Genomic DNA, 115,103 nt, shown 5'->3' on the forward strand with positions numbered 1-115,103 from the left:
TCCGTGGCCAATGCAAGCGAGCCAGCGTCATCCAAAACCACTGCCCCGGACGCGCACGACCTCGCGTACAGCCTGGGCGCCAGCCTCGGTGAGCGGCTGCGCCAGGAAGTCCCCGACCTGCAGATCCAGGCGTTGATCGAGGGCCTCAAGCAAGCCTATCAAGGTAAACCGCTGGCACTGGATAACGCGCGCATCGAACAACTCCTGGCGCAGCATGAAGCGCAGGACGAAGCCGATGCTCAGGTACCGCAAAGTGAAAAAGCACTGACGGCCGAACAGCAGTTTTTGACCCAGGAAAAAGCCGCGAGCGGCGTGCGCGAATTGGCCGATGGCGTTCTGCTCACGGAACTCACGCCCGGCAGCGGCAACAAGCCGTTGGCCAGTGATGAGGTTCAGGTGAAATACGTGGGGCGATTGCCCGATGGGACGGTGTTCGATCAAAGCACCCAGGCGCAATGGTTTCGTCTGGACAGTGTGATCAGCGGCTGGAGCAGTGCGCTGCAACAGATGCCGGTGGGCGCGAAGTGGCGCCTGGTGATTCCATCGGCACAGGCCTATGGCGCCGACGGTGCTGGCACGTTGATCCCGCCTTACACGCCTCTGGTATTCGAGATCGAATTGCTCGGCACCCGACATTGATCCAATAAAAAACGGCGCGTCATACGCACCGTTTTTTTATCTCATCAGCAACGGTCAGGCCGGGGCGACAGCCACATCCCGGTGAGCATTGTGCAGCACTTCGATCAGGCAATCCTCCAACTCGAAACGCTCATGGAGCAGGCCGCCCAGCTCTTTGAATTTCTCGGCAACACACTTGCCGGCATCACACAGGTCATTGAACGCCAGCAGCTTCTCGGTGATCACATCGATGCGTGGGTAGAGGGTCTCGGCCAATTCAAGACCACGCTGATCGTCGAAGGCTTCCGCCTCCTTGGTCAACTGTTCGTAGACGCCGAAATGACCGGCAGACACGTAGTCCACCAAGACACCGCAAAACGCCTGCAGCGGCTTGCGATTCATCGCTAATGCTTCGGGCTTCTCGCCGAGAGCATCAAACGCCCGAACCAGTTCGTGGCGTGCCTTCAACCAGCTGTCGATCAGCTTGTGCACCCCACCCCAGCGTTCCTGAGCATTCTGACAACTTTCCAGCATGATGATCTCTCTTCCCTATAGGGGGCGCTGCCGCTGTGTGCCCGCGCAATACTTCAAAGATAAAGCGGCAGCCGGACAAAGCCGCATCTGACAACGGTTTCAATAACGCATGCGGGCCAGATTATGCCCGCATGACTATGGCTTCAAGGTACGCAGGAGAGAAAGTTCATACAAGTGTTTAATCCCGTCCTACAACTTGCGACCACTTTTCAGCGTGTCGACAGGCGCAAGCGTTGGCTGAATATCAGCCGTGAAAACTGCATGAAACCCAGGATCAACATCGCCACGAAAAACAACAGACTCCACTCCGGGAGGCTCAAATCGAACAGGGTCCAGGTGATTTCCACGCAGTCGACGGTACCGTTGAAGATCGAGCGCAGCGCCTGCGAGAACGACAGGTTTTCGAGCATGTACTGCAAACTGGGCCAACAATCGCCAGCCTGATCAGACGCAGTGTTCTGCAGCAACACCTGGCGCACTGCGGTAATTGCGCCTAGCGCGGCACAGCCCATGCTCACCAACCCGTACCCATAGATGCCGTAGCGCTTGGGGTTATGAACAGCCGCGACCAGGTTGATCAACGTAAAGGTGGCGAGGAATAACCGCTGAACCTGGCACAGAAAGCAGGGCCGCAGCAGCGCGCCATATTCCAGGTAGAAAGACGCACCCAACGTCAGCGCACCGGCCATGAACGCCAGGAAAAACAAGGAGCGTGAGGGGGCCAAAGACATTGTTTATCCGTACCGCGAGAGATAGGCCGTTACGGTAGAGGAAAGGCCTGACCCCTTTCAATACGCGTTAGAGCAGACGATTCCGTTAAAACGTAGGGACATCCCGCCAGAGCTTGGAGGACATAACCTGACGCAACGTAGGAATGTATTACGAACCCAGTTAAATCGAGTCTTTACACAGAACCCAAGGGTTGGCTGTCGGATGCATCCGAGCCAACCCTCGTACCTGTTCCTGCTTCAACCCCGCACCGGCGCGGGCAACGGTGAGGCGAGCAGACGGTTGTCCAGCAGGCCCAGGCCTTCCTGGAACAGCTGGTTGCTGCGCTCGGTGTCACCCAACTGGGCCAGCAGGCGTGCCAGTTCGGCACACGCCTCGGGGTTACGCTGCACCTGCAGGCTGCTTTCCAGATAGTCCCGCGCCTTGCCCCACAGACTGTTTTGCAGGCACAGGCGCCCGAGGGTCAACAGCAAGCTGGCATCACCGGGATGATCCTTGAGCCAGCCTTCGGCAAACTTCAACTGACGGGCCGGGTCACTGCCGCGCAACAGGCCATACAGGCGGATCAGGTGGCTGTCATACGCACGCTTGAGCGCGCCGCGCAGCACCTCTTCGGCCTTGGCATCGGCGCCCAGCTGGCGCAGTTGCTCGGCGTAGGCCAGCACCAACGGCGGCTCCTGGCGCTGGGCGGACGTCAGTTGCTGCCAGGCGCGCTCAAGCGCCTGCAACCCCGCTTCGCCCTGCTCTTCACGCTGGGCGGCCAGGCTCAGGTTTTCACCCCAGGCGCGGCGCTCCAGCTCGGCCAATTCGCCGGCCGGCAATACTTTGTCCTTGCGCAGCTCAGGCAACAGACGAATCACCGACGACCAATCGCCCCGCTGCTGATGCAAGCGTTGCAACTGGCGCAGCACCTGGGCGTTATGCGGATGACGCTCGTGCATGGCCTGCAAGGTGGTCAGCGCGCCGTCGGTGTCGCCACGGTCCGTCTGCAATTGCGCATGGCTCAAGGCAATCGCCAGTTCGGCCTGGGGCTGTCGCTCGAGGGCGCGCTCCAGCAGGCCGTCGCACTCTTCATATCGCCCTTGCTCGTTTGCCGCCCGGGCCGCGCCAAGGTAATACAGCAGCGGCTGGCGTTCGGCTTCGGCGGCACGATGCAGGTGGCGTTCGGCACTGGCCCAGCGGCCTTCGGCGAGGTCCATCTGGCCGTGCTCGATCGCGATCTGCACGCGACGGCTGCGGTTACGCCGCGACCATGGGTTGACCACGCCGCCCGAGGTGCTCAACAGGCTCAACAGCACACGAATCAGGTAGATCGCCAGGCCGATGACAAATACCGCCACCAGGGTAGCCCACAGGCTCGACTCGTAATGCAGCAGATGGGGATAGGTAATCAACACGTAGCCGGTGTGTTTCGAAATGCCCACGGCCAGCGCCAGGGCGACCGCGATCGCCAGCACCAGGATCACATAGAAACGCTTCATCGGCTCTACTCCTGGCTCGCCGGCGTGCCGGCCGAAGCTTTGGCTTCTTCGGCAGGCAAGTGACGACGTTCAAGGTATGCCTGCACGGCGGCCAGGCTGGCGGCCAGGTCCGGAGTCACGACCGAGACGGCCTTGGGCTCAAGCTCGGCGATACGCGCGAGCATCGCTTTGCTCTGCGGGTTGTCCTGGTTGAAGTTGTCCTGCAACACGCTGCGCGCTTCACCCAGCGAACGGCTGTACACCGCCGCCTCGCCATTGAGCGCAGCCCATTGCGCCTGCTCGAGGGCCAGGCTCAGAGCCAGGCGCACCTGGTTCAGGCCTTGGCCGGCGAGCAGTGGGCGAATGTTGTCATCGGGGTTGAAGTCGATGCGGAAGTAACGCGAGAGCTGCTCCCACCATTGGCTCAAGCGGTTTTCCGTATCGGTGGTCGGACGCCCATGGGATGTCGGCTCCTGAAGCTGGTACTCCGGCGCAATCGCCGCCAGTTGCACGACTTGATCGCGCAAGGCCGCCAATTGCAGGTAGAGCCCGGTACGGTCCGGTTGTTCGGTACTGCGCAACGCGGCAAGGCTCTTGGCCAATTGCTCGCGCGCGGCGTAGGAACCCGGATCGCTCTGCTCGCGAAGAATCTCGTCGGCGCCCTGGACCAGCGACTGCGCACTGTTGATGTCCTGCAGGGCAGACAAGCGCAGGCTCGCCAGACGAATCAAGTGTTCGGCTTCCGCCAGGCGCCAGTCCTTGCGGCTGGCCCCGAGCACGGTTTCCAGGCGCTGGCCCAAACGCTGCTGGTCGCCCTGCAACTGGGCCAGCAAGCGGCGGCGCTCCTCCAGTTCGTCCGCGCCCGGCAATTGCGCCAGGCGTGCAGCCAACTGTTGCTGGCTTTGCTTGAGGGTCTGGGACTGGTCGTCGAGGCTCTTTACCTGGCTCAGCTGTTGCTGGTTGCTGGCTTGCAGGGTGCGGACCTGCCAGATCCCCCACCCGCCGGCGGCAACGCCCGCAGCACCCAGCAGCAAGGCGACGATTGCCAGGCCATTGCCACGGCGCGGCGCGGTGACCGGTGTCTGGCCCGGCGCATCGAGCGCGGGCTGAGCTTCATCTTTAGGCAAGGCTGTTTCGCTCACGTATCCATCCTTTGCGTATCAGAGAGTGGGAACGGAATGGCTCCGTAACGCCACTAACAAAGCCGCGGCACTCGCGCCGCGACAATCCACAACTTTTTCTGCGCCAGCCGCCCGCGCCATCTCATAGACTCGCGGGCTGGGCACGAACAACGGCAGCCGGGCCACCTGTGGCCAATCCGAACCGGCCAGGGCCTGCAGGTGCAAAAAACCCTGCCCACTGCTGACCACCAGGCCGTTCAAGCGTTCCAACTGGATGCGCTGCATCAGTACACCCGGGTCGTAGGCCGGAAGGAAACGGCGATACAACTCCAGATAGTCGACACTAGCACCTTGCTCGCGCAAACGCTCCGCCAGCAGCTCTCGCCCGCCCTCGCCGCGCAGGATCAGCACCCGCGCATCGGTGCGCGCAATGGCCTCGCGCAAGGCGGGCAAGGCCAGCAAGGCCTCGCTGTCGTCGCCGCTGGGCGGATAATGAACGTCCAGGCCCTGATCGGCCAGTACCTGGGCGGTGGCGGCACCCACGCTGAACCACGGCAACCGCGGCCAGTGTCGCTCCAGGCGTTGCACGCCAAGGCGCGCCGCCGGTTTGCTGACCACAATTACCGCGCAATAGCGGCCCAGGTCAGCCCAGACCGCCTGCTGCTCAGGCGTGACCGGCAAGGCTTCGATCTCCAGCAACGGCAGGCTGCTGCTGAAAATCCCGACATCCGACAACGACGCCGCCAACAGCGCAGACTCCTCGGCAGGCCGCGTCAGCAGCACACGCCAATCGGTCACTGCGGGCCGGCCTCGCCGTAGACTTTTTGCAGGATGGCACCGGCGCCCTGGTCCAGCAGCTCTTCGGCGACCTGGATCCCCAGCGCCGTCGCATCACGCTGCGGCCCGCGCACTTGCGCGGTGATCAAGTTGCCGCCTTCCGGGTCGCCCACCAGGCCACGCAGCCACAGGTTTTCGCCTTCGAGCACCGCATAGCAGGCGATTGGCACCTGGCAGCCACCATTGAGGTGTTTGTTCAGGGCGCGTTCGGCGGTGACACGGACGTCGGTGTCGTGGTGGTCGAGCGGTTTGAGCAAGGCGTGGATTTCACTGTCGGCGGTGCGACATTCGATGCCCACTGCGCCCTGCCCGCCGGCAGGCAAGCTGTCTTCGACGCTGATGACCGAGGTGATGCGGTCTTCGAAGCCGAGCCGGATCAAACCGGCCGCCGCGAGGATGATCGCGTCATATTCACCGGCATCGAGCTTGGCCAGACGCGTGTTGACGTTGCCGCGCAGGAAGCGGATCTGCAAATCCGGGCGACGCGTCAGCAACTGGGCCTGACGACGCAGGCTGGAAGTGCCGACGATGCTGCCCAACGGCAGCTCATCCAGGGACGCGTAGGTATTGGACACAAAGGCATCGCGCGGGTCTTCGCGCTCGCAGATGCAAAACAGGCCCAGGCCTTCGGGGAAGTCCATGGGCACGTCTTTCATCGAATGCACGGCGATGTCGGCTTCGTTTTCCAGCAGCGCGGTTTCCAGTTCCTTGACGAACAGACCCTTGCCGCCGATCTTCGACAGCGGCGAGTCGAGCAGTTTGTCGCCGCGACTGACCATGGGCACCAAGGATACCTGGAGCCCAGGGTGGGCCTGCTCGAGACGTGCTTTGACGTATTCGGCCTGCCACAAGGCCAGGGCGCTTTTACGGGTGGCGATGCGGATTTCGCGAGAGGACATGGATCAATCCGTACTGAATAGATACGGCAGATAATAACAGCTCAGGCAAATTCGCTTTGATTTGAATCAGCAAGTGCGGGGCCTCCCTGGCCACAGCGCACCGGGATCACGACGATAGAGCGCGCTGCAGCCCTTGGACTAAAGCTGCTGCATCATCTTGCGCACGCCGGCGACATGGCGGCGGCTGACGATCAAAGCATCGCCGTTAAGCCCTTTCAGGAACAACTGAAAGTGCCCCAGGGGCGTGCGTTGCAGGCGCTCGATGCGCTCGCGGGCCACCAGCGCGTTGCGGTGGATACGCACGAAACGGTCGCCGAATTCATCCTCAAGGGCCTTGAGCGGCTCATCGAGCAGCACTTCGCCAGACTCGTGACGCAGGGTCACGTACTTGTGATCGGCGATGAAGTAGATCACCTGGCTCAGCGGGATCAGTTCGATACCCTTACGGGTGCGCGCGCTGATATGGCTGCGCGGCCCGTTACCGCTCTGGGCGGCGGGCTGGGTCAGGGCGGCGAGCTGGACGCGATTGGGGCGCTCGGCTTTTTTCAACGCCTTGAGCAACACCTCGGCAGTCACCGGCTTGGCCAGGAAGCTGACACCGCTGGCTTCCAGGGTTTCGGCAGGGAATTCTTCCTCGGCGGCACACAACACCACGGCCGGCGGCGATTCGCGCTCGCTCAGGCGGGCGGCGACTTGCAGGCCATCCAGGCCCGGCATGCGGATGTCGAGCAGCACCACATCCGGCTTGAGGCTGTCGATCAACGTCAACGCCTCCTCACCCGTGCTGGCGCTCGGTTCAAGGACTGTATAACCCTCGAGTTCGCTGAGCAGACGGCTCAGTCGCTCGCGGGCTTGGGGTTCGTCATCAACGATCAGGACATTCATATTGCGCTGGATTCCTGCGTGAGTCTCGCACAAGGATAGCGTAGACAGGTGCGGTGACTTGCGTCACAGCGATCCACGCTAAGACTAGCGCGAGCGGCAAAAAGTGCCCTGAGAGTGGCACTCATATTTATCCGGACCTGTTCAATAGCGCCCAAAACCTGCCGCCCTTGGGCATCGTCGTAGGGTTTGCTGATACACAATCCGAATACCCCCCTTGTTTAATGGTAGTCAGGGTTATGACCGCATCACCTGACTTTGGTGCATTCACACACTATTAGTCCAACTGTAGACGCTCGCCGAGACGACATTGCTCATTCGTCAAATATCGTTTCAATAAGCACCTCTGCCCAGTCTCTTCCCGGACGCGGTCGGCGGCAAGGCACTTAGCCATGCTTGGCACAAATAAAATGCCGACCACCCGCAGCACCGCCTCCACGGGCAACCCTGTTATTATCGTCGGCACACCTCCACGCCTCTTTTAAGCAGATCACGAGCGAATCCATGAGCACCGACAAGACCAACCAGTCCTGGGGCGGCCGCTTCAGTGAACCCGTCGACGCCTTCGTCGCCCGCTTCACCGCCTCCGTCACCTTCGACCAGCGCCTGTACCGCCACGACATCATGGGCTCGATCGCCCACGCCACGATGCTGGCCAAGGTCGGCGTGCTGACCGACGCCGAGCGCGACAGCATCATCGACGGCCTGACCACCATCCGCGGTGAGATCGAAGCCGGCACGTTCGACTGGCGCGTCGACCTGGAAGACGTGCACATGAACATCGAAGCCCGCCTCACCGATCGCATCGGCGTGACCGGCAAGAAACTGCACACCGGGCGCAGCCGTAACGACCAGGTGGCCACCGATATCCGCCTGTGGCTGCGTGACGAAATCGACCTGATCCTGGCCGAAATCACCCGCCTGCAAAAAGGTTTGCTGGAACAGGCCGAGCGTGAATCGGACACCATCATGCCCGGCTTCACCCACCTGCAGACCGCACAGCCGGTAACCTTCGGCCACCACCTGCTGGCCTGGTTCGAAATGCTCAGCCGCGACTACGAGCGCCTGGTGGACTGCCGCAAGCGCGCCAACCGCATGCCGTTGGGCAGCGCCGCGCTGGCGGGCACCACCTACCCGATCGACCGCGAGTACACCGCACAACTGCTGGGTTTTGACGCCGTGGGCGGCAACTCCCTGGACGGCGTGTCGGACCGCGACTTCGCCATCGAATTCTGCGCCGCCGCCAGTATCGCGATGATGCACCTGTCGCGCTTCTCCGAAGAACTGGTGCTATGGACCAGCGCGCAATTCCAGTTCATCGACCTGCCCGACCGCTTCTGCACCGGCAGCTCGATCATGCCGCAAAAGAAAAACCCCGACGTGCCGGAGCTGGTACGTGGCAAGAGCGGCCGCGTATTCGGCGCGCTGATGGGCCTGCTGACCCTGATGAAAGGCCAACCCCTGGCCTACAACAAGGACAACCAGGAAGACAAGGAACCGCTGTTCGACGCCGCCGACACCCTGCGCGATTCGCTGCGTGCATTTGCCGACATGATCCCGGCGATCAAGCCCAAGCACGCGATCATGCGTGAAGCGGCGCTACGTGGGTTCTCCACCGCGACCGACCTGGCGGACTACCTTGTGCGCCGTGGCCTGCCGTTCCGCGACTGCCACGAAATCGTCGGCCATGCCGTGAAGTACGGCGTGGAAAGCGGCAAGGACCTGGCGGAAATGAGCCTGGAAGAACTGCGCCAGTTCAGCGACCAGATCGAGCAGGACGTGTTTGCCGTGCTGACCCTGGAAGGTTCGGTGAATGCGCGCAACCACGTGGGCGGTACCGCACCGGCCCAGGTCAAGGCCGCCGTCGTGCGCGGTCAGGTCCTGCTCGCCAGCCGCTAGGTCGAAAATGTGGGAGGGGGCTTGCTCCCTCCCACATTGATCACTTCTTCGCCGCCACCATCGCCATGAACGCCGGCATCGCCGCTTCCCTGTCCGCCGCCACCTTCAGGGCGTTAGGCATGGCGTGCAAACGCTCCAGCAATGCCTTGGCCGTCGGCAATTCAGCCAACAGGTCCAGGCCGAACAGCTTCTCGGCCACGCCGCAGGCGAGGTTCAGGCTGTACATGAAATACAGATCGGCAATCGTAAAGCTCTCCCCCGCTACGTAAGGCGCGAACTTGCCGTGCCGACCTAACGTCCCCACCCCCAGCAGCAACTCGGCCCGGGCTTTGTCCTTGATCGCCTCCGGCACCGGCATGCCGAAATACGCTTCGGCGAAACACGCGCGGGCGGGCAGCTCGATGTACAGCTCGATTTCCCTGCACAATGTCAGCACCTGAGCGCGCTGAAACGGTTCGGCCGGCAGCAGCGAGGGGCCTTCCTGGGTTTGCTCGATGTATTCGAGGATCACGCTGGTTTCGTTGATAAAGCCCTGTTTGACACCCAGCACCGGCACCTTGCCCCGCGGGCTGATCGCCAGGGCGGCGGGTGTTTGCCCGGCAAAAAAAGGCACCTCTTCGAATGCCAGGCCTTTCTCCAAGAGCGCCAGCTTGACCATGTTGTAGTAATTGCTGACCGAAAATCCGTAGAGCTTCAGCATCGCAAAGCCTCCAGGCCATGTGCGGGGTTGGCTGCATGAGTTATAGATCCGCCCGACCAACCTGGCTAGCAGCATCACCTGCCTGAATGGGGGTAGACTGGCGCCCTTTTCTTGAGGAGCCTGCCATGAGCGAGCCGACCGATATCGACAACGACGAAGAAGCGTTCACCGAAAGCACGCTGACCCAGGCCATCGAAAACCAGATCGAAAGCGACAATCCGCCCGCCGCCAAGGCCACGTTCAACAAGCTGACGCTGGTGGGTTACGAGCGCGAAGTGATTTTGAACATGATGGCCCATGTGCTGGCGGTGGAAATCGACAAGATGCTCGACGAAGACCGCGCCTTCGATACCCAATGGTATGAATCAGCCTTGCGCGCACTGCCCGAGTTGCCGCCTGAAAACGCCTGAAGCGAGCGCCCGTGTGGCCGGGAAGCCTGCTTCCTCGCCACAACACTGCGCCATATCAACAGCCGCGAGTTTCCCACTGGACAGCCCGCCAAAGTACGTTCACCTTAGGGCCTGCTAGCCTCTAACAAATTCTTAGAAAGTCTGGAGTCCCTATGTCGTATACCCCTGAGTTGGTTGCCGAACTGGAAATCCTTGCACTCTTCAACCTGGACAGCTCCCAGGAAGGTCTGAAAGTCCATCAGACTGCCGCACCGACTGCTATCGCCGCCGCCAAACGCTTGTTCGAGAAAAAACTGATCGACCAACCGGACGGCGGTTACCTGACCAGCCTTGGCCGGGACGCTGCAGAACAAGCCCAAACCCTGCTGACCATCCTGACCACCGCCGCAACCAAAGAAGCTGCCTGATTCCGGATACTGCCCATGGAGTCCGCCGCGGCGGATTCCGAGGGCATTGCCGCGAACCGGATAAAATTCTGACGCCAAAAACCGTTTCCCCTCTAAACCTCCTACGCTTCTGAATGTAAACTCCTACACGGCCGCCCATGTCGGGCCTTGCACGCCGCCGAGTTCGACATGACCCGCACCCATGAGATCCGCCCCGACCTGGACGAAGGCATCGACCGCAAGGTGCTGGCCCAACTGCGCGCGCGGTTCATGGCGCTTAACGCAGGGCGCATGGCCCGGGCCCTCGAAGGGCTGACGCCACGCCAGCAAAGCGTATTGACCCTGCTGCCGCTGTTTTTCCACGTCAATCACCCGCTGTTGCCCGGTTACGTGTCGGGCAGCACCCCGGCCGGGCTGTCGAATTTCGAACCCGACGCGCAGGCCCTGAGCGAAGCCCAGCGCCTGACCCGTTCGTTCTCCTACAAACCGCGCCACGGCAACCCGCCGCAGCCGATCCATGGCCTGTTCCTGATGGGCAGCCTCGGCACACTGGCCCAAGCCGACCAGAGCGACATGGACGTGTGGGTATGCCACGCCCCCGACCTGAGCGACAACGAACTGGTCGAGCTGCGCAAGAAATGCCAGTTACTGGAAGCCTGGGCCCAGAGCATGGGCGCCGAGGCGCACTTCTTCCTGATCGAGCCGAGCCGGTTTGTCTTGGGCGAACGCGACACGCAACTGAGCTCCGACGACTGCGGCACCACCCAGCATTATCTGTTGCTGGATGAGTTCTATCGCACCGCCATCTGGCTCGCCGGCCGCACACCGATCTGGTGGCTGGTGCCGGTGTATGAAGAAGTGCGCTACGCCGAGTTCACCCACACGCTGATTTCCAAACGCTTTATCCGCGCCGATGAAACCCTCGACCTCGGCCACCTGGCGCGCATCCCGCCCGGCGAATTCATTGGCGCCGGGCTGTGGCAATTGTTCAAGGGCATCGAATCGCCCTACAAGTCGCTGCTCAAGCTGCTGCTGACCGAGGTCTACGCCAGCGAGCACCCGAACGTGCAGTGCCTGAGCCTGCGCTTCAAACGGGCGGTGTTCGCCAACCGGATGGACCTGGACGAGCTGGACCCTTACGTCGTGGTCTACCGGCGCATCGAGGAATACCTCAACACGCGCAACGAGCCGGAACGCCTGGAACTGGTACGGCGCGCGCTGTACTTGAAGGTCAACCGCAAGCTCAGCGCCGGCCAGCGCACTGTCGGCTGGCAGCGCCTGTTGCTGGAACGCCTGGCCCATGAATGGGGTTGGGACCAGCGTCAACTGGCGCTGCTCGACAGCCGCAGCCAATGGAAAGTACGCCAGGTCGCCTCCGAGCGCCGCGCCCTGGTCAATGAGCTGAACTACAGCTATCGCTTCCTGACCCAGTTCGCCCGCACCGAACAGACCGTCAGCCTGATCAACAAGCGTGACCTCAATGTGCTTGGCCGTCGCTTGTACGCGGCGTTTGAACGCAAGGCCGGCAAGGTCGAATTCATCAACCCCGGCATCGCCCCGGACCTGGCCGAAGACACCCTGACCCTGGTGCAATCGGCCAACCGCAAGGAACCGGGCCAGCATCATTGGGGCCTGTACAACGGCAACCTCACCGCCCTGGAATCGGAGCACTTCGCGCCGATCAAGCGCAGCCGCGACCTGCTGGAAATGCTCACCTGGTGCCACCGCAACGGCGTGATCGACAGCAGCACGCGCCTGGCGCTGCACCCAGGCGTCAGCGACATGACCGAATTCGAACTGTTCAACCTGCTGGGCAGCCTGCAACAGACCATCGCCCTGCCCCTGGCCAGCGTCGATGAAGAGCGCCTGCTGCGCTCGGCGGTGCCGGAAGAAGTGCTGTTGCTGATCAACGTCGGCGTCGACCCGCTCAAGCACCATCGCGACCTGAACATCCTGATGACCACCGAGCGCACCGACTCCCTGAGTTACGCCGGCGTGCGCGAAAACCTGGTGCTGACCCTCGACCAGGTCACGCTCAACAGCTGGAACGAGGTGATGGTCAGCCGCTACGACGGTCCCCATGCCCTGCTCGACTGCCTGCGCGACTACCTCAACCAGTTGCCGTCGGACCACCTGCCACGCCTGCGGGTGCGCTGCTTCTGCCACAACCGAGCACAGTTCATTGCCCAGCGCGTGGAAGAAATCTTCGACACCGCGCAGAACCTGCTGCTGGGCCAGGGCAACCATCGCTACTTGCTGCAGGTGCAGCAGCACTATCACGTGATGGAGCTGATGCCCGGCCAGGCCACCCACGTCTCACTGGCGACCCAGGACGCGCTGATCGCCTACCTCAGCGAAGAACTGGCCAGCTACAGCCCGTTGCACTTGGACGCCATGGCCCTGGAAGACCACGACCTGGCGCTGCTGCTGCCGATGGGCATGGCCGAATGCGTGCAGGTGTTTTACCGGGTCAACGAAGGCTTCGCCGAGCTGTATGTGCTGGATGAGTTCAACGCGCTCTGGCAGCAACGCTTGCCGTTCCATGATGAACAGAGCCTGCTGGCGCCGTTGCAGCGTTTTCTGCAGTCGATCATCTATCGCCGGGACGCGCTGTCGCCCCTGGACCCGCAAGAACCGCTGGGCGCGGTGCAAACCTTGTATTACCAACTGTTGCCGTCGGGCAGCAATCGCGCACGCGGTATCGAGCCTCGGCCGGCCCCGCAAAACCCGGCCAACAAGCCGTTTTATGACGTGCAGGCGATTATCGGCAAGGCGGCGCCGGGCCAGGTGGGGATCACCCTGTACTGCAATCAGCGGGAGTTTTCCGAACTGGAGTTTGGCGACCAGCTGTTTGCAGTGGTCGCCCGGGAGATCGTCGGGCAGCGCCGCGAAACCGAGCGCTACCGCTGCTATATCACTGATCTGGATCTCTCGGGCCTGCTCGGCGACGTACAAAGCCCGAGCAATCTGTACCTGCGTTACAAGGCCGAGCTGGAACAGGCGCTCAATGACGCGCTGAAGCAGATTTAAAGCGAAAAGGCGCCGCCGTCTTTGGGCTGGCCTTCAACACTGAGCAGTTCGAGCTTGAGGGTCTTGCCGCCGGGTGCTGGCCAGTCGATGTGCTGGCCCACTTTCAGGCCGAGCAACGCGCTGCCCACCGGCGCCAGGATCGAAATCTTGCCCGCGTCGGCATTCGCATCCTTGGGGTAAACCAGGGTCAGGTGATAGTCCTTGCCGCTGCCTTGCTCGCGGCAATGCACGCTGGAGTTCATGGTCACGACGCTTGCAGGCACTTCATCGTGGCCAACCACTTCTTCGGCGCGGTCGAGTTCGTGCTGCAGGGCTTCTACACCTGGCGAATTCTCGCCGACACGGTCGATCAGTTGCTCAAGACGCTGCACGTCGAGACGGGTAAGAATGATGGAAGGTGCGGTCATGATTCAGGCAGACTCCTTTTTTCTGCACAAAAAAGCAAAACCCCGCCAGGAAAAGGCGGGGTTCTCACGGACCTCGATGAGTTGAGGTGTACCCGGACACTACCACAGCACCGCAAATAAACAAGACGGGCTCAAGGCCCGACTTTGCGCCGCTCGGCCTGGGCCACGATCACGCGTCGCCGCTGATCATCGGCGGAGCGCCATTCACGGATGTCTTCCACATGGCGAAAGCAGCCAAGGCAGACTTTTGCCTCGTCCAGCCGACACAAACTGATACAAGGTGATGGCACCGCCGGGCTGACATTACTGAACAACGGCTTGGGCGGACGCACGATTGCAGGCTGGCTCACCATCAATTCTCGTCGGGGTTCAGCTCATCGAAGCCGAGCTCGACACCGGCTTGTTCCTGAACCAGCCGCGCGAGCATTTCGCTGAGCAGCTCATCGCTGGTATCGCACTGCCAATTGCGGTCTTCTTCGTTGTAATCGAAGTGAAAACCACCGGAACGTGCCGCCAGCCACAGTTGGCGCAGCGGTTCCTGGCGACTGAAGATCAGTTGAGTGCCGTTCTCGAACTTGACGGTCAGCACCCCGGCCGAGCTTTCCAGGTCCACATCCAGGCCGCTGTCGTCGAAAATATCTTCCAGCGCGTTCTGGGTCGAATCCACCAGGTCGTGAAAACGGGCTTCGGTCAAACTCATTGCGGCAACCTCAAAAGTGTCTGGTTTTGCTCAAGCGCCGCACGATACGGACGCGCTCCGCCGATTGCAAAGGATACCGAGTTCATTACCGATGGCGGTAAGAAATATCCCTGACTAGCGTAGCCAGCTTCGCAGTTATGTCGGCAAACCCCCGCCGGACGGGTATTCCGGCGCATAGGCAAGCTGGCGGGTGGTCGGTATACTCGGGCGCAATTAATGCATATTCAAGGATTTCGCCATGAAGCGCCTGATCTCTTCCCTTGCTGCGCTCGTCGCGGTCGCTTGCCTCGTTAGTGCCTGTGGTCAAAAAGGCCCGCTGTATCTGCCCGATGACAGCAAAGACCCGAATGAACAGGCGCAATCGTCGCAAAAGCCTGCCAAAGCGCATAAGCACGACACTTACTAAGGGAACCCCATGGACGCTTTTAACTACCGGAACGGCGAGCTGTTCGCGGAAGGCGTGGCGCTGTCCGCAATTGCCGAGCGCTTTGGCACCCCGACCTATGTGTACTCGCGCGCGCATATCGAAGCCCAATATCGCTCTTTCACCGACCCGTTGAACGGCGTGCCGCACCTGGTGTGCTACGCGGTCAAGGCCAACTCCAACCTGGGCGTGCTCAATGTCCTGGCGCGTCTGGGCGCCGGTTTCGACATCGTCTCCCGCGGCGAGCTGGAACGTGTCCTGGCGGCTGGCGGCCAGGCTGACAAGATCGTCTTCTCCGGCGTCGGCAAGAGCCGCGAAGACATGCGCCGTGCCCTGGAAGTCGGCGTGCATTGCTTCAACGTCGAATCCACCGACGAGCTGGAGCGCCTGCAAGTGGTCGCCGCCGAGATGGGCGTTCGCGCGCCGATTTCCCTGCGCGTCAACCCGGACGTCGACGCTGGCACCCACCCGTACATTTCCACCGGTCTGAAAGAGAACAAGTTCGGCATCGCCATCGCCGACGCCGAGGACGTGTACATCCGCGCCGCCCAATTGCCGAACCTGGAAGTGCTGGGTGTCGACTGCCATATCGGCTCGCAACTGACCACCCTGCCGCCGTTCCTGGATGCCCTCGACCGTCTGCTGGCGCTGACCGACCGCCTCGGCGAGTGCGGCATCTACCTGCAGCACATCGACCTCGGTGGCGGCGTGGGCGTGCAGTACCGCGATGAAGAGCCACCGCTGATCGGCGACTACATCAAGGCCGTGCGCGAACGCCTGGAAGGCCGCGACCTGACGCTGATGTTCGAGCCGGGCCGCTACATCGTCGCCAATGCCGGCGTGCTGCTGACCCAGGTCGAGTACCTCAAGCACACCGAATACAAGGATTTCGCCATCGTCGATGCGGCGATGAACGACCTGATCCGCCCGGCGCTGTACCAGGCCTGGATGAATGTCACCGCCGTAACGCCTCGCGACAGCGCAGCGCGCGCCTATGACGTCGTCGGCCCGATCTGCGAAACCGGCGACTTCCTGGCCAAGGATCGTCAGTTGGCCCTGGAAGAAGGCGACCTGCTGGCCATTCATTCGGCCGGTGCCTACGGGTTTGTCATGAGTTCCAACTACAACACCCGCGGGCGTGCCGCCGAGGTGCTGGTGGACGGTGATCAAGCGTTTGAAGTGCGTCGCCGCGAGACGGTAGCCGAGTTGTATGCTGGCGAAAGCCTGCTGCCGGAGTAAGCCATGCTGCTGCGTTTTACCAAGATGCACGGGCTGGGCAATGACTTCATGGTCCTTGACCTGGTCAGCCAGCACGCGCACATCCTGCCCAAGCACGCCAAACAGTGGGGCGACCGTCATACCGGCATCGGCTTCGACCAGTTGCTGATCGTTGAGGCGCCGAGCAACCCGGAGGTGGATTTCCGTTACCGGATCTTCAACTCCGACGGTTCCGAAGTGGAACAGTGCGGCAACGGTGCGCGCTGCTTCGCCCGCTTTGTGCTGGACAAGCGCCTGACCGCCAAGCGGCAGATTCGTGTCGAGACCAAGAGCGGCGTGATCGAGCTGGATGTCCGCAGCGACGGCCAGATCAGCGTCAACATGGGCGCGCCACGTCTGGTGCCGACGGATATTCCGTTCCAGGCCACCGAGCAGGCCACCCACTACACCGTCGATGTCGACGGCCAGGCTGTCGAACTGGCGGCGGTGTCCATGGGCAACCCCCATGCGGTGCTGCGGGTCGACGACATCAATAATGCGCCGGTGCATGAGCTGGGGCCGAAGATCGAACATCACCCGCGCTTTCCGGCACGGGTCAATGTGGGCTTCCTGCAGGTGATCGACCGCTCCCGCGCGCAATTGCGCGTATGGGAACGCGGCGCCGGCGAAACCCAGGCCTGCGGCACCGGTGCTTGCGCCGCTGCCGTGGCCGCGATCAGCCAGGGGTGGATGGATTCGCCGCTGCTGATCGACCTGCCCGGCGGACGTTTGTCCATCGAATGGGCAGGCCCCGGCCACCCGGTGATGATGACCGGGCCGGCCACGCGCGTATACGAAGGACAGGTCCGTCTATGAGTGAGCCAAGCAAATGACCGATAAGCCTCAAGTACCCGCACAAGCATCCCCGAGCGAAAGTCTGGAGGCCGCTGCCGTCGCGGCGTACCTTGAGGCTAACCCGGACTTCTTCGTCGAACACGAAGAACTGCTGCCGGCCCTGCGCATCCCCCACCAGCGTGGCGACACCGTGTCGCTGGTGGAGCGGCAGATGAAGATCCTGCGCGAGCGCAACATCGAAATGCGCCATCGGCTCTCGCACTTGATGGACGTCGCCCGCGATAACGACCGCCTGTTCGACAAGACCCGTCGCCTGATTCTGACGCTGATGGACGCCACCAGCCTGGAAGAAACGGTGATCGCCGTGGAAGACAGCCTGCGCCAGGACTTCCAGGTGCCCTTCGTCAGCCTGATCCTGTTCAGCGACAACCCGATGCCGGTCGGGCGCTGGGTCAGCGGCGGCGAAGCGCAAACGGCGATCGGCGGCCTGCTTTCCGAAGGCAAGACCATCAGCGGCACCTTGCGCGAGCATGAACTGGACTTTTTGTTTGGCGCCGAGCAGCGCAAGCAGATCGGTTCGACCGCCGTGGTCGCCCTCAGCCATCAAGGCCTGCATGGGGTACTGGCCATCGCCAGCCGTGATCCTGCGCACTACAAAAGTTCGGTGGGCACGTTGTTCCTGACCTACATCGCCGAAGTGCTGGGCCGCGTATTACCGCGCTTCACCACCGCCCTGCGCGCGGTGCGCTGACCATGGAACGGCAACTGGACGCTTACTGCGCACACCTGCGCAGCGAGCGCCAGGTGTCGCCCCACACCCTGGAAGCCTACCGGCGGGACTTGAACAAGGTCCTGGCCTACTGCGAAAAGCAGCAGATCCCCAGCTGGAAGGCCTTGGACATCCAGGGCCTGCGCAGCCTGATCGCGCGCCTGCACCAGCAGGGCCAATCTTCGCGCAGCCTGGCGCGCCTGCTGTCGGCGGTGCGCGGCCTGTATCACTACCTCAACCGCGAAGGCCTGTGCGACCACGACCCGGCCAATGGGCTGGCCCCGCCCAAGGGCGAGCGGCGGCTGCCCAAGACCCTCGACACCGACCGCGCCCTGCAATTGCTCGATGGCGCCGTCGAGGACGACTTCCTGGCCCATCGCGACCAGGCGATCCTGGAGCTGTTCTATTCTTCGGGCCTGCGCCTGTCGGAACTGACCGGGCTGAACCTCGATCAGCTCGACCTCGCCGACGGCCTGGTGCAAGTGCTCGGCAAAGGCAGCAAGACCCGCGTGCTGCCGGTGGGCAGGAAGGCCCGGGAAGCGCTGCAACTGTGGCTGCCCCTGCGCGCACTGACCAACCCGGCGGACGACGCCGTATTCGTCAGCCAGCAGGGCCGGCGCCTGGGGCCGCGGGCGATTCAACTGCGGGTCAAGGCGGCCGGCGAGCGCGAGCTGGGGCAGAACCTGCATCCGCACATGCTGCGGCACTCGTTTGCCAGCCATTTGCTGGAGTCGTCCCAAGACCTGCGCGCGGTGCAGGAACTGCTCGGCCACTCTGATATCAAGACGACACAGATCTACACCCACCTGGACTTCCAACACCTGGCAACGGTGTACGACAGCGCCCATCCACGGGCCAAACGCATCAAGGGCGGCGACTCATGAGTATCAAGCTGATCACCTTCGACCTCGACGACACCCTCTGGGACAACGTCCCCGTCATCATCAGCGCCGAAGCGTCGATGCGCGAATGGCTGGCCACCCATGCCGCCAAGGTCGGCGAACTGCCCCTGGAGCATTTCGCCAACCTTCGCCAGCAGGTGCTGGAACGCCATCCCGAACTCAAGCACCGCATCAGCATGCTGCGCCACCGCGTACTGATGCACGCGTTTGAAGAGGCCGGTTATCCACAACCTGAAGCGACGGAAATGGCCGATGTGTGCTTTGAAGCGTTCATTCATGCGCGCCACCAGCTCACCGTATTCCCCGAAGCCGAGCCGATGCTGCAAGCGCTGCGCAAACACTTCCTGCTGGGCGTGATCACCAACGGTAACGCTGACGTACAGCGCGTCGGGTTGGCGGACTACTTCCACTTCGCGTTGCGCGCCGAAGACATCGGCATCGCCAAGCCGGATGCGCGGTTGTTTCAGGAAGCGCTGCAACGGGGCGGGGTGGATGCCAGCGCGGCGGTGCATATCGGCGATCATCCCGGTGACGACATCGCCGGAGCGCAACAGGCGGGGCTGCGTGCCGTGTGGTTCAACCCGACAGGCAAGGTCTGGGAAGGGGATAAACTCCCGGATGCGCAGATTCGCAGCCTGACGGAACTGCCTCCGCTGCTCAAAAGCTGGCAGTAAGTGGGAGGGGGCTTGCTTCCCCTATATTGGCAGGCGGTGAGCCGTAGGAATTTGTTTCAGGCATGAAAAAGCCCGCAGCGACGGCGGGCTTTTCCAGCAAGCCAGAAGCAGACCTCAGATAGGTCGGCTGCCGTACTTGTTATCCGGCTTCTTGGGTGGATCTGCCACCACGTTGGCCTCGACTTCCTGCACTTTGCCGCCTTTAGCGAGGAATTCCTCCATCGCACGGGCCAGCGCGTCGCGCTCTTTGTTCTTGGCTTCAACACTTGGCAGCTCATCGACCGAAACAGCGGCCTTGGCTTTGCCTTTGGCAGCCGGAACAGGAACGTCATCGCCACCGTCGTCGTCAGCAACGTCTTCCGCTGCCGCCTCAAGACCTTCTTCGGTGTCGTCTTCGTCGCCTACTTCCAGTTCGTCGTTTTCCAGATCATCGTCGCTCATGTTCTACCTCATGACTTGCGAAAAGCAGATTAGTTATAGCCCAGCTTCACCATCTGTCGAAGGTCGCCGGAAAAAAATCAACATCCACCGGATAACCAGTGGCTTATGCCCCATCACCGTGCAAAGTGGCGAGGACTTTACGAGCACCGCCATGATCACGGTGCTCGCCCAGATAAACACCTTGCCAGGTCCCCATCGCCAAGCGGCCGGCCTTGACCGGCAAACTCAGCTGGCAACCCAGGAGACTGGCCTTGAAGTGCGCCGGCAGATCGTCCGGGCCTTCGTCGTTGTGTTCGAACCCGGCTCGGCCTTGCGGCACCAGCGAGTTGAAAAAACGCTCGAAGTCACGACGAACCGCCGGATCGGCATTCTCGTTGATGGTCAACGAGGCCGAGGTATGCTGCAACCACAGATGCAACAGGCCCACGCGACACGCCTTCAATTCAGGCAAGCCGGCAAGCAACTCGTCGGTTACCAGGTGAAAGCCCCGGGGCTTGGCCCGCAGGGTAATCAGGGTCTGTTGCCACATACAGTTCTCCGCCCATCGGCGCGCATTCTAGCGCGCTCAGGGAAAAAACAAAGTGCCGAATACGCCTACATGCCTGTAAGACATTCGCACCCGGAAAAGCGCCGTGCGCGCGCCATCACACACGCGACGCAAAAAACCGGCCCCCCGTGTCATGACGGGCAAACACCAGACAAAAAAATGCCCGGCAAGCCGGGCATGTTTTTTTCGCCTACTTACAAGTTGTAGCCGCGTTCGTTGTGTTGTGCCAGGTCGAGGCCGACAGCCTCTTCTTCGTCGGTAACCCGCAGGCCCATGACCATATCCAGCACCTTGAGGATGATGAAGGTCACGATGGCGGTGTAGATCACAGTGAAGCCGACGCCTTTGCACTGAATCCAGACTTGGGCCGCCACGTCAGTCACGGTGCCGAAGCCACCCAGGGCCGGTGCTGCAAACACACCGGTCAGGATTGCGCCGAGGATACCGCCGATACCGTGGACACCGAAGGCGTCCAGGGAGTCGTCATAGCCCAGTTTGCGTTTCAGGGTCGTGGCGCAGAAGAAGCACACCACACCCGCCGCCAGGCCGATGATCAGCGCGCCCATCGGGCCCACGGTACCGGCAGCCGGCGTAATGGCCACAAGGCCCGCTACCACACCCGAGGCGATGCCCAGGGCACTTGGCTTGCCGTGGGTGAGCCACTCGGCGAACATCCAGCCCAGGGCGGCAGCGGCGGTAGCGACCTGGGTCACCAGCATCGCCATACCGGCAGTGCCGTTGGCCGCGGCAGCGGAACCGGCGTTGAAGCCGAACCAGCCGACCCACAGCATGGCTGCACCCACCAGGGTGTAACCCAGGTTGTGAGGCGCCATTGGCGTGGTCGGGAAGCCTTTACGCTTGCCGAGGACCAGGCACGCTACCAGGCCAGCCACACCGGCGTTGATATGCACCACGGTACCGCCGGCGAAGTCCAGCACGCCCCAGTCACCCAGCAACGAACCCGGACCGCCCCACACCATGTGGGCAATCGGCGCGTAGACCAGGGTGAACCAGACGCCCATGAAGATCAGCATCGCGGAGAATTTCATACGCTCGGCGAAAGCACCGACAATCAGCGCCGGGGTGATGATGGCGAAGGTCATCTGGTAGGTGACGAACACCGCCTCAGGGAACAGCGCCGCAGGGCCGGTAATGCTGGCCGGGGTCACACCCGACAGGAACAGCTTGGACAAGCCGCCCACGAAGGAGTTGAAGTTGACCACACCCGCTTCCATGCCGGTGGTATCGAACGCCATGCTGTAGCCGTAGACGAACCACAGGATGGTGATCAAGCCGGTGATGGCGAAGCACTGCATCATCACCGACAGAATGTTTTTGGAGCGAACCATACCGCCGTAGAACAGCGCCAGGCCGGGAATGGTCATAAACAGCACCAGCGCGGTGGATGTAAGCATCCACGCGGTGTCGCCGGAATTGAGGACTGGAGCAGCCACTTCGTCTGCCGCCATGGCCAGGCTTGGCATTACGATGGACAACAGGGCTCCGAGCCCTGCGAATTTACGCAGAGTCATATTGTTTTCTCCTGGGGCGTTGGGTTTGGCGGCTTAGATTGCGTCGGTATCGGTTTCGCCGGTACGGATGCGAATAGCCTGTTCCAGATTGACCACAAAGATCTTGCCGTCACCGATCTTGCCGGTGTTGGCGGCCTTGGTTATCGCCTCGATAACCCGATCAAGATCCTTGTCGTCAATGGCGACATCAATCTTCACCTTCGGCAGGAAATCAACCACGTATTCCGCGCCGCGATACAGCTCGGTGTGACCCTTCTGCCGCCCGAAGCCTTTGACCTCAGTAACGGTAATGCCCTGCACGCCGATTTCGGACAACGACTCGCGTACATCGTCCAACTTGAACGGCTTGATGATGGCAGTGACTAGCTTCATGAAAACTCTCTCCCGAATTGGTGGACTTGCCCCAGGAAAACAAACCCGTCTCAAGTCTAAGCGCAGCGCCTGGCTTTGTAACGCGTCGTCGCAAGAGCAGTTGCCATTGCGACGCCAGCGAACCACTGGTGACGAAACCTGTACCCCTGATCCGTCGGCGCACTGCATTCGTCACAGCGACTGCATCAGTGCATGGGTCATGTTCGTCTAAGCAGAAACCTTGCCAGCTCCGTAAAAACCACTGAAATCAGTCCCTTGCCCACTTATGCCCACCTGCGGGGCTTTTTGGCGGGGTGATTGCGCACGAAAACGGTGCGCTACCGCCCGACACCCTGCGCGAAAAGCGTGCGCCCGAGGTCGTGGAAATGACTATAGACGCTGCGTGATACACTGCCGGCCAACAGTTTTCCGGAATATTTCCCATGCTCGCGCCCAAAGACCTCCTCGACGCCCTGAGCGGCCATGCCTCCCGCCTGTTCAGCGGCGAGACCCCGCTGCCCCGCAATGAAATCGAAAGCCAGTTCAAGGCCTTGCTGCAAAGCGGCTTCAGCAAGCTCGACCTGGTCAGCCGGGAAGAATTCGACAGCCAAATGGTGGTGCTGGCCCGCACCCGAGCACGCCTGGAAAGCCTGGAGGCGAAAGTGGCGGAGCTGGAAGCGCGGTTGACCCCGGCAGCCTCTGAATAACCCCCGACCAATGTAGGAGCTGGCTTGCCTGCGATGGAATCACCTCGGTCCCTCTGATACGCCTGACCGCCCCTATCGCACGCAAACCAGCGCCCCCACTTGTTCTGCGTCACTCTGCGGATACGTTCTGTAAAACCTCCCGCGTCCCGCTCCACCCCACCTCGTCTACCCTTGAAAAACCGCAGGAAGCGGCCCGCCCTTTCAAGGAATGAGCATGTCCCTCGCCATCGTCCACAGTCGCGCCCAGATCGGCGTCGAAGCCCCTGCCGTCAGCGTCGAAGTACACATGGCCAATGGTCTGCCATCGCTCACCCTGGTGGGCTTGCCGGAAACCGCCGTCAAGGAAAGCAAGGACCGCGTGCGCAGTGCCATCCTCAACTCCGCGCTGCAATACCCGTCCCGCCGCATCACCCTCAACCTCGCGCCCGCCGACCTGCCCAAGGACGGCGGGCGTTTTGACCTGGCGATAGCCCTCGGGATTCTCGCGGCGAGCGTGCAGGTGCCGACGCAGATGCTCGACGACGTGGAATGCCTGGGGGAATTGGCGCTATCGGGCGAGGTACGCGCAGTGAAAGGTGTGTTGCCGGCAGCGCTCGCGGCGCGCAAGGCCGGGCGCAGCGTGATCGTGCCCCGGGCGAATGCCGAAGAGGCCTGCCTGGCATCGGGGTTGAAGGTGATTGCGGTGGACCACCTGCTACAGGTGGTGGCGCACCTGAATGGGCATGTGCCGATCGAGCCCTTCAAGTCCGACGGTCTGCTGTACTTGAACAAACCTTACCCGGACCTCAGCGAAGTCCAGGGCCAACTCGCCGCCAAACGCGCACTGCTGATCGCTGCGGCAGGCGCGCATAACCTGTTGTTCAGCGGCCCGCCCGGCACCGGCAAGACCTTGCTCGCCAGCCGCCTGCCGGGTTTGCTGCCGCCGCTGAGTGAGCACGAAGCGCTGGAAGTGGCAGCGATTCAATCAGTGGTCAGCCTGGCGCCCCTGAGTCATTGGCCCCATCGGCCGTTTCGCCAGCCGCACCATTCGGCCTCCGGCCCGGCGCTGGTGGGTGGAGGGTCAAAGCCGCAACCGGGGGAAATCACCTTGGCCCACCATGGGGTGCTGTTCCTGGATGAGCTGCCGGAGTTTGATCGCAAGGTGCTCGAGGTTTTGCGCGAGCCACTGGAGTCGGGGCATATCGTGATCTCCCGCGCCCGCGACCGCGTGAGTTTCCCGGCGCGCTTTCAACTGGTCGCCGCAATGAACCCCTGCCCTTGCGGTTACATGGGCGACCCCAGCGCGCGCTGTCGCTGTACGCCGGAGCAGGTCCAGCGCTATCGCAACAAACTCTCCGGGCCGTTGCTGGACCGGATCGACCTGCACCTGACCGTCGCTCGCGAAATCACCGCGCTGAACCCGGCCCCGCAGCCCGGCGACAACACGTCCACCGCCTCGGCACTGGTAGCCCAGGCCCGGGACCGCCAGCAACAGCGCCAGGGCTGCGCCAATGCGTTCCTCGACCTACCGGGGTTACGCGAGCATTGCGCGCTGTCGAGGCCGGATGAAGCCTGGCTGGAAAGCGCCTGCGAGCGCCTGACCCTGTCCCTTCGCGCGGCCCACCGCCTGCTCAAGGTCGCCCGCACGCTGGCGGATCTGGAGCAAGGACAAAGAATTGCTCGTCATCATCTGGCGGAGGCATTGCAGTACCGACCAGCGCCCTCCACCTGAGCGCCTATACATAACTTAATCCGCTATCTGTCAGATATGATTCAACTCACATGAGCTGCTACAATCAAGGTAAAAATATTTCTCAAGTAAGGACACAACGCAATACAGACAGCAAACACATAACAAATTAGCAGCCGACCCCATAAAAATTTTCAATCAAATAATCCACCAAAACTTTCAACCTTTGCGAACCATGCTTATTAGGCTTATATAACAGCCACGCCATACCTTGAGAACTTCCAACATACTTCCAGCTTGGCAAAACAGTAATCAGCCGTCCCGCACTCAAATCTGACTCTGTAGCGGCACTCGGTAGACACGCTATTCCCAAATTATTTAGCGTCGCCTTGAGGACAGCTTCAATATCATTCGAGCAATAGCGCCCACTGACTATCACTTCAGCTGTTTCATCCTCATTAGCGAACTCCCACCGTTTGCCTCCTGACTTATCAGCAATTGCGATACAGCTATGTTCCGCCAACTCAGAAGGATGGGCTGGGACTCCGTAAAAATTGATATACTCCGGCGTTGCGCACATTGTAAAAGCCACATCGAAAAGCTTTCTAGCGACCAATCCCAGAGGTGGCGAATCAGTTATCTTTATACTTAGATCAACTCCATCGGAAATCAAATTGCCTTGACCGCCATCAAAAATAAACTGAACGTTTATCTTTGGGAACCTCCGCAAAAACTCTGGCATAAGCTGATTTAGGGTGTTGTTCATCATTTTAGGGGCCGATATTTTTATCAGGCCTTGCGGCTGCCCAAGCTCATCTTTAAGATCAAAAACCCTCGATGAAAAACGAAGCAACTCCTTACAATGATAATAAACTTTCACACCATCGGCATTTACTTTCAGATGTCGCGTACTACGTTCAATCAAACGCAGAGACAAAATCCGCTCCAGCTTTGAAATTTGCCGACTGACAGCAGAAGCAGACACCCCCAACTTTTCCGACGCGTCAATAAAACTGCCTGTTTCCACTACAACTGCGAATGCAGCCATATAGGGAAGCATATCTACATGATCCTTATGCATATAGTTTCTCGCTTCGTTATGAAGACGTCATATTATTTTAAATCACCAACCTTGGCGTTAGTGACTACTTTTATCCACAACCATACTCTTCGCTAAAACCAGTTGTGCGCGTCGCACACTCAAAACAAGCCATAAAATAAAGCCTCTCGGAGAAATAGGACTCCGAAGGATCAGCCTCTTTATAAAAGACCGTCATTACTACAGCAAGAGATTCAACATACAACAACATTAACCGTTTAATCAATTAAACATATGCAAAATTACGGCGCCCATCAATACAAGTAAAACACCGCCGACCTGCCACCCTCCCAGTCGCTCCTTGAAGACCAAACAACCTAATACCGCCGCTATCCCGCCCGAAAGCGTGCTAATTACGGTAACAACAGAAACCGAACCATTAATAGCCCCCCAAGAAAAAGCGGAAAACCCGCCTAAATTAAGTAAACTGGCCATAGTTAAAAAACCTATATTTCTTGGGGCCGGCAATTTAAGACCAGCGTCCAATTTAATCACTATAAAAAATAACACGAATAGCCCTACAGCGTAACCCAGCCATAGCATGGTAATTGGACCTAATATTGGAAGCGTATATTTCCCTTGTATCCAAAAGCTCGTGCCGTACAGAATCGCCGCCACAAGACCAAAAAAAACCGACACTCTATTTTGGCGATTTATATTCACGTCAGCACCCGTATGGATGCTCGTAATTAAGACTCCAATGACGCAGATTAGAATACCAGCGAACTGGCTAAAAATAATAACGTCTCCACTAGCCCAGGCTAGCGCGGTGGTAAATACACCATAAGAGGTTATCAACGGTGCAATAACCGCGGTCTTCCCCAGAGCAAACGCTTTGGAGAGGGCCAGAGCGCCTGCAACAGTGCATAACGCAGCGGCTAGCCCCAGCCCCCAAATTACCGAAGACGCTGACAGCGATTTAATAAAATAGAATGGGTAGAGCAATAACAGAACGCTCATCAACGCAAAACCTAATGTCTGGCCAAAAAAAACAGCCCTTTTTACGCCAACAGCACGAGCATTCAACCCTACAAGAAAATCAGTGCCACCCCATAACAATGCGGCAACAAATCCCATAATCACATCCATTACTGTAGTCCTCTTCCTACTTCGTTAAATTACCTTTATGCAATTAGCTGAAAATAGTCGAGACCCGATAAAAAAGTCAACTTCTCACTTTGCGACTTTTATTTGTACATCAGCGTTCCTCCTGCATAACTTAGCAAACAATGTTAGCAGCGGCGGAGTCATCACAATCGATAAAAGTGCGATAATTAGGAAAATACCGTAGGCCTTTTCCGATAAAGCCCCAAGCTGCAATCCAATACTCAATATTACAAGTTCGACGAGTCCTTTAGTATTCATCAGTAATCCGACCTCCATAGCTATGGTAGGGCTCAGCCCGCAGATTCGGCCGCCTAAATATGTCCCAACAACTTTTCCGAGAAAACCACCGACTGAAAAAACACCTAGCCATAACCAAGTATCAAATTGTGAAAAATAGCCAACACTGACCTGAAGTCCAGAATAGGCAAAAAATATAGGAATGAAAAATATATGCGCAAAACTTCCGATAGTTCGTCTCCAAATATGTTGAAGCCCAGGGACCTTGCAAAATACATATGCCGCGATTACCACACCTATGGCTTGATGGAACCCTAATTGTGAGGTTATCTCAGCACTCGCCAAACAATAACAGACCACAACAATTAGCTGGATGCCATTATTTCTCTTAGCCTGCCGTTCACGGTACAGAAGGGAAATTAGAGGACGAATCAAGTAAAAAGAAATCCCGCAAAACCCAATCAAAGCCAATGTACTTATTAGCGCCCCAAGAATACTTGTTTTTCCAGCGGCATAAGAAGCTACTAAGAAGGCGACCCCGATCCAAGCAAATACGTCCGTGTAAACTGCACTAGATAAAGCAATAGAAGCGGTTGAGGCAGATATATTTTTTAAGCGAGCAATTATTCTAATCAATACTGGCAAAGCTGTAGCCGATAATGCAAGACCGCAGAAAAATACGTATGGCCAAAAAGCTATGTCAGGCGCGATATTTTCCTTAGATACGGCTGCTATTAGACAGCCAATCAGAAATGTTAATGAGACTCCAAATAGGGTGATGACCAAGGGCGTTAATATCGCATTCCGTACTTTTTCAGCATGCAGAGACGACGTGTGCCATGCCACCTCGAACATTAAAAGCACCAGTCCCAAGTCCGCAAATACCTTTAAATCCTCCAAGGAGTCGGTGAAAAACAATGCGGCGTGTCCTTCGGGCCAAAGTACACCCAGCACTGAAGCCCCCAATAACAAACCAGTACCAACTTCCCCTACCATCCGACTTTGTCCTACCCTCTCAGCTAATCGCCCTAAAACAACAGAACAAATAAGGATTAGAGAGACTTGCACCATCCAAGTAGCCATTCTATTCCCCTAAATAAAGTCGCAGCCATAGAACATGTGCACTACTATTTCGAGCGAATTGCTCCTGCCTGAGAACTAACGGCAATGCAGCCGCATCACTTCATGCACTACTTTTGAGTGTTCTTCGAGAACATCTCGATTTTCATGCACTAAATATACGAAACCCCAAGTTGACAAAAAATCTTGTGTATCCTGAACAATATCTCCAGTCTTCACCAACACATCGATATTGACCAACGAGGAAAGGCCCTTGACTTTCTCAACACCTGAAACCGAAACAACCTCTCCCACACTTATATTAATAAGGCAGCAGATACAAAAATGTTTTTTATAATTAACACCTTTAAATCCATCTATAGGGTTACCTAGAAAAATATCAAGATTAAGGCTATACCAATTCAAACCAGTGCATTTCTCCGCGATAGCGGGTACATTAGCGCCAGGAAGCCGTCCGTTTTGCTCAATAATCAACCATCCGTTCACGGAGCTTTTGAACTCGACATCATTAACTCCATAATCCGCATCTAAGGCCTCATTAATTTTCTTTATATATTTGAATGCATTCTTTGCCTGTAAACTCAAGGTTGGTAGGGATCGAATATTTTTGTACACGCTGGGGTTATTACCAACTCGAATTTTTTCATACTCCGCAAAACACAATATACTTTTCTTTTTATCTTTCCCAAAATTCGCAGTAGCCATGAAATATTCTGGCCCTTCAATGAATGCTTCAATTAGAGCACCTCGTTCTTCTTGTATATAACCCTCACTTGCCGATTCGATCGCCGCAACTGCTTTATAAACATCAGCTAGACTATGACAAATTTTAACATTTTTGCTCCCCGTCCCTTGGCACGGTTTCACCACGGCAGGATACTTAAATTCAACTGGATCACCTTTGAGTAATTGGTCCAACGATATCCCTGTAGAAATAGTTGCTGGAACGCCATTGGCATACAGTCGATGTTTCATCACGAGCTTGTTGGTCCTCGCTTGCCGCGTTGCGAGCGGATTACCAATCAAACCAAAATGTTGAGCCAGTTCATCACTTAACTTAAGAGCCGAGTCCGACCCCGGTAAAATTGCTTTGACGTTAAGGTCAAAAAGCCTTTCTACTGCTTCAGAAAAATCGTAGGCCTTAACAGTCACCTCAAACCCATCGCAACTGTGCAATCTGTCGAGCATTCCAGGGAATCTGTCTCTCGTCACTAGTGCCACCGAGCGAAAACCTTTTTTTGTTATCTCAGTTCCGTACCGCCTAGCGGAACTGACAGGATCAATGACTACTATAGATTGGGGTATCTTCATGCTCAGATACCTCGCATAGCTTCGTACATATACTTATAATATCTAACCGCGATGTTGTAGCGAACCATCACCCCAATTGCCAATTCCTGGATTACCTCCGTACCAGTTTGCGAATAGTGCTGCAATACCGTTTCAAACCAGGCTTCGCTATGATGGGTATCGATACCGATATGAGCCTTGTGATAAGCGATAACCTCGAGAGGTAACTTCAAGCGTTCGAGCGCATATGTTGTAGCCCCAAATCGAGCTGGAGCTGACCCCTCGACCAATCCCATAGCGCCTATCAACCGAACGTTAAATTCTCGACGGACCGCCCACATTAGGAGGATATTCCCATTCATCAAACACTCTCTAGAAGGCCTCCCTAAACTAACATCTGTCAGGGCTAAAACCTGACGCATATAGGCAGAAGAAGTTTTGAACATAGACGTGTGGACAAATTCAAAGCTCCCGTTACCCATCTCATCCCAATAATTCTCACCCGCTACCATTTTACAATGAACTGGCATCCCTAGCTGCACAACGGCCATAAGATCATCAAAGGAGCCGTCCACCATTTCTTCCATACAAATGTAAAAAGCAACCTGCTCCAATGTCGCGCTATATTTCATATAGTCCACAAAAAAGGCAATATCTTCATTAATATCTTTTTCTCGACTCAAGTACCATGTTAAAAAATCCTCTCTTGTCTTGGGAAGAGTTTGAATATCTAACTTATTTTCTTCTGCCACAGTCCATTCATCTTCAATGCGCTCTATAGTTTTCCGTAAAGCACGCAAGCGTGGTCCTTGGCCTACCAAATCCGCTGGATCACTCAAGAATGCTCTATAATAGTCAGCTAAATATTGCTGGCCTTCTCGATTTTCACAGTTCATTTATAGGCTCCTAATAAATTGGGGCAAGGAATGCGCTTGACTTAAGATCAAATGCTTGTAGGGAAGGACCGATTTCGTAAAGTAGCGTCATTTTTTCATGTGCCTCCTCCAATGTTGGCAAATGATTATTCTCAACCCACCACATCACCATACGAGGCCGGCTTAAAGGCAAGAACCACTCTGCCCCCCGTCTACGAAACTCATCATGGGGTGTTTTATATAAAAAATCTTTTAACGCATCGGGACTTTCCCACAATGAAAGTGTATAAAGATAGCCTTCACCCCATAGCTCATCCAATTGTTTTTGATCTTCGTTGCTCTCTCGCCATATAAAACCTGGATGACTCTCAGCTAACCCATTTACATACTGGGTCGAGGAGTAAAAGCCCTCCATACGTGGATCATCCTTTGAGAATCTGGGTTTAACTAAATCGAACTGTGCAAGAATGGTCATTAACTTTCACTCCCACGCCTGTATTTCGATGATATTTCTGTCTGGATCTCTCACATATACAAATGTACAAACTCCCACGCCTTCCACAATCTGACTTACCAATTTCCCGAGCATCCATCCGCCCCCACGGATGACTTTCGAGCAAACTTCATTCAAGTCCGACACCTCGAAAGCAATATGTGTTAATCCCTTAGAATTCGCATATGAAACTTCACGATCTTTAATCTCAACATACTGAAATATTTCCAGCGTTGGACCATCGGAACCATACCCTGGAAGCCTCAAATGCACGCCCTCGATTTGTGCATTCTCAACGTTTGTTCCTCCTGAAAGACTTTTACCTGACAGAAAGCGTTTCGGTCCGACCTCTTTACAACCAAATACCTGCTTATAAAATTCCGCAAGTTTTCTCCAGTTTGGCGTAATCAAATTGGTGTGATTGTATTTTATATTCATTTTCCCATCCCAATATTAAGATCAATCCCGAAAAACAAAAGTCTCATGCTCCACATGGCGATCTTTATCACGAGCACGCTCCCATGTAGTATTTAAAATTATACGCATTACATCCTGAGTTAATGGCTTTACACGATGTAGCGTCGTATCTGCCTTTAAAAGATATACGTCTCCCGTCACATGAAAGTATGAGTCGATGGTGTTTTCTACCAAAAGGTTTTCTATTCTAGAGTTTTTCTTATCCCAATTTGTGTGCGGCACACATTCTAACAATCCACCAGACTCTATACTCGGGGCTTCCACGATCCAAATAATTGTGTACGGATAGTCTCCCCAGTGCCAGCCGTGCGTATCCCCCGCTTTATGCTGACTATTTATAATGTAGTTATCCCATTTCCACGGCGTAGGAATGACATCCTCCTTCACAATGCTTCGAATTAAACTCAGAAGATACTTTGACTCATAGGCTATCGGAATATATTTCCCATACCTTTCAATATCATCACGAGTTACGTTACTTAGATACCGGGGCGTGTTGCCAGTTGACTCAATGAGAATATCTCTTCGCTTTGAATGATTAGACAACAAATATTTTGCGTCAGCTATGATTTCATTTCGCACCATCGGATCAATCAAATGATTGATCTTCAAATATCCATCTCGCGCAAATCTATGTTGCTCCCAAAACATGTCACGCCCGTTATATGGCTCACTATTGAGAACATCCATCTGCGCTTGGGTGATATCGAACTTTTTATTTTCAGTCATCAGCTTTACATCTCCGAACAAGACATCATTACAAACGTACTAAGTCCGAACAGATCCTATCTAGCTTTGACTATTAGATAAACGTCAGCCAAGTATTTCAGTCATTCCCGAATCGAAGGAATTAGAAGATTCTCTAGGAAATCACACCCGCACAATCATTGCGAGTGGCTGAATTTCACAGTACAAACGGCATGGTTGCATGCTACTTCAGAGCTCGGCGGTGCACGCGGCTACTTTGTTTTCCGACTAGTTTTAGAGATAGTTTGCCCACCAACCTGTGAGGCCATCGCCTCACAAGCTCGCTGTATCTCTTGTTCAAAATATCTTCTCCCTTTGGATGCCAGACATAGCGCGTCGGCTGTACATTTCGCAGTACCAGGAACGTGATAATCGAGCTTTCCAGTTCGCGAACCGAACTGAAACAGCCGTTAAGCAAATACACCGTGATATCGCGAAAAAATGCTCCAACTTATTCATCCCCGAGCTGGGGGGCGAGGTGAGATGCATGTGGAAGCATTTCTTCACTTTCGGGTATTTGTACGTCGCGTAACTGATCCACGATCAGATCGTGGCTGAGGATATTCGGGCATTTCGCGATTGATATTTTTGAGTAGTTCCAACCACTTCTGATGCCGGTGTTGGCGCTCGATGTAACTGGCCAAGCGTCCTTGAAGATAATCCAATGCCATGAACAATGGTGACCGCGCCATTGCAGATATAGTCATATAAGTGCATACGGATATGCCCGATCCCCAGAGTCGAACCAGGCTGCGTACGCTCCAAGGCTTGAACCTGGCTTTTCTCATCGCAGCAGAATACTAACGCCTTGTCTGGCAGGTCGAGATACAGGCCCAAAACCTCTCTTTGAAATCAGGATCTTTGGACAGTTTGAGCGTGCGAGCCTGGTCCGCTTTCAGGTCATTCGCACATCAGAGTCTGTGCATGCTGGTGGCTGAAATCCTGGCGACTCGGGCCATACTTCGACAGTTCCACCGAGTCTCGCCGAATCACGGCTGAGTGACCGATTCGAGCACACGACACACGTGTCACCTGGCAAAGACTTTTTGCGTCCATGACCCAGCTTGTCGAGCAAACCGTCCAATCGCAGATGACACGGAGTGCCTGGGGGAATGGGCGCTATTGGATGAGGTGCGCGCAGTGAAAGGTGCATTGCCAGCCGCGCTGGCGGATCTGGAACACACAGACAGCATCCGCCGCAGCCACATCGCCGAAGCCCTGCAATACCGCCCCTCAGCCTCCAGTCAGGTCGACAGCGCCAACGTTTAGAAGGGAAAAGTCAGCGATAAACCGGGTGTCGGCGGCACAGCGCAATCACCTGTTCACGCACCTGCAGCGCAACGCTATCGCTTTCCCCACGTTGCAGGGCGTCCAGGACATCGCACAGCCAAGCGGCCAGTTGCTCGCACTCGAACACGCCGAAACCGCGGGTGGTGACGGCCGGCGTGCCGATGCGCAGCCCCGAGGTGACAAAGGGGGAGCGCGGATCGTTGGGCACCGAATTCTTGTTGGCGGTGATGCCGGCGTTGCTCAAGGCCGCATCGGCGTCTTTGCCGGTGTAAGGCCGGTCGGACAGGTCGATCAACATCATGTGGTTATCGGTGCCACCCGAGACAATCCTGTAACCGCGCCGCTGCAACACGGCCGCCATGGCCCGGGCATTGACCACGACCTGGGCCTGGTAGGTTTTGAACTCGGGCCTCAAGGCTTCCTTGAAGGCCACCGCCTTGGCGGCAATCTGATGCATCAACGGCCCACCCTGAACACCCGGGAACACCGCCGAATCGAGTTTTTTGTAAAACGCTGCGTCCTGGCCCTTGGACAAAATCAACCCGCCTCGCGGGCCACGCAAGGTCTTGTGCGTGGTGCTGGTGACCACGTGAGCGTGCGGCAACGGGTCCGGGTACTCGCCAGCGGCGACCAAGCCGGCGACGTGAGCCATGTCGACCCAGAAAATCGCACCGACCTTGTCGGCAATCGCCCGCATGCGCGCCCAGTCTTTGTACCGCGAGTAGGCCGAAAACCCGCCGATCAGCATCTTCGGCCGCGTTTCCACAGCGATGCGCTCCATCTCGTCGTAGTCGAGCAAGCCCGTCTGCGGGTCGAGCCCGTAAGGCACGATGTGGTAATGCCGGCCCGAGAAGTTGGAGGGATTGCCGTGGGTCAGGTGCCCACCCTGGGCCAGGTTCATGCCCATCACCGTATCGCCGGGGTTGATCAAGGCCAGGAACACCGCGGCGTTTGCCTGGGCGCCCGCATGGGGCTGCACGTTGGCGTAATCGCAGTCGAACAGGGCCTTGACCCGTTCGATGGCCAGGCGCTCGGCCACATCGACGTATTCGCAGCCGCTGTAGTAGCGCTTGCCGGGGTAGCCCTCGGCGTATTTGTTGGTCAGTACCGTGCTCTGGAGGCTCATGACCAGCGGGCTGGCGTAGTTTTCGGAAGCGATCAGCTCGACATGGTCTTCCTGACGGCGCTCCTCGTTATGAATCGCCTCACACAGCTGCGGGTCGAAGCTTTCAAGTGTCAATGTTGAGTCGTACATGATGAACAGGTCCTTGCTGAAAAAGTCAGGTCGTTGACGGTTGATCGGCGCTCGGCCAGTAGTAGTCATCCGGCATGGCGCGGGCGCCGAAGATGGCCTGGCCGACGCGGACAACGGTCGCGCCTTCCTCGATGGCGATCTCGAAATCCCCGGACATGCCCATCGACAATTCCTCCAGGCTGACGCCCGCCGGGGCGTGATCGCGCAGGCGCTCGCGCAGTTCGCGCAGCCGCACAAAGCACGGGCGCACGCGGGCCACATCGGCCGAAAACAGCGCCAGCGTCATCAGCCCGCGAACGCGCAAGGCCGGGAACGCTGGCAGGGCCTGCAGAAAACCCGCGACGGCGTGCGGCTCCAGGCCGTATTTGCTGGCTTCCCCGGAGGTATTCACCTGCACGAACACATCCAGTTGGCGCCCTTCGATCTGCAGGCGACGATCCAGCGCCTCGGCCACTCGCAGGCTGTCCAGCGCCTGGAACTCACTGGCAAAGCGCGCGACCTGCTTGGCTTTGTTGGTTTGCAGGTGGCCAATCACCGACCACTGCAGATCGGCCAGATCGCTCATGGCCTGCCATTTGCGCTGGGCTTCCTGCACCTTGTTCTCACCCAGCAGCCGACAGCCCGCCGCATACGCCAGGCGCAGGTGCGCCTCGTCAAAGGTTTTGCTGACCGGCAACAAGCGCACGCTCGCCGGGTCGCGTCCGACCCGCCCACAGGCACTGGCGATACGTTGCTGTACGGCCGCCAGATTGCGCCGGAAGTCCTCCACGCTGGTGGCCTGCGGGTAACGCCCGTGACGCGCATGCAGGGTGGCGCTGGCTGGCGGTTCGGCGCGCATCATTGGGCCGCTCCCTTGGCCGCCGCCACCGCCTCGGAAGCCGGCGCACGGCGACGTGGCAAGCGGCCGTTGAGCAACGCATACGCCGCCAACCCGATCAACAACCCCCAAAACGCGCCGCCGATCCCGAGCAGGTTGATGTTGGCGGCGCACGCCAGAAAGGTGATCAGCGCGGCTTCACGCGACCTGACGTCCGCCATCGCGCTGGCCAGGCTGGCGCCGATGGTGCCCAGCAGGGCCAAGCCGGCCAGCGTGGTGATGAATGCCGGCGGGAACGCCATGAATACGGCGGCCAGCGTTACCCCGAACACCCCGACGAGGATGTAGAACACCCCAGCGGCAACCCCGGCGACCCAGCGCTTGGACGCGTCCTCCGAGGCTTCCTTGCCCGTGCAGATGGCCGCCGTGATGGCCGCGACGTTGAACGCGTGCGAGCCGAACGGCGCCATCAGCAGCGACCCCAACCCGGTCACCGTCAGGATCGGGTTGGCGCTGGTCTTGAAACCATCGTTGCGCAACACCAGCATGCCCGGCATGTACTGGCCCGTGAGGGTGATCAGAAACAGCGGCAGCGCCACACTGAGCAACGCATTGAGCGAAAACTCGGGCCGGGTGAATACCGGCGCCGCCAGTTGCAGGGACAGGCCCGACAAGTCCACCCGCCCCTGCACCAGCAGGAATCCCAAGCCCAGCAGCAGAATGCCGACGACCGCGTAGCGCGCAGTAAAGCGCTTGAGCCCGACGTAAGCGGCGATCAACACGCCGACCAGCACCGGGTCGAGGCTCATGCCACCAAACGCGCCGATGCCGAACTGCAGCAGAATCCCCGCCAGCATGGCCGCCGCGATGCCCGGCGGAATCAGCCGGATGACTTTTTCGAAACAGCCGGACAGCCCCAGCAGCACAAACGCAGCGGCTGAAACCATGTACGCACCGACCGCCTCTGCGTAAGGCGTGGCAGACAGCGCGACCACCAGAAACGCCGCAGCGGGGGTCGACCAGGCGGTGATGATCGGCTCACGGCTCACCCAACTGAGAAACAGCCCGGTCACCCCCACGCCGATCGATACCGACCAGACCCACGAAGCCGTCAGCTCGGGGCTGAGCCCGGCCACCTTGGCCGCCTGGAACACCAGAATGAATGTACCGCCATAATTGACGATGACTGAAATCAGCCCGGCCACGATGGGGTGCAACAGGTCGCGCGGGCGCAGCGGCGACGGCGATATTGACGAAGACATAGGGACTTTGCTCCTTGCCAGACGAGGGGTTGAGCCTCGCGTGATGGGTCATTGGCCGGCGTGAAGGCAGTGGCACAGGTGAAAGTCTACGGATAGACTGGCCTGCTATTACCGGCCAATTCTTCAGGACGAGGCAGACCGCATGGCGAAATCCTTCGAGCTGGAAACCCTGCAGATGCGCCTCAACGACGCGCAATTCCAGCGGTTGGGCCTGCACCAGCGCATTCAACGCGCGCTGCGCGCCTTGATCCTCGACGGCGCACTCTCGCCGGGCCTGAAGCTGCCGGCGACGCGGGTGTTGGCCACGTCGTTGGGGGTCGCGCGCGACACGGTGGAGAACGCCTACGTGCAGTTGCACCGCGATGGTTTTATCGTGCGGCGCGAGGGCTCCGGCAGTTACGTGTGCGAGGCCATCGGCACCGAATTGCGCGGTGCCTCGCGCCGCCGCATCAAGGCGCAGGCCGTCAAAACCAGCCAGGCCGCACCGGGCGCCGGCTTGAGCCTGCGCGGGCGGATGATCCTCGACAGCGGCGGCGTGAACGATCAACAGGTGATCAAGGCATTCGCCACGGGCCTGCCCGAAACCCGCTCGTTCCCGACCGATGTGTGGGAGCGCCTGCAGCGCCAGGTGATGAAGGACTATCGCAGCAGCGTGCTGTTGCACGGTGACCCGCAAGGGGCCGAGTCGTTACGCAAAGCCATCGCGACGTACTTGAACCTTGAGCGTGGGGCGAAGTGCTCGCCCGACCAGGTCCTGGTGCTGAGCAGTACGCGCCAGGCGCTGTTTCTGTGTGCGCAACTGCTGGTGGACGTCGGCAAACCGATCCTGCTGGAAAACCCGGGCTACTACGGCGCCAGGAAGGCCTTCGAAACCGCCGAGGCCAAGGTCGTGCCCATCGATGTCGATGCGGCGGGCATCCGCACCGACCTGCTGCACGCCGACCGCAGCGGCGCCCACTGCGTGTATGTCACGCCGTCTCATCAATACCCGACCGGCGCCACGCTGACCCTGGAGCGGCGTCTGGAGTTGATCAACTGGGCCGCGGAAAAAGGCAAATGGGTCATCGAAGATGACTACGACAGCGAGTTCCACTACGAAGGCAAACCCACGGCCTGCGTGCAGGGCCTGGACAAGTACCAGCGCACGCTGTACCTCGGCACCTTCAGCAAGACCCTGTTCCCCGGCCTGCGCATGGGCTACATGGTGCTGCCCCCTGAACTGGTCAAGGCCTTCACCTATGCGCGCAGCATGATGGACGGCCACACTCCGCAAATCCTGCAACTGACGCTGGCGCGCTTCATGGAGGACGGGCATTACAACGCCCATGTCCGGGCGATGCGCAAACTCTACGCCGGGCGCCAAGCCATCATGCTCGACGCCATTGGCAAGTACCTCGGCGATGTGGTCACGGCATGCCGGCCCCAGGGCGGGCTGCAAATCCCTTGCGTGCTGCATGAGGGGTGGTCGGAAGAAAAAACCATCCGCCAGGCCGCCAGCGCGGGTGTGCAACTGTCCGGCCTCAGCCGGTTGTATGCCGGTGCGGCCACGCAACAGGGATGGTTATTGGGCTACTCGTCCTTGACCGCCCATGAAATCGAAACCGCCATGCAGCGCCTGGCTAACGCGCTCAAGACGCGCTAGCCGCTCCAGGCGCGCCTTCAACGAAACCGATCGACCTCTTGGCGCAAGCCTGCCGCCAGCGTCTCCAGCTCCTTGGCGGTAATCGCCAGGTTCGACACCACTTCGCGTTGCTCGCTGTTGGCCAGCGCAATGCTCTGCAGGTTGCTGCTCAGCAACGTCGCCGTGCTGCTCTGCTCCTGGGTGGCGGTGGTGATCGCGGCGAATTGCTGCCCGGCCGAGCGGCTCTGCTCATCGATGCGTGCCAGGGCCGACGCCACGTCGGCGTTGCGTGACAGGCCTTCCTGCATCAGCGCATTGCCCTGTTCCATGGTGCTGATGGCGTTACCGGTTTCCTGCTGGATGCTTTGGATCATCCCGGAAATCTCATCGGTGGCCTGGCGGGTGCGCGAGGCCAGGTTGCGCACTTCGTCGGCGACCACCGCAAACCCACGGCCCTGCTCGCCAGCGCGGGCGGCTTCGATGGCGGCATTGAGCGCCAGCAGGTTGGTCTGTTCGGCGATCGAAGTGATCACGCCGACAATGCCGCCGATTTCCTGGGAACGCTGGCCCAAGGTGTTGATCACCGTGGCCGTGCTGTTCAGGGCGGTGGCGATGTGTTCCAGGGACGACGACGCCTCCTGCATCGAGTTGCGGCCGATGCGGGTCTGCTGGGCGTTTTCCTGGGCCAGGCGTTCGGTGTTGCCCATGTTGTCGGCGATGTTCAGCGAAGTGGCGCTGAATTCCTCCACCGCGCCGGCCATGCTGGTGATTTCGCCGGACTGCTGCTCCATGCCTTCATAGGCACCGCCGGACAAACCGGACAACGCCTGCGCCCGGCCGTTGACCTCTTCGGCGGCCCTGCGGATGTGCGACACCATGGTCGACAGCGCTTCCCCCATCTGGTTGAAGCTGCGCGCCAGTTGGCCGATCTCGTCATGGCTCGACACGTTCAGGCGCGCGCTCAAATCACCGCCGCCCAAGGCTTCGGCCTGGCGTACCAAGTCGCTCAACGGCGCCAGTTTGCTGCGCAACAACCACACCGTTGCGCCCACCGCCAGCAGCATCGCCAGCATGCTGCCGATCACCAGGCGAATGCCCACCGACCACGTGACCGCGCGGATCTCGGCTTTCGGCATGCTCGCCACCACCGACCAGGGCCCCCCGGCAAACGGCACCGAGACGCTGTAGAAATCTTCCTGCTTGTCGCTCCAGAAGCGGCCCTTGCCGGGCGCCTTGGCCAGGTCCAGCATCACCGGCACAGCCTGGTCCGGCGCCTGCACCCCGGCCGGCGGTACCAGCCAGTGTTTCTGTTCATCCAGCAGCGCCAGCGAACCGGTCTGGCCGATGCGGAAGCGCTTGAGGTTGTCGAACTGGGCATTCTGCTCATCGGTGTAGTCGAAGCCGATGAACAGCACCGCGATGACTTTGCCGCTGGCGTCGCGCACCGGGCTGTACTGGGTCATGTAGGAGCGATCGAACAGCACGGCGCGGCCGATGTACGTCTGCCCACCGACCACCCGCGAGTAGGCCGGCCCCTGGCGATCCAGCACTGTGCCGATGGCACGGCTGCCGTCCTGCTTGGTCAAGGACGTGCTGATGCGGATAAAGTCGTCGCCGCTGCGCACGAACACCGTGGCCACGCCGCCGGATATCTGCTTGAACTCGTCGACGTCACCGAAGTTGTTGTTCAGCAGCGCCTTGCCCAGGTACAGGCTCGGGGTCTGCACGCCGGCCACGGCGACCGGCTGATCCGCCTGCACGCTCAAGCCGGCGCCGAAGCGTTTTTCAAACAGCCCGCTCAAGCGCTGGGTGCTCTCGCGCAAGGTGCCGTGGAAGGTACTGAGTTGATCGGCAAGCAGCCGCGCCTCGCTGGCCAGATGTTCTTCCCGGGTATCGAGGTTGGCGGAGTCGAGGGAACGCAAGGCAAAAACCGTACTGCCGCTGATGACGACAGCCAGAATCACGGCTAACGCGAGGCCTAGCTGGGAGGCGATCCGAGCACGAGGTTGAGACATGACAGCTCCTGGCCGAGGCCTGGATCATCCTGATCTCATAGCGTTGCTCGGCAAATTATCTAGTGAGATTCGTTGGTGCACGATAGTTCCAACACCCCTACTTCGGCGGCGCCGGGCAATACTTGAGCGAAGTGCAGGGGTATCACGCAAACGATTGCTCTCTCACGCTGAAGCGATTCAATCGAGACGCTCGACGACAGGCAACACCATGGCCTGCACTTCGCCCTGCAGAAACTCCGCCAGCCGGCGCAGACGCTCGCCGCCCGGGCGGGTTTTCGGCCACACCAGGTAATAATTTTCCCCACTGGCGACGGCGGTCGGCCACGGCAGGCTCAAGCGCCCCTGGGCCACGTCTTCGGCGACCATCAGCAGATCGCCCATGGACACGCCGTAACCCCGGGCGGCGGCGATCATGCCCAGCTCCAGGGTATCGAACACCTGCCCGCCCTTGAGCGACACCTGGGCGGACAGCCCCATACGCTCCAACCAGTTACGCCAGTCGCGGCGGTCGGGGGTGGGGTGCAGCAACTCGGCGCTGGCCAGGCGATTGACGTCCCATGGGCCGTCGCTCAACAAATTGGGTGCGCCGACTGGAATCAACAGTTCCGGGAACAGGTAACTGGCTTCCCAATCCGCCGGAAAGTGCCCGTCGCTCAACAACACCGCGCAGTCAAAAGGCTCCTGGTTGAAGTCGACTTCATCCACGCTCATCCACGCGCTGGTGAGCTGCACTTCGTTGCCCGGCTGCAAATGCCGGAAACGGCTGAGCCGCGCCAACAGCCAGCGCATGGTCAGGGTCGAGGGTGCCTTCATGCGCAAGATGTCATCTTCGGCGTTCAAGGTATGACAGGCCCGTTCCAGCGCGGCAAAGCCCTCGCGCACCCCGGGCAGCAACAAGCGTGCGGCCTCGGTGAGCTGCAGGTTGCGCCCGCTGCGCAGGAACAGGCGGCAGGCGAAATGCTCTTCGAGGGTGCGGATATGCCGGCTCACCGCACTTTGGGTGATGGACAGCTCCTGCGCCGCACGGGTGAACGAGTTGTGTCGGGAAGCGGCCTCAAAAGCCCGTAGCGCATAAAGCGGAGGAAGACGACGAGACATAAGGAAAGCTCCGACAGCACGATGCTGAAACCCTACCAGAATCAATCAGGCATGAGTTTTAATCATGCGACCAATCGCTTTTATCCCTTTGTGCAATGAGCTGAGAGCGCCGAGAATCGACGTTCTCCCCCTCCTCCGAAAATTTGAGCGTGATGATCATGCAACATCCGGCACGTACCGAACTCTGGGCCATTCTGCGGCTGTCAGGGCCGTTGATTGCCTCACAGTTGGCGCACATGCTGATGGTGCTGACCGACACCCTGATGATGGCCCGCCTGAGCCCCGAGGCCCTGGCCGGCGGTGGCCTGGGCGCGGCGAGCTACTCGTTCGTGGCGATTTTCTGCATCGGCGTGATTGCTGCCGTGGGCACCCTTGTCGCCATCCGCCACGGCGCGGGCGATATCGACGGCGCCACCCGCCTGACCCAGGCCGGGCTGTGGCTCGCCTGGCTGATGGCCTTGGCGGCGGCGCTGCTGCTGTGGAACCTCAAGCCGGTGCTGCTGATGTTCGGCCAGACCGAGACCAACGTGGACGCGGCGGGGCAATTCCTTACGATCCTGCCGTTCGCCCTGCCCGGCTACCTGAGTTTCATGGCCCTGCGCGGCTTCACCAGCGCGATCGGCAAAGCCACACCGGTGATGGTGATCAGTCTCGGCGGCACAGTGGTCAACTACCTGCTCAACCACGCGCTGATCGAGGGCATGTTCGGCCTGCCGAAACTCGGCTTGATGGGCATCGGCCTGGTCACGGCCATCGTCGCCAATGGCATGGCGCTGGCACTGATGGCGTACATCCGCAGCAACCGCGCGTACTCAGCCTACCCGCTGAGCGCAGGCCTGTTGCGTCTGAACACCCACTACTTGCGCGAGCTGTGGCGGCTGGGCCTGCCGATTGGCGGCACCTACGCGGTGGAAGTCGGGTTGTTTGCCTTCGCCGCGCTGTGCATGGGCACCATGGGCAGTACGCAATTGGCGGCGCATCAGATCGCGCTGCAAATCGTCTCGGTGGCGTTCATGGTGCCGGCGGGAATGTCCTACGCGGTGACCATGCGTATCGGCCAGCACTATGGCGCCGGGCAACTGCTGCAGGCGCGCATGGCGGGGCGTGTCGGCATCGGCTTTGGCGCGGCGGTGATGTTGGGATTTGCCGCGGTGCTGTGGCTGTATTCCGATCCGCTGGTCGGGCTGTTCCTCGACCATAACGACCCAGCATTCCACGAGGTGATCGTGCTCGCCGTCAGCCTGCTGGCCGTGGCGGCCTGGTTCGAGCTGTTCGACGGCGTGCAGACCATCGCCATGGGCTGCATCCGTGGGCTCAAGGACGCCAAGACCACCTTCCTGGTGGGCCTGGGTTGCTATTGGCTAATCGGTGCGCCAGCGGCCTGGTGGATGGCCTTCACCCTGGGCTGGGGGCCGACCGGGGTGTGGTGGGGCCTGGCGCTGGGCCTGGCCTGTGCGGCGATCAGCCTGACCTGTGCGTTCGAGGCGAAGATGAAGCGCATGATTCGGCAGGAGCCAGACGCTCAACGCTCATTCCATGCCGCGCAGACCGACTAGAAGTCTTGCGCGGTTGAAATGTGGGGGCGGGTTGGCAAGAAAAGGATGAGCTAGCCCAACAAAGCCTGCTGGTCCTTGCCGAACGTCAGGTAGTCCACCAACTCCGGCAATGGCAGCGGTTTGCTGATCAGGTAACCCTGGGCCTGGTCGCAACCGAACAAACGTAACAGCGCCAGTTGTTCCGCGGTTTCCACGCCTTCGGCCACCACTTCCAGGTTGAGGTTGTGGGCCAGGTTGATCATGGCGTGGACCAGCTTGCGGTTTTCTTCACGCTCTTCCATGCCGCCGACGAAACTCTTGTCGATCTTCAACAAGGCAATCGGCAGGCTGTTGAGGTGGACGAACGATGAGAAGCCGGTGCCGAAGTCGTCGAGGGAAAAGCGCACACCGAGGCGACCGAGGGCGTCCATGGTCTGCTTGACCAGGTCACTGCGGCGCATCACGGCGGTTTCGGTCAGCTCGAATTCCAGCCATTGCGCATCCACCCCGCGCTCGACAATCAGCCGGCTGAGGGTTGAGAGCAGTTGGCTGTCCTGGAACTGGCGGAACGACAGGTTGACCGCCATATGCAGCGGCGGCAGGCCGCGTTCGCGCAGGTCCTGCATGTCGCGCAGGGCCCGGGAGATCACCCAGTAACCCAGCGGTACGATCAACCCACTCTGTTCGGCCAGCGGCACGAATTCGCTGGGCGGCAACAGGCCGCGCTCGCCATGGCGCCAGCGCACCAGGGCTTCGAGGCCGACGATATGGCCGTCGTCCAGGTCGAGGCGCGGCTGGTAGTGCAGTTCCAGTTCGTCGCGACGCAGCGCGCGGCGCAATTCGCTTTCCAGGTCGGCCAGGCTGCGGGCGTTGCGGTTGATACGTTCGTTGAAGATATGAAAGGTGCAGCCCTGGGTGCTTTTGGCTTGCTGCATGGCGATATGGGCATGCCACATCAACGGGTCGGCGCCGGCACGCGCGCGGGCATGCGCGACGCCCAGGCTGCAACCGATCAGCAGGCTCTCGCCATCCACCCAATACGGTTCGGCCATGGCTTCGGTGATGCGCTCGGCCATCCATTCGGCACGCTGGGGCGCGCGGCGGGTGTCGATCAGCAAGGCAAACTCATCGCTGCCCAGGCGCGCCAGTTGGTCGCCGGCTTCGAGCTGGCTCTTGAGCCGCGAAACCACTTGCAGGATCAGCCGGTCGCCGGCCTGGTGGCCGAGGGCATCGTTGGCGTGGCGGAAGTTGTCGAGGTCCAGGTGGCCCAGGGCCAGGCCGCGCCCTTCGTTGTCTGCCAGGCGTGCGGCCAACAGGGTCTGGAAGCCCTGGCGGTTGGCGATACCGGTCAGCGGGTCTTGTTCGGCCAGGCGCTGCAAGGTGTTTTCCAGCACGCCACGTTCGCGCACATGGCGCAGGCAGCGGCGCAGGGTGTCGGCGTCCATGGCAAGACGGATCAGCCAGTCACTGACTCCCAGGGGCGCCACCAACGGCTCCTGTTCCAGCAACAACACGCACGGCAAGCTGCAACGGCCCGGGCCGGGTTGCAGGTTGGGCGTGGTCAACAGCACGGCGCTGTGGTCGTCATCGAACAGACGACTCACCGAGTCCCAGTTGGGCGCGCTGATCAGCACAGCCCCGTCGCCCATCGGCACCAGGCACTCGCGCAACAATGCTGCCCACTCAGGCGTATCGGCCAGTAGCAGCAAACGCAAGGGTTCGACAGGCGTGGACAAGCTAGCTCCCTAGACTCTGCAAGATTTCGTTGGCGGCAAGTATTATGACGTCAGGTCGAGCATTCACAAATGATAAAAGTTATCAAATACGAGCAGTACGCACAAAAGTCGCAAATACCCCCACATCCTGCGGCAAAGTAGCAAAAGCGGCAAATTTAGATCGAGTGGTACGTCACACCGTCGATCCAAGGCAGCAGAATCTCACCAGCCTGTTAAAATGCCCGCCCTTTTGAACAACGACTCCCTGAACTCTGTATGTCCCGACTCAATCCCCGGCAGCAAGAAGCCGTGAACTACGTCGGCGGCCCTCTATTGGTGCTCGCCGGTGCTGGCTCCGGCAAGACCAGCGTGATCACCCGCAAGATCGCGCACCTGATCCAGAACTGCGGCATCCGCGCCCAGTACATCGTCGCCATGACCTTTACCAACAAGGCGGCGCGGGAAATGAAAGAGCGGGTCGGCACCCTACTCAAGGGTGGCGAAGGCCGCGGCCTCACGGTGTGTACGTTCCACAACCTGGGGCTGAACATCATCCGCAAGGAGCATGTGCGGCTGGGCTACAAGCCGGGTTTCTCGATCTTCGACGAGACCGACGTCAAAGCCCTGATGACCGACATCATGCAGAAGGAATACGCGGGCGACGACGGCGTCGACGAGATCAAGAACATGATCGGCGCCTGGAAAAACGACCTGGTCCTGCCGCCCGAAGCCCTGGAAAACGCGCGCAACCCCAAGGAACAGACCGCCGCCATCGTCTACACCCACTACCAGCGCACGCTCAAGGCGTTCAACGCGGTGGACTTCGACGACCTGATCCTGCTGCCGGTGAAGCTGTTCCAGGAACACGCCGACATCCTCGAGAAGTGGCAGAACAAGGTACGTTACCTGCTGGTGGACGAATACCAGGACACCAACGCCAGCCAATACCTGCTGGTGAAGTTGCTGATCGGCAAGCGCAACCAGTTCACCGTGGTGGGCGACGATGACCAGTCGATCTACGCCTGGCGCGGCGCCCGCCCGGAAAACCTGATGCTGCTCAAGGACGACTATCCGTCCCTGAAAGTGGTGATGCTGGAACAGAACTACCGCTCCACCAGCCGCATCCTGCGCTGCGCCAACGTGCTGATCTCGAACAACCCCCACGAGTTTGAAAAACAACTGTGGAGCGAGATGGGCCATGGCGACGAGATCCGCGTGATCCGCTGCCGCAACGAAGACGCCGAAGCCGAGCGCGTGGCCGTGGAAATCCTCAGCCTGCACTTGCGCACCGACCGGCCCTACAGCGACTTCGCGATCCTCTATCGCGGCAACTACCAGGCCAAGCTGATCGAGCTGAAACTGCAGCACCATCAGGTGCCGTATCGTCTGTCCGGCGGCAACAGCTTTTTCGGACGCCAGGAAGTCAAAGACCTGATGGCCTACTTCCGCCTGATCGTCAACCCGGACGACGACAACGCCTTCCTGCGCGTGATCAACGTACCGCGTCGGGAAATCGGTTCGACCACCCTGGAAAAACTCGGCAACTACGCCACCGAACGCAAGATCTCGATGTACGCCGCCACCGACGAAATCGGCCTGGGCGAACACCTGGACACGCGCTTCACCGATCGCCTGTCGCGCTTCAAGCGCTTCATGGACAAAGTGCGCGAGCAATGCGCCGGCGAAGACCCGATCAGCGCCCTGCGCAGCATGGTCATGGACATCGACTATGAAAACTGGCTGCGCACCAACAGCTCCAGCGACAAGGCCGCGGACTACCGCATGGGCAACGTCTGGTTCCTGATCGAAGCGTTGAAGAACACCCTGGAAAAAGACGAAGACGGCGAAATGACCGTCGAAGACGCCATCGGCAAGCTGGTGCTGCGCGACATGCTCGAGCGCCAGCAAGAAGAGGAAGACGGCGCCGAAGGTGTACAGATGATGACCTTGCATGCGTCCAAGGGCCTGGAATTTCCCTACGTGTTCATCATGGGCATGGAAGAGGAAATCCTCCCGCACCGCTCCAGCATCGAAGCCGACACCATCGAGGAAGAACGGCGCCTGGCCTACGTGGGCATTACCCGCGCGCGCCAGACATTGGCCTTCACCTTTGCCGCCAAGCGCAAGCAATACGGCGAAATCATCGATTGCGCCCCCAGCCGGTTCCTCGACGAACTGCCGCCGGACGACCTGGCCTGGGAAGGCAACGATGACACCCCGACCGAGGTCAAGGCCGTTCGCGGCAACACCGCCCTGGCGGATATTCGCGCGATGTTAAAGCGCTAGAATCGACTATTTTTTAATCTACTTTCGGCGCACCGTGCGCCATTAGAGGAAGCGTTCCGTGGAAGCACTGCACAAGAAAATTCGCGAAGAAGGCGTCGTGCTTTCCGATCAGGTACTCAAAGTCGACGCCTTTCTGAACCATCAGATCGACCCGGCACTGATGAAACTGATCGGCGACGAATTCGCCGCGCTGTTCAAGGATTCGGGGATCACCAAGATCGTCACCATCGAAGCCTCGGGGATCGCCCCGGCGATCATGACCGGCCTGAACCTCGGCGTGCCGGTGATCTTCGCCCGTAAGCAACAGTCCCTGACCCTGACCGAAAACCTGCTGTCGGCAACGGTGTATTCCTTCACCAAGAAAGTCGAAAGCACCGTAGCGATCTCGCCGCGCCACCTGACCAGCAGCGACCGCGTGCTGATCATCGATGACTTCCTGGCCAACGGGAAGGCGTCCCAGGCGCTGATCTCGATCATCAAGCAGGCCGGTGCCACCGTTGCCGGCCTGGGGATCGTGATCGAGAAGTCGTTCCAGGGCGGGCGTGCCGAGCTGGATGCGCAGGGTTATCGGGTTGAATCGCTGGCGCGCGTGAAGTCGCTGAGCGGTGGTGTCGTCACCTTCATCGAGTAATCGCTGACGGAACCCGGTTAAACATGTGGGAGGGGCGGTGCGACGATTCGACTTGCCCCCGATAGCAGTGGCTCAGCCAACACATTTGTGTGACTGATACACCGCTATCGGGGGCAAGCCCCCTCCTACATTTAGTGCGCGGTGGCCTGGAGGCCGGCGAGCAACAGCCGCTGATACACGTCCTCTTTGAGCCCTTCCGGCTGGTCCAACCCCATCCGCTTCAGATGCTCGGGAAACGCCTCCGGCTCCGGTGCATCCAGCGCCGCCTTGCCCAGGTCGAAAATCTCGCTCAGCTTGAATTTGCTCTTGAGCCAGTTCAACCCCCGCAACAGGTCCCGTTCGACATCCGTGAAGTCGGTGCCCAGCGGATACTCCGGAAACAACCGGCGATGCCGGGCCTGAAGGCTCTGGAGCCGCTGCGGAGTGTTGTCGGTAAAGCGCGGGTCCAGCTGGAAATCCCGGGGTAGCTTGCCGGCCTCTTGCGCCTGCTCGATCAAGTCGCCCTGGAACCTGGAGTCGGTGATGTTGAGCAACGCCTCAATTACCTTGGCATCGGTCTGACCGCGCAAGTCGGCAATTCCGTATTCGGTGATGACAATGTCCCGCAGGTGCCGTGGGATCGTGCAATGGCCGTACTCCCACACGATATTGGAACTGACCTCCCCCGCCGCCTCGCGCCAGCTGCGCAACATCAGGATCGCGCGCGCGCCTTCCAGCGCGTGGGCCTGGGCAACAAAATTGTACTGCCCGCCCACGCCACTGAGCACGTGGCCACCTTCCAGTTGGTCGGCAACCCCGGCGCCGAGCAAGGTCACCACGATCGCGCTGTTGATGAACCGCGCATCCAGACGCTGCAAACGCTTGAGTTCTTCCTGCCCGTACAGCTCGTTGATGTAGCTGATGCGCGTCATGTTGAACGCCTGACGCTTGGCGAGGGTCATGTCCTGCAAGCGTTGGTAAAAACTACGCGGGCCAACGAAAAAACCGCCATGGATCGAAATGCCGTCGGGCTGGGCCGCATCATCGAGCAGGCCGGCATTTGCCTGTTCCTGCGTCGCCACATCCGGGTAGACCTTGCGCCGCACAATCCCCGCATCCGCCAGCACCAGCAGGCCGTTGACGAACATTTCGCTGCAACCATAAAGGCCTTTGGCAAACGGCTCGACGCCCCCTTCACGGCTGATCAGCGCCGCCCAGCGGTACACATCGAGGTCGGTCAGCAGCAGCCGATAGGCTTCGTTATCGGCCTGGCGCGCAAGCAAGGCGGCGGTCAGCGCATCGCCCATCGAACCGATACCGATCTGCAAGGTGCCGCCATCGCGCACCAGGGTGCTGGCATGCAGGCCGATAAAATGGTCCTGGAAACCCACCGGCATATTCGGTGTGGAGAACAGCGTGCTGCTGTCCTTTTCATCGAGCAGGTAGTCGAACGCATCCATGCCCAACTCCGAATCCCCGGGCATGTAGGGCAAATCGGTGTGGACCTGGCCGACCATCAGCACGGTTTCCCCAGCGGCGCGACGCTTGGCGATCATCGGCAGCAGGTCGAGGGTGACATCGGGGTTGCAGCTCAGGCTCAGCCGGTCGGGGTGCTCGGCGCTGCTGGCCACCAACTGCGCCACCAGGTTCAGGCCGGCGGCGTAGATATCGCGCGCGGCATGGCTGTAGTTGCTGCTGACGTAGTCCTGTTGCGCGGATTGGCTATGAAGCAGGCTGCCGGGCTGCATGAAAAATTGCTGGACGTGGATATTCGCCGGCAGGCTGTCCTTGTGCAGATCGGCGAGATAATCCAGCTCGGGATAATCGCCAAACACCCGCTCGGTAAACGGTTCCAGGAAGCGCTTCTGCAAGCCATCGCCCAACGCCGGGCGACCCAGGCTCAAGGCGGTATAGATCGTCAGCGCCCGCTCCGGCAGCTTGGCGATACGTCGGTACAGCGCGTTGACGAACAGATTGGGCTTGCCCAGGCCCAGGGGCAGGCCCATGTGGATATGCGCTGGCAAGCGCGCGAGTACGTCGTCAACGGCTTGCTCGATTGAACATAACTGCACCATCCGACCCTCCTGAACATTTGATGATTAGGGGTTGGATAGAGAGTGGCCCGTCTTGGTTGCAAAGAACAGCCTCAACCCCCGATCGCAGGCACAAAAAAGCCGCTCGTAAGCGGCATTTTTGACGAAGATCGCTGGATTACAACCCGGACATCTTCTTGATCGCACCTTTCAGATCAGCATCCGTGCAATCAGCACAGGTGCCTTTTGGCGGCATGGCATTGATACCCGTGATCGCCTTGGCCAGGATGCCGTCGAGGCCGCCCTGGTGGTCGGCGCGGTCTTTCCAGGCGGCGGTGTCGCCGATTTTCGGAGCACCCAACAGGCCGGTTCCGTGGCATGCATTGCAGTGCTTGGCAATGATCTCATCCGGTGTTTTCGCACCGCCGCCGCCGCCCGCTGTTGCGGCGACTTCCATCCCCTTGCACTCCTGCCCCTGCACACACACTTGGCCAACAGGCTCCAAGCGCTTGGCAATGTCATCATTGGTCGCAGCTTGAGCGCTGACAGCCCATAGGGCCAGTACGGTTGCTGGTGCAGCCAGCATTTTCATAATTAGGTTCACGCGTTCACCCTCAATGGTGGCTATTCACGCCTGCGGCCACGGTTTCGCAGGCGGCGAAAGTATAACGGTTAGCCCGTCTGGCTGAAACAACCCTATTAAGCAAAGGGAGATTCAGTCTCACGGAATACGCTGCGGGAGTCTCTGCAATGCTGGCAGGACGCCTCTTCTGTCAAAAGTTCGCGGGCGTGGCTGCGCTGATTAGTCGCGCCGGCACATCGAACGGATTACGAAAACGATGGGGCTTGGTGCTTTCAAAGTAGTAGCTATCGCCAGCTTCGAGCACAAAAGTTTCAAGACCGACGACCAATTCCAGGCGACCTTCCACCAGAATCCCGGTTTCTTCGCCTTCGTGGGTGAGCATTTCTTCGCCAGTATCGGCGCCAGGCGGGTAAATTTCGTTGAGAAACGTGATCGCCCGGCTCGGATGTGCGCGACCCACCAGTTTCATGGTGACGGCGCCGTCGGAGATATCAATCAGCTCGTTGGCTTTATAGACTACCTGGGTCGGTATTTCCTGGAGGATTTCCTCGGAAAAGAACTCGACCATCGACATGGGAATGCCGCCCAGCACCTTGCGCAAGGAACTGATGGAAGGGCTGACACTGTTTTTTTCGATCATCGAAATGGTGCTGTTGGTGACACCCGCACGCTTGGCGAGCTCGCGCTGGGAAAGACCCTTCAGTTTACGGATGGATTGCAGTCGTTCGCCGACGTCCAATGCGGGAGCCTCCTAGGATTCAGGCTTTGTTGTAATTGAGCGTTATCATGGCGACAGCGTTCAGTATTTACAACACTTGGGCCTAAATCCTCCCCTGCACCGTTCGTAGAGGCCGATCAAGCCCCGGAATAGAGCCTTGGCACGCGGCGCAGGTTGCAGAAGATCTGGTAGGGGATGGTCTCGGCGGCGGCCGCGACGTCACTGGCGAGGATGTTCTTGCCCCACAGCTCCACGGTGGAACCGAGGCCGGCCTGGGGCACGTCGGTGAGGTCGACGCACAGCATGTCCATGGACACCCGGCCGAGCAATTGGCTGCGCTGCCCCGCCACCAGCACCGGCGTGCCGGTGGGGGCGTGACGTGGATAACCGTCGGCATAGCCCATGGCAACCACGCCGACCCGCATCGGTTTCGGCGTGATGAATTTGGCACCGTAGCCCACCGGCTCGCCGGCCGGCAGTTCGCGCACGCAGATGACTTTCGATTCCAGGGTCATTACCGGCTGCAAGCGCGCGGCGGTGGCCTGGTCTTCACCAAACGGCGTCGTGCCGTACAACATGATGCCGGGGCGTACCCAGTCGCTGGGCACCTTCGGCCAGCCCATCACCGCCGGCGAATTGCGCAGGCTGACCTCGGCCGACAGCCCCTGGCGCGCCGCTTCGAACACCGCCACTTGTTCATTGCTGCGCACGCAATCGAGCTCATCGGCGCGAGCGAAGTGGCTCATCAATACGATCTTCGCCGCCTTACCGCTGGCGAGCAGGCGCTGGTACGCCTCGTGGTAGTCCTTGGGGTGCAGGCCGACGCGGTGCATGCCCGAGTCCAGTTTGAGCCACACGGTGAGGGGCTTGCGCAAGGCCGCCTGCTCGATGGCCTCCAGTTGCCACAGCGAATGCACCACGCACCAGAAATCATGCTCGACGATCAGCGGCAGCTCGTCGGCTTCGAAAAACCCTTCCAGCAGCAATACCGGCGCGCGGATACCGGCAGCCCGCAGCTCCAGTGCTTCCTCGATACAGGCCACGGCAAAACCATCGGCCTCGGCTTCCAGCGCCTGGGCCACGCGCACCGCGCCATGGCCGTAGGCATCGGCCTTGATCACAGCGAGGGCCTTGGCCCCCGTGACTTCACGGGCCAATTGGTAATTGTGGCGCAGGGCTTGGAGGTCGATCAGGGCACGGGCAGGACGCATGGCGGCAGGCTTCTAGGCGGCAGAGTGAAAAAAAACCGGCACCGACCAACCGCATCGGTACCGGGAGAGGGATCGTTGCTTAAGGCAGGGCGGCCACGACGGACAGCTCCACCAGGATTTGCGGCTCGCACAGTTTCGCTTCAACCGTGGCGCGGGCCGGGGCGACGCCTTTGGGCAGCCATGCGTCCCACACCGCGTTCATGCCGGCGAAGTCGGCGTCGATGTCTTTGAGGTAGATCGTCACCGACAGCAGCTTGCTTTTGTCGGTGCCGGCCAAGTCCAGCAAACGCTCGATATTGGCCAGGGTTTCACGGGTCTGTTGTTCAATCCCGGCACTCAGGTCGTCGCCGACTTGCCCTGCCAGGTACACGGTGCCGCCGTGGGCAACGATCTGGCTCATGCGCTCATTGGTGAGCTGGCGCTGGATTGACATGTTTTGCAGACTCCTGGTGGTTGCCATAACGGGAAATATCGAGGCCTTCGGCACTGATCTGCGGCGTTTTCTTGGCCATCAGGTCAGCCAGCAAACGACCGGAGCCGCACGCCATGGTCCAACCGAGGGTGCCGTGGCCGGTGTTCAGGAACAGATTCTTGAACGGGGTGGCGCCGACAATCGGCGTACCGTCCGGTGTGGTCGGACGCAGGCCGGTCCAAAAGATTGCTTCGGTCAGATTGCCGCCCTGAGGATAAAGGTCGTTGACGATCATCTCCAGGGTTTCACGCCGACGAGGGTTCAGCGACAGGTCAAAACCGGCGATTTCAGCCATGCCGCCGACACGGATGCGGTTGTCGAAACGGGTGATCGCGACCTTGTAGGTCTCGTCGAGAATGGTCGACGTCGGCGCCATCGCCGGGTTGGTGATCGGCACGGTCAGCGAGTAGCCCTTGAGCGGGTACACCGGCGCCTTGATCCCCAGCGGCTTGAGCAACTGCGGCGAATAACTGCCGAGGGCCAGGACGTAGCGGTCGGCGGTTTCCAGCTTGCCGTCGATCCACACACCGTTGATGCGATCACCGGCGTGGTCGAGGCGCTGGATGTCCTGTTCGAAACGGAACTCCACGCCCAACTGCTTGCACATGTCGGCCAGGCGCGTGGTGAACATCTGGCAGTCGCCGGTCTGGTCGTTCGGCAGGCGCAGGGCACCGGCGAGGATGTCGGTGACACTGGCCAGGGCCGGTTCGACGCGGGCGATGCCGGCACGGTCAAGCAATTCGAACGGCACGCCGGACTCTTTCAACACGGCGATATCTTTGGCAGCGCCATCGAGCTGCGCCTGGGTGCGGAACAGTTGGGTCGTACCGAGGCTGCGGCCTTCGTAGGCAATGCCGGTTTCAGCGCGCAGTTCGTCGAGGCAATCGCGGCTGTACTCGGACAGGCGGACCATGCGCTCCTTGTTCACCGCATACCGGCTGGCGGTGCAGTTGCGCAGCATCTGCGCCATCCACAGGTATTGGTTGATATCGGCGGTGGCCTTGATCGCCAGCGGCGCGTGGCGTTGCAGCAGCCACTTGATGGCCTTGAGCGGCACACCCGGCGCGGCCCATGGCGAGGCGTAGCCTGGAGAGACCTGGCCGGCGTTGGCGAAACTGGTTTCCATGGCCGCGGCTGGCTGGCGGTCGACCACGACCACCTCAAAACCGGCTCGCGCCAAATAGTAGGCACTGGTCACACCAATGACGCCGCTACCCAAGACCAGAACGCGCATTTTTATATCCTCATCGCGGCTTGACCGCCGACGTGTGTTGTTCGAGCAATGATGTGAGCAGTATAAAAAGCAATCACCAGTGCATTTCACTATATAAATGCCTATATTTGGCGACAATTCTTGGCAACAACCCTTTTCACAGAGGCGTATCCCCTATGCGTACCAACACCCAGACCAAACGGGAGCTGGACAAGATCGACCGGAACATCTTGCGCATCCTACAAGCCGACGGGCGCATTTCGTTCACGGAGCTGGGGGAAAAGGTCGGACTGTCGACCACCCCCTGCACCGAGCGCGTGCGCCGCCTTGAGCGTGAAGGGATCATCATGGGCTACAACGCACGCCTCAACCCCCAGCATTTGAAGGCGAGTTTGCTGGTATTTGTCGAGATCAGCCTCGACTACAAATCCGGCGACACCTTTGAAGAATTCCGCCGCGCCGTGCTGAAATTGCCCCATGTGCTGGAGTGCCACTTGGTCTCGGGGGACTTCGACTACCTGGTGAAAGCGCGGATCTCCGAGATGGCCTCGTACCGCAAACTGCTCGGCGACATCCTGCTCAAACTGCCCCATGTGCGGGAGTCCAAGAGCTATATCGTGATGGAAGAGGTGAAAGAGAGCCTCAATCTGCCCATCCCCGACTGACTGACACAACCGGGTCAATGTGGGAGGGGGCTTGCTTACTCCCACATTTAGACCAGCACCTGCCGGGTACTCGCCATGTATTCGTGGATCTGCTTCTCCACCCGCGGGTGAATCAGCTCCACCGGCCGCCGTCCATTGGGGCACGGCAAGGTCTTTGTGGTGCCGAAAAGCCTACAGATCAGCGGGCGCTCGTCATACACCGTGCAGCCATTGGGCCCCAGGTGTACGCAGTTCAACTCGTCCATGGCGGCTTCCTGTTCGGCAGCGGTCTTACGCGGCAGGCGCGACATTTCCTCGGGGGAAGTCGTCACCGGCCCACAGCAATCGTGGCAACCGGGGACGCACTCGAACGAGGGAATCTGTCGGCGCAATGCGCTGATTTTCTGACTGTTGCAACTCATCGAAACACGTACCGAACGGCGAATAGGCGTGGATTCTGCCGCAAAACCCCGCGGTGAGACAGCTTCGTCCGACCGCTGTATCCTGCGTCAAATTTTCCAAACGGGGATGTTCCCATGACTGCCAGCGCCCGGCACACCGCTTCCTACTACGCCGCCAGCAGCCTGCCGCAACCCGACTATCCGGCGTTGGCCGGCGAAACAGTGGCCGACGTGTGCGTGATCGGCGGCGGTTTTTCCGGGCTCAACACCGCGCTGGAACTGGCCGAACGCGGGTTCAGCGTGGTGCTGCTGGAAGCGCGCAAGATCGCCTGGGGCGCCAGCGGACGCAATGGCGGCCAGTTGATCCGCGGCGTTGGCCATGGCCTGGAGCAATTCACCAACGTGATCGGCACCGACGGCGTGCGCCAGATGAAACTGATGGGCCTGGAGGCGGTAGAAATCGTGCGCGAACGCGTCGAGCGTTTCCAGATCGCCTGCGACCTGACCTGGGGCTACTGCGACCTGGCCAACAAACCCCGCGACCTGCTCGGCCTCGCCGAAGACGCCGAAGAATTGCGCAGCCTGGGCTATCGCCACGAAGTACGCCTGCTGCAAGCCAGCGAAATGGGCAGTGTGATCGGTTCCGAGCGCTACGTGGGCGGCATGATCGACATGGGCTCGGGCCATCTGCACCCGCTGAACCTGGCCCTCGGCGAGGCAGCTGCCGCCCAAAAACTCGGCGTGCAACTGTTCGAACACTCCGAAGTGACGCGCATCGACTACGGCCCCGAGGTCAACGTACACACCGCCCGCGGCAATGTGCGCGCCAAGACCCTGGTACTGGCCTGCAACGCCTATCTGAAGGGGCTCAACCCACTGCTGAGCGGCAAAGTGCTGCCGGCCGGCAGCTATATCATCGCCACCGAGCCGTTAAGCGCCGCCCAGGCGGCCCAATTGCTGCCGCAAAACATGGCGGTGTGTGATCAGCGGGTGACGGTGGACTACTTCCGACTGTCTGCCGACCGTCGTCTGCTGTTCGGCGGCGCCTGCCACTATTCCGGGCGCGACCCCAAGGACATCGGCGCCTACATGCGGCCGAAGATGGTGCAGGTGTTCCCCCAACTGGCCGACGTGAAGATCGACTATCAATGGGGCGGCATGATCGGCATCGGTGCCAACCGCTTGCCGCAGATCGGCCGATTGGCAGATCAACCCAACGTGTATTACGCCCAGGCCTACGCCGGTCATGGCCTCAACGCGACACACCTGGCGGGCAAGCTGCTGGGCGAAGCCATCAGCGGCCAGCAGCAGGGACGTTTCGATCTGTTCGCCCAGGTGCCGCACATCACCTTCCCCGGCGGCAAGCACTTGCGCTCGCCGCTGTTGGCGCTGGGGATGCTCTGGCACCGGTTGAAAGAACTGGTGTGACTCAACTGCGCCAGAACGGCTTCAAGCCTTCCTGGCGCGCCTGCTCGGCGGTCAACCCGATATCCCGCAGTTGCTCGGCAGTCAGCTCCAGCAGCACCTTGCGCGTGTGGCGACGGTGCCAGAACAGGCTCCAGCGGTTGCGGGTCGGGGCCGACATCGCCCGCGCCTGCCCCGCTTCGAGTTCCTGGCCGTGTAACGTCAGCCGCACATCGCTCATGCCGTTCATTTTGTCGTCCTCATTTGCTGGTTGCCATGAGTGACTAGAATGAGCGAGTGGACAAAACCATTACAGATTCAACCAATTTTTATTAAATCCATACAGATACTGCCCACGAGTGGCTGAATCCTGTATTTTCCCAGAATCTGTACTGGTCCCCTGGGAGTGATCACCGTGACCCTTTACGTCAACCTCGCCGAATTGTTGGGCACCCGCATCGAACAGGGCTTCTACCGCCCCGGTGACCGGCTGCCTTCCGTAAGGGCCTTGAGTGTCGAGCACGGGGTCAGTTTGAGCACCGTGCAGCAAGCGTATCGCATGCTGGAAGACAACGGTCTGGCGATGCCGAAGCCCAAGTCCGGTTACTTCGTGCCCGTCGGCCGTGAGCTGCCGGCCTTGCCCGAAGTCGGCCGCCCGGCCCAGCGCCCGGTGGAAATTTCCCAGTGGGACCAAGTGCTCGAGTTGATCCGCGCGGTACCGCGCAAAGATGTCGTACAGCTGGGCCGCGGCATGCCGGATGTGTTGTCGCCCACCCTCAAGCCGCTGCTGCGCAGCCTGGCCCGCGTCAGCCGGCGCCAGGACCTGCCGGGGCTGTATTACGACAATATCCTCGGCTGTATGGAGTTGCGCGAACAAATCGCCCGACTGTCATTGGATTCCGGCTGCCAGTTGACCGCCGAAGACATCGTGATCACCACCGGCTGCCATGAGGCGCTGTCTGCCAGCATCCGCTCCATCTGCGAGCCGGGGGATATCGTTGCGGTGGACTCGCCGAGCTTCCACGGCGCCATGCAGACCCTCAAGGGCCTGGGCATGAAAGCCCTGGAAATCCCCACGGACCCGCTCACCGGCATCAGCCTCGAAGCCCTGGAACTGGCGCTGGAACAGTGGCCGATCAAAGTCATTCAACTGACCCCAAACTGCAACAATCCTTTGGGCTACATCATGCCGGAGGCACGCAAGCGGGCGCTGTTGACCCTGGCCCAGCGCTTTGACGTGGCGATCATCGAAGACGATGTATATGGCGAACTGGCCTACAGCTACCCGCGCCCGCGCACCATCAAATCCTTCGACGAAGATGGCCGCGTGTTGCTCTGCAGCTCGTTCTCGAAAACCCTGGCGCCAGGCCTGCGGATTGGCTGGGTCGCGCCGGGCCGCTACCTGGAGCGGGTGTTGCACATGAAATACATCAGCACCGGCTCCACTGCGACCCAGCCGCAGATCGCCATCGCCGAATTTCTCAAGGGCGGCCATTTCGAACCGCATTTGCGGCGGATGCGTACTCAATACCAACGTAATCGCGACATGATGCTCGACTGGGTCAGCCGTTATTTCCCCGCCGGCACCCGCGCCAGCCGACCTCAAGGCAGCTTCATGCTGTGGATCGAGCTGCCGGAAGGTTTCGACACCCTCAAGCTCAACCGGGTGTTGGTGGAACAAGGCGTACAAATCGCCGTGGGCAGTATCTTTTCCGCGTCCGGCAAGTACAGGAATTGCCTGCGCATGAACTACGCTGCCAAACCTACGCCGCAGATTGAAGAGGCGGTGCGCAAAGTCGGCGCCGTCGCGAGCAAGATGCTGGCCGAGGCCGCCGACTGACCTTTCCGGGAAAATAGCCGTCCTATGTCGACAACCGCCCTGATCTGAAAACGGTGCCCTTGATGACTCGACGGCTTTTAGCGTTTTTCCTGTTGGGCGCCCTGGCCCTGGGCGGCTGCGCCACGGTGAATGTGCCGCGCATCCCCAGCGATGCCCTGCCGGCGACGCAGTCGTCGTTCGGCCGTTCGATCCAGGCCCAGGCCGCGCCACATCAGGGCCGCTCCGGCTTTCGCCTGCTGCCCAACAGCAGCGAGGCGTTCATGGCCCGCGCCGAACTGATCCGCAACGCCCAGACCAGCCTCGACCTGCAGTACTACATCGTCCACGACGGCATCAGCACCCGCCTGCTCGTGGATGAACTGCTCAAGGCCGCCGACCGTGGCGTGCGTGTGCGTATCCTGCTGGACGACACCACCAGCGACGGCCTCGATCAGGTCATCGCCACCCTCGCCGCCCACCCCAACATCCAGATTCGCCTGTTCAACCCGCTGCACCTGGGGCGCAGCACCGGCGTGACGCGCGCCATGGGGCGCCTGCTCAACCTGTCGCTGCAACATCGGCGCATGCACAACAAACTGTGGCTGGCGGACAACAGCGCGGCCATCGTCGGCGGGCGCAACCTGGGCGACGAGTATTTCGACGCCGAACCCAACCTGAATTTCACCGACATCGACATGCTCAGCGTGGGCCCGGTGGCCGAGCAACTCGGCCACAGTTTCGACCAGTATTGGAACAGCGCCCTGAGCAAGCCCATCAATGAATTCATCTCCAACCTGCCGTCCAAAGGCGACCTGACCAGCGCACGCCTACGCCTGGAAGAATCCCTGGCCCAGTCGCGCCAACAGAACCACGCCTTGTACAACCGCCTGCGCACCTACAAGACCGAACCGCGCCTGGACATCTGGCGGCGCGAGCTGATCTGGGCCTGGAACCAGGCGTTGTGGGACGCCCCGAGCAAGGTACTCGCCAAGAATGATCCGGACCCGCGCCTGCTGCTGACCACCCAACTGGAACCGGAACTCGAAGGCGTCAACCATGAGTTGATGATGATTTCGGCGTATTTCGTGCCGGGGCAGCCGGGCCTGGTGTACCTGACCGGTCGCGCGGACGCGGGCGTCTCGGTGAGCCTGCTGACCAACTCCCTCGAAGCCACCGACGTGCCGGCCGTACACGGCGGCTACGCGCTCTATCGCAAGGCGCTGCTGGAGCACGGCGTGAAACTCTATGAGTTGCGCCGCCAACCCGGCGCACCCCGCACAGGCAGCGGGCCCCACCTGTTTCGTCGCGGCCTGTTCCTCGGCTCGGACTCCAGCCTGCACAGCAAGGCGATGATTTTTGATCGGCAGAAATCGTTTATCGGCTCGTTCAACTTCGACCCGCGTTCGGTGCTGTGGAATACCGAAGTCGGCGTGCTGGTGGACAGCCCTGAGCTGGCCGAACACCTGCGCAATCTGGCGCTGCAAGGCATGGCGCCAGCATTGAGCTACGAGGCGAAATTACAGGATGGCCAGGTGGTGTGGACCACCGAGGATAACGGGCAACCGCACACCCTGACCCGCGAGCCGGGCAGCTGGTGGCGCCACTTCAATGCCTGGTTCGCCACCTCCGTCGGCCTGGAACGCATGCTGTAGGAGCGAGCTTGCTCGCGAAGAACGCAAGAACACCACACTTAACCAGACCGTACCCGTCATCGCTAACGCCTTCATCCCCTCGCGCCTAAGCGGGCTGCGCGGCGCCAAACGCCCCCTGGCGCAACAACAGCACCACCAACCCCAGCGCCCCGGCCGCCATCAGCCACGGCAATGCATGCCCGCTGATCCACTGGCTGCCCGCACCGGCCACCAGCGGCCCGATCAGGCAACCGATGCCCCAGAGCTGCGCCACGTGGGCATTGGCGCGCACCAGCGCATCGTCGCGGTAACGCTCGCCGATCAGGATCAACGACAAGGTGAACAAACCACCCGCACTCGCGCCGAACAGCACCCACACCGGCCAGATCAGCAGCGTGTGCATCAACAACGGGACTGCCAGGCTCGCCCCCAGCAACAGCAGCGCGCAGCTCAAGAACAGCGTGCGCCGCGGCAGGTAGTCGGCCAGTGCGCCGATGGGCAGCTGCAGCAACGCATCGCCCACCACCACCGTGCTGACCATCGCCAGGGCGATCTCGGCCGTGAAGCCTTGCTGCAGGCAATACACCGGCAGCAGCGTCAGGATCATCGCCTCGAACGCCGCGAATAACGCCACCGCCCAGGCAATCGCCGGCAGGCTCCGACAGAAGCGCCACAGCTCGGCAAACGTCACGCTGAAGGACTCGGCGGTCGGCGCCCCGGAACGCCCCAGCAACAGCAACGGCGCCAGCGTCAACAGGCCCACGCCCACCCAGAACCCATAGTCATGATCGGTGCCCAGCACGCCCAACAGCAGCGGCCCCGACAGCTGGCTTAGCGCATAGGTGCAGCCATACAGCGCCACCAGCCGGCCGCGCCATTGCTCCACCACCAACTGGTTGATCCAGCTTTCGCCAAGAATGAACACGATGGTCAGGATCACCCCGATCATCAGCCGCAGCACCAGCCACACCGGGTAGCTCGGCAGGATCGCCAACAGGCCGATGGACACCGCCCCCGCCCACAGGCACAGGCGCATCAGATGCGCAGTGCCCAGCCAGGACGCCAGCCGACTGGAAACCTTCGCCCCCAACAGCACGCCGAAGGCCGGCATCGCAGCCATCACTCCAATGGCGAAGCTGCCGTAGCCCCAGCCTTCCAGACGCAGGGACACCAGCGGCATGCTGACGCCCAACGCCAGACCAACGCTGAGCACCGAGGCCAGCACGGCGAAATAAGTCGCCCAACGCATTTCCACGCTCCTGTGGATAGTTTTTTCAGGGCTGTAAACGAACGGTAGGAGCGCGCTTGCTCGCGAAGAACGCCAACGATAACGCGTGCTGTCTGGTTGAACGCGGTGTCTTTGAGTTCTTCGCGAGCAAGCTCGCTCCTACAGGGGACCTGCGGTGTTGCTTAGAGCTTGATCCAGGTCGCCTTCAGCTCGGTGTACTTGTCGAACGCATGCAGCGACTTGTCGCGACCGTTGCCCGACTGCTTGAAGCCACCAAACGGCGCGGTCATGTCACCGCCGTCGTACTGGTTGACCCACACGCTACCGGCGCGCAGTGCCTTGGCGGTGAGGTGCGCCTTGGAGATATCCGCCGTCCACACCGCCGCGGCCAGGCCGTATTGGGTGTCGTTGGCGATGGCGACGGCTTCTTCGGCGCTGTCAAAAGTGAGCACCGAGAGGACCGGGCCGAAGATTTCTTCGCGGGCGATCTTCATCGCGTTGGTCACTCCGTCGAAAATCGTCGGCTCGACGTAAGTGCCACCGGTCTCTTCCAGCGTGCGCTTGCCGCCCGCCACCAGTTTGGCACCGTCGGCATGACCGGCTTCGATGTAGGACAGCACGGTGTTCATCTGTTGAGTGTCTACCAGCGCGCCGACGTTCGTGGCCGGGTCCAGCGGGTTGCCTGGCTTCCAGCCCTTCAGCGCGGCGATCACCAGCGGTAGGAATTTATCCTTGATGGAGCGCTCCACCAGCAGACGCGAACCGGCGGTGCAGACTTCGCCCTGGTTGAAGGCAATCGCGCCGGCGGCGGATTCGGCGGCGGCTTGCAGGTCCGGGGCATCGGCGAACACGATGTTCGGGCTCTTGCCGCCCGCTTCCAGCCATACACGTTTCATGTTCGATTCGCCGGAGCGGATCAACAGCTGTTTGGCGATTTTGGTGGAGCCAGTGAACACCAGGGTGTCGACATCCATGTGCAGCGCGAGCGCGTTACCCACGGTGTGGCCGTAGCCCGGCAGCACGTTGAACACGCCTTTTGGAATACCGGCCTCAACGGCCAGGGCCGCGATGCGGATGGCGGTCAGCGGGGATTTTTCGGACGGTTTGAGGATCACGGAGTTACCGGTCGACAGCGCCGGCCCGAGTTTCCAGCAAGCCATCATCAGCGGGAAATTCCACGGCACGATGGCGGCAACCACACCGACCGGCTCACGGGTCACCAGACCCAGCTGATCGTGAGGGGTGGAAGCGACTTCATCGTAAATCTTGTCGATGGCCTCGCCGCTCCAGCTCAGGGCATTCGCCGCGCCGGGTACGTCGATATTCAGGGCGTCGCTGATCGGCTTGCCCATGTCCAGGGTTTCCAGCAGCGCCAGCTCTTCGGCATTGGCCTTGAGCAACGCGGCGAAACGGATCATGGTGGCCTTGCGCTTGGCCGGCGCCAGGCGCGACCAGACACCGGAATTGAACGTGGCGCGGGCATTTTCCACGGCGCGCTGGGCGTCGGCGACGTCACAGCTGGCAACGCTGGTCAGCAGGCGGCCATCGACGGGGCTGATGCATTCGAACGTGTCGCCGGAAACGGCGGCGGTGTACTCGCCATTGATATAGGCGCGGCCTTCGATCTTCAGATCCTTGGCGCGTTGCTCCCAGTCGGCACGGGTCAGGGTGGTCATGCGAGTGTCCTCCTCTTATTGAATACAAGGGCCAGGCGATGTGCCCCGGCAGCCTCAAAGAATGCTTGCCCCGCCAGCCAGTTGTTCGGCTCAAGGCAACTGCCACCCTAAACCAGCGGCTGGGGATGTATCAATATATTTGACATAACGCCGGTAAACGCCCTTGCGATGTTCATTTTAATAAACATAGACTTTGGGCTCTCCAACCGCAGGCCAGACGGGACACGCACATGAGCATCCAGGACATCGTCGACTTCAGCCAAGCCAACACCGCCCCCGATCGCTACCTCCCTGCCCCGGAAAAAATCCTCAAGGGCAATCCCGAGCAAACGATCTACAACCACTACAATAGCCCGTGCGGCCAGATGAGCGCCGGCGTCTGGGAAGGCGACGTCGGGCAGTGGAAGGTCAACTACACCGAACATGAGTACTGCGAGATTGTGCAGGGGGTTTCCGTACTGCGCGATGCCGAGGGCAACGCCAAGACCTTGCGCGCCGGCGACCGCTTCGTGATCCCGGCCGGCTTCAGCGGCACCTGGGAAGTGCTCGAGCCCTGCCGCAAGATCTATGTGGTGTTCGAACAGAAGGCCTGATCAGCAAATCCTGCGCAAAAAAAAGCCCGAATCGTGAGAAACGGGCTTTTTTTCACAAGGAAGAAAATCAATTACTTGATTTTGCCTTCTTTGTAGATCACGTGCTTGCGAACGCGCGGGTCGAACATTTTCTTTTCGAGCTTGTCCGGGGTAGTACGCTTGTTCTTGTCGGTAGTGTAGAAGTGACCAGTACCGGCGCTAGAGATCATTCGAATCAATTCACGCATGATAGAGCTCCTTAGATCTTGCCAGCGGCGCGGATTTCGGCCAGCACGACAGTGATGCCACGCTTGTCGATAATGCGCATGCCTTTGGCAGATACGCGCAGACGCACAAAACGTTTCTCTTCTTCAACCCAGAAGCGGTGATGCTGCAGGTTCGGCAGGAAACGACGACGGGTTTTGTTATTTGCGTGGGAAATGTTATTCCCAGTCACCGGACCCTTACCGGTAACTTGACAGACTCTCGACATGCCTCAGCCCTCTAAAACCACATGCCCAACCCGGCATGGGTTGGCCGCTTAATCTCTCAGTCATTTGGCGCCAGGCGCCGCGTTTCTTTAGGGTCTTACCGGCTACACCTACAAGCGAAGGAACCGGGCCCCTAGAAAAGAGCGCTGCTTTATACCAGAAAGACCCAAGTGCAACAACAGCCCGTGTGTTTTTACCGGCGTAAATCTCGGCGACAGATGGCCGAACCGTTGCCAGGAGGGGCCGCTGCAATAGCCGACCGCTCGTCGCACAGAATGATTTACAACGCCCGCAAGTACCAAAAAGTACAAGGCGAAACGCGCTGAGGCGCCATCAAAACAGCATTTGAGCCAAAAGCACAGGCAAAAATGGACTAGTCATTTATCAATCAGACCACTACGGTAGGACTTTTCCAGACTGCACTCGCAGATGGGCCTTCGATCTGCACAGGAAACCGAACATGCGCCTCGCTGCCCTACCGCTTTTGCTAGCCCCTCTGTTTATCGCGTCGCAGGCCCTGGCGGCCACCAATCTGAGCGTGTGTACCGAAGCCAGCCCCGAAGGGTTCGACGTAGTGCAGTACAACTCGCTGACCACCACCAACGCCTCGGCCGACGTGCTGATGAACAGCCTGGTGAACTATGACGCAGCCAGCGGCAAGCTGGTGCCAAGCCTGGCGGACAGCTGGGAAGTGTCGCCGGACGGCCTGACCTACACCTTCCAGTTGCACCCCAACGTAAAATTCCACCGCACCGACTATTTCACCCCGAGCCGCACCCTGACCGCCGAGGATGTCCGCTTCAGCTTCGAGCGCATGCTCGATCCGGCCAACCCATGGCACAAGATCGCCCAGAGCGGCTTCCCCCATGCCCAGTCGCTGCAATTGCCCGCACTGATCAAGAAGATCGATGCCCTTGACCCGCTGACCGTGCGCTTCACCCTCGACCACCCCGACTCGACCTTCCTCGCCGCGTTGAGCATGGGTTTTGCCTCGATCTACCCGGCCGAGTACGCCGACAAGCTGCTCAAGGCCGGCACCCCGGAGAAGCTCAACAGCCAGCCCATCGGCACCGGCCCGTTCATTTTCACGCGATTCCAGAAAGACGCCGTGGTGCGCTACAAAGCCAACCCGGATTATTTCGCCGGCAAACCGGCTGTGGATAACTTGATCTTCGCCATCACCCCGGATGCGAACGTGCGCCTGCAGAAACTGCACCGCGACGAATGCCAGATCGCACTGTCGCCCAAACCCCTGGATGTGGGCGAAGCCGAGAAAGATCCCGCACTCAAAATAGAAAAAACCGCAGCATTCATGACTGCATTCGTCGCGATCAACAGCCAGCACCCACCGCTGGACAAGCCCGAAGTGCGCCAGGCGATCAACCTGGCCTTCGACAAGGACAGCTACCTCAAAGCCGTGTTCGAAGGCACCGCCGAAGCCGCCAACGGCCCCTACCCGCCCAACACCTGGAGCTATGCCAAGGAGTTGCCGGGTTATCCACAGGACATCGCCAAGGCCAAGCTGCTGCTGGAGCGCGCCGGGCTCAAGGACGGCTTCAAGACCACGATCTGGACACGCCCCACCGGCAGCCTGCTGAACCCCAACCCCAACCTCGGCGCGCAACTGCTGCAGGCGGACCTGGCCGAGGTCGGCATCCAGGCCGAGATCCGCGTGATCGAATGGGGCGAGCTGATCCGCCGCGCCAAGGCCGGCGAACACGACCTGCTGTTCATGGGCTGGGCCGGCGACAACGGCGACCCGGATAACTTCCTGACTCCGCAGTTCTCCTGCGCGGCAGTGAAATCCGGCACCAACTTCGCCCGCTATTGCGACCCGACCCTGGACAAGCTCATCAGCGCCGGCAAGACCACCAGCGAGCAAGGGGTGCGCAGCAAGCTGTATCAACAGGCCCAGGCGCAGATCCAACAGCAGGCCCTGTGGCTGCCGCTGGCGCACCCGATGGCGTTCGCCCTGATCCGCAAGAATGTCGAGGGGTACCAGGTGAGCCCGTTTGGGCGGCAGGACTTTTCGAAAGTCAGCGTCAAGCCCTGAGCTGCAAGCTGCAAGCCCCCTTGAGGCTTGCAGCTGCAACCTTGCAACTGCTGCCCCTCCTACATCCACCCGTATTCCGCCATCGACAATGGATCACCATCGCCCACGATGATGTGATCCAGCACCCGCACATCCACCACTTCCAAGGCTTTTTGCAGAATCTTGGTCAATTTCCGATCAGCCGCACTCGGTTCCACACTCCCCGAAGGATGGTTGTGGCACAGGATCAACGCCGCCGCGTTATACGCCAGGGCGCGCTTGACCACTTGCCGCGGGTAAACCACGGTGGCGTCGATGGTGCCCTGGAACAACGCCTCGAACCCCAGCACCCGATGCTTTGAATCGAGAAACAGGCAGCCGAAAATCTCGTGAGGCTCATGGCGCAACAGCGCCTTGAGGTAGTCACGCACAGCGACCGGGCTTTCCAGCACCGAGTCACTGCGCAGTTGTTCGGCCAAGTGGCGCCGGGACATTTCCAGCACCGCCTGCAGTTGGGCAAACTTCGCCGGCCCCAGCCCCAACTGCTGGCTGAACAGCACCTGGCTGGCCTCCAGCAGCGGGCGCAGGCCACCGAACTGCGCCAACAGATGCCGCGCCAGGTCCACCGCGCTCCGCCCGGCCACACCGGTGCGCAGGAAGATAGCCAACAGTTCGGCGTCGGACAGCGTTGCGGCCCCCCATTCCAAAAGCTTCTCCCGCGGCCGCTCGGCCACCGGCCAATCACGAATACTCATCCCGCCTCCCTGTGCATGTGCGCCGCTGTTGCCTGGCGGACGCTGTGTTATCGTAGGCCCTCTTTTTTGCATGCGATTTCACCTGGGGAGGGGGCATCGCAGGCGTCACTGAACTGGAAAGGCAAACCAATGCAGCGTCTGTATCGGAAACGCATCGTTCTCGGCGTCGGCGGCGGCATTGCCGCCTACAAGAGCGCAGAGCTGGTTCGCAGGCTTCTCGACCAGGGCGCCGAAGTGCGCGTGGTCATGACCCGCGGCGGCAGTGAGTTCATCACCCCGCTGACCATGCAGGCCTTGTCCGGCCACCCGGTTCACCTGGACCTGCTGGACCCGGCCGCCGAAGCCGCCATGGGCCATATCGAACTGGCCAAATGGGCCGACCTGGTGCTGATCGCCCCGGCCACCGCCGACCTGATCGCCCGCCTGGCGCAAGGCATCGCCGATGACTTGCTGACCACGCTGGTCCTGGCCACCGACGCCACTGTCGCCATCGCCCCGGCCATGAACCAGGCCATGTGGCGCGACCCGGCCACCCAAGCCAATACGCAGCTCCTGCAAAGCCGTGGCCTCAAGGTGTTCGGCCCGGCCTCCGGCAGCCAGGCCTGCGGCGACGTCGGCATGGGCCGCATGCTCGAAGCCACCGACCTGGCACTGTGCGCCGCCGAGTGCTTCCAGCACCTGGCCCTGACTGGCAAGCACGTGTTGATCACCGCCGGCCCGACCCAGGAAAACATCGACCCGGTGCGCTACATCACCAACCATAGCTCAGGAAAAATGGGCTTTGCCCTGGCTGAAGCGGCGGTCGAGGCAGGCGCGCGCGTGACCCTCATCACCGGCCCGGTGCATTTGCCGACGCCCGATCGTGTCACCCGGATCGACGTGGTCAGCGCCCGGGACATGTTGGCGGCCTGTGAGGCGGCCATTCCCTGCGACCTGTTTATCGCCTCGGCAGCGGTTGCGGATTACCGCCCGGAAGTCGTCGCCCCGCAAAAGCTCAAGAAAGACCCTACCAGCGGCGACGGCCTGCTCCTGCAAATGGTGCGTAACCCGGACATCCTGGCCACCATCGCCAGCCGCCCGGACCGTCCGTTCAGCGTCGGTTTCGCCGCCGAGACCGAGCACCTGCTGGACTACGCCGCACGTAAATTGAAAGACAAAAACCTCGACCTGATCGTTGCCAATGATGTCGCCAACCCAAGCATCGGCTTCAACAGTGAGGAAAACGCCTGCAGCGTGATCGATCGCGACCTGCACGCCACCCTTTTCGCCCAGACCAGCAAGGGCAAGATTGCCCGCCAACTGATCTCTTTTATCGCCCAACGGCTGAACCAGGTTTAATTTACATGCACGCTTTGCAAGCCAAGATCCTCGACCCCCGCATCGGCACCGACTTCCCCCTGCCGGCCTATGCCACACCGGGCTCCGCCGGCCTGGACCTGCGCGCCATGCTCAAGGAAGACACCGTCCTCGAGCCGGGCCAGACCCTGCTGATTCCGACCGGCCTGTCGATTTATGTCGGCGACCCGGGCCTGGCGGCGCTGATTCTGCCGCGCTCGGGCCTCGGCCATAAGCACGGCATCGTGCTGGGCAACCTGGTCGGCCTGATCGACTCGGACTACCAGGGCGAGCTGATGGTGTCGTGCTGGAACCGCGGCCAGACCTCCTTCAACATCGTCGTCGGCGAGCGCATCGCGCAGCTGGTGCTGGTGCCGGTGGTGCAGGCGCACTTCGAACTGGTACAGGAATTCGACGCAACCCAACGCGGCGCAGGCGGTTTTGGGCATTCCGGCAGTCACTGACCACACCAAACCGGGGCGGACGCTACCGTCCGGCCCGGTTAGATGCCACCGCATGGCCTTTCAGGATGAAGAATGCGCGGACCTGACGAGCGACATTTTCCAAGTAAAATCAATGCATTACGCAAACATAAGCGCGGAGCGGATGCTCCGATGGCCTTTTTGCACCACGAACTCTGCACCGAAAACGCCGTCATACCCTTCAGTTTAAGCCTGCCGGTCAGCCACATTAAGGCCAGCCTTGTCTCTTTCAGATGGAGTTTCCCCCCGCGATGAGTACCGCCGCCCGAGTAGCCCCGACCTTCCCCGACAGCATCTTCCGCGCCTATGACATCCGTGGCGTGGTGCCCAAGACCCTGACCGCCGAAACCGCCTACTGGATTGGCCGCGCCATCGGCGCCCAAAGCCTGGCCCAGGACGAACCGAACGTTTCGGTCGGCCGTGACGGTCGCCTGTCCGGTCCCGAGCTGGTGGAGCAATTGATCCAGGGCCTGGCCGACAGCGGTTGCCATGTCAGCGACGTCGGCCTGGTGCCGACCCCGGCGCTGTACTACGCCGCCAACGTGCTGGCCGGCAAATCCGGGGTGATGCTCACCGGCAGCCACAACCCGTCGGACTACAACGGCTTCAAGATCGTCATCGCCGGCGACACCCTGGCCAACGAACAGATCCAGGCCCTGCACACACGCCTGAAAACCAACGACCTGACCAGCGGCAAAGGCAGCATCACCAAGGTCGACATTCTTCAGCGCTACTCCGACGAAATCACCGGCGACGTCAAACTCGCGCGCCGCCTGAAAGTGGTGGTGGACTGCGGCAACGGTGCGGCCGGCGTGATCGCCCCGCAACTGCTCGAAGCCCTGAACTGCGAAGTGGTGCCGTTGTTCTGCGACGTCGACGGCAACTTCCCCAACCACCATCCAGACCCGGGCAAGCCTGAAAACCTGGTGGACCTGATCGCCAAGGTCAAGGAAACCGGGGCCGACGTCGGCCTGGCCTTTGACGGCGACGGTGACCGCGTGGGCGTGGTGACCAACACCGGCGAAAACGTGTTCGCCGACCGCCTGCTGATGCTGTTCGCCCGTGATGTGGTGGCGCGCAACCCGAATGCCGAAATCATCTTCGACGTAAAATGCACCCGTCGCCTGACGCCGCTGATCAAGGAATATGGCGGTCGCCCGCTGATGTGGAAGACCGGTCACTCGTTGATCAAAAAGAAAATGAAGGAAACCGGCGCGCTGCTGGCCGGCGAAATGAGCGGCCACGTGTTCTTCAAGGAGCGTTGGTTCGGGTTTGACGACGGCATTTACAGCGCCGCTCGTCTGCTGGAGATCCTCAGCAAGGAAAAATCCACGGCGCAGGAGCTGTTTCAGACCTTCCCGAATGATATTTCTACGCCAGAGATCAATATCCATGTGACCGAAGAGAGCAAATTCAGCATCATTGACGCATTGCACGATGCGCAATGGGGCGAAGGCGCCAACCTGACCTCCATTGATGGTGTGCGAGTCGATTACGCCAAAGGCTGGGGCCTGGTTCGCGCGTCCAACACCACACCGGTGCTGGTGCTGCGTTTCGAGGCGGATACCGAGGCTGAGTTGCAGCGCATCAAAGACGTGTTCCACGTCCAGTTGAAACGTGTTGCCCCCGATCTCCAATTACCGTTCTGATTTTTTTGCACCGGAGCCCTGAATGACCCTCGAACGCGAAGCCGCTGCCAACACCGCCAAGGTCCTGTCCGAAGCGTTGCCCTACATTCGACGCTACGTCGGCAAGACGCTGGTGATCAAATACGGCGGCAATGCCATGGAAAGCGACGAGCTGAAAACCGGCTTTGCCCGCGATATCGTGTTGATGAAAGCCGTGGGGATCAACCCGGTGGTGGTCCACGGCGGCGGCCCGCAGATCGGCGACCTGCTCAAGCGCCTGTCGATCGAAAGCCACTTCATCGATGGCATGCGAGTCACTGACGCGCAGACCATGGACGTGGTGGAGATGGTCCTCGGCGGCCAGGTGAACAAAGACATCGTCAACCTGATCAACCGCCACGGCGGCAGCGCGATTGGCCTGACCGGCAAGGACGCGGAGCTGATCCGCGCGAAAAAACTGACCGTAACCCGTCAGACGCCGGAAATGACCCAGCCGGAAATCATCGACATCGGCCAGGTGGGCGAAGTGATCGGTATCAACACCGACTTGCTGAACCTGCTGGTCAAAGGTGATTTCATCCCGGTCATTGCGCCGATCGGCGTGGGCGCCAACGGCGAGTCCTACAACATCAACGCCGACCTGGTTGCAGGCAAAGTGGCCGAAGCGCTGAAGGCTGAAAAGCTGATGCTGCTGACCAACATCGCCGGCCTGATGGACAAGCAAGGCAAGGTGCTGACCGGCCTGACCACCCAACAAGTGGACGAGCTGATCGCCGACGGCACCATCTACGGCGGCATGCTGCCGAAGATCCGTTGTGCGCTGGAAGCGGTACAGGGCGGCGTCGGCAGCTCGCTGATCCTTGATGGCCGCGTGCCGAATGCGATCCTGCTGGAAATCTTCACCGACACCGGTGTGGGTACGCTGATCAGCAACCGCAAGCGTCCTTAAACACAAAAAGCCCCACCCCCTGTAGGAGCGAGCTTGCTCGCGAAAAACGTAAAGACGCCGCGTTCATCCAGAATAAACGCGTCATCGTTGGCGTTCTTCGCGAGCAAGCTCGCTCCTACAGGGGGTGGGGCTTTTTGTTGTGCGGCGTTTACTGGACGCCGAATTGCTCGCGGTACGCCCGTACTGCCGGCAAGTGCTGCTTGAGCTGCGGATCATCTTCCAGGAACTGCAACACCTGGTTCAACGACACGATGCTCACCACCGGGATGCCGAAATCGCGCTCCACTTCCTGGATCGCCGACAACTCACCATTGCCACGCTCCTGGCGGTTCAAGGCGATCAGCACGCCTGCGGCCTTGGCACCCTCCTGGGAGGCGATGATCTGCATCACTTCACGGATGGCGGTGCCGGCGGTGATCACGTCGTCGATGATCAGCACGTTGCCGGTGAGCGGAGCGCCCACCAGGCTGCCGCCTTCGCCATGGGCCTTGGCTTCCTTGCGGTTGAAGCACCACGGCAGATCGCGCCCATGGTGTTCGGCCAACGCCACGGCCGTCGCGGCGGCCAGGGGGATGCCCTTGTAGGCCGGACCGAACAGAACGTCGAAGGAAATACCGCTTTCAACGATGGCAGCCGCGTAGAAACGCCCCAGCTGAGCCAGGGCCGAACCCGAGTTGAACAAGCCGGCATTGAAGAAATACGGGCTGGTGCGCCCGGACTTGAGGGTGAACTCACCGAAGCGCAAAACCCCGCGATCGATGGCAAAACGAATGAAATCGCGTTGATACGCCTGCATGAAAAAAGCCTCAGATACCACGGATTTAGCTAATTAGGTAGACGGCGTGTATCATACACGCACGCGATTTTTGGGGCCATTTATGCGGATCATCAGTGTGAACGTTAATGGTATTCAGGCTGCAGTCGAGCGTGGTTTGCTCAGTTGGCTGCAAGCCCAGAATGCCGACGTCATCTGCCTGCAGGACACCCGCGCCTCCGCCTTTGAACTGGACGATCCAGCCTTCCAACTGGATGGCTACTTCCTTTATGCCTGCGATGCCGAAGTGCCCACCCAAGGTGGCGTGGCTTTGTACTCGCGGTTGCAACCCAAGGCGGTCATCAGCGGCCTCGGCTTCGAGACAGCCGACCGCTACGGGCGCTACCTGCAAGCCGATTTCGACAAGGTCAGCATCGCGACCTTGCTGCTTCCTTCGGGGCAGAACGGCGATGAAGACTTGAACCAGAAGTTCAAGCTAATGGACGACTTCGCCCGTTATCTGGATAAACAGCGACGCAAACGTCGCGAGTACATTTATTGTGGCTCGCTGTACGTGGCGCAACAGAAGCTGGATATCAAGAACTGGCGCGACAGCCAGCAATCCCCGGGTTTCCTGGCGCCGGAACGGGCCTGGATGGACGAGATTGTCGGCAACATGGGCTATGTCGATGCCCTGCGCGAAGTCAGCCGCGAAGGCGACCAGTACAGCTGGTGGCCAGACAACGAACAGGCTGAGATGCTCAACCTGGGCTGGCGTTTCGACTACCAGCTGCTGACCCCGGGCCTGCGTCGCTTTGTGCGCAGCGCACGACTGCCACGCCAGCCGCGCTTCTCACAGCACGCGCCGCTGATCGTGGACTATGACTGGACACTGACCATCTGAGGTCTTTGCCCAGGCACAAAAAAAACCGACATCGCTGTCGGTTTTTTTGTGCGCGCCTGGTTACTTGATCAGCCGCCAGGTCCATGGGTAGCGGTAGGCCGTGCCGTTGTTGGCCTTGATCCCGCCAATGATCGTCAGCACCAGCGCCGCGACCACCAGGATCAACATCAACAGGAAGCCGATCACCACGAACCCCAGCACCATGCAGACCAGCCAGGCAATGGCCACGGTGATCTGGAAATTCAGGGCTTCCTTGCCCTGGTCATCGATCAGCGGGTCCATGTCCTTCTTGATCTGCCACAGGATCAGCGGCCCCAACAGGCTGCCGAAAGGGAACACCAGGCCCAGAAACGCCGCGAAGTGACACAACATCGCCCATTGGCGGACTTCCTTGGACGGTGCCGGAACCGGCAATTGACTGTCACTCATGGCGTTTCTCCTTGAAGCCGGTTCAGTCGGCCAGCGCGGCGTTCTGCAGCTCGAAAATCTCGGTCATGCCTTTCTGCGCCAGCGCCAGCATGGCATTCAGCTCAGCCGGCTGGAATGGCGCACCTTCGGCGGTGCCCTGCACTTCGATGAAACCACCGGTGCTGGTCATCACCACGTTCAGGTCGGTCTCGGCGGCCGAGTCTTCCAGGTAATCCAGGTCCAGCACTGGCTCGCCCTGGTACATGCCCACCGACACAGCGGCGATCATCTGCTTGAGCGGGTCGCCGGCTTTCAGGCCGCCACGCTTCTTGATCACTTTCAACGCGTCGACCAGCGCAACCATGGCACCGGTGATGGAGGCAGTGCGCGTGCCGCCGTCGGCCTGGATCACGTCGCAGTCGACGTACAGGGTCACGTCGCCCAGCTTGGACATGTCCAGGGCGGCACGCAGCGAACGGCCGATCAGGCGCTGGATTTCCAGGGTACGGCCGCCTTGCTTGCCACGGCTGGCTTCACGCTGGTTACGCTCGCCGGTGGCGCGCGGCAGCATGCCGTATTCGGCGGTCAACCAACCCTGGCCCTGGCCCTTGAGGAAACGCGGCACGCCGTTTTCGACGCTGACGGTGCAGATCACCTTGGTATCGCCAAACTCGACCAGTACAGATCCCTCGGCGTGTTTGGTGTAGTTGCGGGTGATGCGGATCGAGCGGAGCTGATCGGCAGCGCGACCACTTGGACGTTTCATAGGGGATACCTGTACGGAGGACGAAAAACTGCCGAGCATTATAGAGCCGCGAGCCGATTCGGGGCACGTCTAAAAAATTCGGTTACGAATCGTCGACTGGCGGTGCTTTGTCAGTGCCAGGGTTTGGGGCCAATCGCCCCACTGCGCTACACTCCTGCGCCTTCGCAGCCTGTCGGCTTCAATTTACCCATCAGCCCGCCATCGCGGGACTGCAACGCGAGGTACCTCCATGGTGCACAGCATGACCGCCTTCGCCCGCGTCGAAAAAGCCGGCGCGCAAGGCACCCTGAGCTGGGAACTGCGCTCGGTCAACAGCCGCTACCTGGAGCCGCACCTGCGCCTGCCGGAATCGTTCCGCGACCTCGAAGGCGCGGTACGTGAAGCACTGCGCCAGGGCATTTCCCGCGGCAAGCTGGAATGCACCCTGCGCTTTACCGAGGAAACCACCGGCAAACCGCTGCAGGTCGACCGCGAGCGCGCCGCGCAACTGGTCGCCGCCGCCGAAACCATCGCCGGCCTGATCAAGCAGCCGGCCGCGCTGAACCCGCTGGAAGTGCTGGCCTGGCCCGGCGTGCTGGTGGCCGACGCCAGCGACCCGCAAGCCCTCAACGCCGAAGCCCTCGCCTTGTTCACCCAGGGTTTGAAGGAACTCAAGGCCGGCCGCGAGCGCGAAGGCGCCGAGCTGGCCCGCCTGATCAGCGAGCGCCTGAGCGCGATCGAAGCCGACGTGGTCACCTTGCGCGAGCTGGTGCCGCAGATGCTCGCGACCCAGCGCCAGAAGGTCCTCGACCGCTTCGCCGACATGAAGGCCGACCTCGATCCGGTACGCCTGGAGCAGGAAATGGTCCTGTTGGCGCAGAAGAGCGACGTCGCCGAAGAGCTCGATCGCCTGAGCACCCACATCCTTGAAGTACGCCGCGTGCTCAAGTCCGGCGGCGCCGCCGGTCGGCGCCTGGATTTCCTGATGCAGGAACTCAACCGCGAAGCCAATACACTGGGCTCCAAGGCGTTCGATCCGCGCAGCACCACGGCGGCGGTCAACCTCAAAGTGTTGATCGAGCAAATGCGCGAACAAGTACAGAATATTGAGTAAGGCAACTTCCATGACCCACAGCACCGGCACCCTTTACATCATTTCCGCCCCCTCGGGCGCGGGCAAGAGCAGCCTGGTCAAGGCCCTGACCGACGCTGACGAACAGATCCGCATCTCGGTGTCCCACACCACCCGCGCCATGCGCCCGGGCGAGGTGAACGGCGTTCACTATCACTTCGTCGAGCGCACCGAGTTCGTCAAGATGATCGAGCACGGCGCCTTCCTTGAGCGCGCCGAAGTGTTCGGCAACCTCTACGGCACCTCGCAAAGCCACCTGCAACAGACCCTGGACGAAGGCCACGACCTGATCCTGGAAATCGACTGGCAGGGCGCCGAGCAAGTGCGCCAGCTGATGCCCAAGGCGCGGTCGATCTTCATCCTGCCGCCGTCCCTGGAAGCCTTGCACCAGCGCCTGACCAACCGCGGCCAGGACAGCGACGCGATCATCGAAGGCCGCATGCGTGAAGCCGTCAGCGAAATGAGCCACTACGTCGACTACGATTACCTGATCATCAATGACGATTTTGCCCACGCCCTGGACGATTTGAAGGCGATTTTCCGCGCCAATCAGCTCCAGCAAAAACGCCAACAACAGCGTTTCGGCAAGTTATTGGCCGAACTGCTCGGTTGATCAGCTCTTCCCAAAACCGCTGCGAGGGCCTTACATTGGCACTTGCAGCGGTTTTGCGAGAGCCTGGGAAAAATCAGCGCTTCCCTAAACGCTGGTGATTTTTTAAACTGTTTAGTCCGCTCGCCCAACCGGGCAGCGCGCATCTTGCATTCGCTCCGAGGAATACCATGGCCCGCGTAACCGTTGAAGACTGCCTAGAACACGTGGATAACCGCTTTGAGCTGGTCATGCTCTCTACCAAGCGTGCCCGTCAACTGGCCACTGGCGGCAAAGAGCCCCTGGTCCAGTGGGAAAACGACAAGCCTACCGTTGTCGCTCTGCGCGAAATCGCTGAAGGCCTGATGAGCTACGAGTTCATCGCCAACGCCGAGATCGTTGAAGACGAACCGCTGTTTGCAGCGTTCGAGGACGAGTCCAACGAGGCCGTCTAAGCCTATGCCTGGTCGACGTAGCACGGCGCGGTGTCAACGCACGCGGCAGGAGTCCATCCTTTGCCGAGCATAGACGCCCTCGCCGATCGCTTATCGACCTACCTCGGCCCAGACCAGGTCAACCTGGTCCGCCGAGCGTATTTCTACGCCGAACAAGCCCACGATGGCCAACGCCGCCGCAGCGGCGAGGCGTATGTCACCCATCCTCTTGCGGTGGCCAATATTCTCGCCGACATGCACATGGACCATCAGAGCCTGATGGCCGCGATGCTGCATGACGTGATCGAAGACACCGGCATCGCCAAGGAAGCGCTCAGCGCGCAATTTGGCGAAACCGTGGCCGAACTGGTCGATGGGGTCAGCAAACTGACCCAGATGAACTTCGAGACCAAGGCCGAAGCCCAGGCGGAAAACTTCCAGAAGATGGCGATGGCCATGGCCCGGGATATCCGTGTGATCCTGGTCAAGCTGGCCGACCGGCTGCACAACATGCGGACACTGGAAGTGCTGTCCGGCGAAAAACGCCGGCGCATCGCCAAGGAAACCCTGGAAATCTACGCGCCCATCGCCAACCGGCTGGGCATGCACGCCATTCGTATCGAATTCGAAGACCTCGGCTTCAAGGCCATGCACCCGATGCGTTCGGCGCGCATCTACCAGGCAGTCAAGCGCGCCCGGGGCAACCGCAAGGAAATCGTCAACAAGATCGAAGAGTCGCTGAGCCATTGCCTGGCGATCGACGAGATCGAGGGCGAGGTCAGCGGGCGGCAGAAGCACATCTACGGCATCTACAAGAAGATGCGCGGCAAGCGCCGGGCCTTCAACGAGATCATGGACGTGTATGCGTTCCGGATCATCGTCGACAAGGTCGACACCTGCTACCGCGTATTGGGCGCTGTACATAATTTGTACAAACCCCTGCCGGGCCGCTTCAAGGACTACATCGCCATTCCCAAGGCCAACGGCTATCAGTCGCTGCATACCACGCTGTTCGGTATGCATGGGGTGCCGATCGAGATCCAGATCCGCACCCGGGAAATGGAAGAGATGGCCAACAACGGCATCGCCGCCCATTGGCTGTACAAATCCAGCGGCGACGAGCAGCCCAAAGGCACCCACGCCCGCGCGCGCCAGTGGGTCAAAGGCGTGCTGGAAATGCAGCAACGTGCGGGCAACTCCCTGGAATTCATCGAGAGCGTGAAGATCGACCTGTTCCCGGACGAGGTCTACGTGTTCACGCCCAAGGGCCGGATCATGGAGCTGCCCAAAGGCTCCACGGCCGTCGACTTTGCCTACGCCGTACACACCGATGTCGGCAACAGCTGCATCGCTTGCCGCATCAACCGGCGCCTGGCCCCGCTGTCGGAACCGCTGCAAAGCGGCTCCACCGTGGAGATCGTCAGCGCACCGGGCGCCCGGCCGAACCCGGCGTGGCTCAACTTCGTGGTCACCGGCAAGGCGCGCACCCATATTCGCCACGCCCTGAAACTGCAGCGCCGCTCCGAGTCCATCAGCCTGGGCGAACGTTTGCTGAACAAGGTGCTCAACGGCTTCGACAGCGCCCTCGAGAAAATCCCCGGCGAGCGCGTGCAAGCGATGCTCAGCGAGTATCGCCAGGAAACCATCGAAGACCTGCTGGAAGACATCGGCCTGGGCAACCGCATGGCCTATGTGGTCGCCCGTCGCCTGCTCGGCGAAGGCGAGCAATTGCCAAGCCCGGAAGGTCCGCTGGCGATTCGCGGCACCGAGGGCCTGGTGCTCAGCTACGCCAAGTGCTGCACGCCGATCCCGGGCGACCCGATTGTCGGGCACCTGTCGGCGGGCAAAGGCATGGTGGTCCACCTGGACAACTGCCGCAATATCAGCGAAATCCGCCACAACCCGGAAAAATGCATCCAGCTCTCGTGGGCCAAGGATGTCACCGGCGAATTCAACGTCGAGCTGCGGGTCGAGCTGGAGCACCAGCGCGGCCTGATCGCCCTGCTGGCCAGCAGCGTCAACGCGGCCGACGGCAATATCGAGAAAATCAGCATGGACGAGCGCGATGGTCGCATCAGCGTGGTCCAACTGGTGGTCAGCGTACACGACCGCGTACACCTGGCCCGCGTGATCAAGAAACTGCGCGCCTTGACCGGTGTGATCCGCATCACCCGCATGCGTGCATAGCCCACCTCTTACAAGGAGTCATTCATGACCAAGACTGTTATCACCAGCGACAAAGCCCCAGCCGCCATCGGCACCTACTCACAGGCGATCAAGGCGGGCAACACCGTCTACATGTCCGGCCAGATCCCACTGGACCCAAAGACCATGGAACTGGTTGAAGGCTTCGAAGCACAAACCGTACAGGTCTTCGAAAACCTCAAGTCGGTCGCCGAAGCCGCTGGCGGTTCGTTCAAGGACATCGTCAAGCTGAACATCTTCCTCACCGACCTGAGCCACTTCGCCAAGGTCAACGAGATCATGGGCAAGTACTTCGAACAGCCTTACCCAGCCCGCGCCGCTATCGGCGTCGCTGCCCTGCCAAAGGGCGCACAGGTTGAGATGGACGCGATTCTGGTCATCGAGTAAAACACCCGGCGCAGCCTCCATAGGCTGCGCCGACTTCGTTTTAAAAGGATTTCATGATGCGCAAAGCGCTTGTAGCCTCTTCGTTGCTCGCCCTGTTGCTCGGCGGCTGTGCCAGCAACCCCGCCGACCTGGATGTGAGCGGCACCTGGATCAACCAGGTTGCCATCGACGCGGCAGCCAAGGGCGGCCCTTTGCGTGAAGCACTGCAGAGCTTTGGCCCGAACCTCGAGTGGGACGTCAACACCAAGGCCCTGCAGGCCCGCTACTACAACGGTTTTGAAGTAGCGGAAGGCAAGTTGCTCGGTGAGAAGCCCGGTGCCTGGAGCGTCGACTTCTACGGCAGCGCCGCCACCGATCTCAAGCGCAAAGGTCGGCAACTGCTGCAAGTGGCCAACGACAACGAGCCCGAACAGCTGTTTGCCCGCGCCAAGGAACCTGCACCGGAAGGCGCGCCATTGGGCGCCAACTTCGAGCGCGCGCTGTACGCCGCTTATATGGGCGGCGACTGGAAAATCGCCAACGGCAATGGCGAAGGCGCCACCGTGCAGTTCCAGGCCAACGGCCAAGTGGCCGGCCTGCCGGGCGCCGATCGATATTCGTTATGCCTGGCGGGTGATTGCGCCTCCATGAGCGGCGGCTACGACAGCATGTGGTTGCAACGCAACGGCGTGGGCAATGCGTGGATCTTTGCACGCAAGGGCAAGCAGCTGGAAATCTTCCAGGCGATCAATACCTCGCAGGCCGACGAAGTGCCCTCGTTTACACCGGGGCCACGCCAGTGGCTGCTTGAAAAACAATAACCGTCATCCCACAGACCTGAATGTGGGAGGGGCGCTGCGACGATTCGACTTGCTCCCGATCGCAGTGCATCAGCCACTACAACCGTGGCTGACAGAGCAAGCCCCCTCCCACCTTTTCTGACCGCGGCTCAGCCCTTCAGGATGGCCGCGTAGCCTTCGCGATAACTCGGATACGTCGGCACCCAGCCCAACGCCTTGGCCCGGGCATTGCTGCATTGCTTGCTCCCGGCGCGGCGCACACTGGCGTCATCGGACCATTGCGTCACACCCAGGTACTCACGCAACCAGGCCACCACCTCGGCCAACGGCGCCGGTGCGTCATCGACACCGATATAGATCCGATCCAGCGAACCGCCCTGCTCCACATGCCGCAACAAAAACGCCAGCAGGCCAGCCGCATCATCGACGTGGATCCGGTTGCCATATAAAGGCGGATCAATCGCCACGCGATAACCCTGGCGCACCTGCGTCAGCAGCCACTCGCGACCCGGCCCGTAAATCCCGGTCAAGCGCACGATGCTCGCCGCAATGCCGCTGTTCAGCGCGATTTGCTCGGCTTCCAGCATCACCTGCCCGGAATAGCCCTTTGCCTGGGTCTCGGACGTTTCGTCGACCCATTCGCCCTGCTGCTGCCCATACACACTGCTGCTGGACACAAACAGCAGATGCTTGGGCTCCTGGCCGTAATCCTTCAACCACTCCAACACATGCTGCAACCCTTGCACGTAAGCGGCGCGATAACCGGCTTCGTCGTGATCCGTCGCCGCCGCGCAATACACCAGGTAATCCACCCCGCCGATCGGCCAGGTGTCAGGGCAATCCTTATTGAACAGGTCACCGGCAATGCCGATCACGCCATCGGGCAGGCGCGAAATATCACGCCGCAGGCCATGAACCTCCCATTCCGAGGCGAGCAATTGGCTGGCCAGCCGACTCCCCACATCGCCACAACCGGCAATCACAACAGAAGGCGCAGACATCACAAAACTCCGTACTGAAAGGTCTAGATTAGCCGCCGCAGGAGACCAGCGGCCAGAAAAAGGACAAATAAAGTTACTGTATTACTTCTGTTAACAAGAATTACTTGCAATAATAACGACCCATTTGTCCTCGACCTCGCAGGGTCTGGAAGGACGATCACTCATTTTTTTCTCTCAGGTCCGGCCAGCATGACACGTAATACACACCCCGCTTCGCCAACCAAACTTCACAGTCCATCCCGCGCCTGGCGTGCGATTGCGGCGCTGCTGTTCAGCGTACTGCTGGCACCGACCGCCGCATTCGCTGATGCCACCGCGCCGGCGGCTCCTGCTGCCGCTGAACAAAATGCCACCGCCGCCCCTGCGGTGCCGGCCGCCACAGACCCAGCCCAGGCTGCAGCGCCGGCCACCGCCGACGAGCCCGGCGTAGTGCTGGAAGAAAACAACACCCTTGGCATGGCCCACGACCTGTCGCCATGGGGCATGTACCAAAACGCTGACGTGGTGGTAAAAGCCGTGATGATCGGCCTGGCCATCGCCTCGATCATCACCTGGACCATCTGGATCGCCAAAGGCTTCGAACTGCTGGGCGCCAAGCGCCGCCTGCGCAGCGAGATCGTCCACCTGAAAAAGGCCACCACCCTCAAGGAAGCCAGCGAAACGGCGACCAAGAAGGGCACCCTGGCCAATACGCTGGTACACGACGCGCTGGAAGAAATGCGCCTGTCGGCCAATACCCGCGAAAAAGAGGGCATCAAGGAGCGCGTGGCATTCCGTCTCGAGCGCCTGGTGGCAGCCTGCGGTCGTAACATGAGCAACGGCACCGGCGTGCTGGCGACCATCGGTTCCACCGCGCCGTTCGTCGGTCTGTTCGGCACCGTGTGGGGCATCATGAACAGCTTCATCGGCATCGCCAAAACCCAGACCACCAACCTTGCCGTCGTCGCTCCCGGCATCGCCGAAGCCTTGCTGGCAACCGCCCTGGGCCTGGTTGCCGCGATTCCCGCAGTGGTGATCTACAACGTCTTCGCCCGTTCGATTGCCGGCTACAAGGCCCAGGTATCGGACGCGTCGGCAGAAGTCCTGCTGCTGGTCAGCCGCGACCTCGATCACCTGCCTTCCGAGCGCAGCTCGCAACCGCACATGGTGAAAGTGGGGTAATCGGCCATGGGCCTGCATTTGAATCAAGGCGACGACGAACTCGTCGAGAACCACGAAATCAACGTCACGCCGTTTATCGACGTGATGCTGGTGCTGCTGATCATCTTCATGGTGGCGGCCCCCTTGGCCACCGTGGATATCAAGGTCGACCTGCCCGCCTCCAGCGCCAAACCCGCGCCGCGGCCGGAGAAACCGATTTTCCTCAGCGTCAAGGCGGACCAGCGCCTGTTCCTGGGCGAAGAAGAAGTCAAAGCCGAAACCCTGGGGCCGGCGCTCGACGCCAAGACCCAAGGCAAGAAAGACACGACGATCTTCTTCCAGGCCGACAAAGGCGTGGACTACGGCGACCTGATGAGCGTGATGGATGCCCTGCGGGCAGCCGGCTACCTCAAGGTCGGCCTGGTCGGACTTGAGACGGCAGCCAAAAAATGATCACGACGCGCCACAAACTGACGCGTTATGGCACCAGCCTCGCCGTCGTGCTGGGCGTGCATGCCATCGCGATTGCCATCGCGCTCCACTGGTCGGCGCCGCGCACGGTCCAGCTGCCACCGGCGGCCATGGTCATCGACCTGGCGCCGATGCCCGCACCGCCGCCGCCGGCACCGCCCAAGGTGGTCACGCCGCCGCAGCCGCCCGCCCCGGTGGAAGAGCTGCCGCTGCCGAAACTGGCCGAGGCGCCCAAGCCGACGATCCAGGTGCCCAAGCCGGTCAAGCCCAAGCCGAAACCCCAGCCGCCCAAGCCGGAGGAGAAAAAGCCCGAGCCGCCCAAGGAGAAACCTTCCGAGACGCCACCAAGCGACACGCCGCCGACCAATACACCGGCGGAAAAATCGGCCCAGCCCGCACCGGGCCCGTCGCCGCAACAGGTCGCCGCCAAAGCCTCCTGGGAAGGCGCCCTGCTGGCGCACTTGCAGAAGTACAAAAAGTACCCGCAAAGCGCGCAGAACAGTGGCAAGGAAGGCATGAATCGCTTGCGCTTCGTGGTCGATGCCGAAGGCAATGTGCTGTCCTACGAGTTGGTGGGCCGCTCCGGCAACGCCGACCTGGACCGCGCCACCCTGGACATGATCCGTCGCGCCCAGCCATTGCCCAAGCCACCGGCCGACATGGTGAAAAGCGGCAGCATCGAGATCGTCGCGCCGTTCGTTTACAACATCGAGAAGCGTCGCCGCTAAAGGCACGCGCAGGGCTATGTGAGAGGGGGCTTGCTCCCGATGACGGTACATCAGTCGACACGTCCTCGACTGACCCATCGCTATCGGGAGCAAGCCCCTTCCCACATCGGGTTTTATCGCTTCAGCAAAATCTCGCACATTCCCCGCTCAATCCTTATCAAAGTTCTGATAACGTGTGTCTATCGATTGCAGCCGGTATGCTTGGCTCGCAACCTCATGGACGCCCGCTATGACTCTTACAGAATTACGCTACATCGTGACCCTCGCCCAAGAACAACACTTCGGCCACGCGGCCGAGCGTTGCCACGTCAGCCAGCCGACGCTGTCGGTGGGCGTGAAAAAGCTTGAAGACGAACTCGGTGTGCTGATTTTCGAGCGCAGCAAAAGCGCCGTGCGCCTGACCCCGGTCGGTGAAGGCATCGTTGCCCAGGCCCAAAAGGTCCTGGAGCAAGCCCAAAGTATTCGCGAACTGGCCCAGGCCGGCAAAAATCAGCTGACCGCGCCGCTGAAAGTCGGCGCCATCTACACCGTCGGCCCGTACCTGTTCCCGCACCTGATTCCGCAACTGCACCGCGTCGCGCCGCAGATGCCGCTGTATATCGAAGAGAACTTCACCCACGTGCTGCGCGACAAACTGCGCAACGGCGAGTTGGACGCGATCATCATCGCCCTGCCGTTCAACGAGGCCGACGTGCTGACCCTGCCGCTCTACGACGAGCCGTTCTACGTGCTGATGCCGGCCTCGCACCCGTGGACGCAGAAAGACAGCATCGACGCCGGCCTGCTCAACGACAAGAGCCTGCTGCTGCTCGGTGAAGGCCATTGCTTCCGCGACCAGGTGCTGGAAGCCTGCCCGACCCTGACCAAGGGCCACGACGGCGCCAAACACACCACCGTGGAATCCAGCTCCCTGGAAACCATTCGCCACATGGTCGCCTCCGGCCTGGGCATTTCGATCCTGCCGCTGTCGGCGGTGGACAGCCATCACTACGCCCCGGGCGTGATCGCCGTGCGCCCGCTCACGCCGCCGGTGCCGTTCCGCACCGTGGCGATCGCCTGGCGCGCCAGCTTCCCGCGGCCCAAAGCCATTGAGATCCTGGCCGACTCGATCCGCCTGTGTTCGGTGGCCAAACCGCCTGCTGCGAGCTGAGCCACTGTATGACTGAGCTGTCGCAGGTGTCGGTGACGGCACTCAAGGGTGTCGGCGAAGCCATGGCCGAGAAGTTGGCCAAGGTCGGCCTGGAGAACCTTCAGGACGTGCTGTTCCACCTGCCTCTGCGCTATCAGGACCGCACCCGCGTGGTGCCCATCGGTCATTTGCGCCCTGGGCAGGACGCAGTGATCGAAGGCACCGTCAGCGGCGCCGACGTGGTGATGGGCAAGCGCCGCAGCCTGGTGGTGCGCCTGCAGGATGGCACCGGCGGCCTGAGCCTGCGCTTCTACCATTTCAGCAACGCGCAGAAGGAAGGCCTCAAGCGCGGCACCCGCGTGCGCTGTTACGGCGAAGCACGCCCCGGCGCCTCGGGCCTGGAGATCTACCATCCGGAATACCGCGCCATTACGGGCGACGAGCCGCCGCCGGTCGACACCACCCTGACGCCGATCTACCCGCTGACCGAAGGCCTCACCCAACAACGCCTGCGCCAACTGTGCCAGCAGACCCTGACGATGCTCGGCCCGAAAAGCCTGCCCGATTGGCTGCCCGTGGAGCTGGCCCGCGACTATCAACTGGCGCCGCTGGACGATGCGATCCGCTACCTGCATCACCCACCGGCCGACGCGGACGTGGACGAACTGGCCCTCGGTCATCACTGGGCGCAGCACCGCCTGGCCTTCGAAGAACTGCTGACCCACCAACTGTCCCAGCAACGCCTGCGCGAGAGCATGCGCTCCCTGCGCGCCCCGGCGATGCCCAAGGCCACGCGCCTGCCCGCGCAGTACTTGGCGAACCTCGGCTTTGCGCCGACCGGTGCCCAACAGCGCGTGGGCAATGAAATCGCCTACGACCTCAGCCAGCCCGAACCCATGCTGCGCCTGATCCAGGGCGACGTCGGCGCGGGCAAGACCGTGGTCGCCGCCCTCGCCGCCCTGCAGGCACTCGAAGCCGGTTACCAGGTGGCGCTGATGGCGCCCACTGAGATTCTCGCCGAGCAGCACTTCATCACCTTCAAGCGCTGGCTCGAACCGCTGGGCCTGGAAGTGGCGTGGCTGGCGGGCAAACTCAAAGGCAAAAACCGCACAACCGCGCTGGAGCAGATCGCCAGCGGCGCACCGATGGTGGTGGGCACCCATGCGCTGTTCCAGGACGAAGTGCAGTTCAAGAACCTTGCGCTGGTGATCATCGACGAACAGCATCGCTTCGGCGTGCAACAGCGCCTGGCCCTACGCCAGAAAGGCGCGGGCGGGCGCATGAGCCCGCACCAATTGATCATGACCGCCACGCCGATCCCACGCACCCTGGCCATGAGCGCCTACGCCGACCTCGACACCTCGATCCTCGACGAACTGCCGCCCGGCCGCACCCCGGTCAATACCGTGCTGGTCACCGACTCCCGGCGCGTGGAAGTCATCGAGCGCGTGCGCGGCGCCTGCGCCGAAGGCCGCCAGGCGTATTGGGTATGCACGCTGATCGAAGAGTCCGAAGAGCTGACCTGCCAGGCCGCCGAAACCACTTACGAAGACCTCACCAGCGCCTTGGGCGAACTCAAGGTCGGGCTGATCCACGGGCGCATGAAACCGGCGGAAAAAGCCGCGGTGATGGCGCAATTCAAGGCCGGCGACCTGCAACTGCTGGTGGCCACCACGGTGATCGAGGTCGGGGTGGACGTGCCCAACGCCAGCCTGATGATCATCGAAAACCCCGAGCGCCTCGGCCTGGCGCAACTGCACCAGCTACGTGGCCGCGTCGGCCGGGGCAGCGCGGCCAGCCACTGCGTGCTGCTGTATCATCCGCCGCTGTCGCAGATCGGCCGTCAACGCCTGGGCATCATGCGTGAAACCAACGACGGTTTTGTCATCGCCGAAAAAGACCTCGAACTGCGCGGCCCCGGCGAGATGCTCGGCACCCGCCAGACCGGCCTGCTGCAATTCAAGGTCGCCGACCTGATGCGCGACGCCGACCTGCTGCCGGCAGTGCGCGATGCGGCCCAGGCCCTGCTCGAGCGTTGGCCGGATCACGTCAGCCCGCTGCTGGATCGCTGGCTCAGGCATGGGCAGCAATACGGCCAAGTGTGACGCCTGTTTCACTTATCCGACCAACATTTGTATCAAGCTGGTTATACTCCAAAGACTGTACGAATTTGGATCAGGCCATGTCAGAAGTTGCCCACGCCGCCGCACCACTGACCGCCCCGCCGGTTATTCGGGCGCTGCTCGCGAAACTCTCCATCAGCTACACGGAAGTCGCCGAACATCCGGGCCTGAACCCTGCGCGAAAGATCCAGGCGGTGCTGCTGGAAGATGCGGTGGGCGCGCTCATGGTGCTGTTCCCGCAGAACCAGTTGCTCGACCTCAACCGCCTGACCGAACTCACCGGCCGCCGCCTGACATCGGTGTCGCCGGAACGTATCGAACGCATGCTGGGCAAGCATGACCTCAGCCTGCTGCCCGGCCTGCCGGCGCTGACCAGCTCACCTTGCCTGTATGAAGGCAGCCTGCTCGATGAGTCGAGCCTGCTGGTTCACTCGGGCGAAGCCGGTTTGCTGCTGGAGATCGCCAGCGCCGACTTCAAGACCATGCTGACCAAGGCCAGCGCCGCTCAATTCGGCGAGCCGCTGAGCAACATCCGGCCCAACCTCGACCGGCCCCATGATGACCGCGAGGAAATCACCCAGGCCATGCAGGCGTTCACGGCCCGGCGCATCCAGCAACGCCTGGAAGCGACCATCGAGATTCCGCCGCTGGCCGACACTGCGCAGAAAATCATCAAACTGCGCGTCGACCCCAACGCCACCATCGACGACATCACCGGCGTGGTCGAAACCGACCCGGCGCTGGCCGCCCAGGTGGTCAGCTGGGCCGCCTCGCCCTATTACGCCTCGCCGGGCAAGATCCGCTCGGTGGAAGACGCCATCGTGCGGGTGCTGGGCTTCGACCTGGTGATCAACCTGGCGCTGGGCCTGGCCCTGGGCAAAACCCTGAGCCTGCCCAAGGACCACCCGCACCAGGCCACGCCGTACTGGCACCAGTCGATCTACACCGCCGCCGTCATCGAAGGCCTGACCCGCGCCATGCCGCGCGCGCAACGCCCGGAAGCCGGCCTGACCTACCTGGCCGGTCTGCTGCACAACTTCGGATACCTGCTGCTGGCCCACGTGTTTCCGCCGCACTTCTCGCTGATCTGCCGACACCTGGAGGTCAACCCGCACCTGTGCCACAGCTATGTGGAGCAGCATTTGCTGGGTATCAGCCGCGAACAGATCGGCGCCTGGCTGATGCGCTACTGGGACATGCCGGACGAACTGTCCACCGCCCTGCGCTTCCAGCACGACCCGTCCTACGACGGCCAATACGCCGAGTACCCCAACCTGGTGTGCCTGGCCGTGCGCCTGCTGCGCAGCCGGGGCATCGGCTCCGGGCCGCACGAAACCATCCCCGACGAGCTGCTTGAGCGCCTGGGCTTGAGCCGTGACAAGGCTGAAGAAGTCGTGGCCAAGGTGCTGGATGCCGAGGTGCTGTTGCGCGAATTGGCCTCGCAGTTCAGCCAGGGCTGAATCGGTAGCTTGTTAGATCGCTATCGGGGGCAAGCCCCCTCCCACATTTTGATCTGCGAACACGGTCAAGTGTGGGAGGGGGCTTGCCCCCGATGAATCCACCTCGGTCTACTGCTTTTTCTTCGGCTTCAAATACTTGGTCAAGCCCTGGAACCAGATCACCAGCGCCGGGTTGCCCTTGATCTGGATCGACTTGTCCTGAATCCCCGTCATGAACGCCAGGTCTTTGTCACCCAACCTACGACGGCCAATACGCCGAGTACCCCAACCTGGTATGCCTGGCCGTGCGCCTGCTGCGCAGCCGGGGCATCGGCTCCGGGCCGCACGAAACCATTCCCGACGAGCTGCTTGAACGTTTGGGCTTGAGCCGTGACAAGGCTGAAGAAGTCGTGGCCAAGGTGCTGGATGCCGAGGTGCTGTTGCGCGAATTGGCCTCGCAGTTCAGCCAGGGCTGAATCGGTAGCTTGTTAGATCGCTATCGGGGGCAAGCCCCCTCCCACATTTTGATCTGCGAACACGGTCAAGTGTGGGAGGGGGCTTGCCCCCGATGAATCCACCTCGGTCTACTGCTTTTTCTTCGGCTTCAAATACTTGGTCAAGCCCTGGAACCAGATCACCAGCGCCGGGTTGCCCTTGATCTGGATCGACTTGTCCTGAATCCCCGTCATGAACGCCAGTTGCTTGTTCTTCGCCTGCATCGTGGCGAAGCCATAGGCGGCGTCTTTAAAGGCAATGGCGAAGGCCGGCGCAGGGTGGACACCCGAGCGGCTGGTGATGCGCTGGTCTTTGACGATGAAGTGACGGGCAACCTTGCCGTCGAGGGTCTGCAACTGGAACGCCAGGTCTTTGTCACCCAACTGCTGCTGGAACGCAGGGTTGGTGCGGCTGGCTTTGCCCATCATCAGGCCCAGTACCCAGAGGAGAAGACGAAATTTCATGCACACGGCCTCGGTGTAATTATTGAGTGGCCGCAGCAGTGTAACGAATTGCCGAAAGAACGCCACCGATCTCGCGCTTTAGCCGGAGATCGGTTGGCGTTTACCGCTTATAGCAACAACTTGCTTATACGTTAGGGCACGGTACCGGCGCCCAGTCGGCCAGGTTCGGATCGCGGCAAGTGCCTTCGATCTGTGCTTTACCGGCGCTGGCGACCTTCTTGCTTTCATCTTGCTTGGTCTGGGCAGTCTGGAAGGTTCTTTCGGTGGCGACCGCTTCTTTCGGCACCACAGGCAGCGGCGGACGCTTGGTCACGACTTTGCTGGTCAACTTACCTTTCTTGGCCGGTACGACCGCCGGAGTGGCATCCGCTGTCGCCACGGTGACTACGTCGTTGCGCTGCACGCCCACCTGTTGCAGGTCTTTCTCGTAAGCCTGGGTGTAGTTGTTCAGGTCTTCGCTGGCCTTGCCGTTGACCGCGACGATCAGGTCATTGGATTCCTTCAGGCCGGAGACGATTTCCGCCAGGCGCTTGCGGCCTTCGGTGTCGTTGACGGTCTTGGCCTTACGGTCGGCCACCAGCTTGGTGAATGCGCTCTGGTAGCACTGCTGGGAGGCCTTGGCGTAGGCGGTGCTGCGGTCGATGTCGGAGGCGCTTTTATTGACGTCGGCTGCGTAGGAGCCAATACGCTGGTTGTCATCGGCGATCTGCTTCTGACGCTCGGTGTAGTAACCCGCCGCGCCGCCAGCCAGGGCGCCGCCCGCGGCACCGATTGCGGCGTTACGGCCGCGCTTCTCGGAGTCGCCGGTCAAGGCGCCGAGCAATGCACCGCCGGCAGCGCCGATGGCCGCGCCGGTGACGACCGACTTGGTCATGTCCGAATCGGTCGCGCGCAGGTGCTGCACCGGCTCGTAGCAGTTCGGGTAGTACTCGACCTTGGTGCTCGACGCGACCTTGGACGTCGGCGACGTGGCACAACCAGTCAACACGGTGCTGAAACCGGCTGCGATCAGCAGCAAGTGACGCTTGGAAACCGCCTTACGGGAAAAAAGCATAGGTGTGTTCTCTTTTAAGTTTGACTTGCCCAGCACGGCCCACCGCCGCCTGAGTCCCTTCCAAGCTCGCTCTATAGCCAGCGATCAAGACCGCTGACCACTGGCTGCGAGCAATTCCTTCAAGATCGTTGCCGGGTCGGCCCGCTGTTGCTTGCGGTAGTTGCCGACATGGCGAACGAACAGTGTCGCGCGCGTCACCAGGCTTTTGCCGAGCACTGGCTTGCGATCCAACTCTTCCTTGATCCGTTGAAACTGCGCCTGGATCACCGCATCGGTGTAACGCGTGCCGGTGGCCAGGTTGTCGATATAGATCGCCACTGCGCCGTCGAGGGCGCTGCGCCCGTTGGCAATGGCTGCGGCAAACAGCTGCGCGCTGGCCTCGTCCTTGGCGTCCACGGCCTGCTGGCGGCTCTTCTGCAGATTGGTCAGGCGGATGTTGTAGTTATTGATGGTCTCGGCCACCAACGCCGCCGACTGAATCAGGTTGCCCGCCGCTTCTTCGCGTTGCTGGGCGATCAGCGAGACGTTGCGCTTGAGCTCTTCGTTGACCAGCCCCAGCTCGGCTTGCAGGCGTGGGTCGACGCTGGCGGCGATGATGCTGTCCAGGCGCTTGGTCGGGTCCTGGGCGTCATCGATGGCATCGGTCAGCGAGGCCAGGCGGCCTTCTTTCTGCCACTGCGCGAACAGCTCCTTGTAGCGCGAACGCGGTGCCGACAGCGCGCCGATCGCCACGCGAAAACCGGTTGTCTCGTTGCTTTGCTCGGTGCCGTCGGCGGCGAACAACGGGTACTCGCGGCGCATGCCGGTGAACAGCGTGCCTTCGCCCTCCAGGTAATTGCCGCCCTTGACCACAAAGCCGCCATAGGCGCCCTGGCGACGCCCGGCGTGTACCAGCTGGAAGGATTCCTGGACCATTTCCGCCGCGTTGCCGATCACATCGAACAGGCCGATCGGGTTGGGCAATTTGGTGCCGATGGGCATCAGCCGCGCGGCCTGGCCGGTGCCGCCGGCGACTTGGTTGAACACCGCCCAATCGGCCAGCGGGCCGTCGCTTTCGCTGCCTTCGATGCGCCGCGGGAACAGGCGCCCTTCCAAGTCCTGGCGGCTCACGGCCTGGGCCCCGCGTGCGGCGAACTCCCATTCCACTTCGGTGGGCAGGCGCACAAAACCCAGGCCGCCGTCGTCCGCCGAAGCGCCACGCCCGCTCACCGGCAGCAACTCGCGGTGGTATTTCATCAGCCAGGCGCTGTACACCGCCGAGAAGCGTTCGGCTTCAAAGCGCGACAGCTTGACCTTGGGCAAACGCCCGGCCATGCCGCTGGGCGCATCGCACGCGGGCGCCGGTTCGCCACTGGCCAGCGATTGCGCCTGGGACATCACCAGAGCGTATTGGCGCGCGGTCACTTCGTACTTGCCGATGAAGTAGAGCATCGGCTTGAGCGGGGTCTTGGCGTCGGTCTTCGGCATCAAGGGCGTGATGACGTTGTTCCAGTCTTTCGGCAGGTCCTTGAGGCTGAACTGGCCGTTGATGAAGTCGCGGCGATAGCCGGAAATGAACGACTGCTGATAGCCCGCTTCGCCTTCGGCAAAGGGGTAGCCGAGGCTGATCTCGCGGTCGTCCAACGTGCCTTGGGCCAGCACATAGACGTAACGGAACACCATGTTGCCTTCGCACGGCAGCGGCAGGCTGACGTCGTCCGCCAACGGCTTGGGGTTGTCGAGCTTATCGCTTGCCTCATCGGCCCACGCCAGCGAGGCCAGGCTCAGCGCCAAGGCGACGCCCAGTAACTTATACATCTCGGATTCCTTCAGAAGCCTGGATACGCGCCACGCGCCAACCGCCACACGCTGCCGCCACGGCGCTGACGCCGAGCACAGCCACCAGGGCCAGGCCGTAATGACGCGCCAGCAGGTGGCTGGCGTGTTCGCCCGGCACCTGCACGAATAATTGATTCAAGCCCGCCTCGGCCAGGCCATACAGACCCGCACTGAACACGGCGGCCAAGCCGGCGCTGTAGAGCGCCTGCAGCACCACAAACAGCAACAGCGCGGCGGTGGAAAAGCCCAACAGACGCAACACCGACAACTCCCTGCGCTTGCGCGCCACGGCGGCCAGCGCCCCGGCGAAGATCGCCGCGAACGCCCCCGCCAAGGCCAACCCGGCGATGATCCAGAACACGATCGACAGGTTGCGGCTCAACGACTGCACCTGGGCGATGCTCAATGCCTGGGTCGCCACCAACAGATTCTGCCCGGCGAAAAACACCCGCAGCGGCTCCACATCGGTGAGGTTGCGCGCATACAGGCGAAACGCCGGATACACCCGCTGCTCACCCGCGCCGACCGCGTCGCCGTCCCAGCCCAGCGCTGGCACGGCACGGCCGTCGCGGTAGTCTTCCACCGCTTCCAGCAGGCTCAATTCAGCAAACAGGCCGTCGCGGGCGAAGGCTTCCAGCGGCAGTACCGCGAGCACCTGCAAACGCGTGCGCCGGGTTTCGACGCGCCCCGCGACCTGGCGCGCAAAGCCGGTCTCCAGCCAATCCCCGGGCCGCGCCGCGAGCTTCTCGGCGGCGGTGTGGCTCAGCACGATCTGCGCCAGGCCCTGGGGCACCGGCAAACCGTTGAGCAGTGGATCGCCCGGCGCGGTCGGCAGCATTTCCAGGGTCAATGTGCCCACCTGCGCGGTCGCCGCGATCTGCCGCGTGCGCGGGATGGCGAACGCCACATCGCCGCGCTGACCCAACTGCTCGACAAAGGCGCGGCTGAATCGACCACCGCCCAACGGAATAATTTCACGGGTGGCCGGGTCGTTCTCCAGGCGCTCGGTCAGACTGCTGACCAGCCCGAACTTCAGGCCGAACAACACCAGCAACGGCGCGACGACGGCAACCAGCGCCAGCACCGCGCAGGCCGACAGCCACGCATCGTTGCGGTAATCCTGCCAAGCCAGGGAAGCCACCAGGCCGAGGCGCATCAGCACACCTCCCCGAGGGTGGCGGTGATGCCGCCATCAGTGTCGCGACGACAAGCGATACGGCGCACCTGCAAGCCGCTGGCGCGAGCCAGGGGTTCGTCATGGGTGGCGATCACGCAAGCGGCGCGGTGTTCGCGAGCGCGGGCCAACAGCGCCTGCATCACCCGTTCGGCGTTAAGCGGGTCGAGGGACGCGGTCGGCTCATCGGCCAAGACCAATTGCGGCGCATGGGCCAGGGCGCGGGCGCAGCTCACGCGCTGGCGTTGGCCGACCGACAGCGCCGCCGGCTTCTTGGCCAGTTGATCGCTGATTTCCAATTGCTCGGCCAGGCGCGCCACGCTGCCATCGTCCTTCAACCCCAGCAGTTGCCGGGATAAGGCGATATTGCTGCGCACATCGAGAAAGCCCAGCAAGCCGCCGGTTTGCAGGACGTAACCGAGGTGCCGGCTGCGCAGCTCGGCCAGGGCGGTCTGCCGATCGGCGCGCCACAACCCGCCGATATCGGTCTGATTGAATTCGAAGCGGTCCACCTGATCCGGCGCGAGCACCAGGGCCAGCAGGTCGAGCAAGGTGCTTTTGCCGCACCCGCTCGGCCCGACAATCGCCACTTGCTCCCCCGCGCGCAGGTGCAACGCCGGAATCACCAGGCTATAGCGCTGGGCACCGACGCCCCGGCTCTTGTGTACCGCGTTCAGGTTCAGCATTACGGCAGCGTCGACAAAGGGACGCGGTACAACGCATCGCCCGGCTCGGCAGCGCCGAAACGGACCCAGTTGGCCAGGTCATTGTGGAAGGTTTCATAGAGGCGGATCTTCGAATCCAGCTCGTCGATAAAGTCTTCCTGCTCGGCCACGCTCAACGACAGCCATAGATCCTGGGTCATGTTCAGCGACTTGCTGCGGTACGGCAGGCCTTCCAGGTATTCGCCGAGGATGCCGCCATCGGCCAGGTTGCCACCCTTGCGCAGGGCCTGCGGGTCGCGGCTCATATAGGCCGAGGCGCTGGCGATTTCCTGGAAGAAGTCTTTGGGCGAGGTCTGGGTTTTGCGGGCGGCGTCGACGATCAGTTTCAGCGACTGCTGCAGGTCGTTGAGCTGCAATTTGGTCAACATCACGCACACCTGGAACGCCGGCAGCGCCGGGTTGGTCAGGTCGCGGTCGGCGGTCCAGGCGCTGACCAGTTGCGGCGCCTGGCTCGCGGCTTTGCGCCCGAGGAAGTCCATGTGCATGGCGTAGCCGATGGCGGCGGATTTATCCGCCAGGCTTGGCGCGGCGCTCAGCAAGGGCAGCGGCTGCGGCGTGTCATTGCGTACCTGATGCACCAGGTTGGCGAACACCGTACCGATCTCATCGACGCGCTCGCCCAGCTTGCGTACATCGCCACCCGGCACCTTCGTATACAGGTCGCCGATCTGCGGGTTGGCGTCGGCGGTGAGGATGCGGTACTGGCTTTCGGCGCCGGCGTGGGTTTTCTTGCCGGCGTCGGTGCGCAGGTGCAGGGCGTAGATCTTGATCTGCTTGCCCAGCGCCGCCTGGCGCACTTCGGCTTCGTTCATCTGGGTGGCGGCGAACGGGTCGTTCTTGCGCAGCGCGCCAGCGTCGGTGACCAGCAGGATGATACGGCCGCCGTAGCCGGACCAGTCCATGCCCTCCACGGCCTGCATCACCCCGGCAAACGCGTCCTCGTTGAAAGAGTGACTGGACACGGTCGACGCCTTGACCCCGCGCGCCAGGTCGAGGAAGCGCTGCGGGTCGCGGCCCTGGTCGAGGGTGATCAGGGTCTTGGCCACGTATTCCAGGCCCGGGGTTTTCTTGATGCTGTTGCGAAAACCCACCAGGCCGAAGCTGACGCTGTCCAACTCGCCGCGTTCGGCGATACGGGTTTGCAGCTCGTGGACCACATCACGGATCTGGTCGATATACGGCTGCATCGACACGGTGGTGTCGACCACCAGCACTACCGCCGTGCGGAAGGCATCGGCATTGGCGTTGATCAGCGCGGTCGCGGGCTTGGCGACCGCGCTGCTGCCAGGGTCGATGGACGCGACGTTGAGCAACTGCACCGGCTGGCCGTTGTCGTCGAAGCTCTCTTTGGAATCGAAGATCGGCAGCAGGTAGAACTGGTTCTGCGGCACCGCGCTGGCGGCCGGCTCCAGGGCCAGCACCTGGCCGTTGTCGTCGCGGTTGTTCTGCGCCTTGGCCAGCACGCCTTTGGCAGCGGCGGGGTCGGCCAGCAGCTTTTCCACTTCGCCGGATTGGCGCAGGAACATCACCGGTGCCCGGCCGGAGCGTTCGGTGAACTTGAGCACCAGGCTTTGCTTCCAGTCGCTGACCTGGGCGGCCGGCAACCAACCGTCGCTGCGCCCATCGGTGGCGGCGCCGACGCGTAGCCATGGGCTGCCGTCGACGTCCTTGCGCTGATACACATAGAGCACGGAAAACGCCGGCAGGGCTTTGCCTGGCGCGCTGCCGGCAGCGCTGGCGAGTTTCGCGCCGGGTTTGCTGAGCACGCGCTGGAACAGGGTTTTCTTGCCCGCCATCAGCAAGGGCCGTTGACCGCCGTCCACTTCGGCGACCGCCACCGGTGACGTCACCGGTGGTGTCACCTTGGGCACTGTCGCAGCCGGTGGCTTGGCGGGCTGATCACTGCCGCTCAACCACCAGTAACCCGCGCCACCTATGGCCAAGGCAACCGCCACCGCCACGGCGGCCAACGCCAACACCGGCCCACGGCGCTGCTCGGACACCGTGTGCCGTGGGGTTGGCGGCACCACCGGCTGGCGCGCCGGTTGCGGCTTGTCGGTCGGGATCTCGATGGATTGCGGAGTGATGCCGGCCAGATCGAAACTCAGCGGAATCGGCAACGGCCGCACCTGCGTGGCGTCCGGCGACTCGGTCGGCAGTTGATCCAGCGCCAGCAGCAACGCCGCCGCATCCGGGAAGCGCTCATTCGGGTCCTTGGCCAACAGTTTGCGCAGCACGTCCTGATAACGCCCGTGATGCAGCGGCAGTTCCGGCAGCGGCTCGGTCAGGTGGGCCAAGGCCGTGGAGAGCGCGTCGGTGCCGTTATAAGGCAGCTTGCCGACGAGGATTTCATAGAGCACCACGCCCAGCGCATACAGGTCTGCGCGGCCATCGATTTCCTGGCCACGCGCCTGTTCCGGGCTCATGTAGCTCGGCGTGCCAACGGCGAAACCGGCCTGGGTGAACTGGGTGCGGTCGTCCAGGGATTTGGCGATGCCGAAGTCCGACAGCACGGCGGTGCCGTCGGCGCGGAACAGAATGTTCGCCGGCTTGACGTCGCGGTGGACCAACCCCTGCGCATGGGCATAACCCAGCGCCGAAGCGATCTGGCGGATCAGCGTGAGGCCCTGCTCCGGAGTGAGGCCGGCGGCGATGCGCTCCTTGAGCGTGCCGTTGGGCAGGTACTCCATGGCCATGTAATACAGCTCGCCGACATTGCCGATGTCATGGATGGTCACCGTGTGCGGGTGCGACAGCCGCGCCAGGGTCTTGCCTTCGCGCAGGAAGCGCTCGCAGAAACTCGGGTCCGCCGCCAGCGCCGCCGCCATCACCTTGAGCGCGACCTTGCGCTCCAGCGAGCGCTGGGTCGCCAGGTACACGCTGGCCATGGCGCCTTCGCCGATCTCGCCTTCGATGTCGTAGCCCGGGATCACGATGTTCATGCCGATACCTTCACGACGATGGCGGTGATGTTGTCCGGTGCGCCGCGGTTCAGCCCCAGGTGGACCAGGCTGCGCACGATTTCATCCGGGGCGTCATGGCTGAGCACCTCGCGAATCTCGTGGTCCTCGACGGTCTTGTTCAGGCCATCGCTGCACAGCAGGTAACTGTCGCCGGGGGCGATCAGCAGGTCGACCACCGCCAGTTCCAGTTGGGCTTCCACACCGATGGCGCGGGTGACGATGTTGGCGCGCGGATGCACACGGGCATCGGCCTCGCTGAGCAGGCCGCTGTCTTGCAGGTCTTGCACGTAACTGTGGTCGCGCGAAATGCCGTCGAGCACGCCGTCGCGCAGGCGATACAGGCGACTGTCGCCGGCCCACAGGCACACGCCGCGCAAGCCGCGTGCGGCGAACACCACCACGGTGCTGCCCATCATGGTCACGCCACGGTTGGCGGTTTCTTCACGCACGGCCGCGTTGATGCGGATCAGGTCGTTGCGCAAGGCCGCCGAGTATTCCTCGAGGGAACGCCCCAGCGGCACACTGCGCAGGCTGTCGACGATCAGGCTGCTGACGTAATCCCCCGCGGCGTGCCCGCCCATGCCGTCGGCCACCACCCACAGGCGATTCTCGGGCAGGTCCAGGCACGCGTCTTCATTGACCTGGCGAACCATGCCCACATGGCTTTTGCTCGCGGATTTGTACGTCGACCCCATCTACATCACACCTTCTTGTCCGAGCAAAAACTGCGCAAAATCGCTGGTGGCGGGCAGGCCCTGACACCGCAATAAACCAGGGGAAATCGTCTGCGAACCACGCCCCCACCACAGGCTGGCGCCTTCGCAGGCCTGTTCGGCGAGTGCGGTCATGCGCGCATGGGGTTCCGTGGCGGCGACCCGCTGCAGCCCGGCGAAACGGCTGTCCACCGCGCGCGGTTCCGTCGCCGGCAAGCCCAGGCTGTCGAGGCCGGCGTTGAAATTCTCGAAGGTGGCACCGGCATCCAGGGTGCCGAGCAACAGCTCTTCGGCCTCTTCAAACCAGCGGTCCGGGCCGCCCACCAGGGACGCCGGATTGGTGTCGTGATCGAGCAACGCGACCACGGCCAGCGGAAAATACCGCCCGACCCGGTCGATGCTCGGCATCACCACGCCCGCCGCCGCGTTCGGCCCGCACACGCCGGGCGCCAGCACAAAGCGCCACAGCGGGCTGACCAGATACACGTTGAGCCAACCGGCGCCGAGGCTGTGTTGACTGGCGAGCAGGCCCGCCGCCAGCCAGCTGTCCCACGGGCCGATAAAACTCTGCGGCAAGGCGCGGCTGACAAAATCGCCGCGACTGGCCAACTTGCCGTAGAAGCCCAACGTCGTCATAACCGCTCCGGCAGGCTGAAGCCACTGAGCACGCGGCTCTTGAACGGGTTGAAGGCGCTGTTGGCACGCAATTCGTAGGCGATGCTCGCACCGTCGACCCGCAGGCGCAGGTTGAAGCGGTCCGGCGCATTGCCGGGCGTGAGGTCCGATTGTTCCAGCAGGCGGAACCAGGCCCACGGGCCGTCCAGGGTCACGCCGGAGCGACCGCTGGGCGACGGCGGCATGATCGAAATACGCACCACGCCAATGCTGCCGGGGTTCGGCCATTGCATCGCCACCGGACGGCTCGGGCCGTGGTCGTAGCTCAATTGCTGGCCGTCGAGGTCGAGCAGGAACTGGGTGATGCTGGCGTCCATCGCCACCGGCTTGAGCTCGAAACGCACGATCGGCTGAGTACCGCCTGAGCGAAAGAACGCATCGCGGATCGTCGCCGCGCGCTGGAAGGTTTGCAGCACACCCGGCGCAATCCCGAGTTTCTGCGCCGCGCCCGGCTGCCAACGCCAGGTCTGTGCGGAGGTATCGACGTAGGGTTGCAGGTATTTGCGGAAGTAGTTATCCATCACCCCGCCCACGCCGAAGAACTGGCCGAAATCATCCAGGGTGGCGTCACGGGCGCTGCCCGGCGACATCGGATAACGCCCGGCCAGGGACTGGCGATACACGTTCACCACTTCGCTGACCCAGGCCGCGTTCAGCTGGTTGCGCACGCCGCCCATCATGCTGTTGGTGGTCGAGTTGACCACCGACTTGACCATGCCCTGCACCAGCGGCGGCTGGCGCTCGGCGTTCAGGCTGACCCGCGTGGCCGCCGCTGCCGCCTGGTTCTTGGCCTCACCGAGCAAGGCATCGCCGCTGGCGCCGACCATGGCGCTGACTTGCACGTACAGCGCGTTCATATCCGCCAGCAGGCCGTCGATGGCCGCCGGCTCGCCTTCGTTCTTGCTGACGATACTGTTGAGCTCGGCGAAGTGCGCGGTCACCGGGTCGTCCGCAGCGGCCGGCGCATCCGCGTTCGGTTGCGCCTGGCCGAGCAGGTTGCCCAGGCGTTCCTTGAGCTTGTCCACGCCGCCTTCGACCGGCACGCCCTTGGCCGCCAACTGGCGTTCCTCTGCCTGCAAGTCGGTTTCCCTGGCCACCGCCACCAGCAGTTTTTTCAGCGGCGAGGTCGGCCCGGAAATCACCCGCAACACGTCCGCCGCCTGGGCCACGCTGGTGATCGGCACAAAGTCGATGTCGGCGAGCAACGCATCCCACTGACGCTGGTAGTCCTGGAAGTACAGGCGGCGCACGTCGGCGGCCAGGCTGACCACGTTCTGCTGGTCGGCCTGCTCATGGCCGAGCACCCATTGCTCTTCGGCCAGGGTGCCGGTCTGGTTCAGGCTGCTCAGCAGGAACGCCTGGCGATAGCCCTTGGCGGTGAAGAAACCACTCAGCGGCTCGCCCAACGGCTTGCCGCTTTTGCGGCTGAACACCAATGCGGCGTCGCGGCCGGCGGCTTCGTTGAGGCGGAAGTCCGGAATGCCGTCGGGCAGTTTCTGGCGTTTGACCCGGTCATACACGCGCTGGGCCACCGGCAGTTGTTGCAACTGCCGACGCAGGTCGTCGATCAAGCGCGCATCGAGGCGTGCACTCGGCGGGTGGCGCTCAAACAACGCCTGCAAGTGTTCGGCCAGCGCCTGGCGCTGATCGGCGGGCAGGTCGCGCGGCAGGTTGCGGTCCCAGTCGAGGGCGATCCAGGCCTTGATGAAGTCCGCGTCGTAATGCTCGGTGTCGGCGAGCATCAGGTAAGCCTTGAGGCCTTCGTAGAGGAAGTCGGAGTTACCGCCGCCGTGAAGTTGCTCCTCGATGCGCGTCACCAGGCGCGGCGCGAAGACGGCGATCAACAGCTTGCGATAGACGCTGGCGGATTCGGCTTCGAGCATATCGCCCTGATACAGGCCCAGGCCCTCGGACCAACTTGGCGAATCCCCGGCGAGGTGTTTCACCGCGTTGAGCAACGGCAACACGGCGAGCACTTCGCGCTGTGCCGGGCTGAGGTTCTGTACGGCCTGGCCCAGGGGCGCGACCTTCTGGTCGACCTGGGCGATATACGCCTGGTTGGCGCGATAACTGACCCACCACAGGCTGCTGACCACGATCACCAGCGCCACGGTGGCCGCGAGCACGCCGCGTGCGATCCATTTGCGCCGCCGCTCGACCTGCGGGTTGACGCCCACCAGCCCGCGCTCGGCAAAGGCTACTGCGCTGAACAGTTTCTCGATGAAGTAACTGCGCCCGCTGCCGCTCTGGCGTGCCAGGTGCTGGCGGTCCAGGTTCATGCTCTGGGCCATGGTGCCGATCAAGCGATCGATCGGGCTGCCTTCCTGGGTGCCGCTGGTGAAGTACACGCCGCGCAGCAAGACGCGCTCTTCAAAGGCGTTGGGTTTGAACACGCCTTCGAGGAAGCTTTGCAGGCAATCTTTCAATGCGCCGAACTGCTGCGGGAAGCCGTAGATCAAGTCGCGCCGCGCCGGGTCGCGTTCCTGTTGCAGGCGTTCGACCAGGCGTTCGTTGAGGCGCTGTTCGAGGCCGGCGAATTCGCTTTGCAGGTGCGCCAGGGGGCTGTCGCTGTGCTTGCCGTCGTCCAGGGCAAAGGTCATGCCCCACACCTGGGCGCGTTCTTCCTTGCTCAGGTTGTCGAAGAACTCCATGAAACCCGGCACCAGGTCGAGCTTGGTCAGCATCAGGTAGATCGGGAAACGCACGCCCAGCTGGGTGTACAGCTCCTGGATACGCAGGCGAATCGCCGCCGCGTGGGCAGCGCGTTCGGCTTCGCTGCCCAGCAGCAGGTCCGACAGGCTGATGGCGATAAAGGCGCCATCGATCGGGCGGCGCGAACGCTGCTTTTTCAACAGGTCGAGGAAGCCCAGCCAGGCGGCTTTGTCCACCGGGGAGTTGCTGTCCTGGGTGGTGTAGCGGCCGGCGGTATCGAGCAATACGGCCTGGTCGGTAAACCACCAGTCGCAGTTGCGCGTGCCGCCGACGCCCCGCACCGCCCCGGCGCCCAATTGGGCAGCCAGCGGGAAATGCAGCCCGGAATTGACCAGCGCGGTGGTCTTGCCCGAACCCGGCGGGCCGATGATCACGTACCACGGCAGCTCGTAGAGGTTGCGCCGCTCATCCCCGCCGAGCTTGGCTTTTTTCAGCAGGGCCAGGGCTTCGTCCATGCGCTGGCGCAGGCTGGTGAGTTCTTCGGCGGTGGCGACGCTGTTGGGGTCGGCCGGGGTTTGCGCGGCCAGGCTGCGCATCACTTCGGCGGCCTGGCGACGGGCCTGGAGGATGCGGAACACACGGTAGGCGAGCCAGGCCGCAAACAGCAGGACGATCAGCGCCCAGCGCCGCCCTTCGGGCACCAGCACGTCGAGCAGGGGCCCGACAAACCAGATGATCAAGCTCAGGGCGATCAGGCCCAGCAACGGGATCACCCAGCGAATCATGAAACTGAAAAACGCCTTCACTCGACGCCCTCCGCGAGTACGGTGATTTCAACCCGACGATTGCGGGCTCGGCCTTCGACGGTGGCGTTGGTCGCCACCGGCTCGGTGTCGCTTCTGCCCTCGGCACTGAAGCGATCGCCCTGGCCGGTCTTGGCCGCGAGGATCTCCAGCACCGACTTGGCCCGCGCTTCGGACAAGGCCCAGTTGGACGGGAAGCGCAGCGTGGCAATCGGGCGGTTGTCGCTGTGCCCGGTGACGCGCACCTGGCCCTTGACTTTGCGGATCGCGTCGGCGATGCGCAGCATCAGCGGCTGGTAGTCGTCGACGATGCTGGAGCTGGCCGACGCAAAGAGCTCATCACCGCGGATCGTCACGACGGAACGGTCGACCTTGTCTTCCACCGCGACGCGACCGGCCTTGATGTCTTCCACCAGAAAACCGGCCAGGCGCGGGCGCTCGATCACTTTCGGCTGCGCCACGGGGCGGTCGATGGCCTGCACCGGGATCTCGCCCAAGGCATGGATATTCTTGAACACCGGCTCGGCGTCTGCGGCCAGCTTCAGGCGCAGGCCGAACAGCAACGCCAGCAGCAGCGCCAGGCCGATGGCCACGGCGATCCATGGCGGCATGAACTGCGCCAGGCGATCGCGCGCCACGGTGACGCCGCGCCAGTGCGGCGACAGCTCGCGTTCGTGGTCGCCCCGGGCGCTGCGAATCGCCGCGGCGGTACGTTCACGCAGGGCTTCCAACTGGCTGCGACCATCGTTCATCACGCGGTAGCGGCCTTCGAAACCCAGGCACATGCACAGGTACAACAGTTCCAGCAGGTACAAGCGCTCGCGTGGGCTTTGCAGGCAATGGTCGAGTAGCTGGAAGACCTTTTCGCCGCCCCAGGCTTCGTTGTGAACGGTGATCAGCAGGCTCTGCTTGCCCCAATCGCTGGTACTGCCCCACGGTGTGCTCAACACCGCCTCATCCAGTGCGGTACACAGGGCGTAACGCGCCAGCAGTACTTCGTTGCGCGCCACGCCAGCAGCTTCGGCGCGCTCTTCGAACTGGCGCAGATAGGCCAGCAACTGCGCACGCAAACTGGCCGGCGCCGGGTGGGCGATGGTGTTGCGCAGGCGTGTCAGCAAGGCCAGCAGCGGGCCGGCGGCGCTTTCCAGCGGGTTCAGGCCGTGGCTTTTGCCGGTCAGGATCGGCGCGGCCGGCATCGACAGCGGCGCCGGTTCGGCACGCGCGGGTTCGGGCGCACGGCCACCCGGGCGCGGCATGAACTGGGTGCGGTCATCATCATTGGGGTGCATCGCGGATTATCCTCGGATCGCCCAGAAGGCCAGGTTCAAGCCCGGGAACTGCCCGGCGATATGGAAGGCGAAGCCGCCGGAATTGCTCAACTGCTGCCAGTGCTCGCTGCCCCGGTCCAGCTCGTAATAGGTCGAGCCTGCGTGGTACGGCAGTTGGCGCGGCGCCACCGGCAACGGCAGCAGGCCAATGCCGGGCAGTTGCAGGTTGACCAGGTCGCGAATGTGCTCCACCGAGCCGACTTTGCTCTGCTGGCCGAAGCGCGCGCGCAGGGTCTCGCCGGGCACATCGGCGCGTACCACGAGGATGAAACTGGCGCTGTCGATCAGGGTTTTGTCGGCGAGCATGGCCACGTGGATGCCGTAGGCTTTCTCGACGATCGGGATCGGCGTGGCCTTGCTGTCGATCAACATCGACAGCGCTTCACGCAGGGCCTGCATCACCGGGGCAAAACTCAAGGCCAGGTCGTCGTGCTGGTACTGCGGGTATTCCTGGGGGCGCCGGCCGGTGGTGGAGAAGGTAGCGAACTCACCGGCCAGGCTGACCAGTTCGCTGAACAACCGCTCCGGGTGCAGCGGGCTCAGTTGGCTGAGGTGCTGGATCAGCGGCTGGGCACGGTTGACCAGTTGCAACAGCATGAAGTCGGCAATCTCCGACGCGCCGCCCGCGCCCGAGGCGACCACACGCCCGGCCAGGGCTTCGCCGCGCTGGTGCAGCAGGCCGAGCAGTTCGCTGCGAAACGCGGTCAGCGGTTTGCTCGCGGCCACATCGAGGACTGGCGGGATGTAGCTGTCGTCGAGGACCAGCGCACGGTCGGCGCGTTTTTCCTTGATGCGTACCAGGCCGATCGCGGCGTAATCGCTGATGCCGTCCTGCGCGGTCAACAGGCGCAGCGCACGGGAGCCGACGGCCACCGGGGCGCGATTCTCGAACGGTGCGTTGTCGTCACGCACTTCGCGCACCTGGCTCACGTAGCGGGCGGCGCCAAGCGCTTCGCCGTCGTCGACGGTGTCGCGGGCCCCTGCGCGCTTGAGCGGCAAGGCCAGGTAGACGAGGCCGTCACGCAGGCTGTCGTCGATATTCAGCGGGCTGGGCGCCAAGTCATCCTGGGGGATATTGAACGGCGTGCCGTCGGGCAGCAGGCCGCGTGCCGACACAATCGCCAGCTTGCCCTGGGCCAGCAGGCCCTGATCGATCAGCAGCTCGGAAAACCCCCAGGCCCCGGCCGACAACGGGCGACTGCGGGCGTCGATCAGGTTTTCCAGGTAACGGTCATGCTGCTGGAAGTGCTGCGTTCCGATGAACATGCCTTCCGACCAGACCACGCGATTGTTCCAGGACATGGGGGCTCCGATTGCTTGTTATTGGGCTGGGCTGGATGGGGAAACCACGACGTCCGCACGCACGGCGCGCACATCGAGGCTGATCTGGTATTCGGTGTATTGGCGCGGCGGCACGTTGAGCACCGTGCGCCATTGCGCGCGGTCCAGCTCGCGGTAGCCCACCAACAGGCCGATCTGGCGGGTGGACGGGTCGAGGTCGCGCTGGATGCTCAACTGCTGGCCGGGCTGCACCATCACTTCGTCCTGGTCCAGCAGGTCGAGACCGAGGGTGGATTGCGCACGGTCAGCCAGGGCGAAGTAATCCGAACGGCCGAAGGTGGCGGCGTTTTTCAGTTCGAAAATCCGCACCCGCACCGGGGCGGCCTGGCCGTTGGCGCCGGGGTTGAGCCCGGCAATCGCGTGAAAGTGCAACTCGACGGCAGCGGTGTTCGCTTCAACCTCGGCGGCGCTGGCCTGGGGTTCGGCGACATCCTTGGTACACGCCGCCAGCATCAGCAGGCTGGCCACTGCGAGTAAAAACCTGGGAATCATCCTTCGTCCTCAATGACGTACTTAGCTTTCCGTTTTATCCATGCGTTGCGGCTCAGCGACGCTGGCGTGCGCTGTGCTCTTCGTAGGCTCGGCTGAATTCGCGGCCGAACAGGTCCTGGAAATCTTCCTGGGCCTCGCGGGAAATATTGCTGTAGAGCTCGGTGAACTGCTGCCAGTACTGGGCCTGGCGCGAGCCGCTGAACAGGCTCGACAGCCCGCCGGGCTTGCCCATGCGTTCTTCCAGCTGCGCCGGTTCGAAGCGGCTGAGCAGGTGTTTGATCGCCGCTTCCACACCGGCCATCACCGCCAATTGGTGAGCGCGCAGGTCGTCGAAACTGTCGCGCACCGCGATGTCCGGTGCCATAAACGCTTGGTTGCCATGACGCAGCAGCAGCTGTAGCGCTTCGTCGGCATTCGGGGCGAATTTCAACGGATTGTTTTCCGCGGGCTGGATCATCGTCTGCTGCATGCGGAATTCGCCCTTGAGGCTGGCGCGGGCACGCAACACGTCGATCAGGCCTTCGACCATCAGCCGGTAGCTGCGGCCGATGCTTTCCATCTGGGCTTCGGCCTGGGCCTTGTCCAGGCGCAATGGGTCCAGGCCGGCGCCGCGCAGGAAGGCGTGCAAAAGATCGGGTTGCTGGGCGGCGGCCACCGGGAGCACAGGCTCGACCACAGGTGGCGGCGCGATCACCGGCGCAGGCGGTGGCGGTGCGCTGACCACCGGCGCCGGTGTGTCGCCAAACAGGTCCCAATCCTCAGGGATGACCGAGCCCGTCGCGGCCGGCGGCTCGACCACCGGCACCGGCACGGCCACCGGGGTCGGCGGGCGGAAGTCGTGTTGCTCGGACGGCACATGATCGGCCACGGTCGGCGGCGGCACGGCGGTCGGGCTGAGAAAATCGAAGAGGTCCGGCAAGGTATCCATCGACGACGCGCCCTGGAACTGCGGCGCGATCACTGGCGTGGCTACCGGCTTGCTGGCGACGGCGCCCATCAGCGCTTCAAAACTGTTCGGGGAATCCCCGGCAAACGCCTGGTTATCCACAGCCTGTACGTTGAAATCGATGCGCGCCTGGATTTCGTAATCACCGATGCGGATCAGCTCGCCATCCTGCAACGGCTCGCTATTACCCCGACGCAGACGGATGCCGGCGTTAACCAACTCCACACCGTTTGTACTGTTATCGGTTAAATAATAACGACCATCTTTGTATTGAATTACGCAATGTTTCGAGGACACCAGACGCTCAGGATCAGGCAATACCCAGTCATTATCCGAGCTGCGGCCGATAGCCATCGAGCCCTGGTTCAAGGACTTTTCGGCACACTGCCCAGGGGTAATCTTGTGATAACTAGTGATAGTCAAACACAGCGACATCTTGCCTCCTTGCTGATACTTCGCGCGCAATCGATTCCCGGCGAGCGCCTTTCCCGAGAGATCGCGCCAGGCGACGCAAACCACGGTCATAATCTGCTTTTTGCCAGCATGATCGCAGATCTTAACTGGCCTCAATGACAAAAACCCTATCGTGGAACACCACTCGACTCACCAGTCGCGCAGGTTGTTAAGTACCGCACATCTGTCACAGAGGGCGAATAGCTTACCTTGACAAGCCATAACTACTACACCAAAAATGCACAACTTCTTGAATACCAGTGATGGCACATTAGTGGCGCCACACGTATATGACCAAGAAAACATGCAAAGTTCATCACGTAACTAATGCATGAATTGCCCGTCATCTAACGGGCCGATAGGGAGATCGATTTCAGTGGATGTGCCGTTGCTGCTCGCCGCCGTTTCCGCGACTTCGCCATGTGGCGAAGACATGGAATATGACGCGCAATTTCTACAACTGGAGCGTGATGCCAAGGGGCAGCCCGAGCGCAGCATGGGCGACGCCATCCTGCCTGCCGAACCGCCGGACTGGCGCAGCATCCAGCAGCAAAGCCTCGACCTGTTGCAACGCAGCAAAGACCTGCGCATCACCCATTTCCTGCTGCAAAGCGCCCTCGCCCTCCAGGGTGTGGTCGGGTTGGCCGACGCGCTCACGCTGATCAACGCGCTGCTGCGCGAATACTGGGCCGACCTGCACCCGCGCCTGGATGCCGACGACGATAACGACCCCACCGTGCGTATCAACGCCCTGTCCGGCTTGACCGGCGACGCGACGATCCGCCTGCTGCGCGAAAGCATCCTCACGCGCTCGCGCACCTTCGGCGCCGTGAGCCTGCGCGCCGCGCTGAACGCCAGCGGCCTGATGAGTTTTCCCGATGAACAACTCGGCGCCCAGCAGCTCAATGCCGCTTTCCTCGACAGCGACCCCGAGCAACTGCAAGCCACCCGCGACGCCTTGAGCTCCGCGCGTGCCGCCTGCGAAGCCATCGAACAACAGGTCAGCGACCAGGTCGGCTCGGCCCAGGGCGTCGACCTCAGCCTGTTGAAGCAACCGCTCAAGCAGGCGCTGCAGATCCTCAGCCAATTTGTACCGAACGGTGAGACCAGCAGCCGCGAACCCGAGGCCGTCAGTGACGACAATGCCCCCTCGGCCGACTTCGCCGCCGCCCCCACCGCACCGCGCCCCAGCGGCGACATCGCCAACCGCGATGACGTGCTGCGCAGCCTCGACAAGATCCTTGCGTACTACACCCGTCACGAGCCTTCGAGCCCGCTGCCGGTGCTGTTGAACCGCGCAAAGCATCTGGTGCACGCCGACTTCGCGGCCATCGTGCGCAATCTGATTCCCGACGGCATGTCCCAATTTGAAAACCTGCGTGGCCCGGACGGCGAGTAAGCCGCCCGACTGCGCAGTAACAACACCGTCGCTCAAGCGACCAGGAGCAGCAACGTGGCGAAGCAAAGTTCTCAGAAATTCATCGCGCGCAACCGCGCGCCTCGAGTGCAGATCGAGTACGACGTCGAGCTCTACGGCGCCGAGAAAAAGGTCCAGCTGCCCTTCGTGATGGGTGTGATGGCCGACCTCGCCGGCAAACCCGCCGAGCCCCTCGCGCCCGTGGCCGACCGCAAGTTCCTTGAAGTAGACGTCGACAACTTCGACTCGCGCCTCAAGGCCATGCAACCGCGCGTAGCGTTCCACGTACCCAACGAGCTGACCGGCGAAGGCAACCTGAGCCTGGACATCACTTTCGAAAGCATGGACGACTTCAGCCCGGCCGCCGTGGCCCGCAAGGTCGATGCGCTGAACAAGCTGCTCGAAGCTCGTACCCAGTTGGCCAACCTGCTGACCTACATGGACGGCAAGACCGGCGCTGAAGAAATCATCATGAAAGCGATCAAGGACCCGGCATTGCTGCAGGCCCTTGCGAGCGCGCCGAAGCCGGCAGGGGAGCAGTAATCATGACCGAGAATACCGTGCGCGAAAGCGCTCAGAACCTGGGCGCCACCGAAGAAACCAGCGAGTTCGCCTCGCTGTTGCTGCAAGAGTTCAAACCGAAGACCGAGCGTGCCCGCGAAGCCGTGGAAACCGCCGTGCGGACACTCGCCGAGCAGGCGCTGGCACAGACTGACCTGGTGTCCAACGACGCGATCAAGTCGATCGAATCGATCATCGCCGCCATCGACGCCAAGCTCACCGCCCAGGTCAACCAGATCATCCACCACCCGGATTTCCAGCAGCTGGAAAGCGCCTGGCGTGGCCTGCACTACCTGGTCAACAACACCGAGAGCGATGAGCAGCTGAAGATCCGCGTGCTCAACATCTCCAAGCCGGACCTGCACAAGACCCTGAAGAAATTCAAGGGCACCGCCTGGGACCAGAGCCCGATCTTCAAGAAGATGTACGAAGAAGAATACGGCCAGTTCGGCGGCGAACCTTACGGTTGCCTGGTCGGCGACTACTACTTCGACCAGTCGCCACCGGATGTCGAGCTGTTGGGCGAATTGTCCAAAGTCTGCGCCGCCATGCACGCCCCATTCATCGCTGCGGCTTCGCCGACCGTGATGGGCATGGGCTCGTGGCAGGAACTGTCGAACCCGCGCGACCTGACCAAGATCTTCACCACCCCGGAATACGCCGGCTGGCGCTCGCTGCGTGAATCGGAAGACTCGCGCTACATCGGCCTGACCATGCCGCGCTTCCTCGCGCGCCTGCCGTATGGCGCCAAGACCGACCCGGTGGAAGCCTTCGCCTTCGAAGAAAACACCGACGGCGCCGACAGCTCCAAGTACACCTGGGCCAACGCCGCCTACGCGATGGCGGTGAACATCAACCGTTCGTTCAAACACTACGGCTGGTGCTCGCGCATCCGTGGCGTGGAGTCCGGCGGTGAAGTGGAAAACCTGCCGGCCCACACGTTCCCTACCGATGACGGTGGCGTGGACATGAAATGTCCGACCGAAATCGCCATCAGCGACCGCCGTGAAGCGGAGCTGGCGAAGAACGGTTTCATGCCGCTGCTGCACAAGAAGAACACCGACTTCGCCGCGTTCATCGGCGCGCAGTCGCTGCAGAAGCCGGCCGAGTACGACGATCCGGACGCCACCGCCAACGCCAACCTGGCCGCACGCCTGCCGTACCTGTTCGCCACCTGCCGTTTCGCGCACTACTTGAAGTGCATCGTGCGCGACAAGATCGGTTCCTTCAAAGAGAAGGACGAAATGCAGCGCTGGTTGCAGGACTGGATCCTCAACTACGTCGACGGCGACCCAGCGCACTCCACCGAAACCACCAAGGCCCAGCACCCACTGGCGGCAGCCGAAGTGATCGTGGAAGACGTCGAGGGCAACCCGGGTTACTACAACTCCAAGTTCTACCTGCGCCCGCACTACCAGCTCGAAGGGCTGACCGTGTCGCTGCGCCTGGTATCGAAACTGCCGTCGGCGAAAAGCGCGTAAAAAATCGGGACTGGCTCGCTCCCTGTAGGAGCGAGCTTGCTCGCGAAAAACTTGAAGGCGCTGCGTTCATCCAGGATGCCCGCGTCACCGTTGACGACCTTCGCGAGCAAGCTCGCTCCTACAGGGGTCGGCGGCGTTAACAAATACAGTGGCTGAGTCCACACAGGGAGAAAACATGGCTGTTGATATTTTCATCAAGATCGGCGACATCAAGGGCGAGTCCATGGACAAAGCCCACAAGGACGAAATCGACGTGCTGAACTGGAGCTGGGGCATGTCCCAGTCCGGCAACATGCACGTAGGCGGTGGCGGCGGCGCGGGCAAGGTGAACATCCAGGACCTGTCGCTGACCAAGTACGTCGACAAGGCCTCGCCGAACCTGATGATGCACTGCGCCAGCGGCAAGCACATCGACAAGGTCAAGCTGACCGTGCGCAAGGCCGGTGGTGAAAGCCAGGTCGAGTACATGGTGATCAACCTGGAAGAAGTGCTGGTCACGTCCCTGAGCACTGGCGGTTCGGGCTCCGATGATCGCCTGACCGAAAACGTCACCCTGAACTTCGCCCAGGTGATGGTCGACTACCAACCGCAGAAAGCCGACGGCACCAAAGACGGCGGCGCGATCAAGTTTGGCTGGAACATCCGTTCCAACACCAAGCGCTGATAGCCCTGGCGGCCGTGGCCCAGCGCCACGGCCCCAGGCACTTTGTCCCTCTCGCAACCCGTCCGTGGAGCTGCTTTGGTGGTAACTGAAATCGCTTCCCGCGACCGTCTGCAACCGTCCCTGTTGGACCGGTTGACCGACGACGACCCAACCAACCCGAAGGAAAGCGCCGACAAGCGCGTGCTGTCCCTCACCCAATTGAAGGCCTCGGTGCTGCGTGACCTGGCGTGGCTGCTCAACACCACGTCGTTGCTCGATGCCGATGCCACCCTGCACACCCCGGCCGGCACCTCGGTGGTCAATTACGGCCTGCCGGCGCTGGCGGGCAACAGTGTTTCCAGCGTCGACATCAAGGCCCTGGAAGCCCTGATCTACCAGGCGATCGCCACCTTTGAGCCACGTATTCTGCGCCACACCCTGCGCGTCAAAGCCCGTGTCGGCCATGGCGAGATGAACCACAACGCCCTGAGCTTCGAGATCGAAGGCGACCTGTGGGCGCAGCCGGTGCCGTTGCGCCTGCTGCTGCAAACCGACCTGGACCTGGAGTCGGGCCATGTACGCGTGGTCAACGCCGACCAGCGGAGACGCCCATGAACCCGCGCCTGCTGGAGCTGTACAACCAGGAACTGCACCACGTGCGCGAAAGCGCCGCCGAGTTCGCCAAGGAATACCCGAAGATCGCCAGTCGGCTGAGCCTGTCCGGCATGGACTGCGCCGACCCCTATGTCGAACGTCTGCTCGAAGGCTTTGCCTACCTCACGGCCCGCGTGCAGCTCAAGCTCGACGCCGAGTACCCGACCTTCACCCATAACCTGCTGGAAATCGCCTACCCGCACTACCTGGCGCCGACCCCGTCGATGACCGTGGTGCAACTGCAGACCGACCCGGATGAAGGCTCCCTGGCCAGCGGTTTCCCGTTGCCGCGCGACAGCGTCTTGCGCGCCGCGTTGGGCCGCGAAACCCAGACCTGCTGCGAGTACCGCACCGCTCACCCGGTGACGCTGTGGCCGTTGCAGGTCAGCCACGCCGAGTACTTCGGCAACCCAGCCGCCGTGCTCGGGCGCCTGGCGGCCAGCGAACCGAAAGCCAAGGCCGGTTTGCGCCTGACCCTGCGCACCGGCGCCGAGTTGCCGTTCAACAGCCTCGCGCTGGACAACCTGCCGCTGTACCTCAGCGGTGCGGATGAGCAACCGTTCCGCCTCTACGAACAATTGCTGGGCAATGCCTGCGCGGTGTTTGCGCGCAAGCCGGGGGGCGATTGGGTCGAGCGCCTGCCACCAGACGCGCTGCGCTCGCGCGGTTTCGACGACGCCGACGCGGCCATGCCCGTGGTGGCGCGGGCGTTCCAGGGCTATCGGTTGCTGCAGGAATACTTCGCCCTGCCCCACCGCTTCCTGTTCGTCGAGTTCGCCGAACTGGGCCGTGCGGTCAAGCGTTGCGACGGCCAGGAACTGGAACTGATCGTGCTGTTCGACCGCCACGAACCGAGCCTGGAAGGCAGCGTCGGTGCCGCGCAGTTCCTGCCGTTCTGCACCCCGGCGATCAACCTGTTCCCGAAACGCGTGGACCGTATCCACTTGTCCGACCGGGTCAACGAACACCATGTGATCGCCGACCGCACGCGGCCGATGGATTTCGAGATTCACTCCCTCGACGGCATCACCGGCCACGGCACCGGGCCGGAGCAGCCGTTCCTGCCGTTCTATGCGGTGCGCGACCCCTCGCGTTATGGCCGCGACCAGGCGTACTACACCGTGCGCCGTGAGCCACGGGTGCTGTCCAGCGACCAGCGGCGCAACGGCCCGCGCTCCACCTACGTGGGCAGCGAAACCTTCGTCAGCCTGGTGGACAGCCAGCAAGCGCCCTATCGCCACGACCTGCGCCAACTCGGCGTGAGCGCGCTGTGTACCAACCGCGATTTGCCGCTGTTCATGAGCGTGGGCAATGGCAAGACCGACTTCACCCTCGCCGACAGCGCCCCGGTGCTGGCCGTGCGCTGCGTCGCCGGGCCCAGCCGCCCGCGTGCCAGCCATGCCCATGACGCCAAGGCCTGGCGCCTGATCAGCCAGCTGTCGCTCAACTACTTGTCCCTGAGCGAACAGGGCCAGGGCGCGGGCGCCTTGCGCGAGCTGCTGCGCCTGTATGGCGACAGCAACGACGCCGCCCTGCAATTGCAGATCGAAGGCCTGCGCGAAGTCAGCAGCAAAGCGGTGACCCGGCGCCTGCCGATGCCCGGCCCGATCGTGTTTGGGCGCGGCCTGGAAATCACCTTGGAATTCGATGAAAACGCGTTTCGCGGCACCGGCGTGTTCCTGCTCGGTGCGGTACTGGAACGCTTCCTGGCACGCTACGTGTCGATCAACAGTTTTACCGAGACGGTGATCCGTACCACCGAACGCGGCGAGATCATGCGATGGAAAGCCAAGCCCGGACGTCGTCCGACCCTGTGAGTACCCTGGATGCGATGCACCAGGAGCCCTGGGAATACGATTTCTTCCAGGCGCTGCGGCGTATCGAATGCGAATCGCCGGACCTGCCGCGCCTGGGCCAGTCCCTGCGCCTGGCGGACGACCCGCTGCGCCTCGGGCAACAGGCCGACTGCACCTTCGCCCCGGCCACCCTGGCCTCGGTCGACCCCGCTGGCGACGGCCAGCCGGCGCGGCTGCAGCAGTACTTTTTCGGCCTCGGCGGCCCCAACGGCCCGCTGCCGCTGCACATCACCGAGTACGTGCGCGAACGCCAGCGCAACAATGCCGACAGCACCAGCAAACAGTTCCTGGATATCTTCCACCATCGCCTGTTGAGCCTGTTCTACCGGGCCTGGGCCGAGGCGCGGCCGACCGTCAGCCACGACCGCCCGGACGATGATTACTGGTCGGCGCGCCTCGCCGCCTTGAGCGGTCGGGGCATGCCGAGCCTGCTCAACCAGGGGCTGATCCCCGACACGGCAAAGCTGCATTACAGCGGCCACCTGTCGGCGCAGACCCGCTACCCGGATGGCTTGAAGGCGATCCTTGGCGAGTACTTCGGCCTGCCGGTACAGATCGAAGAATACATCGGCCAATGGCTCGAGCTGCCCGAGCGCAGTCGCGTCGGGGTCAGCGCCAACCGGCTCGGCGTGGACTTCTGCCTGGGCAGCCATGTGTGGGACCGCCAGCACAAATTCCGCATCCGCCTGGGCCCGCTCGCGCTGGACGACTACATGGGCATGCTGCCCGGCAGCCAGCCGTTCAACGAGCTGGTGGCCTGGGTGGCCGAGTACCTGGGCCATGAATTGGACTGGGACTTGAACCTGGTTCTGCAACAACCCGAAGTCCCGGCGCTGCAACTCAACGGCCGGTTCCGCCTGGGCTTCAACACCTGGCTCGGCCGCCCTGCGGTTGATGCCAACGACCTAATCCTGGCCCGGCATTACGCCGATCACGCCACCACCTCAAGGAATCCAGAGCATGGGTGAAATCAGTCGCGCCGCACTGTTCGGCAAACTCAACAGCGTGGCCTACAAAGCCATCGAAGCCGCCACGGTGTTCTGCAAGCTGCGGGGCAATCCGTATGTGGAACTGGCCCACTGGTTTCACCAGTTGCTGCAACTGCAGGACTCGGACCTGCACCGCATCATCCGTCAGTTCAACGTGGAACCGGCGCGCCTGGCCCGCGACCTGACTGAAGCCCTCGACCGCCTGCCGCGGGGCTCGACTTCGATCACCGACCTGTCCTCCCATGTGGAAGAAGCCGTAGAGCGCGGCTGGGTCTACGGCAGCCTGATGTTCGGCGAAAGCCAGGTGCGTACCGGTTATCTGCTGCTGGGCATTCTGAAGACGCCGAGCCTGCGCCATGCGCTGTTGGGTTTGTCGGCGGAGTTCGACAAGGTCAAGGCCGAAGCCCTGAGCGAACGCTTTGACGAGTACGTCGGCGACTCGCCGGAGAATGCGTTGACGGCCAGCGACGGTTTCAACGCCGGCGCCGTTCCGGGCGAAGCCAGCGGTGCGATGGCGCCGAGTGCGATGGGCAAGCAGGAAGCGCTCAAGCGTTTCACGGTCGACCTGACCGAACAGGCACGCAGCGGCAAGCTCGACCCGATCGTCGGCCGCGACGAAGAGATCCGCCAGTTGGTGGATATCCTCATGCGTCGACGCCAGAACAACCCGATCCTCACCGGTGAAGCCGGCGTGGGCAAGACTGCCGTGGTCGAAGGCTTCGCCCTGCGCATCGTCGCCGGCGACGTGCCGCCCGCGCTGAAAGACGTTGAACTGCGCAGCCTTGACGTCGGCCTGCTGCAAGCCGGCGCCAGCATGAAAGGCGAGTTCGAACAGCGCCTGCGCCAGGTCATCGAAGACGTCCAGGCCTCGCCGAAGCCGATCATCCTGTTCATCGACGAAGCCCACACCCTGGTGGGTGCCGGTGGTGCCGCCGGCACCGGTGACGCAGCCAACCTGCTCAAACCGGCTCTGGCCCGCGGCACCTTGCGTACCGTGGCCGCGACCACCTGGGCCGAGTACAAGAAACACATCGAAAAAGACCCGGCCCTGACCCGCCGTTTCCAGGTAGTGCAGGTGGCCGAACCGTCGGAAGACAAGGCGCTGCTGATGATGCGCGGCGTGGCCTCGACCATGGAGAAACACCATCAGGTGCAGATCCTCGACGAAGCACTGGAAGCCTCGGTGAAGCTGTCCCACCGCTACATCCCGGCGCGCCAGTTGCCGGATAAATCCGTCAGCCTGCTGGACACCGCCTGCGCCCGCGTCGCCATCAGCCTGCATGCGGTGCCGGCCGAAGTCGACGACAGCCGTCGCCGCATCGAAGCCCTGGAAACCGAGCTGCAGATCATCGCCCGCGAGCATGCGATCGGCATCGCCATCGGGGCACGCCAGAGCAACAGCGAAGCCCTGCTGAGTGCCGAGCGCGAGCGCCTGGCCAGCCTGGAAAGCCGCTGGGCCGAAGAGAAAACCCTGGTCGATGAGTTGCTCGCCACCCGCGCCACGTTGCGTGAAAAAGTCGGCGTGGTCGACAGCGGCAACGATGAGTTGCGTGCGCAATTGGTCGACCTGCAGCAGCGCCTCACCGCGCTGCAAGGCGAAACCCCGCTGATCCTGCCGACCGTGGATTACCAGGCGGTGGCCTCGGTGGTCGCCGACTGGACCGGCATCCCGGTCGGCCGCATGGCGCGCAACGAACTGGAAACCGTGCTCAACCTCGACCAGCACCTGAAGAAACGCATCATCGGCCAGGACCACGCCTTGCAGATGATCGCCAAGCGCATCCAGACCTCCCGCGCCGGCCTCGACAACCCGAGCAAGCCGATCGGCGTGTTCATGCTGGCCGGCACCTCCGGCGTGGGCAAGACCGAAACCGCCCTGGCCCTGGCCGAAGCCATGTACGGCGGCGAGCAGAACGTCATCACCATCAACATGAGCGAGTTCCAGGAAGCCCACACCGTGTCGACCCTCAAGGGCGCGCCACCGGGCTACATCGGCTACGGCGAAGGCGGCGTGCTGACCGAAGCGGTACGGCGCAAACCCTATAGCGTGGTGCTGCTGGACGAGGTGGAAAAAGCCCACCCGGACGTACACGAGATCTTCTTCCAGGTGTTCGACAAGGGCGTGATGGAAGACGGCGAAGGCCGGGTCATCGACTTCAAGAACACGCTGAT

Annotated in this window: 107 protein-coding genes and 4 pseudogenes (2 of these 111 running past the window's edge); 50 read left to right on the forward strand and 61 right to left on the reverse strand. The window is 61.6% G+C overall.

The genetic code is table 11. The features are described 5' to 3' along the window. Window positions 1-639 carry the 3' portion of an FKBP-type peptidyl-prolyl cis-trans isomerase gene (locus JN756_RS30920; protein ID WP_046381674.1) on the forward strand. Its footprint begins 39 nt before the window's first position, so only the last 639 of its 678 coding nucleotides appear in the window; its start codon lies beyond the left edge, outside the window; it ends in the stop codon at window positions 637-639. A 54-nt stretch (window positions 640-693) separates the two neighbouring features. Here JN756_RS30920 and JN756_RS30925 read toward each other — a convergent pair whose 3' ends face one another. The 7 genes from JN756_RS30925 to JN756_RS30955 form a co-directional block, all read right to left on the reverse strand. After that, complete coding sequence (locus tag JN756_RS30925; protein WP_017845155.1) at window positions 694-1,152, reverse strand: Rsd/AlgQ family anti-sigma factor; 459 nt, start codon at window positions 1,150-1,152, stop codon at window positions 694-696. 209 nt (window positions 1,153-1,361) lie between these two features. Next, window positions 1,362-1,883, reverse strand: coding sequence for a disulfide bond formation protein B (locus JN756_RS30930; protein WP_046381673.1), 522 nt, complete (start codon window positions 1,881-1,883; stop codon window positions 1,362-1,364). 237 nt (window positions 1,884-2,120) lie between these two features. Next, window positions 2,121-3,362, reverse strand: coding sequence for a heme biosynthesis protein HemY (locus JN756_RS30935; protein ID WP_017845157.1), 1,242 nt, complete (start codon window positions 3,360-3,362; stop codon window positions 2,121-2,123). 5 nt (window positions 3,363-3,367) lie between these two features. Continuing rightward, window positions 3,368-4,483: a uroporphyrinogen-III C-methyltransferase gene (locus tag JN756_RS30940; protein ID WP_046381672.1), complete on the reverse strand. Its 1,116-nt coding sequence runs from the start codon at window positions 4,481-4,483 to the stop codon at window positions 3,368-3,370. A gap of 18 nt (window positions 4,484-4,501) precedes the next feature. After that, the gene (locus JN756_RS30945) at window positions 4,502-5,260 is read right to left on the reverse strand and encodes a uroporphyrinogen-III synthase (RefSeq protein ID WP_057004003.1); all 759 of its coding nucleotides are present in this window, start codon (window positions 5,258-5,260) and stop codon (window positions 4,502-4,504) included. Further along, a complete protein-coding gene (gene hemC, locus JN756_RS30950; protein ID WP_017845160.1) occupies window positions 5,257-6,198 on the reverse strand; it encodes a hydroxymethylbilane synthase in 942 nt (313 codons plus the stop codon). The genes JN756_RS30945 and hemC overlap by 4 nt, the downstream gene beginning before the upstream one ends. 138 nt (window positions 6,199-6,336) lie before the next feature. Continuing rightward, window positions 6,337-7,083 (reverse strand): LytR/AlgR family response regulator transcription factor, encoded by a 747-nt coding sequence (locus tag JN756_RS30955; protein WP_046381670.1) that lies wholly within the window; start codon window positions 7,081-7,083, stop codon window positions 6,337-6,339. Window positions 7,084-7,584: 501 nt separating this feature from the next. Here JN756_RS30955 and argH point away from each other — a divergent pair. After that, window positions 7,585-8,979, forward strand: a complete 1,395-nt coding sequence (argH, locus tag JN756_RS30960; RefSeq protein WP_046381669.1) for an argininosuccinate lyase — start codon at window positions 7,585-7,587, stop codon at window positions 8,977-8,979. A 40-nt stretch (window positions 8,980-9,019) separates the two neighbouring features. Here the strand turns inward: argH and JN756_RS30965 are convergent, their stop codons facing one another. Next, a complete protein-coding gene (locus tag JN756_RS30965) occupies window positions 9,020-9,679 on the reverse strand; it encodes a glutathione S-transferase family protein (protein WP_046381668.1) in 660 nt (219 codons plus the stop codon). Window positions 9,680-9,804: 125 nt separating this feature from the next. Between JN756_RS30965 and JN756_RS30970 the strand changes: the two genes are divergently transcribed. The 3 genes from JN756_RS30970 to JN756_RS30980 all read left to right on the forward strand — a co-directional run bounded on the left by JN756_RS30970 (window position 9,805) and on the right by JN756_RS30980 (window position 13,505). Further along, window positions 9,805-10,089 (forward strand): hypothetical protein, encoded by a 285-nt coding sequence (locus tag JN756_RS30970; RefSeq protein ID WP_108524820.1) that lies wholly within the window; start codon window positions 9,805-9,807, stop codon window positions 10,087-10,089. A gap of 152 nt (window positions 10,090-10,241) precedes the next feature. Continuing rightward, on the forward strand, window positions 10,242-10,496 hold the full coding sequence (locus JN756_RS30975) for a TIGR02647 family protein (protein ID WP_017845165.1): 255 nt from the start codon (window positions 10,242-10,244) through the stop codon (window positions 10,494-10,496). Window positions 10,497-10,664: 168 nt separating this feature from the next. Then, entirely contained in the window at window positions 10,665-13,505 is a 2,841-nt protein-coding gene (locus JN756_RS30980; protein ID WP_201021636.1) for a class I adenylate cyclase, read from the forward strand. On the opposite strand, the gene rnk is transcribed toward JN756_RS30980, so the two are convergent. From rnk to cyaY, 3 genes are all read right to left on the reverse strand, one after another. Further along, on the reverse strand, window positions 13,502-13,912 hold the full coding sequence (rnk, locus tag JN756_RS30985) for a nucleoside diphosphate kinase regulator (protein ID WP_017845167.1): 411 nt from the start codon (window positions 13,910-13,912) through the stop codon (window positions 13,502-13,504). The genes JN756_RS30980 and rnk overlap by 4 nt on opposite strands. Before the next feature lie 131 nt (window positions 13,913-14,043). Next, entirely contained in the window at window positions 14,044-14,262 is a 219-nt protein-coding gene (locus JN756_RS30990) for a DUF1289 domain-containing protein (RefSeq protein ID WP_026139803.1), read from the reverse strand. Window positions 14,263-14,264: 2 nt separating this feature from the next. Next, on the reverse strand, window positions 14,265-14,612 hold the full coding sequence (gene cyaY / locus JN756_RS30995) for an iron donor protein CyaY (RefSeq protein ID WP_017845168.1): 348 nt from the start codon (window positions 14,610-14,612) through the stop codon (window positions 14,265-14,267). 238 nt (window positions 14,613-14,850) lie between these two features. Here cyaY and lptM point away from each other — a divergent pair, with 238 nt between their 5' ends. Genes lptM through JN756_RS31025 form a run of 6 tightly spaced genes read left to right on the forward strand, consistent with a single transcriptional unit; the run spans window position 14,851 to window position 19,433 of the window. Continuing rightward, a complete protein-coding gene (gene lptM / locus JN756_RS31000) occupies window positions 14,851-15,018 on the forward strand; it encodes an LPS translocon maturation chaperone LptM (protein WP_017845169.1) in 168 nt (55 codons plus the stop codon). Window positions 15,019-15,027: 9 nt separating this feature from the next. Then, the gene (lysA, locus tag JN756_RS31005) at window positions 15,028-16,275 is read left to right on the forward strand and encodes a diaminopimelate decarboxylase (protein ID WP_017845170.1); all 1,248 of its coding nucleotides are present in this window, start codon (window positions 15,028-15,030) and stop codon (window positions 16,273-16,275) included. A gap of 3 nt (window positions 16,276-16,278) precedes the next feature. Next, window positions 16,279-17,109, forward strand: coding sequence for a diaminopimelate epimerase (gene dapF / locus JN756_RS31010; RefSeq protein ID WP_046381666.1), 831 nt, complete (start codon window positions 16,279-16,281; stop codon window positions 17,107-17,109). 13 nt (window positions 17,110-17,122) lie between these two features. Continuing rightward, window positions 17,123-17,839 carry a DUF484 family protein gene (locus tag JN756_RS31015; protein WP_017845172.1) on the forward strand — a complete coding sequence of 239 codons (717 nt, stop codon included), beginning with the start codon at window positions 17,123-17,125 and terminating at the stop codon, window positions 17,837-17,839. A 2-nt stretch (window positions 17,840-17,841) separates the two neighbouring features. After that, on the forward strand, window positions 17,842-18,741 hold the full coding sequence (gene xerC, locus JN756_RS31020) for a tyrosine recombinase XerC (RefSeq protein ID WP_046381665.1): 900 nt from the start codon (window positions 17,842-17,844) through the stop codon (window positions 18,739-18,741). Further along, entirely contained in the window at window positions 18,738-19,433 is a 696-nt protein-coding gene (locus JN756_RS31025) for an HAD family hydrolase (protein WP_046381664.1), read from the forward strand. The genes xerC and JN756_RS31025 overlap by 4 nt, the downstream gene beginning before the upstream one ends. A 114-nt stretch (window positions 19,434-19,547) precedes the next feature. Here the strand turns inward: JN756_RS31025 and sutA are convergent, their stop codons facing one another. The 4 genes from sutA to glnK form a co-directional block, all read right to left on the reverse strand. Next, window positions 19,548-19,874, reverse strand: a complete 327-nt coding sequence (gene sutA, locus JN756_RS31030) for a dormancy-specific transcriptional regulator SutA (protein WP_017845175.1) — start codon at window positions 19,872-19,874, stop codon at window positions 19,548-19,550. A gap of 103 nt (window positions 19,875-19,977) precedes the next feature. Then, complete coding sequence (locus JN756_RS31035; RefSeq protein WP_017845176.1) at window positions 19,978-20,403, reverse strand: secondary thiamine-phosphate synthase enzyme YjbQ; 426 nt, start codon at window positions 20,401-20,403, stop codon at window positions 19,978-19,980. Between the two features lie 212 nt (window positions 20,404-20,615). Then, complete coding sequence (locus tag JN756_RS31040) at window positions 20,616-21,953, reverse strand: ammonium transporter (protein ID WP_057004005.1); 1,338 nt, start codon at window positions 21,951-21,953, stop codon at window positions 20,616-20,618. Between the two features lie 33 nt (window positions 21,954-21,986). Further along, window positions 21,987-22,325 carry a P-II family nitrogen regulator gene (gene glnK, locus JN756_RS31045; protein ID WP_002555808.1) on the reverse strand — a complete coding sequence of 113 codons (339 nt, stop codon included), beginning with the start codon at window positions 22,323-22,325 and terminating at the stop codon, window positions 21,987-21,989. A 422-nt stretch (window positions 22,326-22,747) separates the two neighbouring features. On the opposite strand from glnK, the gene JN756_RS31050 reads away from it, so the two are divergent. Next, window positions 22,748-23,011, forward strand: coding sequence for an accessory factor UbiK family protein (locus JN756_RS31050; protein ID WP_017845178.1), 264 nt, complete (start codon window positions 22,748-22,750; stop codon window positions 23,009-23,011). 214 nt (window positions 23,012-23,225) lie between these two features. Next, window positions 23,226-24,722 carry a YifB family Mg chelatase-like AAA ATPase gene (locus JN756_RS31055; RefSeq protein ID WP_201021637.1) on the forward strand — a complete coding sequence of 499 codons (1,497 nt, stop codon included), beginning with the start codon at window positions 23,226-23,228 and terminating at the stop codon, window positions 24,720-24,722. Window positions 24,723-24,849: 127 nt separating this feature from the next. On the opposite strand, the gene JN756_RS31060 is transcribed toward JN756_RS31055, so the two are convergent. The 9 genes and pseudogenes from JN756_RS31060 to JN756_RS31100 all read right to left on the reverse strand — a co-directional run. After that, window positions 24,850-25,740 carry a LysR family transcriptional regulator gene (locus JN756_RS31060; RefSeq protein ID WP_236255063.1) on the reverse strand — a complete coding sequence of 297 codons (891 nt, stop codon included), beginning with the start codon at window positions 25,738-25,740 and terminating at the stop codon, window positions 24,850-24,852. A gap of 261 nt (window positions 25,741-26,001) precedes the next feature. Then, window positions 26,002-26,868 carry an EamA family transporter gene (locus JN756_RS31065; protein WP_201021639.1) on the reverse strand — a complete coding sequence of 289 codons (867 nt, stop codon included), beginning with the start codon at window positions 26,866-26,868 and terminating at the stop codon, window positions 26,002-26,004. Window positions 26,869-26,952: 84 nt separating this feature from the next. Beyond that, on the reverse strand, window positions 26,953-28,206 hold the full coding sequence (locus JN756_RS31070; RefSeq protein WP_201021640.1) for a cation:proton antiporter: 1,254 nt from the start codon (window positions 28,204-28,206) through the stop codon (window positions 26,953-26,955). Between the two features lie 75 nt (window positions 28,207-28,281). Beyond that, window positions 28,282-29,391 (reverse strand): ATP-grasp domain-containing protein, encoded by a 1,110-nt coding sequence (locus tag JN756_RS31075; RefSeq protein WP_201021641.1) that lies wholly within the window; start codon window positions 29,389-29,391, stop codon window positions 28,282-28,284. A gap of 125 nt (window positions 29,392-29,516) precedes the next feature. Beyond that, on the reverse strand, window positions 29,517-30,389 hold the full coding sequence (locus tag JN756_RS31080) for an iron-containing redox enzyme family protein (RefSeq protein ID WP_201021642.1): 873 nt from the start codon (window positions 30,387-30,389) through the stop codon (window positions 29,517-29,519). A 10-nt stretch (window positions 30,390-30,399) separates the two neighbouring features. Further along, entirely contained in the window at window positions 30,400-30,843 is a 444-nt protein-coding gene (locus JN756_RS31085; protein ID WP_201021643.1) for a DUF3291 domain-containing protein, read from the reverse strand. A 6-nt stretch (window positions 30,844-30,849) separates the two neighbouring features. Continuing rightward, window positions 30,850-31,299 carry a VOC family protein gene (locus JN756_RS31090; protein ID WP_201021644.1) on the reverse strand — a complete coding sequence of 150 codons (450 nt, stop codon included), beginning with the start codon at window positions 31,297-31,299 and terminating at the stop codon, window positions 30,850-30,852. A 21-nt stretch (window positions 31,300-31,320) separates the two neighbouring features. Continuing rightward, window positions 31,321-32,067, reverse strand: a complete 747-nt coding sequence (locus tag JN756_RS31095) for a HalD/BesD family halogenase (protein ID WP_201021645.1) — start codon at window positions 32,065-32,067, stop codon at window positions 31,321-31,323. 230 nt (window positions 32,068-32,297) lie between these two features. Beyond that, window positions 32,298-33,172: pseudogene (locus JN756_RS31100) on the reverse strand (IS630 family transposase); the annotation flags it as partial. A gap of 53 nt (window positions 33,173-33,225) precedes the next feature. Here JN756_RS31100 and JN756_RS32165 point away from each other — a divergent pair. After that, entirely contained in the window at window positions 33,226-33,354 is a 129-nt protein-coding gene (locus JN756_RS32165) for a hypothetical protein (RefSeq protein ID WP_256588307.1), read from the forward strand. 10 nt (window positions 33,355-33,364) lie between these two features. On the opposite strand, the gene glyA is transcribed toward JN756_RS32165, so the two are convergent. The 3 genes from glyA to JN756_RS31115 are packed head-to-tail and all read right to left on the reverse strand — an operon-like array spanning window position 33,365 to window position 36,709. Then, on the reverse strand, window positions 33,365-34,630 hold the full coding sequence (gene glyA / locus JN756_RS31105; RefSeq protein WP_046381661.1) for a serine hydroxymethyltransferase: 1,266 nt from the start codon (window positions 34,628-34,630) through the stop codon (window positions 33,365-33,367). A gap of 25 nt (window positions 34,631-34,655) precedes the next feature. Beyond that, window positions 34,656-35,471, reverse strand: a complete 816-nt coding sequence (locus JN756_RS31110; RefSeq protein WP_046381660.1) for a YggS family pyridoxal phosphate-dependent enzyme — start codon at window positions 35,469-35,471, stop codon at window positions 34,656-34,658. Next, the gene (locus JN756_RS31115) at window positions 35,468-36,709 is read right to left on the reverse strand and encodes a benzoate/H(+) symporter BenE family transporter (protein ID WP_201021646.1); all 1,242 of its coding nucleotides are present in this window, start codon (window positions 36,707-36,709) and stop codon (window positions 35,468-35,470) included. Before JN756_RS31115 ends, JN756_RS31110 begins: the two co-directional genes overlap by 4 nt. A gap of 142 nt (window positions 36,710-36,851) precedes the next feature. On the opposite strand from JN756_RS31115, the gene pdxR reads away from it, so the two are divergent. Continuing rightward, window positions 36,852-38,351, forward strand: a complete 1,500-nt coding sequence (gene pdxR, locus JN756_RS31120) for a MocR-like pyridoxine biosynthesis transcription factor PdxR (protein ID WP_169881729.1) — start codon at window positions 36,852-36,854, stop codon at window positions 38,349-38,351. A gap of 17 nt (window positions 38,352-38,368) precedes the next feature. Here the strand turns inward: pdxR and JN756_RS31125 are convergent, their stop codons facing one another. Continuing rightward, window positions 38,369-40,345 (reverse strand): methyl-accepting chemotaxis protein, encoded by a 1,977-nt coding sequence (locus tag JN756_RS31125; RefSeq protein WP_046381657.1) that lies wholly within the window; start codon window positions 40,343-40,345, stop codon window positions 38,369-38,371. A 177-nt stretch (window positions 40,346-40,522) separates the two neighbouring features. Continuing rightward, complete coding sequence (locus JN756_RS31130; protein ID WP_026139908.1) at window positions 40,523-41,443, reverse strand: LysR substrate-binding domain-containing protein; 921 nt, start codon at window positions 41,441-41,443, stop codon at window positions 40,523-40,525. A gap of 152 nt (window positions 41,444-41,595) precedes the next feature. Between JN756_RS31130 and JN756_RS31135 the strand changes: the two genes are divergently transcribed. Next, a complete protein-coding gene (locus JN756_RS31135) occupies window positions 41,596-42,999 on the forward strand; it encodes a NorM family multidrug efflux MATE transporter (protein ID WP_017846029.1) in 1,404 nt (467 codons plus the stop codon). A 50-nt stretch (window positions 43,000-43,049) separates the two neighbouring features. On the opposite strand, the gene JN756_RS31140 is transcribed toward JN756_RS31135, so the two are convergent. Further along, window positions 43,050-44,714: a putative bifunctional diguanylate cyclase/phosphodiesterase gene (locus JN756_RS31140; protein ID WP_017846030.1), complete on the reverse strand. Its 1,665-nt coding sequence runs from the start codon at window positions 44,712-44,714 to the stop codon at window positions 43,050-43,052. 255 nt (window positions 44,715-44,969) lie between these two features. Here JN756_RS31140 and rep point away from each other — a divergent pair, with 255 nt between their 5' ends. Together rep and JN756_RS31150 are read left to right on the forward strand one after the other, a co-directional pair. Beyond that, window positions 44,970-46,979, forward strand: a complete 2,010-nt coding sequence (gene rep, locus JN756_RS31145) for a DNA helicase Rep (RefSeq protein ID WP_046381655.1) — start codon at window positions 44,970-44,972, stop codon at window positions 46,977-46,979. A gap of 58 nt (window positions 46,980-47,037) precedes the next feature. Further along, window positions 47,038-47,610: a xanthine phosphoribosyltransferase gene (locus JN756_RS31150; RefSeq protein ID WP_017846032.1), complete on the forward strand. Its 573-nt coding sequence runs from the start codon at window positions 47,038-47,040 to the stop codon at window positions 47,608-47,610. Window positions 47,611-47,741: 131 nt separating this feature from the next. Here JN756_RS31150 and JN756_RS31155 read toward each other — a convergent pair whose 3' ends face one another. The 6 genes from JN756_RS31155 to dadA form a co-directional block, all read right to left on the reverse strand. Beyond that, on the reverse strand, window positions 47,742-49,664 hold the full coding sequence (locus JN756_RS31155; protein ID WP_017846033.1) for an acetyl-CoA hydrolase/transferase C-terminal domain-containing protein: 1,923 nt from the start codon (window positions 49,662-49,664) through the stop codon (window positions 47,742-47,744). Window positions 49,665-49,800: 136 nt separating this feature from the next. Continuing rightward, window positions 49,801-50,214 carry a c-type cytochrome gene (locus JN756_RS31160; protein ID WP_026139909.1) on the reverse strand — a complete coding sequence of 138 codons (414 nt, stop codon included), beginning with the start codon at window positions 50,212-50,214 and terminating at the stop codon, window positions 49,801-49,803. A gap of 181 nt (window positions 50,215-50,395) precedes the next feature. Then, entirely contained in the window at window positions 50,396-50,944 is a 549-nt protein-coding gene (locus tag JN756_RS31165; protein ID WP_046381653.1) for a cupin domain-containing protein, read from the reverse strand. Window positions 50,945-51,060: 116 nt separating this feature from the next. Then, on the reverse strand, window positions 51,061-52,134 hold the full coding sequence (gene alr / locus JN756_RS31170; RefSeq protein WP_201021647.1) for an alanine racemase: 1,074 nt from the start codon (window positions 52,132-52,134) through the stop codon (window positions 51,061-51,063). A gap of 79 nt (window positions 52,135-52,213) precedes the next feature. Continuing rightward, complete coding sequence (locus JN756_RS31175) at window positions 52,214-52,567, reverse strand: RidA family protein (protein ID WP_017846037.1); 354 nt, start codon at window positions 52,565-52,567, stop codon at window positions 52,214-52,216. Beyond that, on the reverse strand, window positions 52,539-53,840 hold the full coding sequence (dadA, locus tag JN756_RS31180; protein ID WP_017846038.1) for a D-amino acid dehydrogenase: 1,302 nt from the start codon (window positions 53,838-53,840) through the stop codon (window positions 52,539-52,541). Before dadA ends, JN756_RS31175 begins: the two co-directional genes overlap by 29 nt. A gap of 155 nt (window positions 53,841-53,995) precedes the next feature. Between dadA and JN756_RS31185 the strand changes: the two genes are divergently transcribed. Next, on the forward strand, window positions 53,996-54,484 hold the full coding sequence (locus tag JN756_RS31185) for an Lrp/AsnC ligand binding domain-containing protein (protein WP_017846039.1): 489 nt from the start codon (window positions 53,996-53,998) through the stop codon (window positions 54,482-54,484). Window positions 54,485-54,531: 47 nt separating this feature from the next. Here JN756_RS31185 and JN756_RS31190 read toward each other — a convergent pair whose 3' ends face one another. After that, window positions 54,532-54,885, reverse strand: a complete 354-nt coding sequence (locus tag JN756_RS31190; RefSeq protein ID WP_017135860.1) for a YkgJ family cysteine cluster protein — start codon at window positions 54,883-54,885, stop codon at window positions 54,532-54,534. A 114-nt stretch (window positions 54,886-54,999) separates the two neighbouring features. Here JN756_RS31190 and JN756_RS31195 point away from each other — a divergent pair, with 114 nt between their 5' ends. Then, complete coding sequence (locus JN756_RS31195) at window positions 55,000-56,292, forward strand: NAD(P)/FAD-dependent oxidoreductase (RefSeq protein WP_046381651.1); 1,293 nt, start codon at window positions 55,000-55,002, stop codon at window positions 56,290-56,292. Window position 56,293: 1 nt separating this feature from the next. On the opposite strand, the gene JN756_RS31200 is transcribed toward JN756_RS31195, so the two are convergent. After that, window positions 56,294-56,518, reverse strand: coding sequence for a DUF1127 domain-containing protein (locus JN756_RS31200; RefSeq protein WP_017846042.1), 225 nt, complete (start codon window positions 56,516-56,518; stop codon window positions 56,294-56,296). 165 nt (window positions 56,519-56,683) lie between these two features. Between JN756_RS31200 and JN756_RS31205 the strand changes: the two genes are divergently transcribed. Both JN756_RS31205 and JN756_RS31210 read left to right on the forward strand, forming a co-directional pair. Then, on the forward strand, window positions 56,684-58,108 hold the full coding sequence (locus JN756_RS31205; protein ID WP_046385149.1) for an aminotransferase-like domain-containing protein: 1,425 nt from the start codon (window positions 56,684-56,686) through the stop codon (window positions 58,106-58,108). 62 nt (window positions 58,109-58,170) lie between these two features. Then, window positions 58,171-59,739: a phospholipase D family protein gene (locus JN756_RS31210; protein ID WP_201021648.1), complete on the forward strand. Its 1,569-nt coding sequence runs from the start codon at window positions 58,171-58,173 to the stop codon at window positions 59,737-59,739. An 85-nt stretch (window positions 59,740-59,824) separates the two neighbouring features. Here JN756_RS31210 and JN756_RS31215 read toward each other — a convergent pair whose 3' ends face one another. Then, window positions 59,825-60,967 (reverse strand): MFS transporter, encoded by a 1,143-nt coding sequence (locus JN756_RS31215; protein ID WP_057004015.1) that lies wholly within the window; start codon window positions 60,965-60,967, stop codon window positions 59,825-59,827. A 161-nt stretch (window positions 60,968-61,128) separates the two neighbouring features. Beyond that, window positions 61,129-62,622 carry an aldehyde dehydrogenase gene (locus JN756_RS31220; RefSeq protein WP_046381649.1) on the reverse strand — a complete coding sequence of 498 codons (1,494 nt, stop codon included), beginning with the start codon at window positions 62,620-62,622 and terminating at the stop codon, window positions 61,129-61,131. A 230-nt stretch (window positions 62,623-62,852) separates the two neighbouring features. On the opposite strand from JN756_RS31220, the gene JN756_RS31225 reads away from it, so the two are divergent. After that, window positions 62,853-63,215, forward strand: a complete 363-nt coding sequence (locus JN756_RS31225) for a cupin domain-containing protein (protein ID WP_046381648.1) — start codon at window positions 62,853-62,855, stop codon at window positions 63,213-63,215. Between the two features lie 71 nt (window positions 63,216-63,286). Here the strand turns inward: JN756_RS31225 and rpmG are convergent, their stop codons facing one another. After that, a complete protein-coding gene (rpmG, locus tag JN756_RS31230; protein WP_003176906.1) occupies window positions 63,287-63,442 on the reverse strand; it encodes a 50S ribosomal protein L33 in 156 nt (51 codons plus the stop codon). 11 nt (window positions 63,443-63,453) lie between these two features. Further along, the gene (rpmB, locus tag JN756_RS31235) at window positions 63,454-63,687 is read right to left on the reverse strand and encodes a 50S ribosomal protein L28 (protein ID WP_003176907.1); all 234 of its coding nucleotides are present in this window, start codon (window positions 63,685-63,687) and stop codon (window positions 63,454-63,456) included. A 458-nt stretch (window positions 63,688-64,145) separates the two neighbouring features. On the opposite strand from rpmB, the gene JN756_RS31240 reads away from it, so the two are divergent. Continuing rightward, the gene (locus JN756_RS31240; protein ID WP_201021649.1) at window positions 64,146-65,738 is read left to right on the forward strand and encodes an ABC transporter substrate-binding protein; all 1,593 of its coding nucleotides are present in this window, start codon (window positions 64,146-64,148) and stop codon (window positions 65,736-65,738) included. A gap of 59 nt (window positions 65,739-65,797) precedes the next feature. Here JN756_RS31240 and radC read toward each other — a convergent pair whose 3' ends face one another. Continuing rightward, window positions 65,798-66,472: a RadC family protein gene (gene radC, locus JN756_RS31245; protein ID WP_017846051.1), complete on the reverse strand. Its 675-nt coding sequence runs from the start codon at window positions 66,470-66,472 to the stop codon at window positions 65,798-65,800. A gap of 129 nt (window positions 66,473-66,601) precedes the next feature. Here radC and coaBC point away from each other — a divergent pair, with 129 nt between their 5' ends. From coaBC to argB, 4 genes and pseudogenes are all read left to right on the forward strand, one after another. Next, window positions 66,602-67,810 (forward strand): bifunctional phosphopantothenoylcysteine decarboxylase/phosphopantothenate--cysteine ligase CoaBC, encoded by a 1,209-nt coding sequence (gene coaBC, locus JN756_RS31250; RefSeq protein WP_017846052.1) that lies wholly within the window; start codon window positions 66,602-66,604, stop codon window positions 67,808-67,810. Between the two features lie 5 nt (window positions 67,811-67,815). Next, entirely contained in the window at window positions 67,816-68,271 is a 456-nt protein-coding gene (dut, locus tag JN756_RS31255) for a dUTP diphosphatase (protein ID WP_046381646.1), read from the forward strand. 242 nt (window positions 68,272-68,513) lie between these two features. Beyond that, a pseudogene (locus JN756_RS31260) lies at window positions 68,514-69,938 on the forward strand (phosphomannomutase/phosphoglucomutase); the annotation flags it as partial. Between the two features lie 22 nt (window positions 69,939-69,960). Continuing rightward, window positions 69,961-70,866, forward strand: a complete 906-nt coding sequence (gene argB / locus JN756_RS31265; protein ID WP_017846055.1) for an acetylglutamate kinase — start codon at window positions 69,961-69,963, stop codon at window positions 70,864-70,866. 148 nt (window positions 70,867-71,014) lie between these two features. Here argB and pyrE read toward each other — a convergent pair whose 3' ends face one another. Next, a complete protein-coding gene (gene pyrE, locus JN756_RS31270) occupies window positions 71,015-71,662 on the reverse strand; it encodes an orotate phosphoribosyltransferase (RefSeq protein ID WP_017846056.1) in 648 nt (215 codons plus the stop codon). Window positions 71,663-71,744: 82 nt separating this feature from the next. On the opposite strand from pyrE, the gene crc reads away from it, so the two are divergent. Continuing rightward, window positions 71,745-72,524 carry a catabolite repression control protein Crc gene (gene crc, locus JN756_RS31275; RefSeq protein ID WP_003195493.1) on the forward strand — a complete coding sequence of 260 codons (780 nt, stop codon included), beginning with the start codon at window positions 71,745-71,747 and terminating at the stop codon, window positions 72,522-72,524. Window positions 72,525-72,584: 60 nt separating this feature from the next. Here crc and JN756_RS31280 read toward each other — a convergent pair whose 3' ends face one another. Together JN756_RS31280 and rph are read right to left on the reverse strand one after the other, a co-directional pair. Further along, the gene (locus JN756_RS31280) at window positions 72,585-72,953 is read right to left on the reverse strand and encodes a DUF4870 domain-containing protein (RefSeq protein ID WP_017846057.1); all 369 of its coding nucleotides are present in this window, start codon (window positions 72,951-72,953) and stop codon (window positions 72,585-72,587) included. 22 nt (window positions 72,954-72,975) lie between these two features. After that, the gene (rph, locus tag JN756_RS31285) at window positions 72,976-73,698 is read right to left on the reverse strand and encodes a ribonuclease PH (RefSeq protein ID WP_003195497.1); all 723 of its coding nucleotides are present in this window, start codon (window positions 73,696-73,698) and stop codon (window positions 72,976-72,978) included. A gap of 229 nt (window positions 73,699-73,927) precedes the next feature. Here rph and JN756_RS31290 point away from each other — a divergent pair, with 229 nt between their 5' ends. The 6 genes from JN756_RS31290 to JN756_RS31315 all read left to right on the forward strand — a co-directional run bounded on the left by JN756_RS31290 (window position 73,928) and on the right by JN756_RS31315 (window position 79,224). After that, window positions 73,928-74,791, forward strand: coding sequence for a YicC/YloC family endoribonuclease (locus JN756_RS31290; RefSeq protein ID WP_017846058.1), 864 nt, complete (start codon window positions 73,928-73,930; stop codon window positions 74,789-74,791). A gap of 10 nt (window positions 74,792-74,801) precedes the next feature. Then, entirely contained in the window at window positions 74,802-75,422 is a 621-nt protein-coding gene (gene gmk / locus JN756_RS31295) for a guanylate kinase (RefSeq protein WP_017846059.1), read from the forward strand. Between the two features lie 167 nt (window positions 75,423-75,589). Beyond that, complete coding sequence (gene rpoZ / locus JN756_RS31300) at window positions 75,590-75,853, forward strand: DNA-directed RNA polymerase subunit omega (protein WP_003176920.1); 264 nt, start codon at window positions 75,590-75,592, stop codon at window positions 75,851-75,853. A 60-nt stretch (window positions 75,854-75,913) separates the two neighbouring features. Further along, window positions 75,914-78,019: a bifunctional GTP diphosphokinase/guanosine-3',5'-bis pyrophosphate 3'-pyrophosphohydrolase gene (gene spoT / locus JN756_RS31305; protein ID WP_017846060.1), complete on the forward strand. Its 2,106-nt coding sequence runs from the start codon at window positions 75,914-75,916 to the stop codon at window positions 78,017-78,019. Between the two features lie 24 nt (window positions 78,020-78,043). Next, window positions 78,044-78,424, forward strand: coding sequence for a deaminase RidA (ridA, locus tag JN756_RS31310; RefSeq protein ID WP_003176922.1), 381 nt, complete (start codon window positions 78,044-78,046; stop codon window positions 78,422-78,424). Window positions 78,425-78,480: 56 nt separating this feature from the next. After that, entirely contained in the window at window positions 78,481-79,224 is a 744-nt protein-coding gene (locus JN756_RS31315; protein WP_017846061.1) for a hypothetical protein, read from the forward strand. Window positions 79,225-79,352: 128 nt separating this feature from the next. Here the strand turns inward: JN756_RS31315 and JN756_RS31320 are convergent, their stop codons facing one another. Beyond that, window positions 79,353-80,204: an SDR family oxidoreductase gene (locus JN756_RS31320; RefSeq protein ID WP_046381644.1), complete on the reverse strand. Its 852-nt coding sequence runs from the start codon at window positions 80,202-80,204 to the stop codon at window positions 79,353-79,355. Window positions 80,205-80,393: 189 nt separating this feature from the next. On the opposite strand from JN756_RS31320, the gene exbB reads away from it, so the two are divergent. The 6 genes from exbB to JN756_RS31350 all read left to right on the forward strand — a co-directional run bounded on the left by exbB (window position 80,394) and on the right by JN756_RS31350 (window position 87,255). Continuing rightward, the gene (gene exbB / locus JN756_RS31325) at window positions 80,394-81,365 is read left to right on the forward strand and encodes a tonB-system energizer ExbB (protein ID WP_046381643.1); all 972 of its coding nucleotides are present in this window, start codon (window positions 80,394-80,396) and stop codon (window positions 81,363-81,365) included. Window positions 81,366-81,371: 6 nt separating this feature from the next. Then, on the forward strand, window positions 81,372-81,797 hold the full coding sequence (gene exbD, locus JN756_RS31330) for a TonB system transport protein ExbD (protein ID WP_017846064.1): 426 nt from the start codon (window positions 81,372-81,374) through the stop codon (window positions 81,795-81,797). After that, on the forward strand, window positions 81,794-82,543 hold the full coding sequence (locus JN756_RS31335) for a TonB family protein (protein ID WP_017846065.1): 750 nt from the start codon (window positions 81,794-81,796) through the stop codon (window positions 82,541-82,543). Before exbD ends, JN756_RS31335 begins: the two co-directional genes overlap by 4 nt. 229 nt (window positions 82,544-82,772) lie before the next feature. After that, the gene (locus tag JN756_RS31340; protein ID WP_046381642.1) at window positions 82,773-83,693 is read left to right on the forward strand and encodes a hydrogen peroxide-inducible genes activator; all 921 of its coding nucleotides are present in this window, start codon (window positions 82,773-82,775) and stop codon (window positions 83,691-83,693) included. An 8-nt stretch (window positions 83,694-83,701) separates the two neighbouring features. Continuing rightward, on the forward strand, window positions 83,702-85,777 hold the full coding sequence (gene recG, locus JN756_RS31345; protein ID WP_017846067.1) for an ATP-dependent DNA helicase RecG: 2,076 nt from the start codon (window positions 83,702-83,704) through the stop codon (window positions 85,775-85,777). 77 nt (window positions 85,778-85,854) lie between these two features. Next, window positions 85,855-87,255, forward strand: a complete 1,401-nt coding sequence (locus tag JN756_RS31350; RefSeq protein ID WP_017846068.1) for an aminoacyl-tRNA deacylase and HDOD domain-containing protein — start codon at window positions 85,855-85,857, stop codon at window positions 87,253-87,255. A 108-nt stretch (window positions 87,256-87,363) separates the two neighbouring features. On the opposite strand, the pseudogene JN756_RS31355 reads toward JN756_RS31350, so the two are convergent. Then, window positions 87,364-87,477 (reverse strand): annotated as a pseudogene (locus JN756_RS31355) (helicase); the annotation flags it as partial. Window positions 87,478-87,488: 11 nt separating this feature from the next. On the opposite strand from JN756_RS31355, the pseudogene JN756_RS31360 reads away from it, so the two are divergent. Beyond that, window positions 87,489-87,710, forward strand: a pseudogene (locus JN756_RS31360) (histidine kinase); the annotation flags it as partial. A gap of 108 nt (window positions 87,711-87,818) precedes the next feature. Here the strand turns inward: JN756_RS31360 and JN756_RS31365 are convergent. The 13 genes from JN756_RS31365 to tagH all read right to left on the reverse strand — a co-directional run bounded on the left by JN756_RS31365 (window position 87,819) and on the right by tagH (window position 105,312). After that, window positions 87,819-88,193, reverse strand: a complete 375-nt coding sequence (locus JN756_RS31365) for a hypothetical protein (protein ID WP_046385148.1) — start codon at window positions 88,191-88,193, stop codon at window positions 87,819-87,821. A gap of 124 nt (window positions 88,194-88,317) precedes the next feature. Then, window positions 88,318-89,247 carry a type VI secretion system-associated lipoprotein TagQ gene (gene tagQ / locus JN756_RS31370; protein WP_046381641.1) on the reverse strand — a complete coding sequence of 310 codons (930 nt, stop codon included), beginning with the start codon at window positions 89,245-89,247 and terminating at the stop codon, window positions 88,318-88,320. An 84-nt stretch (window positions 89,248-89,331) separates the two neighbouring features. Beyond that, a complete protein-coding gene (locus tag JN756_RS31375) occupies window positions 89,332-91,044 on the reverse strand; it encodes a formylglycine-generating enzyme family protein (RefSeq protein ID WP_201021650.1) in 1,713 nt (570 codons plus the stop codon). Next, a complete protein-coding gene (locus JN756_RS31380) occupies window positions 91,037-92,221 on the reverse strand; it encodes an ABC transporter permease family protein (RefSeq protein WP_057004019.1) in 1,185 nt (394 codons plus the stop codon). Before JN756_RS31380 ends, JN756_RS31375 begins: the two co-directional genes overlap by 8 nt. Beyond that, the gene (locus tag JN756_RS31385) at window positions 92,221-92,925 is read right to left on the reverse strand and encodes an ABC transporter ATP-binding protein (protein ID WP_046381638.1); all 705 of its coding nucleotides are present in this window, start codon (window positions 92,923-92,925) and stop codon (window positions 92,221-92,223) included. The genes JN756_RS31380 and JN756_RS31385 overlap by 1 nt, the downstream gene beginning before the upstream one ends. Continuing rightward, a complete protein-coding gene (locus JN756_RS31390; RefSeq protein ID WP_057004020.1) occupies window positions 92,925-95,906 on the reverse strand; it encodes a serine/threonine-protein kinase in 2,982 nt (993 codons plus the stop codon). Before JN756_RS31390 ends, JN756_RS31385 begins: the two co-directional genes overlap by 1 nt. Then, the gene (locus JN756_RS31395) at window positions 95,903-96,622 is read right to left on the reverse strand and encodes a PP2C family protein-serine/threonine phosphatase (RefSeq protein ID WP_046381636.1); all 720 of its coding nucleotides are present in this window, start codon (window positions 96,620-96,622) and stop codon (window positions 95,903-95,905) included. Before JN756_RS31395 ends, JN756_RS31390 begins: the two co-directional genes overlap by 4 nt. Further along, entirely contained in the window at window positions 96,623-97,276 is a 654-nt protein-coding gene (tagF, locus tag JN756_RS31400) for a type VI secretion system-associated protein TagF (RefSeq protein WP_046488982.1), read from the reverse strand. It abuts the gene before it with no gap. Continuing rightward, the gene (gene tssM, locus JN756_RS31405; protein WP_201021651.1) at window positions 97,273-100,773 is read right to left on the reverse strand and encodes a type VI secretion system membrane subunit TssM; all 3,501 of its coding nucleotides are present in this window, start codon (window positions 100,771-100,773) and stop codon (window positions 97,273-97,275) included. Before tssM ends, tagF begins: the two co-directional genes overlap by 4 nt. Beyond that, window positions 100,770-102,059, reverse strand: a complete 1,290-nt coding sequence (locus JN756_RS31410) for a DotU family type VI secretion system protein (RefSeq protein WP_201021652.1) — start codon at window positions 102,057-102,059, stop codon at window positions 100,770-100,772. Before JN756_RS31410 ends, tssM begins: the two co-directional genes overlap by 4 nt. A gap of 6 nt (window positions 102,060-102,065) precedes the next feature. Beyond that, entirely contained in the window at window positions 102,066-103,400 is a 1,335-nt protein-coding gene (tssK, locus tag JN756_RS31415) for a type VI secretion system baseplate subunit TssK (protein ID WP_046381634.1), read from the reverse strand. 18 nt (window positions 103,401-103,418) lie between these two features. Then, the gene (gene tssJ / locus JN756_RS31420) at window positions 103,419-103,931 is read right to left on the reverse strand and encodes a type VI secretion system lipoprotein TssJ (RefSeq protein ID WP_079444938.1); all 513 of its coding nucleotides are present in this window, start codon (window positions 103,929-103,931) and stop codon (window positions 103,419-103,421) included. 52 nt (window positions 103,932-103,983) lie between these two features. Then, window positions 103,984-105,312 carry a type VI secretion system-associated FHA domain protein TagH gene (tagH, locus tag JN756_RS31425; RefSeq protein ID WP_201021653.1) on the reverse strand — a complete coding sequence of 443 codons (1,329 nt, stop codon included), beginning with the start codon at window positions 105,310-105,312 and terminating at the stop codon, window positions 103,984-103,986. 394 nt (window positions 105,313-105,706) lie between these two features. Between tagH and tssA the strand changes: the two genes are divergently transcribed. The 8 genes from tssA to tssH all read left to right on the forward strand — a co-directional run. Then, complete coding sequence (gene tssA / locus JN756_RS31430) at window positions 105,707-106,729, forward strand: type VI secretion system protein TssA (RefSeq protein ID WP_057004023.1); 1,023 nt, start codon at window positions 105,707-105,709, stop codon at window positions 106,727-106,729. Between the two features lie 54 nt (window positions 106,730-106,783). Then, entirely contained in the window at window positions 106,784-107,290 is a 507-nt protein-coding gene (gene tssB / locus JN756_RS31435) for a type VI secretion system contractile sheath small subunit (RefSeq protein WP_017849978.1), read from the forward strand. 2 nt (window positions 107,291-107,292) lie between these two features. Continuing rightward, window positions 107,293-108,789, forward strand: coding sequence for a type VI secretion system contractile sheath large subunit (gene tssC / locus JN756_RS31440; protein ID WP_017849979.1), 1,497 nt, complete (start codon window positions 107,293-107,295; stop codon window positions 108,787-108,789). A gap of 175 nt (window positions 108,790-108,964) precedes the next feature. Beyond that, window positions 108,965-109,453, forward strand: coding sequence for an Hcp family type VI secretion system effector (locus JN756_RS31450; protein WP_003195562.1), 489 nt, complete (start codon window positions 108,965-108,967; stop codon window positions 109,451-109,453). A 78-nt stretch (window positions 109,454-109,531) separates the two neighbouring features. Next, window positions 109,532-110,047 (forward strand): type VI secretion system baseplate subunit TssE, encoded by a 516-nt coding sequence (tssE, locus tag JN756_RS31455; protein ID WP_005792513.1) that lies wholly within the window; start codon window positions 109,532-109,534, stop codon window positions 110,045-110,047. Continuing rightward, entirely contained in the window at window positions 110,044-111,903 is a 1,860-nt protein-coding gene (gene tssF, locus JN756_RS31460) for a type VI secretion system baseplate subunit TssF (protein WP_046381630.1), read from the forward strand. Before tssE ends, tssF begins: the two co-directional genes overlap by 4 nt. Continuing rightward, window positions 111,867-112,910: a type VI secretion system baseplate subunit TssG gene (tssG, locus tag JN756_RS31465; RefSeq protein ID WP_201021654.1), complete on the forward strand. Its 1,044-nt coding sequence runs from the start codon at window positions 111,867-111,869 to the stop codon at window positions 112,908-112,910. The genes tssF and tssG overlap by 37 nt, the downstream gene beginning before the upstream one ends. Beyond that, window positions 112,903-115,103, forward strand: the 5' portion of a protein-coding gene (tssH, locus tag JN756_RS31470) for a type VI secretion system ATPase TssH (protein ID WP_057004026.1). 457 nt of this gene lie beyond the right edge of the window; only the first 2,201 of its 2,658 coding nucleotides appear in the window; its start codon is at window positions 112,903-112,905; its stop codon lies off the right edge, out of view. The genes tssG and tssH overlap by 8 nt, the downstream gene beginning before the upstream one ends.

Source organism: Pseudomonas sp. Y39-6 (genome assembly GCF_023651955.1).
Taxonomy (GTDB): domain Bacteria; phylum Pseudomonadota; class Gammaproteobacteria; order Pseudomonadales; family Pseudomonadaceae; genus Aquipseudomonas; species Aquipseudomonas veronii.

Coding starts and splice junctions, on each gene's coding strand:
- JN756_RS31080 (WP_201021642.1), bottom strand. CDS start 30,389: ATGAACTGTGAAAATCGAGAAGGCCAGCAATATTTAGCTGACTATTAT.
- JN756_RS31160 (WP_026139909.1), bottom strand. CDS start 50,214: ATGAAAATGCTGGCTGCACCAGCAACCGTACTGGCCCTATGGGCTGTC.
- JN756_RS31390 (WP_057004020.1), bottom strand. CDS start 95,906: ATGAACATCGTGATCCCGGGCTACGACATCGAAGGCGAGATCGGCGAA.
- ridA (WP_003176922.1), top strand. CDS start 78,044: ATGACCAAGACTGTTATCACCAGCGACAAAGCCCCAGCCGCCATCGGC.
- JN756_RS30935 (WP_017845157.1), bottom strand. CDS start 3,362: ATGAAGCGTTTCTATGTGATCCTGGTGCTGGCGATCGCGGTCGCCCTG.
- JN756_RS31040 (WP_057004005.1), bottom strand. CDS start 21,953: ATGACTCTGCGTAAATTCGCAGGGCTCGGAGCCCTGTTGTCCATCGTA.
- JN756_RS31185 (WP_017846039.1), top strand. CDS start 53,996: ATGCGTACCAACACCCAGACCAAACGGGAGCTGGACAAGATCGACCGG.
- JN756_RS31210 (WP_201021648.1), top strand. CDS start 58,171: ATGACTCGACGGCTTTTAGCGTTTTTCCTGTTGGGCGCCCTGGCCCTG.
- JN756_RS31225 (WP_046381648.1), top strand. CDS start 62,853: ATGAGCATCCAGGACATCGTCGACTTCAGCCAAGCCAACACCGCCCCC.
- JN756_RS31220 (WP_046381649.1), bottom strand. CDS start 62,622: ATGACCACCCTGACCCGTGCCGACTGGGAGCAACGCGCCAAGGATCTG.
- JN756_RS31135 (WP_017846029.1), top strand. CDS start 41,596: ATGATCATGCAACATCCGGCACGTACCGAACTCTGGGCCATTCTGCGG.
- dapF (WP_046381666.1), top strand. CDS start 16,279: ATGCTGCTGCGTTTTACCAAGATGCACGGGCTGGGCAATGACTTCATG.
- exbD (WP_017846064.1), top strand. CDS start 81,372: ATGGGCCTGCATTTGAATCAAGGCGACGACGAACTCGTCGAGAACCAC.
- JN756_RS31075 (WP_201021641.1), bottom strand. CDS start 29,391: ATGCTCGACAGATTGCACAGTTGCGATGGGTTTGAGGTGACTGTTAAG.
- JN756_RS31050 (WP_017845178.1), top strand. CDS start 22,748: ATGCTCGCGCCCAAAGACCTCCTCGACGCCCTGAGCGGCCATGCCTCC.
- JN756_RS31055 (WP_201021637.1), top strand. CDS start 23,226: ATGTCCCTCGCCATCGTCCACAGTCGCGCCCAGATCGGCGTCGAAGCC.
- JN756_RS30930 (WP_046381673.1), bottom strand. CDS start 1,883: ATGTCTTTGGCCCCCTCACGCTCCTTGTTTTTCCTGGCGTTCATGGCC.
- recG (WP_017846067.1), top strand. CDS start 83,702: ATGACTGAGCTGTCGCAGGTGTCGGTGACGGCACTCAAGGGTGTCGGC.
- JN756_RS30965 (WP_046381668.1), bottom strand. CDS start 9,679: ATGCTGAAGCTCTACGGATTTTCGGTCAGCAATTACTACAACATGGTC.
- argB (WP_017846055.1), top strand. CDS start 69,961: ATGACCCTCGAACGCGAAGCCGCTGCCAACACCGCCAAGGTCCTGTCC.
- JN756_RS31350 (WP_017846068.1), top strand. CDS start 85,855: ATGTCAGAAGTTGCCCACGCCGCCGCACCACTGACCGCCCCGCCGGTT.
- tagH (WP_201021653.1), bottom strand. CDS start 105,312: ATGTCGCTGTGTTTGACTATCACTAGTTATCACAAGATTACCCCTGGG.
- dut (WP_046381646.1), top strand. CDS start 67,816: ATGCACGCTTTGCAAGCCAAGATCCTCGACCCCCGCATCGGCACCGAC.
- JN756_RS31320 (WP_046381644.1), bottom strand. CDS start 80,204: ATGTCTGCGCCTTCTGTTGTGATTGCCGGTTGTGGCGATGTGGGGAGT.
- hemC (WP_017845160.1), bottom strand. CDS start 6,198: ATGTCCTCTCGCGAAATCCGCATCGCCACCCGTAAAAGCGCCCTGGCC.
- JN756_RS31280 (WP_017846057.1), bottom strand. CDS start 72,953: ATGAGTGACAGTCAATTGCCGGTTCCGGCACCGTCCAAGGAAGTCCGC.
- JN756_RS31190 (WP_017135860.1), bottom strand. CDS start 54,885: ATGAGTTGCAACAGTCAGAAAATCAGCGCATTGCGCCGACAGATTCCC.
- tssC (WP_017849979.1), top strand. CDS start 107,293: ATGACCGAGAATACCGTGCGCGAAAGCGCTCAGAACCTGGGCGCCACC.
- JN756_RS31025 (WP_046381664.1), top strand. CDS start 18,738: ATGAGTATCAAGCTGATCACCTTCGACCTCGACGACACCCTCTGGGAC.
- coaBC (WP_017846052.1), top strand. CDS start 66,602: ATGCAGCGTCTGTATCGGAAACGCATCGTTCTCGGCGTCGGCGGCGGC.
- rpmB (WP_003176907.1), bottom strand. CDS start 63,687: ATGTCGAGAGTCTGTCAAGTTACCGGTAAGGGTCCGGTGACTGGGAAT.
- JN756_RS31015 (WP_017845172.1), top strand. CDS start 17,123: ATGACCGATAAGCCTCAAGTACCCGCACAAGCATCCCCGAGCGAAAGT.
- JN756_RS31175 (WP_017846037.1), bottom strand. CDS start 52,567: ATGTCAATCCAGCGCCAGCTCACCAATGAGCGCATGAGCCAGATCGTT.
- JN756_RS31200 (WP_017846042.1), bottom strand. CDS start 56,518: ATGAACGGCATGAGCGATGTGCGGCTGACGTTACACGGCCAGGAACTC.
- cyaY (WP_017845168.1), bottom strand. CDS start 14,612: ATGAGTTTGACCGAAGCCCGTTTTCACGACCTGGTGGATTCGACCCAG.
- lysA (WP_017845170.1), top strand. CDS start 15,028: ATGGACGCTTTTAACTACCGGAACGGCGAGCTGTTCGCGGAAGGCGTG.
- tssJ (WP_079444938.1), bottom strand. CDS start 103,931: ATGATTCCCAGGTTTTTACTCGCAGTGGCCAGCCTGCTGATGCTGGCG.
- rnk (WP_017845167.1), bottom strand. CDS start 13,912: ATGACCGCACCTTCCATCATTCTTACCCGTCTCGACGTGCAGCGTCTT.
- JN756_RS31365 (WP_046385148.1), bottom strand. CDS start 88,193: ATGAAATTTCGTCTTCTCCTCTGGGTACTGGGCCTGATGATGGGCAAA.
- JN756_RS31125 (WP_046381657.1), bottom strand. CDS start 40,345: ATGTCTCAACCTCGTGCTCGGATCGCCTCCCAGCTAGGCCTCGCGTTA.
- glyA (WP_046381661.1), bottom strand. CDS start 34,630: ATGTACGACTCAACATTGACACTTGAAAGCTTCGACCCGCAGCTGTGT.
- rph (WP_003195497.1), bottom strand. CDS start 73,698: ATGAAACGTCCAAGTGGTCGCGCTGCCGATCAGCTCCGCTCGATCCGC.
- JN756_RS31335 (WP_017846065.1), top strand. CDS start 81,794: ATGATCACGACGCGCCACAAACTGACGCGTTATGGCACCAGCCTCGCC.
- sutA (WP_017845175.1), bottom strand. CDS start 19,874: ATGAGCGACGATGATCTGGAAAACGACGAACTGGAAGTAGGCGACGAA.
- argH (WP_046381669.1), top strand. CDS start 7,585: ATGAGCACCGACAAGACCAACCAGTCCTGGGGCGGCCGCTTCAGTGAA.
- JN756_RS31375 (WP_201021650.1), bottom strand. CDS start 91,044: ATGTATAAGTTACTGGGCGTCGCCTTGGCGCTGAGCCTGGCCTCGCTG.
- JN756_RS30975 (WP_017845165.1), top strand. CDS start 10,242: ATGTCGTATACCCCTGAGTTGGTTGCCGAACTGGAAATCCTTGCACTC.
- JN756_RS31070 (WP_201021640.1), bottom strand. CDS start 28,206: ATGGCTACTTGGATGGTGCAAGTCTCTCTAATCCTTATTTGTTCTGTT.
- JN756_RS31410 (WP_201021652.1), bottom strand. CDS start 102,059: ATGCACCCCAATGATGATGACCGCACCCAGTTCATGCCGCGCCCGGGT.
- JN756_RS31215 (WP_057004015.1), bottom strand. CDS start 60,967: ATGCGTTGGGCGACTTATTTCGCCGTGCTGGCCTCGGTGCTCAGCGTT.
- JN756_RS30970 (WP_108524820.1), top strand. CDS start 9,805: ATGAGCGAGCCGACCGATATCGACAACGACGAAGAAGCGTTCACCGAA.
- JN756_RS31035 (WP_017845176.1), bottom strand. CDS start 20,403: ATGTGGCAACAGACCCTGATTACCCTGCGGGCCAAGCCCCGGGGCTTT.
- JN756_RS31095 (WP_201021645.1), bottom strand. CDS start 32,067: ATGACTGAAAATAAAAAGTTCGATATCACCCAAGCGCAGATGGATGTT.
- JN756_RS31130 (WP_026139908.1), bottom strand. CDS start 41,443: ATGTCTCGTCGTCTTCCTCCGCTTTATGCGCTACGGGCTTTTGAGGCC.
- pdxR (WP_169881729.1), top strand. CDS start 36,852: ATGGCGAAATCCTTCGAGCTGGAAACCCTGCAGATGCGCCTCAACGAC.
- gmk (WP_017846059.1), top strand. CDS start 74,802: ATGACCCACAGCACCGGCACCCTTTACATCATTTCCGCCCCCTCGGGC.
- pyrE (WP_017846056.1), bottom strand. CDS start 71,662: ATGCAGGCGTATCAACGCGATTTCATTCGTTTTGCCATCGATCGCGGG.
- JN756_RS31060 (WP_236255063.1), bottom strand. CDS start 25,740: ATGCTTCCCTATATGGCTGCATTCGCAGTTGTAGTGGAAACAGGCAGT.
- tssF (WP_046381630.1), top strand. CDS start 110,044: ATGAACCCGCGCCTGCTGGAGCTGTACAACCAGGAACTGCACCACGTG.
- JN756_RS31065 (WP_201021639.1), bottom strand. CDS start 26,868: ATGGATGTGATTATGGGATTTGTTGCCGCATTGTTATGGGGTGGCACT.
- JN756_RS31085 (WP_201021643.1), bottom strand. CDS start 30,843: ATGACCATTCTTGCACAGTTCGATTTAGTTAAACCCAGATTCTCAAAG.
- glnK (WP_002555808.1), bottom strand. CDS start 22,325: ATGAAGCTAGTCACTGCCATCATCAAGCCGTTCAAGTTGGACGATGTA.
- crc (WP_003195493.1), top strand. CDS start 71,745: ATGCGGATCATCAGTGTGAACGTTAATGGTATTCAGGCTGCAGTCGAG.
- JN756_RS31115 (WP_201021646.1), bottom strand. CDS start 36,709: ATGTCTTCGTCAATATCGCCGTCGCCGCTGCGCCCGCGCGACCTGTTG.
- JN756_RS31290 (WP_017846058.1), top strand. CDS start 73,928: ATGGTGCACAGCATGACCGCCTTCGCCCGCGTCGAAAAAGCCGGCGCG.
- alr (WP_201021647.1), bottom strand. CDS start 52,134: ATGCGTCCTGCCCGTGCCCTGATCGACCTCCAAGCCCTGCGCCACAAT.
- dadA (WP_017846038.1), bottom strand. CDS start 53,840: ATGCGCGTTCTGGTCTTGGGTAGCGGCGTCATTGGTGTGACCAGTGCC.
- JN756_RS31155 (WP_017846033.1), bottom strand. CDS start 49,664: ATGGTGCAGTTATGTTCAATCGAGCAAGCCGTTGACGACGTACTCGCG.
- tagF (WP_046488982.1), bottom strand. CDS start 97,276: ATGACGACGTTGGGCTTCTACGGCAAGTTGGCCAGTCGCGGCGATTTT.
- JN756_RS30925 (WP_017845155.1), bottom strand. CDS start 1,152: ATGCTGGAAAGTTGTCAGAATGCTCAGGAACGCTGGGGTGGGGTGCAC.
- xerC (WP_046381665.1), top strand. CDS start 17,842: ATGGAACGGCAACTGGACGCTTACTGCGCACACCTGCGCAGCGAGCGC.
- exbB (WP_046381643.1), top strand. CDS start 80,394: ATGACACGTAATACACACCCCGCTTCGCCAACCAAACTTCACAGTCCA.
- lptM (WP_017845169.1), top strand. CDS start 14,851: ATGAAGCGCCTGATCTCTTCCCTTGCTGCGCTCGTCGCGGTCGCTTGC.
- JN756_RS31450 (WP_003195562.1), top strand. CDS start 108,965: ATGGCTGTTGATATTTTCATCAAGATCGGCGACATCAAGGGCGAGTCC.
- rpoZ (WP_003176920.1), top strand. CDS start 75,590: ATGGCCCGCGTAACCGTTGAAGACTGCCTAGAACACGTGGATAACCGC.
- rep (WP_046381655.1), top strand. CDS start 44,970: ATGTCCCGACTCAATCCCCGGCAGCAAGAAGCCGTGAACTACGTCGGC.
- JN756_RS31240 (WP_201021649.1), top strand. CDS start 64,146: ATGCGCCTCGCTGCCCTACCGCTTTTGCTAGCCCCTCTGTTTATCGCG.
- tssG (WP_201021654.1), top strand. CDS start 111,867: ATGGAAAGCCAAGCCCGGACGTCGTCCGACCCTGTGAGTACCCTGGAT.
- JN756_RS31395 (WP_046381636.1), bottom strand. CDS start 96,622: ATGGGGTCGACGTACAAATCCGCGAGCAAAAGCCATGTGGGCATGGTT.
- JN756_RS30980 (WP_201021636.1), top strand. CDS start 10,665: ATGACCCGCACCCATGAGATCCGCCCCGACCTGGACGAAGGCATCGAC.
- JN756_RS31090 (WP_201021644.1), bottom strand. CDS start 31,299: ATGAATATAAAATACAATCACACCAATTTGATTACGCCAAACTGGAGA.
- JN756_RS31385 (WP_046381638.1), bottom strand. CDS start 92,925: ATGCTGAACCTGAACGCGGTACACAAGAGCCGGGGCGTCGGTGCCCAG.
- JN756_RS31110 (WP_046381660.1), bottom strand. CDS start 35,471: ATGATGCGCGCCGAACCGCCAGCCAGCGCCACCCTGCATGCGCGTCAC.
- JN756_RS31195 (WP_046381651.1), top strand. CDS start 55,000: ATGACTGCCAGCGCCCGGCACACCGCTTCCTACTACGCCGCCAGCAGC.
- JN756_RS31340 (WP_046381642.1), top strand. CDS start 82,773: ATGACTCTTACAGAATTACGCTACATCGTGACCCTCGCCCAAGAACAA.
- tagQ (WP_046381641.1), bottom strand. CDS start 89,247: ATGCTTTTTTCCCGTAAGGCGGTTTCCAAGCGTCACTTGCTGCTGATC.
- tssK (WP_046381634.1), bottom strand. CDS start 103,400: ATGTCCTGGAACAATCGCGTGGTCTGGTCGGAAGGCATGTTCATCGGA.
- JN756_RS30955 (WP_046381670.1), bottom strand. CDS start 7,083: ATGAATGTCCTGATCGTTGATGACGAACCCCAAGCCCGCGAGCGACTG.
- JN756_RS31315 (WP_017846061.1), top strand. CDS start 78,481: ATGCGCAAAGCGCTTGTAGCCTCTTCGTTGCTCGCCCTGTTGCTCGGC.
- JN756_RS31380 (WP_057004019.1), bottom strand. CDS start 92,221: ATGCGCCTCGGCCTGGTGGCTTCCCTGGCTTGGCAGGATTACCGCAAC.
- radC (WP_017846051.1), bottom strand. CDS start 66,472: ATGAGTATTCGTGATTGGCCGGTGGCCGAGCGGCCGCGGGAGAAGCTT.
- rpmG (WP_003176906.1), bottom strand. CDS start 63,442: ATGCGTGAATTGATTCGAATGATCTCTAGCGCCGGTACTGGTCACTTC.